Annotated in this window: 113 protein-coding genes, 1 tRNA gene, 1 pseudogene and 1 riboswitch (2 of these 116 only partly in view); of the genes and pseudogenes, 58 read left to right on the top strand and 57 right to left on the bottom strand. The window is 71.2% G+C overall.

Going from position 1 to position 111466, the window contains the following annotated elements; genetic code table 11:
* On the top strand, positions 1 to 1054 hold the 3' portion of the coding sequence (locus tag G127AT_RS12760) for a Na+/H+ antiporter NhaA (protein ID WP_210897465.1). Its footprint begins 152 nt before the window's first position; the window shows 1054 of its 1206 coding nt (coding positions 153-1206); the start codon falls outside the window, past its left edge; its stop codon occupies positions 1052 to 1054.
* Between the two features lie 81 nt (positions 1055 to 1135).
* On the opposite strand, the gene mfd is transcribed toward G127AT_RS12760, so the two are convergent.
* The 5 genes from mfd to G127AT_RS12735 form a co-directional block, all read right to left on the bottom strand.
* Entirely contained in the window at positions 1136 to 4822 is a 3687-nt protein-coding gene (gene mfd / locus G127AT_RS12755; protein ID WP_210897463.1) for a transcription-repair coupling factor, read from the bottom strand.
* A 77-nt stretch (positions 4823 to 4899) separates the two neighbouring features.
* Positions 4900 to 5484, bottom strand: coding sequence for an aminoacyl-tRNA hydrolase (pth, locus tag G127AT_RS12750; protein WP_210902125.1), 585 nt, complete (start codon positions 5482 to 5484; stop codon positions 4900 to 4902).
* Positions 5485 to 5598: 114 nt separating this feature from the next.
* The gene (locus G127AT_RS12745; RefSeq protein WP_210897461.1) at positions 5599 to 6333 is read right to left on the bottom strand and encodes a hypothetical protein; all 735 of its coding nucleotides are present in this window, start codon (positions 6331 to 6333) and stop codon (positions 5599 to 5601) included.
* Complete coding sequence (locus G127AT_RS12740; protein ID WP_210897459.1) at positions 6330 to 6890, bottom strand: DUF6114 domain-containing protein; 561 nt, start codon at positions 6888 to 6890, stop codon at positions 6330 to 6332. Before G127AT_RS12740 ends, G127AT_RS12745 begins: the two co-directional genes overlap by 4 nt.
* Positions 6881 to 7474, bottom strand: a complete 594-nt coding sequence (locus G127AT_RS12735; RefSeq protein ID WP_210897457.1) for a DUF6230 family protein — start codon at positions 7472 to 7474, stop codon at positions 6881 to 6883. The genes G127AT_RS12740 and G127AT_RS12735 overlap by 10 nt, the downstream gene beginning before the upstream one ends.
* Before the next feature lie 155 nt (positions 7475 to 7629).
* On the opposite strand from G127AT_RS12735, the gene G127AT_RS12730 reads away from it, so the two are divergent.
* Positions 7630 to 8262, top strand: coding sequence for a TetR/AcrR family transcriptional regulator (locus G127AT_RS12730; protein ID WP_210897456.1), 633 nt, complete (start codon positions 7630 to 7632; stop codon positions 8260 to 8262).
* A gap of 96 nt (positions 8263 to 8358) precedes the next feature.
* On the opposite strand, the gene G127AT_RS12725 is transcribed toward G127AT_RS12730, so the two are convergent.
* Both G127AT_RS12725 and G127AT_RS12720 read right to left on the bottom strand, forming a co-directional pair.
* On the bottom strand, positions 8359 to 9000 hold the full coding sequence (locus G127AT_RS12725) for a 50S ribosomal protein L25/general stress protein Ctc (protein WP_210897454.1): 642 nt from the start codon (positions 8998 to 9000) through the stop codon (positions 8359 to 8361).
* A gap of 161 nt (positions 9001 to 9161) precedes the next feature.
* Positions 9162 to 9701, bottom strand: coding sequence for a gluconokinase (locus G127AT_RS12720; protein ID WP_210897452.1), 540 nt, complete (start codon positions 9699 to 9701; stop codon positions 9162 to 9164).
* Positions 9702 to 9847: 146 nt separating this feature from the next.
* Here G127AT_RS12720 and gndA point away from each other — a divergent pair, with 146 nt between their 5' ends.
* A complete protein-coding gene (gene gndA / locus G127AT_RS12715; RefSeq protein ID WP_425305860.1) occupies positions 9848 to 11308 on the top strand; it encodes an NADP-dependent phosphogluconate dehydrogenase in 1461 nt (486 codons plus the stop codon).
* Positions 11260 to 11661, top strand: a complete 402-nt coding sequence (locus G127AT_RS12710; RefSeq protein WP_210897450.1) for a hypothetical protein — start codon at positions 11260 to 11262, stop codon at positions 11659 to 11661. Before gndA ends, G127AT_RS12710 begins: the two co-directional genes overlap by 49 nt.
* Before the next feature lie 51 nt (positions 11662 to 11712).
* On the opposite strand, the gene G127AT_RS12705 is transcribed toward G127AT_RS12710, so the two are convergent.
* The 6 genes from G127AT_RS12705 to G127AT_RS12680 all read right to left on the bottom strand — a co-directional run bounded on the left by G127AT_RS12705 (position 11713) and on the right by G127AT_RS12680 (position 17864).
* Positions 11713 to 12339 (bottom strand): ArsR/SmtB family transcription factor, encoded by a 627-nt coding sequence (locus G127AT_RS12705; RefSeq protein ID WP_210897448.1) that lies wholly within the window; start codon positions 12337 to 12339, stop codon positions 11713 to 11715.
* Complete coding sequence (locus tag G127AT_RS12700) at positions 12336 to 13562, bottom strand: MFS transporter (protein ID WP_210897446.1); 1227 nt, start codon at positions 13560 to 13562, stop codon at positions 12336 to 12338. Before G127AT_RS12700 ends, G127AT_RS12705 begins: the two co-directional genes overlap by 4 nt.
* A gap of 64 nt (positions 13563 to 13626) precedes the next feature.
* Positions 13627 to 15333 (bottom strand): long-chain-fatty-acid--CoA ligase, encoded by a 1707-nt coding sequence (locus G127AT_RS12695; protein WP_210897445.1) that lies wholly within the window; start codon positions 15331 to 15333, stop codon positions 13627 to 13629.
* Complete coding sequence (locus G127AT_RS12690) at positions 15333 to 16310, bottom strand: ribose-phosphate diphosphokinase (protein ID WP_210897443.1); 978 nt, start codon at positions 16308 to 16310, stop codon at positions 15333 to 15335. The genes G127AT_RS12695 and G127AT_RS12690 overlap by 1 nt, the downstream gene beginning before the upstream one ends.
* A 32-nt stretch (positions 16311 to 16342) precedes the next feature.
* Positions 16343 to 17791, bottom strand: a complete 1449-nt coding sequence (gene glmU / locus G127AT_RS12685) for a bifunctional UDP-N-acetylglucosamine diphosphorylase/glucosamine-1-phosphate N-acetyltransferase GlmU (protein ID WP_210897441.1) — start codon at positions 17789 to 17791, stop codon at positions 16343 to 16345.
* A 1-nt stretch (position 17792) separates the two neighbouring features.
* Positions 17793 to 17864: transfer RNA gene (locus tag G127AT_RS12680), tRNA-Gln, on the bottom strand.
* A gap of 383 nt (positions 17865 to 18247) precedes the next feature.
* Between G127AT_RS12680 and G127AT_RS12675 the strand changes: the two genes are divergently transcribed.
* Both G127AT_RS12675 and G127AT_RS12670 read left to right on the top strand, forming a co-directional pair.
* A complete protein-coding gene (locus G127AT_RS12675) occupies positions 18248 to 18739 on the top strand; it encodes a MarR family winged helix-turn-helix transcriptional regulator (protein ID WP_210897439.1) in 492 nt (163 codons plus the stop codon).
* Between the two features lie 81 nt (positions 18740 to 18820).
* Positions 18821 to 20191, top strand: coding sequence for an HNH endonuclease signature motif containing protein (locus tag G127AT_RS12670; RefSeq protein WP_210897437.1), 1371 nt, complete (start codon positions 18821 to 18823; stop codon positions 20189 to 20191).
* A 327-nt stretch (positions 20192 to 20518) separates the two neighbouring features.
* On the opposite strand, the gene G127AT_RS12665 is transcribed toward G127AT_RS12670, so the two are convergent.
* On the bottom strand, positions 20519 to 21055 hold the full coding sequence (locus G127AT_RS12665) for a hypothetical protein (protein WP_210897435.1): 537 nt from the start codon (positions 21053 to 21055) through the stop codon (positions 20519 to 20521).
* 328 nt (positions 21056 to 21383) lie between these two features.
* Between G127AT_RS12665 and ectA the strand changes: the two genes are divergently transcribed.
* The 3 genes from ectA to G127AT_RS12650 are packed head-to-tail and all read left to right on the top strand — an operon-like array spanning position 21384 to position 23745.
* Positions 21384 to 21971 carry a diaminobutyrate acetyltransferase gene (ectA, locus tag G127AT_RS12660; protein ID WP_210897433.1) on the top strand — a complete coding sequence of 196 codons (588 nt, stop codon included), beginning with the start codon at positions 21384 to 21386 and terminating at the stop codon, positions 21969 to 21971.
* Between the two features lie 38 nt (positions 21972 to 22009).
* Entirely contained in the window at positions 22010 to 23344 is a 1335-nt protein-coding gene (gene ectB / locus G127AT_RS12655) for a diaminobutyrate--2-oxoglutarate transaminase (protein ID WP_210897431.1), read from the top strand.
* Positions 23341 to 23745, top strand: a complete 405-nt coding sequence (locus G127AT_RS12650; protein ID WP_210897429.1) for an ectoine synthase — start codon at positions 23341 to 23343, stop codon at positions 23743 to 23745. Before ectB ends, G127AT_RS12650 begins: the two co-directional genes overlap by 4 nt.
* Before the next feature lie 154 nt (positions 23746 to 23899).
* Here the strand turns inward: G127AT_RS12650 and G127AT_RS12645 are convergent, their stop codons facing one another.
* From G127AT_RS12645 to G127AT_RS12610, 8 genes are all read right to left on the bottom strand, one after another.
* Positions 23900 to 25186 carry a hypothetical protein gene (locus G127AT_RS12645; RefSeq protein WP_244857567.1) on the bottom strand — a complete coding sequence of 429 codons (1287 nt, stop codon included), beginning with the start codon at positions 25184 to 25186 and terminating at the stop codon, positions 23900 to 23902.
* Positions 25187 to 25336: 150 nt separating this feature from the next.
* Positions 25337 to 26692 carry a GntP family permease gene (locus G127AT_RS12640; protein WP_210897427.1) on the bottom strand — a complete coding sequence of 452 codons (1356 nt, stop codon included), beginning with the start codon at positions 26690 to 26692 and terminating at the stop codon, positions 25337 to 25339.
* Between the two features lie 59 nt (positions 26693 to 26751).
* Entirely contained in the window at positions 26752 to 27912 is a 1161-nt protein-coding gene (locus G127AT_RS12635; protein WP_210897425.1) for a glycerate kinase, read from the bottom strand.
* Positions 27913 to 28071: 159 nt separating this feature from the next.
* Complete coding sequence (locus tag G127AT_RS12630) at positions 28072 to 29265, bottom strand: CdaR family transcriptional regulator (RefSeq protein ID WP_210897423.1); 1194 nt, start codon at positions 29263 to 29265, stop codon at positions 28072 to 28074.
* Positions 29266 to 29334: 69 nt separating this feature from the next.
* Complete coding sequence (locus tag G127AT_RS12625) at positions 29335 to 31161, bottom strand: ABC-F family ATP-binding cassette domain-containing protein (protein ID WP_210897421.1); 1827 nt, start codon at positions 31159 to 31161, stop codon at positions 29335 to 29337.
* A gap of 183 nt (positions 31162 to 31344) precedes the next feature.
* Positions 31345 to 31980 (bottom strand): FMN-dependent NADH-azoreductase, encoded by a 636-nt coding sequence (locus tag G127AT_RS12620; RefSeq protein ID WP_210897419.1) that lies wholly within the window; start codon positions 31978 to 31980, stop codon positions 31345 to 31347.
* 27 nt (positions 31981 to 32007) lie between these two features.
* Entirely contained in the window at positions 32008 to 32934 is a 927-nt protein-coding gene (locus G127AT_RS12615; protein ID WP_210897416.1) for a 4-(cytidine 5'-diphospho)-2-C-methyl-D-erythritol kinase, read from the bottom strand.
* Positions 32931 to 33203: a helix-turn-helix domain-containing protein gene (locus G127AT_RS12610; protein ID WP_210897414.1), complete on the bottom strand. Its 273-nt coding sequence runs from the start codon at positions 33201 to 33203 to the stop codon at positions 32931 to 32933. Before G127AT_RS12610 ends, G127AT_RS12615 begins: the two co-directional genes overlap by 4 nt.
* Positions 33204 to 33340: 137 nt before the next feature.
* Here G127AT_RS12610 and G127AT_RS12605 point away from each other — a divergent pair, with 137 nt between their 5' ends.
* Genes G127AT_RS12605 through G127AT_RS12590 form a run of 4 tightly spaced genes read left to right on the top strand, consistent with a single transcriptional unit; the run spans position 33341 to position 34708 of the window.
* Entirely contained in the window at positions 33341 to 33535 is a 195-nt protein-coding gene (locus G127AT_RS12605) for a helix-turn-helix domain-containing protein (protein WP_210897412.1), read from the top strand.
* A complete protein-coding gene (locus G127AT_RS12600) occupies positions 33532 to 34290 on the top strand; it encodes a hypothetical protein (RefSeq protein WP_210897410.1) in 759 nt (252 codons plus the stop codon). The genes G127AT_RS12605 and G127AT_RS12600 overlap by 4 nt, the downstream gene beginning before the upstream one ends.
* Positions 34291 to 34298: 8 nt before the next feature.
* Positions 34299 to 34445 (top strand): hypothetical protein, encoded by a 147-nt coding sequence (locus G127AT_RS12595; protein WP_210897408.1) that lies wholly within the window; start codon positions 34299 to 34301, stop codon positions 34443 to 34445.
* The gene (locus G127AT_RS12590; RefSeq protein WP_210897406.1) at positions 34442 to 34708 is read left to right on the top strand and encodes a hypothetical protein; all 267 of its coding nucleotides are present in this window, start codon (positions 34442 to 34444) and stop codon (positions 34706 to 34708) included. The genes G127AT_RS12595 and G127AT_RS12590 overlap by 4 nt, the downstream gene beginning before the upstream one ends.
* A 197-nt stretch (positions 34709 to 34905) precedes the next feature.
* Here G127AT_RS12590 and G127AT_RS12585 read toward each other — a convergent pair whose 3' ends face one another.
* Entirely contained in the window at positions 34906 to 35400 is a 495-nt protein-coding gene (locus tag G127AT_RS12585) for a helix-turn-helix domain-containing protein (RefSeq protein WP_210897403.1), read from the bottom strand.
* A gap of 159 nt (positions 35401 to 35559) precedes the next feature.
* Between G127AT_RS12585 and G127AT_RS12580 the strand changes: the two genes are divergently transcribed.
* The 18 genes from G127AT_RS12580 (at position 35560) to G127AT_RS12495 (ending at position 49626) form a co-directional block, all read left to right on the top strand.
* The gene (locus tag G127AT_RS12580; protein ID WP_210897401.1) at positions 35560 to 35835 is read left to right on the top strand and encodes a hypothetical protein; all 276 of its coding nucleotides are present in this window, start codon (positions 35560 to 35562) and stop codon (positions 35833 to 35835) included.
* Positions 35832 to 36086, top strand: coding sequence for an HNH endonuclease (locus G127AT_RS12575; RefSeq protein ID WP_210897399.1), 255 nt, complete (start codon positions 35832 to 35834; stop codon positions 36084 to 36086). Before G127AT_RS12580 ends, G127AT_RS12575 begins: the two co-directional genes overlap by 4 nt.
* Before the next feature lie 95 nt (positions 36087 to 36181).
* The gene (locus G127AT_RS12570) at positions 36182 to 36508 is read left to right on the top strand and encodes a hypothetical protein (protein ID WP_210897397.1); all 327 of its coding nucleotides are present in this window, start codon (positions 36182 to 36184) and stop codon (positions 36506 to 36508) included.
* Positions 36505 to 37953: a terminase large subunit domain-containing protein gene (locus tag G127AT_RS12565; protein ID WP_210897395.1), complete on the top strand. Its 1449-nt coding sequence runs from the start codon at positions 36505 to 36507 to the stop codon at positions 37951 to 37953. Before G127AT_RS12570 ends, G127AT_RS12565 begins: the two co-directional genes overlap by 4 nt.
* A gap of 55 nt (positions 37954 to 38008) precedes the next feature.
* A complete protein-coding gene (locus G127AT_RS12560) occupies positions 38009 to 39181 on the top strand; it encodes a phage portal protein (protein ID WP_210897393.1) in 1173 nt (390 codons plus the stop codon).
* Positions 39178 to 40761 carry an HK97 family phage prohead protease gene (locus tag G127AT_RS12555; protein WP_210897391.1) on the top strand — a complete coding sequence of 528 codons (1584 nt, stop codon included), beginning with the start codon at positions 39178 to 39180 and terminating at the stop codon, positions 40759 to 40761. The genes G127AT_RS12560 and G127AT_RS12555 overlap by 4 nt, the downstream gene beginning before the upstream one ends.
* A gap of 3 nt (positions 40762 to 40764) precedes the next feature.
* Positions 40765 to 41094, top strand: coding sequence for a hypothetical protein (locus G127AT_RS12550; protein ID WP_210897389.1), 330 nt, complete (start codon positions 40765 to 40767; stop codon positions 41092 to 41094).
* Positions 41091 to 41471, top strand: a complete 381-nt coding sequence (locus G127AT_RS12545; RefSeq protein ID WP_210897387.1) for a hypothetical protein — start codon at positions 41091 to 41093, stop codon at positions 41469 to 41471. The genes G127AT_RS12550 and G127AT_RS12545 overlap by 4 nt, the downstream gene beginning before the upstream one ends.
* 1 nt (position 41472) lies before the next feature.
* The gene (locus G127AT_RS12540) at positions 41473 to 41913 is read left to right on the top strand and encodes a hypothetical protein (protein WP_210897385.1); all 441 of its coding nucleotides are present in this window, start codon (positions 41473 to 41475) and stop codon (positions 41911 to 41913) included.
* Entirely contained in the window at positions 41913 to 42314 is a 402-nt protein-coding gene (locus G127AT_RS12535) for an HK97-gp10 family putative phage morphogenesis protein (protein ID WP_210897383.1), read from the top strand. Before G127AT_RS12540 ends, G127AT_RS12535 begins: the two co-directional genes overlap by 1 nt.
* A 21-nt stretch (positions 42315 to 42335) precedes the next feature.
* Positions 42336 to 42626, top strand: a complete 291-nt coding sequence (locus G127AT_RS12530) for a hypothetical protein (protein ID WP_210897381.1) — start codon at positions 42336 to 42338, stop codon at positions 42624 to 42626.
* A 123-nt stretch (positions 42627 to 42749) separates the two neighbouring features.
* Entirely contained in the window at positions 42750 to 44843 is a 2094-nt protein-coding gene (locus G127AT_RS12525; RefSeq protein WP_210897379.1) for a phage tail protein, read from the top strand.
* Entirely contained in the window at positions 44840 to 45811 is a 972-nt protein-coding gene (locus tag G127AT_RS12520; RefSeq protein WP_210897377.1) for a hypothetical protein, read from the top strand. The genes G127AT_RS12525 and G127AT_RS12520 overlap by 4 nt, the downstream gene beginning before the upstream one ends.
* A complete protein-coding gene (locus tag G127AT_RS12515) occupies positions 45811 to 47862 on the top strand; it encodes a fibronectin type III domain-containing protein (RefSeq protein WP_210897375.1) in 2052 nt (683 codons plus the stop codon). The genes G127AT_RS12520 and G127AT_RS12515 overlap by 1 nt, the downstream gene beginning before the upstream one ends.
* 4 nt (positions 47863 to 47866) lie before the next feature.
* Positions 47867 to 48331 (top strand): hypothetical protein, encoded by a 465-nt coding sequence (locus tag G127AT_RS12510; RefSeq protein WP_210897373.1) that lies wholly within the window; start codon positions 47867 to 47869, stop codon positions 48329 to 48331.
* 25 nt (positions 48332 to 48356) lie between these two features.
* Entirely contained in the window at positions 48357 to 49148 is a 792-nt protein-coding gene (locus tag G127AT_RS12505; protein WP_210897371.1) for a hypothetical protein, read from the top strand.
* A complete protein-coding gene (locus tag G127AT_RS12500; protein ID WP_210897369.1) occupies positions 49145 to 49399 on the top strand; it encodes a hypothetical protein in 255 nt (84 codons plus the stop codon). The genes G127AT_RS12505 and G127AT_RS12500 overlap by 4 nt, the downstream gene beginning before the upstream one ends.
* Positions 49400 to 49419: 20 nt before the next feature.
* Positions 49420 to 49626 (top strand): hypothetical protein, encoded by a 207-nt coding sequence (locus G127AT_RS12495; protein ID WP_210897367.1) that lies wholly within the window; start codon positions 49420 to 49422, stop codon positions 49624 to 49626.
* Between the two features lie 19 nt (positions 49627 to 49645).
* Here the strand turns inward: G127AT_RS12495 and G127AT_RS12490 are convergent, their stop codons facing one another.
* The 8 genes from G127AT_RS12490 to G127AT_RS12455 form a co-directional block, all read right to left on the bottom strand.
* A complete protein-coding gene (locus G127AT_RS12490; protein WP_210897365.1) occupies positions 49646 to 50548 on the bottom strand; it encodes a tyrosine-type recombinase/integrase in 903 nt (300 codons plus the stop codon).
* 70 nt (positions 50549 to 50618) lie between these two features.
* On the bottom strand, positions 50619 to 51020 hold the full coding sequence (locus tag G127AT_RS12485) for a helix-turn-helix domain-containing protein (RefSeq protein ID WP_210897363.1): 402 nt from the start codon (positions 51018 to 51020) through the stop codon (positions 50619 to 50621).
* A complete protein-coding gene (locus tag G127AT_RS12480; protein ID WP_210897361.1) occupies positions 51017 to 51187 on the bottom strand; it encodes a hypothetical protein in 171 nt (56 codons plus the stop codon). The genes G127AT_RS12485 and G127AT_RS12480 overlap by 4 nt, the downstream gene beginning before the upstream one ends.
* Before the next feature lie 127 nt (positions 51188 to 51314).
* Complete coding sequence (locus G127AT_RS12475; RefSeq protein ID WP_210897359.1) at positions 51315 to 51896, bottom strand: hypothetical protein; 582 nt, start codon at positions 51894 to 51896, stop codon at positions 51315 to 51317.
* 102 nt (positions 51897 to 51998) lie between these two features.
* Positions 51999 to 52937 carry a 16S rRNA (adenine(1518)-N(6)/adenine(1519)-N(6))-dimethyltransferase RsmA gene (rsmA, locus tag G127AT_RS12470; protein WP_210897357.1) on the bottom strand — a complete coding sequence of 313 codons (939 nt, stop codon included), beginning with the start codon at positions 52935 to 52937 and terminating at the stop codon, positions 51999 to 52001.
* Positions 52934 to 53845 (bottom strand): TatD family hydrolase, encoded by a 912-nt coding sequence (locus G127AT_RS12465; protein ID WP_210897355.1) that lies wholly within the window; start codon positions 53843 to 53845, stop codon positions 52934 to 52936. The genes rsmA and G127AT_RS12465 overlap by 4 nt, the downstream gene beginning before the upstream one ends.
* An 8-nt stretch (positions 53846 to 53853) precedes the next feature.
* Complete coding sequence (gene metG, locus G127AT_RS12460; protein ID WP_210897353.1) at positions 53854 to 55413, bottom strand: methionine--tRNA ligase; 1560 nt, start codon at positions 55411 to 55413, stop codon at positions 53854 to 53856.
* Between the two features lie 57 nt (positions 55414 to 55470).
* Positions 55471 to 57246: an SDR family NAD(P)-dependent oxidoreductase gene (locus G127AT_RS12455; protein WP_425305859.1), complete on the bottom strand. Its 1776-nt coding sequence runs from the start codon at positions 57244 to 57246 to the stop codon at positions 55471 to 55473.
* Between the two features lie 19 nt (positions 57247 to 57265).
* Here G127AT_RS12455 and G127AT_RS12450 point away from each other — a divergent pair, with 19 nt between their 5' ends.
* Complete coding sequence (locus tag G127AT_RS12450) at positions 57266 to 57535, top strand: type II toxin-antitoxin system Phd/YefM family antitoxin (RefSeq protein WP_210897349.1); 270 nt, start codon at positions 57266 to 57268, stop codon at positions 57533 to 57535.
* Positions 57525 to 57962 carry a type II toxin-antitoxin system VapC family toxin gene (locus tag G127AT_RS12445; RefSeq protein ID WP_210897347.1) on the top strand — a complete coding sequence of 146 codons (438 nt, stop codon included), beginning with the start codon at positions 57525 to 57527 and terminating at the stop codon, positions 57960 to 57962. The genes G127AT_RS12450 and G127AT_RS12445 overlap by 11 nt, the downstream gene beginning before the upstream one ends.
* A gap of 3 nt (positions 57963 to 57965) precedes the next feature.
* Here G127AT_RS12445 and rsmI read toward each other — a convergent pair whose 3' ends face one another.
* On the bottom strand, positions 57966 to 58790 hold the full coding sequence (rsmI, locus tag G127AT_RS12440; protein WP_210897345.1) for a 16S rRNA (cytidine(1402)-2'-O)-methyltransferase: 825 nt from the start codon (positions 58788 to 58790) through the stop codon (positions 57966 to 57968).
* Positions 58791 to 58873: 83 nt separating this feature from the next.
* Here rsmI and G127AT_RS12435 point away from each other — a divergent pair, with 83 nt between their 5' ends.
* Positions 58874 to 60547 carry a dolichyl-phosphate-mannose--protein mannosyltransferase gene (locus G127AT_RS12435; RefSeq protein ID WP_210897343.1) on the top strand — a complete coding sequence of 558 codons (1674 nt, stop codon included), beginning with the start codon at positions 58874 to 58876 and terminating at the stop codon, positions 60545 to 60547.
* 56 nt (positions 60548 to 60603) lie between these two features.
* Here the strand turns inward: G127AT_RS12435 and G127AT_RS12430 are convergent, their stop codons facing one another.
* Genes G127AT_RS12430 through G127AT_RS12420 form a run of 3 tightly spaced genes read right to left on the bottom strand, consistent with a single transcriptional unit; the run spans position 60604 to position 61930 of the window.
* Positions 60604 to 60981, bottom strand: a complete 378-nt coding sequence (locus tag G127AT_RS12430; RefSeq protein WP_210897341.1) for a hypothetical protein — start codon at positions 60979 to 60981, stop codon at positions 60604 to 60606.
* Positions 60978 to 61400, bottom strand: coding sequence for a hypothetical protein (locus G127AT_RS12425; RefSeq protein WP_210897339.1), 423 nt, complete (start codon positions 61398 to 61400; stop codon positions 60978 to 60980). Before G127AT_RS12425 ends, G127AT_RS12430 begins: the two co-directional genes overlap by 4 nt.
* The gene (locus tag G127AT_RS12420; RefSeq protein WP_210897337.1) at positions 61397 to 61930 is read right to left on the bottom strand and encodes a hypothetical protein; all 534 of its coding nucleotides are present in this window, start codon (positions 61928 to 61930) and stop codon (positions 61397 to 61399) included. The genes G127AT_RS12425 and G127AT_RS12420 overlap by 4 nt, the downstream gene beginning before the upstream one ends.
* 12 nt (positions 61931 to 61942) lie before the next feature.
* On the opposite strand from G127AT_RS12420, the gene G127AT_RS12415 reads away from it, so the two are divergent.
* A complete protein-coding gene (locus G127AT_RS12415; RefSeq protein WP_210897335.1) occupies positions 61943 to 62215 on the top strand; it encodes a hypothetical protein in 273 nt (90 codons plus the stop codon).
* Between the two features lie 20 nt (positions 62216 to 62235).
* On the opposite strand, the gene G127AT_RS12410 is transcribed toward G127AT_RS12415, so the two are convergent.
* The 10 genes from G127AT_RS12410 to G127AT_RS12365 form a co-directional block, all read right to left on the bottom strand.
* Positions 62236 to 62808 carry a GNAT family N-acetyltransferase gene (locus G127AT_RS12410; RefSeq protein ID WP_244857566.1) on the bottom strand — a complete coding sequence of 191 codons (573 nt, stop codon included), beginning with the start codon at positions 62806 to 62808 and terminating at the stop codon, positions 62236 to 62238.
* Between the two features lie 58 nt (positions 62809 to 62866).
* Positions 62867 to 64000 carry a serine hydrolase domain-containing protein gene (locus tag G127AT_RS12405; protein WP_210897333.1) on the bottom strand — a complete coding sequence of 378 codons (1134 nt, stop codon included), beginning with the start codon at positions 63998 to 64000 and terminating at the stop codon, positions 62867 to 62869.
* Complete coding sequence (locus G127AT_RS12400) at positions 63936 to 64829, bottom strand: MurR/RpiR family transcriptional regulator (protein WP_210897331.1); 894 nt, start codon at positions 64827 to 64829, stop codon at positions 63936 to 63938. The genes G127AT_RS12405 and G127AT_RS12400 overlap by 65 nt, the downstream gene beginning before the upstream one ends.
* Positions 64826 to 65707, bottom strand: coding sequence for an ABC transporter ATP-binding protein (locus G127AT_RS12395; protein WP_210897330.1), 882 nt, complete (start codon positions 65705 to 65707; stop codon positions 64826 to 64828). Before G127AT_RS12395 ends, G127AT_RS12400 begins: the two co-directional genes overlap by 4 nt.
* Positions 65704 to 66624, bottom strand: a complete 921-nt coding sequence (locus tag G127AT_RS12390; RefSeq protein WP_210902116.1) for an ABC transporter ATP-binding protein — start codon at positions 66622 to 66624, stop codon at positions 65704 to 65706. Before G127AT_RS12390 ends, G127AT_RS12395 begins: the two co-directional genes overlap by 4 nt.
* A gap of 56 nt (positions 66625 to 66680) precedes the next feature.
* Complete coding sequence (locus G127AT_RS12385) at positions 66681 to 67592, bottom strand: ABC transporter permease (protein WP_244857565.1); 912 nt, start codon at positions 67590 to 67592, stop codon at positions 66681 to 66683.
* A 163-nt stretch (positions 67593 to 67755) separates the two neighbouring features.
* Complete coding sequence (locus G127AT_RS12380) at positions 67756 to 68751, bottom strand: ABC transporter permease (protein WP_210897326.1); 996 nt, start codon at positions 68749 to 68751, stop codon at positions 67756 to 67758.
* Between the two features lie 72 nt (positions 68752 to 68823).
* Positions 68824 to 70503, bottom strand: coding sequence for an ABC transporter substrate-binding protein (locus G127AT_RS12375; protein ID WP_210897324.1), 1680 nt, complete (start codon positions 70501 to 70503; stop codon positions 68824 to 68826).
* 152 nt (positions 70504 to 70655) lie between these two features.
* Entirely contained in the window at positions 70656 to 71816 is a 1161-nt protein-coding gene (locus G127AT_RS12370) for an exo-beta-N-acetylmuramidase NamZ family protein (RefSeq protein ID WP_210897322.1), read from the bottom strand.
* Positions 71817 to 71820: 4 nt separating this feature from the next.
* Positions 71821 to 73557, bottom strand: a complete 1737-nt coding sequence (locus G127AT_RS12365) for a glycoside hydrolase family 3 protein (RefSeq protein WP_210897320.1) — start codon at positions 73555 to 73557, stop codon at positions 71821 to 71823.
* Between the two features lie 62 nt (positions 73558 to 73619).
* Here G127AT_RS12365 and murQ point away from each other — a divergent pair, with 62 nt between their 5' ends.
* A complete protein-coding gene (murQ, locus tag G127AT_RS12360; protein WP_210897318.1) occupies positions 73620 to 74537 on the top strand; it encodes an N-acetylmuramic acid 6-phosphate etherase in 918 nt (305 codons plus the stop codon).
* A gap of 49 nt (positions 74538 to 74586) precedes the next feature.
* On the opposite strand, the gene G127AT_RS12355 is transcribed toward murQ, so the two are convergent.
* Positions 74587 to 75108, bottom strand: a complete 522-nt coding sequence (locus G127AT_RS12355) for an AAA family ATPase (protein WP_425305902.1) — start codon at positions 75106 to 75108, stop codon at positions 74587 to 74589.
* 89 nt (positions 75109 to 75197) lie between these two features.
* Here G127AT_RS12355 and G127AT_RS12350 point away from each other — a divergent pair, with 89 nt between their 5' ends.
* From G127AT_RS12350 to G127AT_RS12295, 12 genes are all read left to right on the top strand, one after another.
* Positions 75198 to 76175, top strand: a complete 978-nt coding sequence (locus tag G127AT_RS12350; RefSeq protein WP_210897314.1) for a YeiH family protein — start codon at positions 75198 to 75200, stop codon at positions 76173 to 76175.
* A 258-nt stretch (positions 76176 to 76433) separates the two neighbouring features.
* Positions 76434 to 78326 carry a hypothetical protein gene (locus G127AT_RS12345; protein ID WP_210897312.1) on the top strand — a complete coding sequence of 631 codons (1893 nt, stop codon included), beginning with the start codon at positions 76434 to 76436 and terminating at the stop codon, positions 78324 to 78326.
* A gap of 3 nt (positions 78327 to 78329) precedes the next feature.
* Complete coding sequence (locus tag G127AT_RS12340) at positions 78330 to 80096, top strand: YcaO-like family protein (protein ID WP_210897310.1); 1767 nt, start codon at positions 78330 to 78332, stop codon at positions 80094 to 80096.
* Positions 80097 to 80127: 31 nt separating this feature from the next.
* Positions 80128 to 81759 carry a nitroreductase family protein gene (locus tag G127AT_RS12335; protein ID WP_210897308.1) on the top strand — a complete coding sequence of 544 codons (1632 nt, stop codon included), beginning with the start codon at positions 80128 to 80130 and terminating at the stop codon, positions 81757 to 81759.
* The gene (locus G127AT_RS12330; protein ID WP_210897305.1) at positions 81756 to 84407 is read left to right on the top strand and encodes a lantibiotic dehydratase; all 2652 of its coding nucleotides are present in this window, start codon (positions 81756 to 81758) and stop codon (positions 84405 to 84407) included. Before G127AT_RS12335 ends, G127AT_RS12330 begins: the two co-directional genes overlap by 4 nt.
* Positions 84404 to 85471, top strand: a complete 1068-nt coding sequence (locus G127AT_RS12325; RefSeq protein ID WP_210897303.1) for a lantibiotic dehydratase C-terminal domain-containing protein — start codon at positions 84404 to 84406, stop codon at positions 85469 to 85471. Before G127AT_RS12330 ends, G127AT_RS12325 begins: the two co-directional genes overlap by 4 nt.
* Positions 85468 to 86541 (top strand): hypothetical protein, encoded by a 1074-nt coding sequence (locus tag G127AT_RS12320; RefSeq protein WP_210897301.1) that lies wholly within the window; start codon positions 85468 to 85470, stop codon positions 86539 to 86541. Before G127AT_RS12325 ends, G127AT_RS12320 begins: the two co-directional genes overlap by 4 nt.
* 47 nt (positions 86542 to 86588) lie before the next feature.
* Positions 86589 to 86774, top strand: a complete 186-nt coding sequence (locus G127AT_RS12315) for a thiazolylpeptide-type bacteriocin (protein ID WP_210897299.1) — start codon at positions 86589 to 86591, stop codon at positions 86772 to 86774.
* 178 nt (positions 86775 to 86952) lie between these two features.
* Positions 86953 to 87870: an ABC transporter ATP-binding protein gene (locus G127AT_RS12310; RefSeq protein WP_210897298.1), complete on the top strand. Its 918-nt coding sequence runs from the start codon at positions 86953 to 86955 to the stop codon at positions 87868 to 87870.
* Entirely contained in the window at positions 87867 to 88610 is a 744-nt protein-coding gene (locus tag G127AT_RS12305; protein ID WP_210897296.1) for an ABC transporter permease, read from the top strand. The genes G127AT_RS12310 and G127AT_RS12305 overlap by 4 nt, the downstream gene beginning before the upstream one ends.
* Positions 88607 to 90358: a YcaO-like family protein gene (locus tag G127AT_RS12300; RefSeq protein WP_210897294.1), complete on the top strand. Its 1752-nt coding sequence runs from the start codon at positions 88607 to 88609 to the stop codon at positions 90356 to 90358. Before G127AT_RS12305 ends, G127AT_RS12300 begins: the two co-directional genes overlap by 4 nt.
* Entirely contained in the window at positions 90355 to 90942 is a 588-nt protein-coding gene (locus G127AT_RS12295; RefSeq protein ID WP_210897292.1) for a hypothetical protein, read from the top strand. The genes G127AT_RS12300 and G127AT_RS12295 overlap by 4 nt, the downstream gene beginning before the upstream one ends.
* Here the strand turns inward: G127AT_RS12295 and G127AT_RS12290 are convergent.
* Entirely contained in the window at positions 90865 to 91188 is a 324-nt protein-coding gene (locus G127AT_RS12290; RefSeq protein ID WP_210897290.1) for a DMT family transporter, read from the bottom strand. The two genes, G127AT_RS12295 and G127AT_RS12290, sit on opposite strands and share 78 nt — an antisense overlap.
* A gap of 12 nt (positions 91189 to 91200) precedes the next feature.
* A riboswitch (guanidine-III (ykkC-III) riboswitch) is annotated at positions 91201 to 91266 on the bottom strand.
* Positions 91267 to 91385: 119 nt separating this feature from the next.
* On the opposite strand from G127AT_RS12290, the gene G127AT_RS12285 reads away from it, so the two are divergent.
* From G127AT_RS12285 to G127AT_RS12265, 5 genes are all read left to right on the top strand, one after another.
* Positions 91386 to 91952: a cysteine hydrolase family protein gene (locus G127AT_RS12285; protein WP_210897287.1), complete on the top strand. Its 567-nt coding sequence runs from the start codon at positions 91386 to 91388 to the stop codon at positions 91950 to 91952.
* 118 nt (positions 91953 to 92070) lie between these two features.
* A complete protein-coding gene (locus G127AT_RS12280; RefSeq protein ID WP_210897285.1) occupies positions 92071 to 92862 on the top strand; it encodes a hypothetical protein in 792 nt (263 codons plus the stop codon).
* A gap of 113 nt (positions 92863 to 92975) precedes the next feature.
* On the top strand, positions 92976 to 94271 hold the full coding sequence (locus G127AT_RS12275; protein ID WP_210897283.1) for an O-acetylhomoserine aminocarboxypropyltransferase/cysteine synthase family protein: 1296 nt from the start codon (positions 92976 to 92978) through the stop codon (positions 94269 to 94271).
* Complete coding sequence (locus tag G127AT_RS12270; RefSeq protein WP_210897281.1) at positions 94268 to 94894, top strand: CoA-binding protein; 627 nt, start codon at positions 94268 to 94270, stop codon at positions 94892 to 94894. The genes G127AT_RS12275 and G127AT_RS12270 overlap by 4 nt, the downstream gene beginning before the upstream one ends.
* Positions 94895 to 95475: 581 nt before the next feature.
* Complete coding sequence (locus G127AT_RS12265) at positions 95476 to 95814, top strand: GIY-YIG nuclease family protein (RefSeq protein WP_210897278.1); 339 nt, start codon at positions 95476 to 95478, stop codon at positions 95812 to 95814.
* A gap of 147 nt (positions 95815 to 95961) precedes the next feature.
* Here G127AT_RS12265 and G127AT_RS12260 read toward each other — a convergent pair whose 3' ends face one another.
* The 3 genes from G127AT_RS12260 to G127AT_RS12250 all read right to left on the bottom strand — a co-directional run bounded on the left by G127AT_RS12260 (position 95962) and on the right by G127AT_RS12250 (position 99160).
* The gene (locus G127AT_RS12260; protein WP_210897276.1) at positions 95962 to 96933 is read right to left on the bottom strand and encodes a squalene cyclase; all 972 of its coding nucleotides are present in this window, start codon (positions 96931 to 96933) and stop codon (positions 95962 to 95964) included.
* A 247-nt stretch (positions 96934 to 97180) separates the two neighbouring features.
* Positions 97181 to 98245 carry a Fic family protein gene (locus G127AT_RS12255; RefSeq protein ID WP_210897274.1) on the bottom strand — a complete coding sequence of 355 codons (1065 nt, stop codon included), beginning with the start codon at positions 98243 to 98245 and terminating at the stop codon, positions 97181 to 97183.
* 147 nt (positions 98246 to 98392) lie between these two features.
* A complete protein-coding gene (locus G127AT_RS12250; protein WP_210897272.1) occupies positions 98393 to 99160 on the bottom strand; it encodes an alpha/beta hydrolase in 768 nt (255 codons plus the stop codon).
* A gap of 136 nt (positions 99161 to 99296) precedes the next feature.
* Here G127AT_RS12250 and G127AT_RS12245 point away from each other — a divergent pair, with 136 nt between their 5' ends.
* A complete protein-coding gene (locus tag G127AT_RS12245; RefSeq protein ID WP_210897270.1) occupies positions 99297 to 100481 on the top strand; it encodes a DUF4232 domain-containing protein in 1185 nt (394 codons plus the stop codon).
* Between the two features lie 12 nt (positions 100482 to 100493).
* Here the strand turns inward: G127AT_RS12245 and G127AT_RS12240 are convergent, their stop codons facing one another.
* On the bottom strand, positions 100494 to 101654 hold the full coding sequence (locus G127AT_RS12240) for a GNAT family N-acetyltransferase (RefSeq protein ID WP_210897268.1): 1161 nt from the start codon (positions 101652 to 101654) through the stop codon (positions 100494 to 100496).
* 122 nt (positions 101655 to 101776) lie between these two features.
* Here G127AT_RS12240 and G127AT_RS12235 point away from each other — a divergent pair, with 122 nt between their 5' ends.
* Together G127AT_RS12235 and G127AT_RS12230 are read left to right on the top strand one after the other, a co-directional pair.
* Positions 101777 to 103156: an L-serine ammonia-lyase gene (locus G127AT_RS12235; protein ID WP_210897266.1), complete on the top strand. Its 1380-nt coding sequence runs from the start codon at positions 101777 to 101779 to the stop codon at positions 103154 to 103156.
* A gap of 409 nt (positions 103157 to 103565) precedes the next feature.
* Positions 103566 to 104420 carry a sulfurtransferase gene (locus G127AT_RS12230; protein ID WP_210897263.1) on the top strand — a complete coding sequence of 285 codons (855 nt, stop codon included), beginning with the start codon at positions 103566 to 103568 and terminating at the stop codon, positions 104418 to 104420.
* 33 nt (positions 104421 to 104453) lie between these two features.
* On the opposite strand, the gene G127AT_RS12225 is transcribed toward G127AT_RS12230, so the two are convergent.
* Together G127AT_RS12225 and G127AT_RS12220 are read right to left on the bottom strand one after the other, a co-directional pair.
* On the bottom strand, positions 104454 to 104987 hold the full coding sequence (locus tag G127AT_RS12225) for a rhodanese-like domain-containing protein (protein ID WP_210897261.1): 534 nt from the start codon (positions 104985 to 104987) through the stop codon (positions 104454 to 104456).
* Positions 104988 to 105131: 144 nt separating this feature from the next.
* Positions 105132 to 106394: a M18 family aminopeptidase gene (locus G127AT_RS12220; protein ID WP_210897259.1), complete on the bottom strand. Its 1263-nt coding sequence runs from the start codon at positions 106392 to 106394 to the stop codon at positions 105132 to 105134.
* Between the two features lie 210 nt (positions 106395 to 106604).
* On the opposite strand from G127AT_RS12220, the gene G127AT_RS12215 reads away from it, so the two are divergent.
* Entirely contained in the window at positions 106605 to 107195 is a 591-nt protein-coding gene (locus G127AT_RS12215; RefSeq protein WP_210897257.1) for an NADPH-dependent FMN reductase, read from the top strand.
* 73 nt (positions 107196 to 107268) lie between these two features.
* On the opposite strand, the gene G127AT_RS12210 is transcribed toward G127AT_RS12215, so the two are convergent.
* Both G127AT_RS12210 and G127AT_RS16335 read right to left on the bottom strand, forming a co-directional pair.
* Complete coding sequence (locus tag G127AT_RS12210; RefSeq protein ID WP_342344042.1) at positions 107269 to 108036, bottom strand: nuclease-related domain-containing protein; 768 nt, start codon at positions 108034 to 108036, stop codon at positions 107269 to 107271.
* 17 nt (positions 108037 to 108053) lie between these two features.
* Positions 108054 to 108158 (bottom strand): annotated as a pseudogene (locus G127AT_RS16335) (DnaJ domain-containing protein); the annotation flags it as partial.
* Positions 108159 to 108264: 106 nt separating this feature from the next.
* Between G127AT_RS16335 and G127AT_RS12205 the strand changes: the two are divergent.
* Positions 108265 to 108996, top strand: a complete 732-nt coding sequence (locus G127AT_RS12205) for a Pr6Pr family membrane protein (protein ID WP_210897254.1) — start codon at positions 108265 to 108267, stop codon at positions 108994 to 108996.
* Here the strand turns inward: G127AT_RS12205 and G127AT_RS12200 are convergent.
* Entirely contained in the window at positions 108986 to 110404 is a 1419-nt protein-coding gene (locus G127AT_RS12200; RefSeq protein WP_210897252.1) for a flavin monoamine oxidase family protein, read from the bottom strand. The genes G127AT_RS12205 and G127AT_RS12200 overlap by 11 nt on opposite strands.
* Positions 110405 to 110465: 61 nt before the next feature.
* Positions 110466 to 111466, bottom strand: partial view of a DUF7059 domain-containing protein gene (locus G127AT_RS12195; protein ID WP_210897250.1) — the 3' portion only. It continues 568 nt past the right edge of the window; only the last 1001 of its 1569 coding nucleotides appear in the window; the start codon falls outside the window, past its right edge; it ends in the stop codon at positions 110466 to 110468.

Genomic DNA, 111466 nt, shown 5'->3' with positions numbered 1-111466 from the left:
GATCGGGCACTGGGTGAGCGACGGGCTGTTGGCGATCTTCTTCTTCATCGTCGCCGTGGAGCTCCGCCGCGAACTCGTCGTCGGCGAGCTCGCGAGCCCCGCGAAGGCGCTGCTGCCGGCGATCGCGGCCGCCGGCGGCGTCATCACACCGGCCCTCGTCTACCTGCTGATCGCCGTGGTGCTGCCCGGTGGCACCGGCGGGGCGGGCCTCGAGGCCGGCTGGCCGATCCCGACCGCGACCGACATCGCCTTCGCGCTCGGCGTGCTCGGCCTGTTCGGCCGGTGGATCCCGGGCCGGGTCCGCGTGTTCCTCCTCGCGCTGGCCGTGCTGGACGACCTCGTCGGCATCCTCATCATCGCCTTCTTCTTCACCGACACCGTCGAACTGCCCTTCCTCGGGCTCGCGGCCGCGTGCGTGGCCGTGTTCGGGGTGCTGAGCCGCATGCTGAAGCCGCGTGCGGCGTGGATGCTGGCGCGTCGCCCGGCCTGGCCGATCGCGCTCGCCCTCGTGGTGCTCGGGGTGCTCGCCTGGTACTTCGTGCTGCGCTCGGGGGTGCACGCGACGATCGCCGGCGTGCTGCTCGGCCTCGTCATCGCCCGCAGCCCGGGCGCGCACGCCGAGCACCGCCTCGAACCCTTCTCGAACGGCATCGTGCTGCCGCTGTTCGCGTTCTCGGCCGCGGCGGTCGCGATCCCCGCCGTCGCCCCCGCCGAGCTCTCCCCCGCGTTCTGGGCGATCGTCGTCGCGCTGCCGGTCGGCAAGATCGTCGGCATCACCCTGTTCGGCACCGTCGGCGGGCTGATCGCCGCGAGGCGCTCGGGTCCGAGTGCGAGGATCCCGACGGTCGACGTGATCGTCGTCGGCGTGCTCGGCGGCATCGGCTTCACCGTCGCGCTGCTCATGAACGAGCTCGCCTTCGGGCGCAGCCACGCGGTCGCCGATCAGGGCACGCTCGCGGTGCTCCTCGGCTCGGGCATCGCGATGCTCGCCTCGGCCTTCGCGGTCACCGCCCGCTCCCGCCACTACGCGCGCACCCTCGCCCGCCGCGGCTGAGCCCGCCGCGCCTGACCGGCCGGCCGCGCCTGATCAGCCCGCCGCGGCTGAACAGCCTGCCGGGCCGGAGCCCGCCCGGCCTCAGGCGCCGGCCGCCTCCGCGCCGGCCGCCGCCGCATCCGCGGCCGGCTCGGGCGGCGGGAAGATCGCCGTCAGGAGCTTGCCGACCCAGGCGAGCAGTTCGGCATCGCCGGCCGCCTCGGGCATCGGCACGAGGATGACGTCGTTCTGCGCGAACACCTTCGCCCCCGGGTAGAGGCGTTCGAGCCGCACGCGCTTGGAGTCGGGCAGCTTCGCGGGCGCGATCCGCAGCTTCGATCCGGTCGCGACGAGGTCGCTGAGGCCGGCCAGCTGCGCCTGCCGCCGGAGGCGCGAAACGGCGATGAGCCGCTGCACCGCCTCGGGCGCTTCGCCGTACCGGTCGGCGAGCTCGTCGGCGACCTCGCCGATCTGCCCGTCGCCGGCCGCCGGACCGCTCGCCGCCGAAAGCTTCTGGTACGCCTCGAGCCGCAGGCGCTCGGAGTCGATGTACTCCTCGGGGATGTGCGCATCCACCGGCAGCTCGAGGCGCAGCTCGGTCTGGCCTTCGGCGACGTCCCCGCGGAACGCCGAGACGGCCTCGCCGATCATCCTGAGGTACAGGTCGAAGCCGACGCCGGCGATGTGCCCGGCCTGCTCGGCGCCGAGCAGATTGCCCGCCCCGCGGATCTCGAGATCCTTCAGGGCGATCTGCATGCCGCCGCCGAGCTCGTTGTTGGCGGCGATCGTCTCGAGCCGGTCGGCGGCCGTCTCGGTCAGCGGCTTCGCACCGTCCCACAGGAAGTAGGCGTAAGCGCGCTCGCGCCCGCGACCGACGCGCCCGCGTAGCTGGTGCAGCTGGCTGAGCCCGTACTTATCGGCGCGGTCGATGATGATCGTGTTCGCGTTGGCGATGTCGAGGCCGGTCTCGATGATCGTGGTCGAGACGAGCACGTCGAACTTGCGCTCCCAGAAGTCGACGACGATCTGCTCGAGCACCGACTCGGGCAGCTGCCCATGGGCGACGGCGATGCGCGCTTCGGGCACGAGCTCGGCCAGTTGCGCGGCGACCCGGTTGATCGACGACACCCGGTTGTGGACGAAGAACACCTGGCCTTCGCGGATGAGTTCGCGGCGGATCGCGGCGGCGACCTGCCGCTCCGAGTACTGGCCGACGTAGCTGAGGATCGGGTGGCGGTCTTCGGGCGGGGTCGCAAGCGTCGACATCTCGCGGATGCCGGTGACGGCCATCTCCAGGGTGCGCGGGATGGGGGTGGCGCTCATCGCGAGGATGTCGACGTTGGTCTTCAGCTTCTTCAGCTGATCCTTGTGCTCGACGCCGAATCGCTGCTCCTCGTCGACGATGAGGAGGCCGAGGTCCTTGAAGCGCACCTTCTCGGTGAGGATGCGGTGGGTGCCGATGACCATGTCGACGGATCCGTCGGCCAGGCCCGCGAGCGCCTCGCGCGCCTCCTTGTCGCTCTGGAAGCGGCTGAGGGCCCGCAGTTGCACGGGGAAGCCGGCGAAGCGTTCGCCGAAGGTCTCCATGTGCTGTTTGACGAGCAGGGTCGTCGGCACGAGCATCGCGACCTGCTTGCCCTCCTGGATCGCCTTGAAGGCGGCGCGCACGGCGACCTCGGTCTTGCCGAAGCCGACGTCGCCGGCCAGCAGCCGGTCCATCGGGATCGGCCGCTCCATATCGGCCTTGACCTCGTCGATGGTCTGCAGCTGGTCGGGGGTCTCGGCGTACGGGAAGGCCTCTTCGAGCTCTCGCTGCCAGGGGGTGTCGGGGCCGAAGGCGTGGCCTTTGGCGGCCATGCGCGCCGAGTAGAGCTTCACGAGCTCGACGGCGATATCGCGCACGGCCTTGCGGGCCCGGCCCTTGGCCTGCGCCCAGTCGCTGCCGCCCATCTTCGAAAGCGCCGGCGCCTCGCCGCCGACGTAGCGGCTCAGGAGGTCGAGCTGGTCGGTCGGCACGTAGAGGCGATCGCCGGGCTGGCCGCGCTTGGAGGGCGCGTATTCGAGCACGAGGTATTCGCGCACGGCCTTGGGCTGCTGCTGGATGCCGGCGGTGCGGCTGGGCCCCTTGGGTCGCGTGCCGGTGGCGACCTCGCGCTGCACCATCTCGACGAAGCGGCCGATGCCGTGGGTCTGGTGCACGACGAAGTCGCCGGGCTTCAGCTGCAGCGGGTCGACGACGTTGCGGCGGCGGGTCGCGAGCTTCTTGGCCTGCCGGTTCTCATAGCCGGCGGTCCGCCCGTAGAACTCGGATTCCGACAGCAGGCCGAGGCGGGCCTCGGGCACCTCGAAGCCTCGGGCGGCGGATGCCTGCACGAGGTAGGCGACGCCCGCCTCGGGCTCGGCGGGCATCTCGTCCACGATGCGCCCCGCGAGTTCGTGCTCGGCGAGCACATCGCGGGCACGCTCGACGAGGCCGACCCCCGCACTGGCGATCACGAGGCTCCAGCCCTCGCGGAGGCGCGCGCCGACGTGCGCGACCGCCCCTTCGAGGTTGCCCTGGAAGCTCGGCATGGCGTCGGCGGCGACGCGGACGTAGGCCTCGCCGGGGCCCTGCGCGGCCGCTGCTGCGGCGGCATCCTGCAGTTCCTCGAGCGCGTCGCCCTGGTCGAATGCGCTGAAGGTCCACCACACGCGCCCCGGGTCGGCCTCGCCCGGTGCGCTGTAGAGGGCGGCCTCGCGCAGTTCGCGGAGGGTGAGGAAGTCGCCGGCGGCGAGGTCGATGGGGGTTTCCGCTCCGGCGGTCGCGGCGACCCAGGCGGCGGCGAGGAACTCCCGGTTCGTCTCGGCGAGGCTCACCGCCCGGCTCTCGACGCGCTCGGGGGCGAGGACGGCGACGGCGGCGCCGGCCGGCAGGTAGTGCGTGATCGGTACGAGGCGTTCGAGCAGGGCCGGCGCGAGCGATTCCATGCCCTCGGCCGGGATGCCCTCGGCGATCTTCTCGAGGAGGCCCGCGATGCTCGGGAACTCGTGCACCATCTCGCGGGCGCGCTGCCGCACCGAGGGGGTGAGCAGCAGCTCACGGCTCGGGGCGAGGCGGACGTACTCGACGGGCTCCGGCAGCGAGCGCTGGTCGGCGACCGAGAATGCGCGCACCTCCTCGACCTCGTCGCCGAAGAACTCGACGCGGAGCGGGTGGTCGGCGGTCGGCGGGAACACGTCGAGGATGCCGCCGCGCACCGCGAACTCGCCGCGCCGGGCCACCATGTCCACGCGCGCATAGGCGAGGTCGACGAGCCGGCGGGCGATCTCGGCGAGGTCGTGCCCGCGCTCCCCGGCTCGCAGCACGATCGGCTCGATCTCGGCGAGGTTGTCGGCGAGGGGCTGCAGGGCGGCGCGCACCGAGGCGACGACGACGAGCGGGTGGGTCTCGGCCCGGTCGGCGTACTCCCTGAGGCGTCTGAGGGCGTGCAGGCGCCGCCCGACGGTCTCGGCCGAGGGGCTCAGCCGTTCGTGCGGCAGCGTCTCCCACGCCGGGAACTCGAGGAGTTCCACCTCACCGAGGTAGGGCTCGAGGGACTGCCCGAAGGCCTCGCCCTCACGGCTCGTCGCGGTCACGACGAGGGCGACGGGCGGCCGGCCCGCGTCTCTGCGCCGTTCGATGAGGCCGGCGACGAGGGGGGCGTCGAGCCCGACGGGGGCGGAGAATTCGGCGCTGCGGCCGGCATGCGCGAGCGCGCCGTCGACCGTGGAGGCGCGCGAAAGCGCCGTGAGCAAGCCGTGAAGAGTCACCGCAGAAGTCTACGCGGCACCCCCGACACGGCCCCTGGCCACGAGCTCCCGTTCGCAGGTGCAGCCTCGCGCACGGTTCACGCCGGCGAGTGGAAGCGCTGCTGCGCGGCGGTGAGCCCGTCTGCGACGACGGCCTCCACGGCATCCGCCGCATCGCCGATGAGCACGGGCAACGAGGCCCGTTCGGCCGTGCCGAAGGGCTTCAGCACGAAATCCGCCGCGTCCTGCCGCCCGGGCGGGCGGCCGATGCCGACGCGCACGCGCGTGAACTCGGGCGAGCCGAGCGCCTGGGCGATGTCGCGGATGCCGTTGTGGCCGCCGTGGCCGCCGCCGCGTTTCAGCTTGATCGCGTCGAAGGGGATGTCGAGTTCGTCGTGCAGCACGATGATGCGCTCGGGCGGCACCGAATAGAACTTCGCGAGCGCTGAGACGGGCCCGCCGGAGGTGTTCATGTAGCTGTTGGGTTTGGCGACGACGAGCTTCGGCCCGCCGGGGGCGAGGAAGCCTTCGGCCACGCGCGAGGGCGTCTTGTGCCGCTTGAACGCGGCGCCGATGCGGGCGGCGAGTTCGTCGGCGACCATCTGGCCGACGTTGTGCCGGGTGGCCGCGTAGCGGTCGCCGGGGTTGCCGAGGCCGACGACGAGCCAGGTGTTCTCGGCCATCGCCGGGTCCTTCCGTCCGTGCGTGCGGCGGAACCAGGCCATGCCGTGCTCCGTTCGCGAGTGGATGCCGGGCCGGGGCCGGCCCCGATCAAGGGTACCGGCCCCGGCTGCGGCCTACTCGAACGTCGCCTGGTGGGAATCGTCGTACCGGATGGTGTCCGAGGTCATCCCGAGCAGCGGCAGCGAGATCGTCAGCAGCCCGGCGAGCGACTCGGGCGTCGGTTCGCTCAGCGTGTCGATGACCCGCTTCGCCCCGTTCTCGAGGATGCCCGTGATCGAGGGCGAGTAGATCACGACGTTGCCCTCGACGGTGAGCGTCGTCGCCGTGTTCCGCAGGCCGCCGTCGCCCGAGGGCACGTCGAGGGTGAAGTCGCCGACGACGACCTTGTCGGCCTCGATGCGCAGGGCTCGCTCGGTCGTGCCGTCGATGAGCGGCACGGTCACGATCGAGATGCCGCTGAGCCCCTCGATCCAGATCGACCCGCCCGACATCTGCGCGGGCTCGGTCGTGAAGGCCTGCCCGGAGGTGTCGGTCGGCGCCGGTGGCGGAGTCGCCGGCGCGGCCGGATCGGCCGGCTTCGACGGATCGGCCGGGTCGGCCGGTGCGGCCGTCTCGCCCGGGGCGGGCGTCTCGGTCGGAGCCGGCGTCTCGCCGGGATCCGGCTCGGGCGCCTCCTCGCATTCCTCCATGCCGAACAGGCGCCCCCACCACGGATCGATGGGGCAGTCGCCGACGGTTTCGGCGCGCACCGCGCCTGCGGCCGGCCCCGCCGCCTGGGCGGGGCCGGCGATGCCGACGAGGAGCGCGGCCAGGCCCACCCCGGCGATGACCGGTCGTGCGGCCCTCATGCGCTCGTCCGTTCCGCGTCGGCCTCGGGCACGAGGTGCAGGGCGACCGGCTCCTCCGCCTCGGCTGCCGTCTCGCCGGCCGACTCCGCGTCGCGGCGGGCACGGCGCCCGCGGCGGGCGGTGCCCCCGGGCATCCACGACACGATGACGACGCCGCCGACGCAGCCGAGGACGAACCCGACGAAGAAGCCGCCGAGGTTCACCGACACGAGCGAATACACCGAGGCCACGAGCGCGATCACCCCGTAGAAGATGTGCTGCTTGGGCATCAGCATCGCCAGCAGCCCCGTCAGCGAGACGATCGCCGGCAGCAGGGTCGCCTGCATGCCCTCGACGCCGACCTGCACGTGCATATTGCCGAGGTCGAGCTGGCTCGAGAAGAACAGCGCGACTCCGGCGACGATCGTGATCAGCCCCCCAACCGAGGGCCTGCTGCGCATCCACCGCCCGAAGGCGCCGGGCTCGTGCCCGGCCCTGTCGCGCCCGGCCGCCTCGTTCGCCTCCTCTTCGCCGGCCGCCGCCTCGTCCGCCGGGCGCGGCCGACGGCTCAGAAGCACTCGTCCCCGTCCGTCAGCTGCAGGTGCAGGCCGTTCAAGGTGAAGACGCCGGCGTGCGTGGACCATGCGGTCTGGCGGAGGCCGGCGATGCTGATCGAGTCGGAGTCCTGCGCGAAGCCGCCCGCCTCGCCCTTGGCGGGGGTGTTGACGGTGGATGCGTCGACGCCGATGCGGATGTTGCCGAACTCCGCGTCGCCCTGCAGGTCGGTCAGGCCGATCTGCAGATCGGTCGCGGTCGCGGGATTGCCGTCGCCGCCGGCGTGGATCAGCAGCCCCACCGTGCCGAGCGGGGTCTCGGTCACGACCGACTGGCAGAGCTCGGCGAGGGAGGCGGAGCCGATGTTCGAGATCGCGACGGGATGCGGGGTGCCGTCCTCCTCGCTGGCCACGCCCGCGTACTGCGAGAACCCGGTGCCCTCCAGCTGGGCGGCCGAGATCTTGAACTGGCTGCCCGAGACGGCGAACGAGACGGGGACCTGGCCGTTGGCGACACCCGCCAGCACCAGGCTCGCGGCGACGCCGACCGGCACCGCGGCGAGGGCGACGCGGCCTGCGCGCGAGCCCGTGAGAGACGAGAGCTTCATGGATCCTCCTCGATGCAAAGAAGCGATGCGCCGCTCGCGCGGCGACACGGCGACGACGTCGGCGTCGTCACCCGAACGAGGGTAGACGGATTATTGACCGGCCGTCAATAACCGATCCGCGCCGGCTCCGCGCCGGTCGCCGATACCCTCGAAGCATGCCTGCTCCACGAGCCGCCGCCTCGGGACGACGCGCACGACTCACCCCCGAAGAACGCCGCGCCCAGCTCGTCGCCCTCGGCGTCGCAGCCCTGGCCGAACACCCCCTCGGCGAGATCAGCCTCGAGGCCCTCGCCGCCGATGCCGGGGTCTCCCGCGGCCTCGTGTTCCACTACTTCGGCTCGAAGCAGGGCCTCAGCCGCGAACTCGTCCGCACCGCCCGCGACAGCATGCTGCGGGCCACCGAGCCGCGGCCCGAACTGGAGCCCCTCCCCCGCCTGCACGACACCCTCGAGCGCACCGTCGGCTTCGTGCGCGACCACGGCGGCACCTTCTTCTCGCTCGTGCGCGGCACCGCCAGCGGCGACCCCGAGATCCGCGCCGTCGTCGAACAGGCCCGGGTGCTGCAGACCGACCGCGTCACCGCGCTCTTCGTCGACCGGGGCATCGAGGTCTCCGAATCTCTGAGGTTCGGCCTGCGCGCCTGGATCGCCTTCGTCGAGCAGATGCTCGTGGATGCCGTGCACGGCGCCGGGCGGCCCGCACCCGAGATCGTCGCGCTGCTGGAAGGCACGCTCGCCGGCATCGTCCGCGAGATCGAGCCTGAGGCGGCCGCCGCCTTGTTCGGGTAGCCGGGCATCCACTCGCGGACCCCACCCGAACCTCCGGGAACGACGACGGGCCCGGGGCGCTCTCGCGCACCCGGGCCCGTGTGGGAACCTGCGGACTTACTCCGCCGACTCGCCTTCGGCTTCGGCGGTCTCGCCCTCGGCGACCTCCCCGCCCTCGGCCTCTTCGCCCTCGACCTCGGGCTCTTCGCCCAGGTCGACCTTCTGCGGCACGTGGACGTTCACGACGAGCGTCTCAGGGTCGGTGAGGAGCGCGGCACCGCGGGGCAGCGTGACCTCCTGCGCGAGGATCTGAGTGCCCTCTTCGAGGCCCTCGACGTCGACGACGACCGACTCGGGGATGTGCGTGGCCTCGACCTCGAGCAGCAGCGACTTGGCGTCGAGGTCGGCGATGGTGCCGGAGAAGGGCTCGCCCTGCACGTGCACGGGAACCTCGACCTGGACCTTCTCGCCGCGCTTGACGACGATGAGGTCGAGGTGCTCGATGATCTGGTGCACCGGGTCCTTCTGCACGTCCTTCACGAGGGCGAGCTGGCTCTTGCCGGAGATCTGCACGTCGAGCACGGCGTTCGCCTTGCGGAGCAGGAGGCCGGTCTCGTGGGCGGGCAGCGTGAGGTGCACCGGCTCGGTGCCGTGGCCGTAGAGCACGGCGGGGATCTTGCCGGCGGCGCGGATCTTGCGGGCCGCGCCCTTGCCGAACACGTCGCGGGGTTCTGCGACGATCTTGTTGTCTTCGTCCATGGTGGTCTCCTTCGGGCCTTCACGCCCTGTCGATCGGGGTTGTCTTCAACTCGAACGCGCGGCACTTGATGAGCGCTGGTGCGTGAGGAAACGCCGTGAAGCCGTTTGCCACCGCGTCGATCACGGACGACGGGCTCTCGCCCGACATCCCTCGCCGAAGTTCAATCGCCCAGCCTACCAGGCTCGCCTTCGGCCAGGCGCTCGAGGATCCCATCGACGATCTCGCCCGGCGGCGGCCCGATCGTCACGTCGAACCCGGCCTCATCGGCCTCGAGCGGTTCGAGCGTGGCGAGCTGCCCGTCGAGCAGGCGCGCGGGCATGAACTCGTGGTCGCGGCCCGCGAGCCGCTGCCGCAGCAGCGACCGCGTGCCGGCCGGATGCACGAACACCGCATCCGGCACCGCTTCGCGCACCCGGTCGCGATACCGGCGGCGGAGCGCCGAGCAGGCGAGCACCACGGGCGGCGGGGCCGCCGCGAAGGCCGCCGCCACGGCATCCAGCCACGGCCGCCGATCGTCGTCGTCGAGCGGCATGCCCGAGGCCATCTTGCGTCGGTTCGCCTCGGGATGCAGATCATCGGCGTCGATGAACACGGCGCCGAGACGCTCGGCCAGCAGCCGCCCGAGCGTCGACTTGCCGGAGCCCTGCACCCCCATCACGACGAGGCGCTGCGGGGTCGACGGCTGCGGGGCGGGATCCATGCCGCAAGCGTACGCGGCAGCGCGACGTGCCGACCGCGAGGCGCCGCCCCCGCCCGGGGCGCACCTCACCGCCACTCCCCGCAACAGTGAGGTGCGGTCGCAGTACGCTGGAGCCGAACCCGCTTCCACTACCGAGGAGAACCTCCGTGCCTGCAACCGGAACCGCGAACATCGGGGTCGTCGGCCTCGCCGTCATGGGCTCGAACCTGGCCCGCAATCTGGCGAGCCGCGACGGCAACACCGTCGCCGTGTTCAACCGCTCCCCCGAGCGCACGCGCACCCTCGTCTCCGAGCATCCCGAAGCCGGGTTCGTCGCGAGCGAGACGTACGACGACTTCGTCGCCTCGCTCGCCAAGCCCCGCACGGCGATCATCATGGTGCAGGCCGGTCGCGGCACCGACGCGGTCATCGCCGAGCTCGCCGCCCGCTTCGAGCCGGGCGACATCATCGTCGACGGCGGCAACGCGAACTTCCACGACACCATCCGCCGCGAGGCCGAGCTGAAGCCCACCGGCATCCACTTCGTCGGCATGGGCGTCTCCGGCGGCGAGGAGGGCGCGCTGAACGGCCCCTCGATCATGCCAGGCGGCACGGCGGAGTCCTACGAGACGCTCGGCCCGATCCTGAAGACCATCGCCGCCAAGGCCCCCGAAGACGGCGAGCCGTGCGTCACGCATGTCGGCACCGACGGCGCCGGCCACTTCGTGAAGATGGTGCACAACGGCATCGAGTACGCCGACATGCAGCTCATCGCCGAGGCCTACGACCTCATCCGGCACGGCACCGGCAAGTCGCCCGCCGAGATCGCCGACATCTTCGCCGCGTGGAACACCACCGAGCTGGAGAGCTACCTCATCGAGATCACCGCCGAGGTGCTGCGCCAGGTCGACGCCGCCACCGGCGAGCCGCTCGTCGACGTCATCCTCGACCAGGCCGGCGCCAAGGGCACCGGCGCCTGGACCGTGCAGAACGCCCTCGACCTGGGCGTGCCCGTCTCCGGCATCGCCGAGGCCGTCTTCGCCCGCTCGCTGTCCTCGAAGCCCGCGCAGCGCGCGGCCGCGCAGGCTCTGCCCGGCCCGGCCGTCGCCTGGAAGGCCGACGACGCCGACGTCTTCATCGACGAGGTTCGCAGGGCCCTCTACGCGTCGAAGATCATCGCCTACTCGCAGGGCTTCGACGAGATCATCGCCGGGGCCGAGCAGTTCGGCTGGAACATCGACAAGGGCGAGATCGCGAAGATCTGGCGTGCCGGCTGCATCATCCGCGCCCGCTTCCTCAACCGCATCGCCGACGCCTACGCCGACGACCCCGAGCTCGTCGCCCTCGTCGTCGCCCCGTACTTCCGCGACGCCGTCGCCGAGGCCGAGGGCGCCTGGCGCAAGGTCGTCGCCACGGCCGCGCTCGCGGGCATCCCCACGCCGGCGTTCTCCTCGTCGCTCGCCTACTACGACGGCCTGCGCGCCAAGCGCCTGCCCGCCGCGCTCATCCAGGGCCAGCGCGACTTCTTCGGCGCGCACACCTACAAGCGTGTCGACAAGGACGGCGTCTTCCACACGCTGTGGTCGGGCGACCGCAGCGAGATCGAGACCGAGCCGAGCTGGCACTGAACGACGACACCCACCCCGAACTCGCCGGCTACGAACCGCACGGCGAGTCCTCGCCGTTCGCCCGCCGGAGGCGCGTGATCCGCTGGGTCGTGCTCGTGGCGCTCGTCGCCCTCGTCCTGCCCGTCGTGCTCTCGACCGTCTCGGTGTCGCATTCGACGGCGGTCGCCGTCTGCAATGTGCATGCGCGGGCGTTCGACGACGACGCCGTCGGCGTCGTGCGCTTCGAGCTCTTCGGGGCAGGAGCCCCCGGCTGGGCGTGCGACGCCCGTGAGGAGGGCGGGCGCACCGTTCCGCTCGGCAACCTCGGGCCGTTCCCGGTGATGCCGCGGATCGTGCCGGGCGTCGGCGTCTAACGGGTCGTCTCGGGGCCGGCGCGGTGGATGCCGGTGCGGCGCCGGGTCCGGCTACTCAGCCGGTGCCGTGCCGCTGATCGAATCGGGCTGCAGCACCGCGAACAGGTGCGCGCGCCTGGCGCCGTCGGGGCGGGTCTCGGGGCGGTCGGTGCGCTCCTCGAAACGTTCGAGGATCGCGAGGAGGTCCGCCTTGAGTTCGGCGAGCTCGTCGTCGGTCGCCCAGAAGTCGGCGGTCGTCATCATGGCCGCCTGCACCCGGCGCTCGTCGACGTCGGTGACGGCGAGCTGATCCTGCAGCCAGGCGCGCGCGCGGCGCGCCTCGTGATCGATCATCGCCTCGCCGAGGGCCGCCGAGGAGGCGAGCCCGTCGTGCTCGGCGAGATCGGGCTCCGTCGCCCAGAAGCTCTCGCGGATGCGCCACGGTTTCTCGCGGCCGCGCGGCTCTGCGCGTTCGATGTAGCCGTACTTCTCGAGCATGCGCAAGTGGAACGAGCAGCTCGCCGCCGACTCGCCGACGGCTTCGCCGGCCTCGGTCGCGGTGAGCTCGCCGTGGTTCCGCAGGGCCTCGAGCAGGGCGAGGCGGATCGGGTGCGCGAGCGCGCGGATGCGCGCCGGGTCGGAGATGCTCGCGGGGGCATCGCGTGCGGCATCCACCGGCGGCTCGCGCGTCTCGCTCATGCGCTCGACCCTACCCGCCGCCGCCCGGCCATGCCCGCCAGGGCGATCACCGCGAGCATGGCGACGTTCACGACGATGAGCCAGCGGTAGTCCACGGCGGCGAGCACCCCGGCGCCGAGGACCATCGCGATCGACTGCGGGGCGGCCGTCGCGATGCCGAACGCCGCCGAGACGCGCCCCTGCAGGCGCGAGGGCACGAGCCGCTGCCGGAGCGTCGTCGCCGCGACCATCATCCAGGTGACGGCGAAGCCGATGAGCACGCATCCGGCGATGAGCACGGCGACGTGCGAGCCGAGGAGGCTGAGGGCGCCGACGGCCATCAGCCAGACCGAGATCAGCAGGGTGCGGCGTTCGCCGAGCCGGCCGATGACGCGCGCCGCGGTCGCCCCGGCGAACAGGGAGCCGACGCCCTGGACGGTGACGATGACGCCGATCCACGCGGCCGGCAGGCCGAAGCCGAGTTCGAGGGCCGGGAAGACGGCGACGTTGCCGAGGCCGGTGGATGCGATGACGACCGCGAGCATGACGACCGTCGGCAGCAGGCCGGGTGTTCGGCCGATGGCCCGGAACCCGGCGCCGAGCTCGCGGAGGTAGGAGCCGCGGTCCTCGGCCGATTCCGGTTCGGACTCGACGATGCGCAGGCGGGTGAGCAGCACCCCCGAGACGAGGAAGCACAGGCCGGTGACGACGATGACGAGATGCGCGCCGAAGGCCGAGTAGAGCGCGGCGCCGGCGAGCGGGGCGACGAGGCGGGCGGCCTGGTCGATCGTGGCGAGCAGTCCGTTGCCGCCGGCGAGCTCTTCATCCGGCAGCAGGTCGCGGATGACGCCCGACTGCGCGGCGCCGGTCAGGTAGCCGATCGCGCCGTAGACGAAGCAGACGACATGGACGATCCACACCCGGTCCGCGTCGACGAAGAGCAGGGCGGCGACCACGGGCACGAGGGCGAAGTTCGCCCAGGCCAGCAGGGGTGCGCGGCGCACCCGGTCGGCGATCTGCCCGAGCACGGGCGCGAGGAAGGCGGCGAGCCCGAAGGTCACGAGCACGCCGACGGCGAGCGCGTCCGATCCGGTGAGGTCTTTCACCCAGGCGGCCATGGTGAGGAAGAGGATGCTGTCGCCGAGGTTCGTGAAGACCCAGGCCGCCGTGAGGCGGCGGAATGCGGGGCGGCGAAGGGCGGCGGGCAGGGTGCGCGCGGCGGCGGGCTTCCGAGTCGAGGTCATGACCCGACCCTAGTATTCTAAAGATTCCTTTCGCAAGGGTTCTTTCGAATGCTTCGCGTGCGGCTCAGAGCCCCTGCTCGAGGATCCGATCCCGCACCTGCCGGCGCACCACCTTGCCGATGATCGACTTCGGCAGCTCATCGACGGCGATCACCCGGCGCGGCACCTTGTACGGCGTCAGGATCTTCCGCGCCCACGCGCGCACCTCGGCCTCATCCAGGCGACGCCCGTCCTCCATCACAACCGCGGCGACGACATGCTCGCCGTCGCGCGCATCCGGGATGCCGACGACGGCGATGTCCTGGATGCCCGGGTAGCCGCGCAGCGCCGCCTCCACCTCGCTCGGCATGACGTTGAAGCCGCCCGTGATGATGAGCTCCTTGATCCGGTCGACGATCCGCACGAAGCCGTCGGCGTCCATCTCGACGATGTCACCCGTCCGGAACCACGGCGCCCCGCCTGCCGGGTCGGCGACGAAGACCGCCTCGGTCTCCTCGGCCTTGCCCCAGTACCCGCCGAACACCTGCGGTCCGCGCACGGTCAGCTCGCCCGCCTCCCCGGCGGGCCGCTCGTTCTCGGGGGCGTCGGGATCCACGATCCGCACCTCGGTCGACGGCAACGGCAGGCCGACCGTGCCGGCGCGCCGGTTCGGCGCGACCGGGTTCGCCATGAGCACCGGGGAGCATTCGCTGAGCCCGTACCCCTCGACGAGATAGCCGCCCGTCAGCTCCTCCCACGGCTCGACGACGGCCGCCGAAAGCGGCATCGCCCCCGAGATCGCGATGCGGATGCCCTGCAGCGAGACCTTCTCGGCGACGGCGCGCTTCGTGAGCCGGTCGTAGATCGGCGGCACAGCAGGCAGGAAGGTCGGCGGATGCCGCTTCACGGCCTTCAGGACGAGCGCCGGATCGGGGCTCGGGAAGAGCACCAGCCGGGCGCCCATGCTCATCGCGAAGGTGAGGCACAGCGTCAGCCCGTAGGCGTGGAACATCGGCAGCACGGCGTAGACGACGGCGCTGCCGCGCTCGATCTCGGGCACCCAGGCTCGCGCTTGCGCGGCGTTCACCCCGAGGTTCGCATGCGTGAGCATCGCGCCCTTCGGCGAGCCCGTGGTGCCGCTCGTGTACTGGATGAGTGCGACGTCGGAGGCGTCGGGCGAGATGATGTGCGGATCGATCGCGGGCGCGTCCATGAGCGCCTCCCACGTCGTCGTGCCGCGCGCGCCGTTCGTGAGGGCCGCACGCGACTCGCGCGCCGTCTTCACCGGCAGCCGGAGCGCGAAACGCATCGAACCCGGCAGCGAGCGCGTCACATCCACCGACACGATCGCCGGCACCCGGATGTCGTCGGGGAAGTCGCGGATCGTGCCGACCACCTTGTCCCAGGCGATCACGACGCGGGCGCGGTGATCCTCGAACTGGTGCCGGAGCTCGCGCGGCGTGTAGAGCGGGTTGTGCTCGACGACGATGCCGCCGAGGCGGAGGATCGCGTAGAACGCGACGACATGCTGCGGGCAGTTCGGCAGCACGATCGCGACCGGGTCGCCCTTCTGCACCCCGAGGCGCCGCAGCCCCTCGGCCACATGCGCGATCTGCTCGCCGAGTTCGGCGTACGTCGTCTCGCGGCCGAAGAACTCGAGCGCCACATGATCCGGGTACTCGTCGACCGAGGCCTCGATGATGCCGAAGAGCGACTCGCGCGGCGCCTCGACATCCGAGGGCACGCCCTCGGCATAGCTGTCGAGCCAGGGCCGGGGCGTGTGGATGTCCATCAGGCCGCGCCGTCGAACATGCTCGTGACCGAGCCGTCTTCGAAGACCTCGCGGATCGCGCGGGCCAGGAGCGGGGCGATCGGCAGGATCGTGAGGCGATCCCAGCGCTTGTCCTCCGGCACCGGCAGGGTGTCGGTGACGACGACCCGGTCGATGAAGTCGGACTGCAGGATCTCCACCGCCGGGTCGGAGAACACGGCGTGGGTGGCGGCGACGACGACACCGGTCGCGCCGTTCGCCTTCAGCGCCTCGGCCGCCTTGACGATCGTGCGACCCGTGTCGATGAGGTCGTCGACGAGGAGGCAGACGCGGCCCTTCACGTCGCCGACGATCTCGTGCACCGAGACCTGGTTCGGCACGAACGGGTCGCGGCGCTTGTGGATGATCGCGAGCGGCGCCCCGAGCTTGTCGGACCACTGGTCGGCGACGCGCACCCGGCCCATGTCGGGCGAGACGACCGTGAGGCTCGCCGGGTCGAGGGTCGACTTGAACTCGTTCAGCAGCACCGGCATGGCGAACAGGTGGTCGAGGGGCCCGTCGAAGAAGCCCTGGATCTGCGCGGCGTGCAGATCCACCGACATGATGCGGTCGGCCCCGGCGGTCTTGTAGAGGTCGGCGACGAGCCGGGCCGAGATCGGCTCGCGGCCGCGGCCCTTCTTGTCCTGCCTGGCATACGGGTAGAACGGCGAGACCACCGTGATGCGCTTGGCCGAGGCCCGCTTGAGGGCGTCGACCATGATGAGCTGCTCCATGAGCCACTCGTTGATGGGCGCCGGGTGCGACTGAATGACGAACGCGTCCGCGCCGCGCACGCTCTCGTCGTAGCGCGCGTACAGCTCGCCGTTGGCGAAGGTGCGGGCGTCGGTGGGAACGAGCTCCGAACCGAGTTCCGCGGCGATCTGCTCGGCGAGCGCGGGATGCGCGCGCCCCGAAACGAGCACGAGCCGCTTCGAACCGGTGGTCTCGATACCTGACATGTGTTGGGTCCTCTCCTCCGGCCGCAGCCAGTTCACTCGCCCGACGACTCCCCCTGCGCCCCGCCGGCGGCGTCGGCGGCCGCGGCGGACGCGGTACCGGCACGATGCTGCTGGACCCAGCCTTCGATGTTGCGTTGCGGTGCGACGCTCAGGGCGAGCGCACCGGGCTGCACATCCTTTCGGATGACCGCCCCTGCGCCCGTCTTCGCACCGTCTCCGATTCTAACCGGCGCCACGAAGACGTTGTGGGAACCCGTGTGCACGCGGGCCCCGATCTCGGTGCGGTGTTTGGCGACATCGTCATAGTTGGCCGTGATCGCCCCGGCTCCGAGGTTCGTCGCCTCGCCGACGTTCGCGTCGCCGATGTAGGAGAGGTGCGGCACCTTCGCCCCGCGGTGGATGTGCGCGTTCTTCGTCTCGACGAAGGTCCCGATCTTGCCGTCCGCGTCGAGCACGGTGCCCGGGCGGAGGTAGGCGAAGGGGCCGACGTTCGCGTTCGCGCCGATGACGGCGAGGGTCGCGTCGGCGCGCTTGACGACGGCGCCCGGGCCGACCTCGGTGTCGAGAAGGGTCGTGTCGGGGCCGACCACGGCGCCGGAGGCGATGGTCGTCGCCCCGCGCAGCTGGGTGTTCGGCAGGATCGTCGCGTCGGCCTCGATGGTGACGCGGAGGTCGATCCAGGTCGTCGCCGGGTCCTGCACGGTGACGCCGTTCAGCTGCCAGCCGCGCACGATCATCGCGTTCAGCTTGGCGGCCGTCTCGGCCAGCTGGGCGCGGTCGTTGACGCCGGCGACCATCCACGGTTCCGCGGCCGGGACCGCCTCGACCTCGCTGCCGGCGCCGCGGAGGAGGCCGATGACGTCGGTGAGGTACTTCTCGCCCTGCGCGTTGTCGGTCGTGAGGTTCGCGAGCTGGTCGCGGAGGGCCGCGGCGCCGAAGGCGTAGACGCCCGCATTGACCTCGTCGATGGCGCGTTCGGCTTCGCTCGCGTCCTTCTGCTCGACGATGCGGTCGAATCGGCCGGAAGCGTCGCGGACGATCCGCCCGTAGCCACTCGGATCGTCGAAGCGGGCGGAGAGGACGCTCGCAGCTGAGCCGGACTCGCGATGGCGGGCGAGGAAGGCCCGGAGCGTGTCGGCGTCGAGCAGCGGCACGTCGCCGTTGACGACGAGGACCTCGCCCTCGAAGCCTGCCGGCAGGGCGGCGACGGCCTGCTCGACGGCGCGACCGGTGCCGGGCACCTCGTCCTGGTCGACGATGACGGCCTCGGGAAGTTCGCCGCGGATCGCCTCGGCGACGAGGTCGCGCTCATGCCGGACGACTGCGAGCACGTTCGCCGATTCGAGCGCGCGCGCCGTCGCGAGCGCGTGCGCGACGAGCGGCACCCCGGCGAGCGGGTGCAGCACCTTCGGCGTCGCGGATTTCATGCGGGTGCCCTGGCCGGCGGCGAGGACGATGATCGCGAGATTCTGATCGGTCATGCTCCGCCACCAGGATTCGAACCTGGTCCTCACAGCTCCAAAGGCTGTCGTGCTGCCGTTACACCATGGCGGACCGCGCGGACGCGGCGGCGGGGCCGTCTTCGCGCGCCCCCAAGTCTGCCAGACGGGCGACGGGTGCCGCGGCGCCTGCGCGTGCCGCAGCGGCGGATGCCGCGTCGCGCCCGAGCTGCGACGGTGGATGCAGAGACGCCTGCGCGGCGGGAACGCCGGGCACCGAGGCGCCTGCGCTGCGGCGCGGCGGGAACGCAGATGCGCCCGCGCGGCGGGAATGCCGGGCGCCGAGGCGCCTGCACTGCGGGAACACCGGGGGCCGAGGCGCCTGCGCTGCGGCGCGGCGGGAACACCGGGCGCCGACGCGCCTGCGCTGCGGCGCGGCGGGAACGCAGATGCGCCTGCGCGGCGGGAACGCCGGGCGCGCCCTGCCAGAATGAACGCATGGCGGACACCGACGAGGTCGACCGGATCGTCGACGACTGGGAGCGCGAGCGCCCCGACCTGGACTTCGCGCCCTTGCAGGTGTTCTCACGTGTGGACCGCCTGACGAAGCACCTCGATCGTGCCCGCCGCGAGGCTTTCTCAAGATCCGAGCTCGAGTCGTGGGAGTTCGACGTGCTCGCGGCCCTCCGCCGCGCGGGCTCCCCGTATCGCCTTTCGCCGAAGCAGCTGCTGCAGCAGACGCTGGTCTCCAGCAGCACCATGACGAACCGCATCGACCGTCTGGTCGAGCGCGGTCTCGTCTCCCGTCATACGGATCCGCGCGACGGTCGCGGGATCCTCGTCGAGATGAGCGGCGCCGGCCTCACGCGGGTGGATGCCGCGATCACCCGTCTGGTGGATGCCGAGGCTGTGCTGCTGCGCTCGCTCGGGCCGACCGAGCAGCGGCGCCTCGCCGCGCTGCTGCGCAAACTGAGCCTCGACTTCGACTGATCCGTTCATAGCTTCGAATCTAGCAGAGTTCTTCTGTGTTTTGTTCGTATTTATGTTCGAGTTTTCTGCTAAGCTCGAGCCATGACGATGACGCTCGAACGACCGGCCGTGGGGCCGTCGCAGGTGCGCATCCACCCGCTTTCCCCGGTCGCCGTCGCCCACGACAGCCTCGGCGAGCTCGTCGACGCGGCCGTCGCCGCGCGACGGAGCGAGGCGATGCTCCAGGCGGCGCGCTATGTGCTGGTGCACATCGGGGTGCAGTACGCGTTGCGCCATGCCGACGCCTTCACTCCGGCCTCGCTTCCGCCCGCGCGGCGTCTCGAGATGGCCCGCAGATCGGTCATCGCCGAGTTCGCGACGGCCTTGCGGATGTCGGAACGCACGATGGCCGCCCTCGCCGAAGAGGCGGGCGCCCTGTGCACGCGGCTTCCGCATACCCTCCACGCCCTGCAGCTCGGTGAGATCGATACCGCACACGTTCGTGTCATCGTCGGTGCGACCGTCGACCTTCCCGACGGCGACCCGTTGATCGGGAAACTCGACGACGCCCTTGCGGAACGCGCCCGGGAGACGAATCCGGCGTCGCTCCGACGCACCGCCCGCAGGCTGCGCGAGGAACTCCGCGCCGAGAGCTTCGCCGAACGTCACGCGAAGGCACTCGCAGAGCGTCGCGTCGAGCTCGAACCGTGCGGTGACGGCATGGCTTGGCTCCACCTGTACCTCGAAGCGAGCGAGGCCGCACTGGCCCACGACCGACTGAACCAGATCGCGGCCGCTGTTTCCCGAGATCCCGGACCGGAGGAGCGCACCCCCGAACAGCTGCGCGCCGACGTCGCCCGCGATCTCCTCATCGAGGCGGTACCACCCGAAGGATCTCCGCACCGCGGCGCAGCCTCATCCGTGCGTCCGACGGTGCATGTCACGGTCCCGGTGCTCACCCTGATCGGCGGGTCGGACTCCCCCGCGCTCATCGACGGTTGCGGCCCGATCGCCGCAGAGACGGCGCGCGAGCTCGCTGCCCGAGCCCCGTCCTTCACCCGCCTGCTCACGCATCCGGTCAGCGGGGCCGTCCTCGACGTCGACCGGACGGTCTATCGGCCGCCCGCCGATCTCTCGAAGTGGTTGCGTGTCAGAGACGAGACGTGCAGATTCCCGGGTTGCAATCGTCGCGCGTCGGGGTGCGAACTCGACCACACCGAAGGCTTCGCCGCGGGCGGGAAGACGTCGTTCGACAATCTCGGGCACCTCTGCTCGAAGCATCACCATGTGAAGCACGAGAGCACGTGGCAGGTCCGCCACCGCGAAGGCGGGATCTTCGACTGGATCTCGCCCACCGGACGACGACACCGAACCCTCCCGCCCGGCGCGACGGCCGCCCCAGCCGGCGCTCCTCCCGGGCTGATGGCGGAACGCGAGTTCCGGAGCCTGCCGCCGGACGAACCCCCGTGGTGAAACGGCCTTCGAACCCATCCCCGGCGCAGCCCGATGATCGATGCGATCCGCGCGCGCCCACCCCAGCGAACGCGCCAGCCCTTCGCGCGCCCAAGCCCGGCGATCCATGCAGCCCGGCGATCCATGCAGCCCCGCGAACGCGCAGCCCGGCGAACGATGCAGCCCTGCGCACGGCGCAGTAGGGCGACCGCGCAGCCCTGCGCACGATGCAGCCCTGCGCACGGCGCAGTAGGGCGACCGCGCAGCCCAGTGATCGACGCGACCCGATCGACGCGACCCGATCGATGCGACCCGATCGATGCGATGCGGTGCTCGCGACCGGCGCGCTCAGACGCGCTGGTCGGAGGCGATGATGCGGACGCCGTCGTCGTGGACGATGAACTGGGCCCGCACACGGACGCGGCGCGACGCGCATGCGGAGGCGAGGCTGAGCGCCCAGGCGCGATCGTCCGCCGAGATCTCGGAACTCCCGGACCGCTCCCAGGCGAAGACGACGGCTTCGGCGCCGGCGTCCTCGCGGATCTCGGAGAGTCGGTCTGCCAGAAGTTCGGCGGGGGTTCCGCCGAGGGGAGCCGACAGCGGTTCGTCCGGATCCTCCGGGTAGTCGGCCATCGGCATCGCGACGAGGAAGCGGCCGCGCTCGTCGAGGAAGAAGGTCCACCATTGCCGGCGGAGGGCCGAGCGGAGGAGCTCCGTCATCCGCTCCTCGAGCATCGCATCGCTCGCGAGAGGCGGGAGGACGAAGCCCTCGAGACCCGGTTCCGCTCCGGTGTCTTCATCGGGCACGAGGCCGGGGCTGCTTCCGGGAAGGCCGGCCTCGGCGGGGATCTGTTCGTATGCGCCGTCTTGCTGCGATTTCGTCATGAGGCGATCATCACCGGCGTGCATCCTCCCGGAAGCCGGCTCGGCGGAATCGGGGGAAACGCAGTCGCGCGCACGGCCTGTGGAGGAGAATTGCCGCCACCCGAGACCGATACCCGAGACCGCCGCCCGGCCCTCACGTCACAGTTCGGTCACAATGCTCGGAAGAACTGGACAGCCCACCGATCCCGCAAGAATTATTCGCTGAGAAATCAATTTTGATCAGGCTTTTTCACGCCCTTATCACGCAGTGCACGCCATTCCTGAGTATTCCCGGAGTGTTCGCCGCGCAGCTTGAGGGCCTCTCACGACCCGGCTAACGTCGTGCCGCATGTCATCGACTCAGATTGAGACCACCGTCCACGATGTCGAGAAGCTAAACCCGGAGATCGTCGTCCCCGACCTCGAACACGCCTCTGAGATGTGGCGCATCGCCAAGCACACCGAGGTCCTCGACCTCAACACCTCCTACGCGTACCTCGTCTACTGCCGCGACTTCGCCCGCACCAGCCGGGTCGCGCTCGACGGCGACGACGCGGTCGGTTTCGTGATGGGCCACGTCCGCCCCGAACGCCCGCACCACCTCTTCATCTGGCAGGTCGCCGTCGACGAGAGCCACCGGGGGCAGGGCTTGGCCGGGCGGATGCTCGACGAGCTCTACGCCGACGTCGCAGCCTCCAACGACATCCACTCCCTCGAAACCACCATCACCGACGACAACGAGGCCTCGCAGCGACTGTTCGGATCCTTCGCGCGTCGCTGGCAGGACGCCGCGATGACCGTCGACCCGCTCTTCGAACCCGCCCACTTCCCCGACGGGCACGGCGCCGAACGCCTCTACGAGATCGGCCCCATCACCCTGCCGGAGGGATTCGACGCCGCGAGCGAAGCACGCGAACCGATCGGAACGCGCGCATGAGCAGCGCCGACCCAGCATCCACACACCAGACTGGAACCATGACCCCTTCGCCCCACGCATCCGCCGCCCAGGACCCGGCCCTCATCGAGCTCGAGTCCGGCGTGCGCAGTTACTCCCGCTCCTGGCCCGTCGTCTTCGACCGGGCCGTCGGCAGCCGCCTCTACGACACGGCAGGCCGCGGGTACCTCGACTTCTTCGCCGGCGCCGGCGCCCTGAACTACGGCCACAACCCGTCCGAGCTGAAGCGCGCCCTCATCGAATACCTCAGCGACGACCGCGTCATGCACTCGCTCGACATGTTCACCGCCGCGCGCAACGACTTCATCAGCGAGTTCCGCACCCGCATCCTCGAGCCGCGCGGCCTCGACCACCGCCTGCTCTTCCCCGGCCCCGGCGGCACGAACGCCGTCGAAGCCGCGCTCAAGATCGCCCGCAAGGCCACCGGCCGCACGAACGTGCTCTCCTTCACGAACGCGTTCCACGGCATGACCCTCGGCGCCCTCGCCGTCACCGGCAACGCCCTGAAGCGCGGCGGCGCCGGCATCCCCCTCACCGGCGCCGTGCCCATGCCGTACGACGGATACGCCGACGGCGGCGACTTCGCCCTGCTCGAACGGCTCCTCGCCGACCCCGGCTCGGGCCTCGACGCCCCCGCCGCGGTCATCGTCGAGACACTGCAGGGCGAGGGCGGGCTGAACCCGGCACGCGTGGAATGGCTGCAGCGGCTCGCCGAGCTCTGCCGCGAGCACGGCATCGTCCTCATCGTCGACGACGTGCAGATGGGCTGCGGACGGACCGGCTCCTTCTTCAGCTTCGAAGAGGCCGGGATCGTGCCCGACATCGTGTGCCTGTCGAAGTCGATCTCGGGCTACGGGATCCCGATGGCCCTCACCCTCGTCCGGCCCGAGCTCGACGTCTTCGCGCCCGGCGAGCACAACGGCACCTTCCGCGGCGTCAGCGCCGGCTTCGCGACCGCCGCCGAGGCCATCCGCCAGTACTGGAGCGACGACACCCTCGCCGCCGACGTGCGCCGCAAGGGCGAGCGCACCGGCGTTCGCCTCGCCGCGATCGCAGAGGCCCACCCGGTCATCGCCGTCCGTGCGAAGGGCCGCGGCCTCGCCCGCGGCATCGAGATGTCCGGCGGCGAGATCGCCGACGCCGTCTGCGCCGAAGCCTTCGAGCACGGGATGCTCGTCGAGACGAGCGGCCCGCGCGGCGAGGTCGTGAAGCTGCTGCCGGCGCTCACGATCAGCGACGCCGAACTCGACGAGGGCCTCGACATCCTCGAACGCGCCGTCGCCGCCGTCGCCGGGCGCACGCTCGCGCGCGCCACGGCATCCACCGAACCCGAACGAGAGGAACAGCCCGCATGATCGTCCGCACCCTCGACGAGATCACCGACACCGACGCCGACGTCAAGTCCGAGAACTGGCGCAGCAAGCGCATCATCCTCGCGAAGGAGGGCGTGGGCTTCTCGGTGCACGAGACGACCCTCTACGCCGGCACCGAGAGCCGCTTCTGGTACGCCAACCACATCGAGGCCGTCTTCATCACCAAGGGCGAGGGCACCATCACCGACCTCGGCACCGGCGAGACCCACGAGCTCGCGCCGGGCACGATCTACCTGCTGAACGACCACGACCAGCACATCGTGCGCCCGCGCACCGAGATCACCTGCGTCTGCGTCTTCAATCCGCCCGTCACCGGCCGCGAGGTCCACGACGAGAACGGCGTCTACCCGCTCGTCGTCGAGGAGCTGCCCGAGCCGGCGTGAGCGTCTGAGCCGTGAGCGGCGCCTCGGGGTATGGATGCCCCGGGGCGCCGTTCGCGTCTGCTGATCGGCACGGTGGCGCTCGCGGCGGCAACCGGGGTTGCATGCGGCGCCTCGGGGTGTGGATGCCCCGGGGCGCCGTTCGCGTGTACCGCGGCTATCGCAGGAAGAACATCCCGATCGCCGCTCCGAAGTGCGGCAGCATCCAGAGCAGGATGAAGCCGGCGACGAGGAGGATCGGCACCCACTTGACGCCGGGCCGGAGGCGTCTCCCGCCGCGGGCGACGCCCGGTGGCGGCGCGAGCGGCGGCGCAACGGTCGCCGGTTGCGACGACGGCCCGGCTGCCGTGGCCGCGGCGGCGAGCGGATGCCCGGCGGCGCCCTGCGGGTCGGCCGGCGCCGCGGCATCCGCACCCGGTGCCGCACCGGCGCCCGGCACCGCAGCCACGCCCCGAACCGCAGGCGCCTCCGAATCCGCAGCCGCAGCGGCCGCCCCGGAGCTCCGCAGCCGCTCGTCGCGCCAGCGCTCCCAGCGCTCGATCTTCTGCGTCAGAGCCGAGACCGTCCCCGAGATCCACCGCCACATCGCCGGGTCGAGGGTCGATATCTCGCGCTGCGTGTAGAGCAGCATCCAGTCGTCGACGATCTCGACGTCCAGATCTGCGGCGTGGTCGATGAAACGCGCCATCACGTCGGGCGTGAAGAGGTAGAGCGCATCCCGCTCGTACCCGCGCGGGCAGTACAGGGCGAAATGGCGGTCGAAGTCGCCCTCGAGGCCGAGCCGTTGATCGCGGCCGAAGCCGGTCGGCAGGTTCGAGCCGAAGAAGTCGTTGCCGACCGCGTCGAGCACGATGTTCGGCAGCGGCACGCCGAGGTGGATCGCGACATAGCCCCAGCTGTGCGTGCGCTTGTTCTTGCCGGAGCCGGTCGTGTACCGGTAGTTCGCGAACTCGGTGAAACGGCCGGCGTGGGCGCTGCGGATCACATCGTGCGATCCGCGCGAGGAGCCGCGGCCGAAGATCATGCCGGGCAGCCCCGGCGCCTGCACGAACGGTACGTACGCCATGCCGTTCGCGGCGGCGAAGCGCCCGAGCCGGTATCGGCGGATGCGCCGGCGGCGCTGCTCGGCCCGCCACAGCACGGCGCCGACGGCCCCGACGCCCAGGGCGATGAGCGGGCCGAGGAGGGAGCCGAACTCCAGGCCGGCGCCGGTCGATCCGCTGCGCGCGAATGCTGTGACGAAGCCGCCGACCGCCGGCAGCACGACGAGGGCGGCGGCCGCGACGACGACGATCACGACGAGCGCGTTGCCGGATCGGGAGCGGGGCCCGGCATCCGCACCCTCGCGGATGCCGCGGGCGAGGACCGCCGCGTCGACGGGCTCGGTCAGGGGGCGCGTGTCGAGGTTCGGGAAGATCGCGGTGCGCTGCTCGGGGGCGGTCACCCGACAGACCCTACCGGGAGCACGGACGGGGCGGCACCGGAGCATCCGATGCCGCCCCGCCCGTCGGGCATATGCCGGTTACCGCATGAACAGGCTCCTGGCTCACAACATGAACAGACTCATGACGTACAGCATGAACAGGCTCGTGACCTACAGCATGAACAGGCTCATGACCCACACGACGGCGAAGGCCGAGACGCCCTGGATCGCCGTGGCCGGCGTGAGCGTGCGGTACGCAACCGGGGTGGGGATGCGGCTGAACTGCGACACGACCCAGAAGTACGAGTCGTTCGCATGCGAGACGACCATCGCGCCGGCGCCGATCGCGAGCACCGACAGTACGCCGCCGACGGGGCTGCCGAGGCCGAGGGCCGGCAGCAACGGCAGCAGCATCGCCGAGGTCGTGACCATCGCGACCGTCGAGGAGCCCTGCGCGGTCTTCAGCGCCGCCGAGATGATGAACGGCACCGCGATGCCGAGGCCGAGGGTCGCGAGGTTGTCGGAGAGGAAGGAGGTGATCGAGCTCGCCCCGAGCACGCCGCCGAAGGCCGCACCGGCCGAGGTGATCATGAGGATCGGCGCGGCGATGGTGATCGAGTCGGCGATCTGCGTGTTGAAGCGGGCGAGCTTGCCCGATCCGCGCAGCAGGAACACGGCGGAGATGAGGCCGATCGCCAGGGCGATCACGGGCGTGCCGATGAAGTTCACGACGGCCGGGAAGACGCCGTCGCCGAAGGGCAGCGAAGGCAGCTTCGCGATCGAGGAGAGGCAGATCAGGAGGATCGGGATGAGGATCGGCAGGAAGGCGACGAAGGCGTTCGGCAGCTTGCCGTAGGCGGCCTTCAGGTCCTCGTAGCTCTCCTCGACCTCGCCCTCGGGCATCGGCAGGAGCTCGACGTCGCGCTTCAGGAACACGTTCGCGTACAGCAGGCCGGCCAGCGCCGAGACGGCGGCGACGACGAGACCCAGGCCGATGAGGAGGCCGAGCTGCGAGTCGACTTCGAGGTTCGCGGCGGCCGCGAGCGGGCCGGGCGTCGGCGGCACGAGGGTGTGCGTGGCGTAGAGGCCGGTCATGAGGGCGATCGACATCGCCACGAGCGAGACCTTCGCCCGGCCGGCGATCGCCTTCTTCAGCGAGTTCAGGATCACGAAGCCCGAGTCGCAGAACACGGGGATCGACACGATGTAGCCGATGACGCTCATCGTGAGGGTCGGGAACCTCGTGCCGATGAGCTTGATGAGCGCATCGGCCATGGCGATCGCGCCTCCGGAACGTTCGAGGATCACCCCGATCATGGTGCCGAAGAGGATGACCAGGCCGATGTTGCCCATCGTCTTGCCGAAGGACTCGGTGATGGTCGGGATGATCGTGTCGACCGGCAGCCGGAACGCGAACGCTCCGATGAAGGCTGCGCCGAGGAGGGCGAGGAACGGGGAGATCTTGAGTTTCGCGGTCACGAGGATGATCCCCGCCACGAGGACGAGGAGCACGATGAGATCGAGCATTGGAGCGGCTCAGCTTTCTTCCGGGATCGTCCGTGATCCGGAGTCGGGGTGGTGGGGTGTCACAGTTCGTGGGCGAGGAGGCCGCAGGCCTGCGCGGCGGTCTCGCGGATGCGGGTGCATGCGTGCCGCACGAGTTCGTCGAGGGATTCGGGACCCGATGCGATCGAGAAGGCGGCGGTGACGCCGGCCGCGCGGCACTCGGCCGCATCGAGGGCGATGGATCCCGCGATGACGACGACGGGCACCTCGGCGGGGCGCGAACGGGCGACGAGGTCGATGACCTTGCCGTTCAGGGACTGCTCGTCGAAGCGCCCCTCCCCGGTGAGCACGAGGCTCGCATCGGCGAGGATGCCGGGCAGGCCGATCGCGTCGGAGACGAGCTCCGAGCCGGCCACCGTCGTCGCACCGAGCAGGGCGACGCAGCCGAGCGCGATGCCGCCGGCCGCGCCGAAGCCCGGCCGATCCGTGTAGGAGGCGGGATCCGCACCCGAAACATCGGCGAGCACGCCGGCCAGGTGCGCGAGCCCCGCGTCGATGCGCGCGACGTCCTCGGGCCCGGCGCCCTTCTGCGGGCCGAACACGGCCGCGGCTCCGCGGGGGCCGGTCAGCGGGAATTGCACGTCGACGGCGATGCGCCACTCGGCGGCACGGGCGCGCGCGTCGAGGCCATCGACGTCGACCCGGGCGATGCCGGCGAGGCCGGCCGCGCCGGGGGCGACCTCGTCGCCGTTCTCGTCGAGGAAGCGCACGCCGAGCGCCCTGAGCAGCCCGGTGCCGCCGTCGTTCGTGGCCGAGCCGCCGATGCACAGCAGGATCTCGCCGGCGCCGCGATCCAGGGCGTCGAGCACGAGCTCGCCCACGCCGAAGGTGTCGGCGTCGAGGGGTCGCAGCGGCACGTCGCTCACGGCGGGCAGTCCGTTTGCCTCGGCGGCCTCGATCATCGCGGTGCGGCCGTCGGCGCTCAGCCCGTACCGGGCGTCGCGGGGGCGGCCGATGGCATCGTGCACGCGGGCGTGCCGGGCATCCACAGACCAGGCGGCGAGGAGCGCGTCGAGGGTTCCCTCGCCGCCGTCGGCGAGCGGCACCGCACGGTACTCGGCGGCATCGCCGAAGACCGACCGGGCACCGGCGAGCATGGCCTCGGCGGCTTCGAAGGCGGTGCAGCTGCCCTTGAACGAGTCAGGGGCCGCGACGACGACGGCGCGATGGGAATCGGGCATGCGTTTCACCCTAAAGGTGAGCCGGGCTCGGTGACCAGGGCGGAGTGCCCCGCATTTCCGGGCTCAGGAAGCACCGGGATGTGCAGAATGCCCGGACGCCGAACGCCCGCGGTCGGCGAGTTCGCGATCGGCGACCGGACCCGGCAGGCCGACGGGCGCTCAGGAGGCGGGTGGATGCGCCGAACGCCCGCGGTCGGCGAGTTCGCGATCGGCGACGAACGCGAGGGCGAGGGTCGCGGCCTGCTCGGGCAGGTGCGCATCGAAGCCCGTTCGCCGGGCGACGCGTTCGAGGCGCTGCATGACCGTGTTGCGGTGGGTGAAGCCCGCGCGGGCCGCGGCGACGGCGCTGCCGGAGCGGAGGAACTGCTCGAGCGTGGCCCGCTCCCCCGGCCCGAGCGCCGTGAGCGGCTCGGCGAGGGCCAGGAGCATCGCCTCGGGCAGCGCCGCGGCCGCCAGGGCGAGCCGCGCCCGGGCGACGGGCAGCTCGCCGCTCTCGCTCGCAGCGGCCAGGACACCCCGCCGCGTCGTGAGGGTGACCAGATGCCCCGCCTCGCGGACGAGTTCGGCCGGCGAAGCGCACGGTTCGGTCCGCACGACGCGGGCGCCGGGGGCGAGCTCGGCGAGGATGAGCCGGATCCGGGCCTCGTCGTCGGGCTCCCCCGCCGAGGCGCACCAGAGCACCCCGCGGAGCATCGCGGCGACGACCGGGGTCGCGGTGCCCGAGCGCAAGCGGCGTGCGGCCGCGGCATCCACCGCGGGCACGGCATCCGGGGCATCCGCCCGGGGCACGGCGCTCGCGGCATCCACACCCGACGCCCCGGGCACCGCAGCCGGCGGCACGCCCGGCACGACGGCGCGCAGCACCCAGGCGACGCCCGGGCGGCGGCGCTCGAGCAGGGCGATCGCATCCTCCGGCTTCGCGCCGTAGACGAGGCGGCTGAGCAGCTCGCGGTCCTCGGCGTCGCGGCGCGACTCGCCCTCGAACTCGAACTCGCGCTCCAGCAGCAGGCCGATCGTGTGCACCAGCAGCATCGCGATGCGCCGCGCCTCCTCGGGCGGGCCGGTCACCCCGACGACGCCGATGACCTGCCCGCGGTGCACGAGCGGCAGATTCGCCCCGGCGCGTTCGCCGGTGCGCTCCCGGCCGGGCCGGACGAGGACCGCCTCGCCCGAGGCGGCGGCCTCGCGGGCGGCGGGATGCCGGGTGCCGATGCGGCTCGCATCGCGCGAGGCGACGATCGTGCCGCCGGCGTCCATGAGATTCAGGTTCGCCTCGAGCGCGGGATCGAGGGTGTCGACGATCCGCTGGGCCAGCTCGGCGCTCAGGAACACGGTGCCCGCCGGTGCCCGCACCCCGGCCCTCGTGGGTCGACACGCGGACGGGTGGACTCGATGCTCACGAACACGGCACGAGCCTCACGGTCACCCGACGAGCTCGCTGAGTTCGAGCCAGCGCTCCTCGAGCTCGGCCGTCTCCGCCTCGGCGGCCCGCAGCTCCTCGTTCAGCGACGCCAGGCCCGCATAGTCGGCCTGGTCGTGCGCGGCCATCCGCTCGTGGATGCCGGCGACGCGCTGCCCGAGCCGCTCCAGCTTGCGTTCGGCTGCGCCGATCTCCTTGCGGATCGCGTGCGCTTCGGCGCCGGAACGCGCCGGCGCGGCCGGGGCCGCACTGCCTTCGAGGGGCGAGACCGCTGCGGCGGCGCGTGCGACATCCGCACCCGCCCCCGACGTGCGCGAGGCCGCCGAGAGCCGCAGATACTCGTCCACCCCGCCCGGCAGGTGGCGCAGGCGCCCGTCGATCACCGCGAACTGCTGATCGGTGACGCGCTCGATGAAGTAACGGTCGTGGCTGACGACGAGGAGCGTACCCGGCCAGGAATCGAGGAGATCCTCGATGGCGGCGAGCATGTCGGTGTCGAGGTCGTTCGTCGGCTCGTCGAGGATGAGCACGTTGGGCTGGTCGAGCAGGATGAGCAGCAGCTGCAGGCGGCGTTTCTGCCCGCCCGAGAGGTCCTTCACCGGGGTGGAGAGCTGCTTGCTCTCGAAGCCCATGCGCTCCAGGAGCTGGCCCGGCGTGAGCTCCTGCGCCTTCGAACCGGTGCCGATCGTGTAGCTCGTGCGGAGGCGCCCGATGACCGTGCGGACCGGGTCCTGCAGGTGCTCCTCGAGCTCGTCGAGGCGCTGCGTGAGGGTTGCCACGCGCACCGTCTTGCCCCGTTTGACGCGACCGGACGACGGCTTCACGCTGCCGTCGACGAGGCCGAGCAGCGTCGACTTGCCCGCGCCGTTCACGCCGAGGACGCCGGTGCGCTCGCCCGGCGCGATGCGCCACTCGACGTCCCGCAGCACCTCGCGGCCGTCGTAGGCGACCGACACGTCCTCGAGGTCGACGACGTCCTTGCCGAGGCGGGAGACGGCGAGGGACTGCAACGAGACCCGGTCGCGGATCTCGGGCACATCGGCGATGAGCACGTTCGCCGCGTCGATGCGGAACTTCGGTTTGCTCGTGCGCGCCGGCGCGCCGCGACGCAGCCACGCGAGCTCCTTGCGGGCCAGGTTCTGCCGCTTCGCCTCGATGGATGCCGCCTGGCGATCCCGCTCGACGCGCTGCAGGATGTACGCCGCGTACCCGCCCTCGAAGGGCTCGACGATCCGGTCGTGCACCTCCCACGTCGCCGTGCACACCTCGTCCAGGAACCAGCGGTCGTGCGTGACGACGAGCAGCCCGCCCGCATTCGGCGCCCAGCGCTGCTTCAGATGCCCGGCGAGCCACGTGATCGCCTCGACGTCCAGGTGGTTCGTCGGCTCGTCGAGGGCCAGCACATCCCACTCGCCCGCGAGCAGCGCCGCGAGCGCGACGCGCCGCCGCTGCCCGCCCGAGAGGGTCGCCACCCCGGCATCCCAGGCCAGCTCGCCGAGCAGACCCCGGATGATGTCGCGCACCCGCGCATCGCCGGCCCACTCGTGCTCGGGGCGGTCGCCGACGACGGCCTCGCCGACCGTCAGGGAGCCGTCGAGCGTGTCGGCCTGGTCGAGCACGCCGATCGTCACCCCGCGACGCACGGTCACCCGGCCGGCGTCGGGTTCGCGGCGCCCGGCGAGCATGCCGAGCAGGCTCGACTTGCCGTCGCCGTTGCGGCCGACGATGCCGATGCGATCGCCCTCGTTCACGCCAAGCGAGACGGAATCGAAGACGACCTTCGTCGGGTATTCGAGGTGCAGGGCCTCGGCCCCGAGCAGATGTGCCATAGGGGTTCAAGGGTACCGGCGCGGGCTGGGCGGATGCCCGGGGTCGCGGCACTGCCGCCGCTGCCGCGCTCAGCGTGCGGCGAGGGCGCGCCCCGTCGGTCGAGTAGGCGCGCCAGCGCCGTATCGAGGCCGGCCGAGGGTCTCGATACGCGAGCCGGGCCCGCTCCTCGACCGGCGGCGCGGTCAGCGGGCGGCGAGGGCGCGCGCCCGCTCGACCGCGGCTTCGAGCTGCTCGGCGGCGGCCTCGCGCATCCCCGCCATCGCCGGGATCGTGTCGGCGAGCGTCAGCTCGGTCGCGACGACCTCGACCTGCATCCGGAACGCGGTGCCGAGCACGAGCTCGAGGGGCGGCACGGTGTGGTCCCAGCCGTCCGTCGGCCCGCCCGGCTCGTAGGATGCGCCGCACGCCGTCGCGATGATCGCCGGCCGGCCGGCGAGCGGATGCGCGGGCTCGTCGAAATCGGCGGTCACGCCGGGCACGTGCACATGGTCGATCCACGCCTTCAGGGTCGAGGGCAGCGAATAGTTGTACATCGGGGCGCCGAGGAGCAGCACGTCGGCGGCGACGAGCTCGGCGATGAGCTCGGCCTGCAGGGCCTCGGCGGCCGCCGGCGGCGCGGCGTCGGCCGGGCGCATCCGGGCCGGCCAGTGCAGCGCCGCATCGGGCAGGTGCGGGATCGGATCGGCCGCGAGATCGCGGGAGACGACCGCGAACTCGGGCCCGCGCGCCGACCAGGCGTCGGTGAAGGCCTGGGTGATCCGCCGGGTGCGGGAGGCGGTTCCGCTGATGGACGCGTCGATGCGCAAGAGCGTTGGCATACCGGCATCCTACGGATGGCGCGGTAGCTACCCCAGCACCCGCGCGCCCGGCACGGGGCCGTGCACGTGGAGGGCGGTCAGCTGCGAGGCCGAGAGCGCGACCTGGAGCTCGATCGCGGCATCCGCACCGCTCGCGAGGAACGCGACCGTCGGCCCCGAACCCGACACGATCGCGGCCAGGGCGCCGGCGCTGCGGCCGAGGTCGAGCACCGGGGCGAGGTCGGGTGCGAGGCGCAGCGTCGCATCCTGCAGGTCGTTGTGGAGGGCGGCGGCCAGGCGGCCGGCGTCGCCGGCGCGCAGGGCGTGGAGCACCTCGGCATCCACTTCGGGCGCATCGGCCGGCACGAGCTCGGGGCGCTCCTCGCGGATCGTGTCGACCTGGCGGTACACCTCGGGCGTCGAGACGCCGTAGTCGGCGAGCGCGAGCACCCAGTGGAAGGTGCCCGTCGTCAGCGCCGGGCTCAGCCGGTCGCCTCGGCCGGTGCCGATCGCGGTGCCGCCGGCGAGGGCGAAGGGCACGTCGGCGCCGAGTTCGGCGGCCAGCGCATGGAGTTCCTCGCGGCCGAGCTCCGTTCCCCAGAGGGCGTCGCAGGCGATGAGGGTGGCCGCGGCATCCGCCGACCCGCCGCCCATGCCGCCCGCGATCGGGACGTGCTTCTCGATCTCGAGGTGCACGCCCTGCGAGACGCCGGCGCGGCGGGCGAGGAGTTTCGCGGCGCGGATCGCGAGGTTCGTGCGGTCGGTCGGCAGGCCCGCGGTGTCGATCGAGCCGCTGAATTCGACCGAGAAGCCCATGCCGGGGTAGGCGTGCACGTCTTCGTAGAGCGACACGGCCTGGTAGGCGGTCGCGACGTCGTGGTAGCCGTCGGGCTGCAGGGCGCCGACGCGCATGAACAGGTTGATCTTGCCGGGAGCCCGCGCGTGGACTGCGTCGGCGGCCGCCGCGATCGTCATGCGTCAACGCTATAGCGCGACGTTCGTCCCTCCCTCAACCACTGAATATCGACGCCCGTCGCCGCCGCCCACAGGATCAGCGTCGAGCGCCTCGGAGCGGTCTTGCCCTTCTCCGCGGCTGAGATCGAGGTCACGGAAATGCCCGTGAGCTCGGAAAGGTCGGACTGCTCAAGACCGGCAGTAACCCGCGCCTTGCGCAGCCGATCGCCGATATCGAACGACGGAACCCGCCCGCCGCTCTGAGGTGCGATGGTAAGTGTCTGGCTCATGTGTCCAAAGTTAGACCAAGCGCGCTGTGGCTGTCTAGAACCGTAGTCAGCGTTTCCTCTGGTCCTTGCGTAGCTTTCATCACTTTCATCAGCATGGTGACTTGCAGTACTGCAGGTTTTCGGGCCATGCTGTGCCCATGCCCACCGCTACGTTGTCGTCTCGCGAGGTCGCGCGACGCCTGAAGACCCATCCCCGCCAGGTCGCGCGCCTCGTGGTCCGCGGCCTACTCATCCCCGCCTACCAGGCGCCCGGCCCGCGCGGCGCCTACCTGTTCGATGCCGCCGAGGTCGATCGCTTCCTCGCCGAGCACGCCGATGGTGACGCCGCGTGAGCACCGCAAACGGCGGCGAGCTGGTCCGCGATCGCCTGTGGTTCGATGACGGGTTCGCAACGATCCCGAACGCCTGGCTACGCGACGAGAAGATCACGCACCAGGCCCGCGGCCTGCTCGTTCAGATCGCCAGCCACCAGGCCGGCTTCCGGATCTCGATCATGTCGCTCGTCGCCGGCGCCCTGAACGGCCGCGACGCGATCCAGGGCATGCTGCTGGAGCTGCAGCGGGCCGGCTATCTCGTGCGCGAGACGTACCGCTCGCAGGGCCTCAAGCGCTACCGCTACCGCCTCCGCGACCCGCACTCACCTGTGGATAACTCCGGCCAGGCCTCGTTCGAGTTATCCACAGGCGAAAACAAAAACCCCAGGTCGCGCCAGTATCCGGGTTTTCAGGATACGGGAAACCCGTATACGGGTTTTCCGTTCACTGAAAACCCGGACGCTAAAGAAGACCAAGTTAAGAACACTCATCCGGGTTTCGTTTCAGACGTAACCACAGAGCAGCCTGTGGATAACTCGCCGGCGTCGGCGAACGACCAGAGCGATGCGGAGGCGCAGAGCGCCCCGCCTGCTGGCGGCTTCGCCGCGTTGGCTGCCGCTCGCCTCGCGTCCTTCGATGCCCGGTGCCCTGGTCGCCGCCTCGGCGATCACACCTACGAGCAATCCGGCTACTGCCGGGACTGCGGCCACCGCCGCCCCGACGAGGGCGACGACGCCCTCGTCGTCAACACCACGACAGGAGAAGTCGCATGATCCGCCGCATGACCTACGAGCCGCCGGCCCGGCATCGCCGGTACCGCTTCCGCGACACCGAGCTGGCACAGTGGCTGTTCATCCTCGGTCTCGCGCTGCTCGCCCTGGGCATGGCCGCTGTCGCGGCCTGGCTGATGACGGAGGCCATCCGATGAGCGAGATCCAGACGCCGGCCCGCCCCGAGTACGCTCTGCTGGCCCTCCACGATGACCTGATCGCCCTCGCCGACGAGATGTTCACCCGAGCCGCCGAGCTCCGATCCGTCTCGCCGGCATGCTCAGACGCCGCGCTGCTCGACTTCGCCGCCGCCCAGACGATCGCCGCAGCCGACCTGACCGCGACCGCACGCTGGAGCTTCGAGACGGCCCTGTCCTGGCTGGACGCCGGCCGCGCCGCCGTGAAGCGAGCCCGACCGTGAGCGGGGCCGCCGTGCTCCTCACCGAGGCCCAGCTCGCCCTCGTGTTCGCCCTCTGCCTGGCCGCCGGCATCGTCATCGGCATCGGCATCGTCTCGGCACTGGAGCTACTGAAGGCCTGGCGAGGATCCAGACCTCACGCCGAAGGGGTGCGCCCAGCTCACCGAGCTGGACGCACCCCCGGCGCGACGAGGCGTGCCCTACTCGGCGAGCCACCGGTCAAGCGTGGGCCGCGAGGTCGAGGCCGCATCGGCGATCGTAGCTTTCGGCGATCCCGCCGCGTGCGCACGGCGGGCGAGGTCGCGCAGCTCCTCCGCAGCGGCAGCCTTACGCCCCGCAGCGTCGCGCAGCTCGCCGAGGATCGCCGCCCGCTCCCGCTCGGCACCGCGACCGGACTGGGCAAGCGCAAGGTCGATGAGCGAGCGCAGCTCCTCGGCGCTCGGCTGGTCCGGGCCTTCGATGTAGCCGATCTCGTCATCATCGATATCGACGATGACGAAGCTGACGAAGCTCGCGTTGCGGTTCGGCTTCGGGTAGCGGGAGCCACACGAGGGGCGGACGAAGACCGTGACGCCGGCCCCGGCGGGCGCCGTGTAGGCCGATGCTTCGATCCACGCGAGCTTGTGGCCGGCTTCGACGTCGGCCGCGTAGTCGGCGATCAGGTTGTCAATGGTTTCGCTTCGGTAGGTTTCCATGTAGTACATGTTACATCCCGTGGCATTACATGTCAACTGATTTACGTATATGCCGTTGAGCCGGGCGGCGAGCTGTGAGCGGGCTGGCCGGGTTCGTGATCCTCGTGGCCGTGCTCGTGATCGCCTGGACCGTGCTCGCCCTCGTGGAGGACTGACCCGTTGCCCAATCTGCTCGCCACCGGCCGCCCCTCGGCCGTCATCGTGGACTCGACCGAGACCACGCACGTCGTCTACTGCTCGGCCTGCCGGGCCTCGTGGATCTACCTCGACGCCGTCCTCGCCGAGGAGCGCGCGACCTCGCACCGCCTCATCGAGCGAGAGCGTGCCCTGCCACGCTGCAGCGTGGACGGGTGCAGCGAGTACGGCGTCGCACGTGGTCTGTGCCGGCCGCACTACGACCGCCAGCGATACCAGGCCCGGAAGGCCGCCTCATGAGCCGGCAATCCAGTCGCGGCGCAGCGTGGGAGGCGCTGCGCCGCCAGGTGCTCGAGCGTGATCAGTACGTGTGCCAGTACTGCGGCGCCGAGGCGACCGAGGCCGATCACGTCATCCCGAAGGACGCCGGGGGCCGCGACGAGCTCGACAACCTCGTCGCCTCGTGCAAGCCGTGCAACGCCCGCAAGGGCAACCGGATCGGGGGCCGGATCACGTGGTTCAACCGTCGCTGGCTCGCCGGCGTCGGCTGACGCCCCCGTTTTTCTGAGCGAGGCGGAGATCACCCCGCCCCCAGTCTTGATTTTCACGCACGAGTCCCAAACATTTCAGACCAAAGGAACCCCAGATGAGCGGAGCAAACCAAGGCCCGATCAGCGCCACCGTGGAGGCCCAGATAGTCGCCGATCTCGACCGAAAAGCCGCCGATGACGACGACTCGTTCGTCGGCGCCGTTGCCGAGTTCATCGCCGCCAGCGAATGGCTCGGCCCGCAGCACAAGCCGGCCCTGGTGACCCTCCGCGCCCTCGCCCGCCAGCTTGATCAGCGCGTCACGGCCGCCATGGTCTCCCAGTTCGGCGTCGCCTTCCGCGATCTCCGCGCCCAAGCGCCGGCCGCCGCCGGCGACGACGACGGCGAGGTCGACAGCATCCTGGACGAGGCCCGCAACTCGTGAGCGTCCTCGCGCCGGCCCCGCCCGAGCGACCCGCGTGGATGCCGGCGCGATTCTCGCCGCCCCTCGTCGCCGGCTTCCCCTCGCATGGCGACTGGCTGCTGCGCCTGGTCGACCTCGTGTGGAGGCTCCCGGACGGCAGCCCGATCGACCTCGACCCATGGCAGCGCTGGCTGATCCGCGCCGCGCTCGAGGTCTACCCGGACGGCCACCCGCGAGCCGGCGAGCTGCGATACCGGCAAGTGCTCATCAGCGTCAGCCGCCAGAACGGCAAGAGCGTGCTCGGCGCGATCTTCGGCCTGTACGGGCTCGTGCGCGAGGCCGGCGCCCTCGTCATCGGTATCGCCTCGTCGGCCGAGCAGGCCCGCATCATCTACGCCCGGCTGCTGTCGGTCATCCGCGGGAATCGGCAGCTCGCCGCCCGATTCAAGCGCCTGACCGATACCCGCGGCATCCAGTCCGTCGACGGCGGCCGCTACGAGATCAAGCCGTCCAAGTCGGCCGCCGTGCAAGGCCTGGACCTCACGGTAGGCCTGGCCGACGAGCTGCACCTGACCAAGCGCGAGCTGTGGTCGGATATGGTCAACGGCACCGCGGCCCGCCGCAACGGCATCGTCATCGGCCTGACGACCGCCGGCGACGAGACGAGCGAGCTACTCATCGACCTCTACGGCATCGCCGACGACCCGCCCGAGCGGTTCGGGTTCTTCATCTGGGAGGCACCCGAAGCGCGCGTGCCGGCCGATGACGAGACCCTCGGCCGCTACCTCGTCGCCGCCTCACCGGGCCTGGCATGCGGCCGCCTCGATCTGGAGACGGCGATCAGCGACGTGCGCGGCATGGCCGAGGCTGACGTCATCCGCTACCGGCTGAACCGCTTCACGTCATCGACTAACGCGTTCATCACGGCCACGCTCTGGGCCTCCCGCCGGCGCCGCACCGGCGAGTTCCCGGCCGGCCGGGCGATCTTCGCGATCGACCGGACGCCCGACTGGGGGTTCGCCTCGATCGTCGCGACCGTCAAGGCCGGCGAGCTGACCGCGGCCGAGCTCGTCGCCTCGATCGCCAAGCCGACTCTCAGCCAGCTCGTCAACGTTTGCGTCGACCTCGCCCGGCATCAGCCGCTGACCTTCGCCATGGACGGGTACGCCCTGAAGGATCTCGGCGCCGAGCTGAAGAAGCGCGGCCTGCCGGTCTGGATCGCCACGCAAGGCGACGTCATGGGCGCCTCGGCGCTGCTCTACGCCAAGCTCGCCGCCGGCCAGCTCGAGCACGACGGCGCCGAGCTGCTGAACCTGCAGGCACCCCGCACCGTCCGCAAGAACGTCGGCGACGGGTTCCGCATCAGCCGTAAGGACTCGTCCATCGAGATCGACGGCATCATGGCCCTCGCCCTCGGCGTGTTGGCCGCCGAGACACGCACCGACGACACCCTGCAAGTGTTCTAAATTTTGGAATCCGCAGACTTGTCCCCGTTCGATCACGACGACGGGAGACAGGCTCATGGGGCGGTTCGCTGACTGGCTGTTCGGCCCGGCCGAGCCGGCCGTGCGCGCCGAGACCCCGCCGGCCTCCGACCCGTCCACGGCGATCACTGCCCCGCCGCGCTCGGCGGCCCGGCGGGCCGTGACGACAGGCGACGCGTTCTCGATCTCGATGGTCTACCGCGGCATCCAGATCCACGCCGTCGCCGCCAAGCAGCTCTCGCTCGGCGCCGAGCGCGGCGGCAAGGCCGTCAAGTCCACCCCGTCGCTGCTGCGCCGGCCCGACGTGAGCATGTCGCGCTCGGCGTTCATCGAGCAGTCCGTCGTGTCGCTGGCCTGCACCGGCAACGCGTACTGGCTGAAGACCCTTGACGAGGCCGGGCAGGTCCGAAACGTCGAGGTGCTGAATCCGCTGGACGCCGCCCCGCTCGCCGACGAGGCCGGCCGGCTCGCCGGCTACCAGTACCGCGGCCGCACCCTCGCCCCGCGCGAGATCCAGCACCTGAGTCTGCTGCGCGTGCCCGGCTCCCTGAAGGGCCTCGGCCCGATCCAGGCCGCCCAGATCGAGCTGCGCGGCGCCCTGGATCTCCGCGACTACGCCGCGAACTGGTTCGAGGACTCCGGCGTACCCAACGGTGTGCTGAAGTCGGACCAGCACCTCACGGCCGATGCCGCCAAGCAGGCCAAGGCCACCTGGCAGGAATCGCAGGGCGCGCGCAAGGGCGTCGCCGTCCTCGGCGCCGGCCTCTCGTACCAGCAGATCTTCCTCTCGCCGGCCGACGCCCAGTTCCTCGAGTCGCAGAAGTTCACCGTCACCCAAGTCGCACGTCTGCTCGGCGTGCCTGCCTCGCTCATGCTCGCCTCGGTCGAGGGCTCCACCCAGACCTACGCGAACGTCGAACAGGACTGGCTCGGCTACGTGCGGTTCTCGCTCATGTCCTACCTCGTGGAGATCGAGGACGCCCTGACCGAGCTGCTGCCGCGCGGCGTCGAGGCCCGCTTCAACGTCGAGGGCCTGCTGCGCAGCGACACCACGACCCGCTACGCGGCGCACCGCACCGCGATCGAGGCCGGCTTCATGACCGTCGCCGAGGTCCGCGAGATCGAAAACCTTGGCCCCATGCCCGCCGCCGCGCCAGCTCCCGAGCCGGCCGCGCCGGCCCCGTCCGCCGCCGAGGAGGCCACCGAATGACCGACTACGCCCGCCTGCTCGCCGAGCACGCCACGCGCGAGCTCGCGATCCGCTCGACCGACACCGACCGCCGCGAGATCACCGGCATCGCCGTCCCCTGGGGCCAGCGCGCCGATATCGGCGGCTGGTTCACCGAGGAGTTCGAGCGCGGCTCGATCCAGGACTCGGACGGCGCCCTGTACTTCTACGGGCACCGCGAGCCGATCGGGCGCATCATCGCCTACCGCGACACGGATGAGGGATGGGAGATCACCGCCGTCGTGTCCAACACGCGCGCCGGCGACGACGCCCTGACCCTCGCCCGTGACGGCGTGCTCACCCGACACTCGGTCGGGTTCCGCTTCGACCAATACCAGGTCGATGAGTCCGGCGATATCCCGCACATCACCCACACGCGCGCCAAGGTCCACGAGGTCAGCCTCGTGCCGTTCCCCGCCTACGACGGCGCCGTTGTCACCGACGTCCGACACGCCCACCAGCCCACCACGAAGGAGACCCCGATGGACCCCGAAGAGACCGTGCGCGAACTCGCCACCGAGCTCGAGCACACCCGCAACGCTGTCGACGAACTCGAGCGGCGCTTCACGATGGACTCGGCGCCGGCCGCGCCGGCGCCCGACACCCGCTCGGCCGGCGAGGTGCTCCGCGCGATCGTCGCCGGCGACGAGACGACCATCGCCGCCTACAACCAGCTCATGGAACGCGCCTACACCGGCGGCACCACGGCCGACGCGCCCATTCAGGACGCGTGGATCGGCGACCTGACCAGGCTGTTCGACGCCTCCAGCGGTGTGCTGGCCGCAGCGTTCTCGACCGGTTCGCTGCCGGCCCAGGGCATGACGATGGAGTGGGGCGAGCTGGCCAGCAACACCGTCACGGTCGACAAGCAGGCCGCCGAGGGCGATGACCTCGCATACGGCAAGGTGACGCTCACGACCCGCACGTCGCCCGTGTCGACCTACGGCGGGTACACGCAGTTGTCCCGCCAGGCGATCGAGCGCTCGACGCTGCCTCTGCTGAACCGGTCCCTTGAGGCCCTGGCGATCGCCGCCGGCGCCCGCAAGAAAGCCGTGCTGCGCGCCGCGTTCAACACCCTCGTCGCCTCGCGCGTGGCCCTCGCCGACGACGCCGGCGTGGTCGGCCTCGGCGCGACGCTGGCCGCCGCCGAGGCCGGTCACTGGGAAGACGCACTGGTCGACGCCGCCCTCAAGTACGACACCGAGAACGCCGCCCCCGAATCGCTCATCGTCTCGCCCCACGTGTTCAAGGCCCTGCGGGCGCTCACCGTCGACGGCGAGCGGGTCTTCACCGTCGCCGAGAAGAACGCTTCGGGCACCCTGAACCTGCCCGGCCTCACCGGCAACCTCGCCGGCCTGCCCGTCCGCCTCGACCCCGGACAGTCGACCCCCTCGGCCGTGTTCGTCAACGCCCGCGCCATCCGCCAGTACGACAGCGCCCTCGTCTCCCTGCAGGACGAGAACATCATCAACCTGTCCAAGGACTTCAGCGTCTACCGCTACGGGGCGATCGCCCCCGAGGTGCCCCAGCTCGTCGTTCCCGTGAAGATCCAGGCGGCCTAAGCCATGGCCTCCGCCGAGCTCGTCGCCCGCCTGACTGTCTACGTCAAGGCCGGCGCTACACACGTCGATGCCGCCGACGAGGCGTTCATCAGCGAGTGCCTGAGCGAGGCGGAGGCCCTGGTAGCCGCCCTCGTCGGCACGACCGAGGTTCCGGCCGCAGTCCTCGACCGGGCGCGCATCGAGGTCGGATCCGAGCTGTACAACCGGCGAGCCGCACCCAACGGCATCAGCCAGTTCGCTGCCGCCGACGGGTCGGCCATCCGAGTCGCCCGCGACCCGATGGTTGCCGCCTACCCGATCCTCGCGCCCTTCCTGCCGGTGGGGTTCGCATGAGCCAGCTCGGCGACCTCCGTCAGGAATTGGTTGACGCGCTCGACGGTCTCGACCTCAACCTCTACACCCACGTCCCCGGCCGCATGGCCCTGCCGGGCGCGTTCATCATGGCCGGCTCGCCCTACATCGAATCGGGGGAAACGCTCGGCGAGCGAACCGTCCGATTCGAGGTTGTCGTCTGCACCCAGGCCGGCGACAACAACTCCGAAACGTCAGCTCTGGACGAGCTGATCGAGTCCGCCCAAGCCGCGCTGGAGGCCGAGGACTGGCTGGTCGAACAGGTCAGCCAGCCCTACGCCATGTCCTTCAACAACGCCCAGGGCCTCGTCACCGCCATCACCGTCACGACACCCGTGACCTTCACCCAAGGAGCATGAAATGGGTTCACGTCGAATCAGGGGCAACAAGAAGCCCGTCCTCACCCTCGGCACGCCCGGCACCGACCAGTCCGCCGACATCATCTCGTGGAGCATCGAGAACGAGGAGGCCGACTCGGACGTCGTGACGTTCGAGGATGCCGCCGCCGGCGGAGCCCGCCAGTTCTTCCTGCGCGGCTCTGCGATCCAGTCCACCGACACGACGGCATTCTGGCGGTACGTGTGGGAGAACACCGGCGAGACCGAGGTTCCCTACACGATCGCCCCGCACGGCAACGAGACCCCCTCGTCCGCCGAACCGCACTTCGTGGGCACCCTCACGATCGGCCCCAAGCCGAAGATGGGCGGCGAGGCCTCCACCAGCTCCACGAGCGCGTTCCAGTTCGATTTCGAGTTCGAGATCGACGGCGAGCCGACCCTCGACGACGGCGCGGCCGGCTGATGGCCCAGGTCGGCAGCGACTTCCACCGGGGCGCCGCCGTCCAGGTGGAAGGCCTCGCCGACGTCAGCCGGCGCCTGCGGGCCGCCGGCTCCGACCTGAGCGACATGAGCGAGCTCATGCACCAGCTGGGCACCATCGTGATCGCCGCCGCCGTCGTCCCGCGCGACTCCGGGTCGCTGGCCGGTACGCTCCGCGCCGGCCGAGGCAAGACGAAGGCCGTCGTCCGGGCCGGCTACAAGTCCCGCGGCGCCCACGCCGGCGTCGTCCACTACGGCGACCCGCACCGCGGCACCCGCCCCCAACCCTTCCTCACCGACGCCCTCAGACGCTCCCAGGGCCGCGTCGTCGCCGAGCTGGCCGCCGGCCTGACCGTCATCATCCGCAAGCACGGGCTGAAGTAGCCCGCAACCGAAAGGCACACCATGGCATTCGACTTCGACTCCCTGACCCTCGGCGAGGTCGCCGTGATTGAAGACCTCTCCGGGCAGTCCATCGCGACCATCGCCGATACCGTCTCGCCCAAGGGCAAGGCGCTGGCGGCCGTCGCCATGGTCGCCCGCCGCCGCGCCGGCGAGCCGGCCTTCACGTTCAACCAGGCCATGGCCTTGACCCTCGACCAGGCCAACGACCTCATCGGCCTGAACGACGAGGAGCCGGCCGAGGACTCCGACGAGGGAAAAGGCGAGCGCTCCGAGCCGAGCGCGACCGTCTGAAAGCCCAGTTCGTGCTGCTCGGCATCGCACCAAGCGAGTACGAGCAGCTGACCATCGGCGAACGCGCAGCGATCGCCCACGAAGCCAACCGGCAGCGCCGGCGACGATAGCGGAAGGAGCATCATGGCCGGCAATCAGGTCGTCGTCTCGATCCTCGGCAACGCCAAGAGCCTCCAGTCCGCTCTCGGCTCCAGCCAGACCGGGCTGGCAAAGTTCGGCAAGGTCGCCGCTGCCGCCTCCGCGGCCGCAGCGGCCGGCCTCGCCGCGCTCGGCACGAAGGCCGTGAAGTCGGCCTCCGAGCTCGAGCAGAACATGGGCGGCATGCAGTCCGTGTTCAAGGGCGCGTCCGGGCAGATGGAGAAGTGGGCGGCCAAGGCCGCCTCGAGCGTGGGCCTGGCCAAGTCCGAGTACGCCGGCCTTGCGACCGTGCTCGGCTCGCAGCTGAAGAACATGGGCGTCGCCCAAGATCAGCTCGCCGGCCAGACGAACAAGCTCGTCGGCCTCGGCGCCGACCTCGCCGCCCAATTCGGCGGGTCGACCTCGGATGCCGTGGGCGCGCTGTCGTCGCTGCTGCGCGGCGAGCGTGACCCGATCGAACGCTACGGCGTCTCGATCAACGAGGCCGCCATCCAGGCGAAGATGGCCGAGATGGGCCTGTCCGGCCTGTCCGGCGAGGCCGAGAAGAACGCCAAACTCCAGGCCACCCTCGCGCTGCTGACCCAGCAGACCGCCGACGCCCAGGGCGCGTTCAGCCGCGAGTCCACGACGCTCGCCGGCGCGCAGCAGCGCGTGGCCGCCGGCGCCGAAAACCTCTTCGCCACCCTCGGCACGTCGCTGCTGCCGGCCGTGACCGGGGTGACGGCCGGCATCGGCGCGCTGCTGAACCGCATGCAGGAATCGACCGCGTTCGCCGCGTTCACCGCCCGCCTGACGGCCGTATCCAACGGCATCGCCGACTTCCTGTTCGGTCTGATCAACGGGACCACGAAGATCGACGTTGGCGGCATGTTCCAGTCCATCCTCGACGGGGCCGTCAGCGGCGTTCAGAAAGCCGCAACGTGGCTGTCGGGGGGCGGAGCCTCAACCATCGTCAATAGCTTCGTGTCGAGCCGCACGGCGCTGCTGGATGCCGGCCTCCAGGTCTTCCCCGCGATCCTCGACGCCCTCATGGCGGCAGTGCCCGCAATCGTGACCGGCCTGCTGAGCCTGGTGACGCAGCTGGCGATGACGTTGACCGCCCAGGCGCCCACTCTCCTCGCCGGCGCCGTGGCACTGTTCCAGAGCCTGCTGAGCGCCGTTCTGACGGTCCTGCCCGGACTGCTCACCCTCCTCGGCGGCCTGCTGCCGGTCATCGTCGAGTCACTGCTGGCAATGATCCCCGGCCTGCTGGAAACCGCCGTGGCGCTGTTCACCGCGATCGTTGAGGCGATCCCGGTCATCCTGCCGCCGCTGCTGGCCGCGATCGTCGACATGCTGCCCAGCCTGCTGAAAACCCTGCTCGGGCTGATCCCGGCGATCCTGGACGCAGCGATCAGCCTGTTCACCTCGCTCGTGAAGGCGCTGCCGGTCATCCTGCCGCTGCTGATCGGGGCGATCCTCGACCTGCTGCCGCGGATCCTCTCGACCGTCATCGGCATGATCCCGAAGCTGATCGACGCCGCGATCAGCCTGTTCACCGGCATCGTCTCGGCGATCCCCCAGGTGCTGCCGCTGATCATCCGAGCCCTGATCGACCTCGCCCCGAAAATGGTCGGCACCCTGATCGGCCTGGTCCCCCAGCTCGTCCAGGCCGGCGTCAACCTCGTCGCCGGCCTCGTCAAGGGTCTCTGGGATGCGGCCGCCTCGGTCGGCTCGGCGCTGCTGGAGATCGTCAAGGGCGCCGTCGGCGACTTCCTCGGCTTCCTCGGCATCCACTCCCCGTCAACCCTGTTCGCCAGCTACGGCAAGAACCTCGTGCAGGGCCTTGTGCAGGGCCTGGATCGCAACGGCGGCCTGGTCGACCGCAGCCTCGACGGCCTCGCCGGCCGCTTCGACGGGTTCAGCCCGACGCTGGCCGCCCCCGAACTGGCCGGCAGCGCTGGCGGGTCCCTGGCCGGCGCCGGCGCCGGCGGAGCCGTCTACAACGTGTACGTCAACGCCCTGAACCCGACCGCCGAGACCGGCCGCGTCATCGTGCAGTCCATCCGCGACTACGAGCACGCAGGGGGCCGACTGTGATCATCGAGCGCCCCCTGCTCGGCCGCGTCGATATCCAGGCGCTCGAGGCCGACGAATGGGTCACCTACCTGCCGAACGCGACCGGCGTGACGATCCGCCGAGGCGGCGCCCGCGACGGCCTGGGCGTCCGCACCGACGTCGGCCTGCTGACGTTCACACTCCGTGACGCCCAAGACCCCCTCGCCGGCGGCACGTTCGTGCCCGGCCAGCAGGTGCGTGCCCTCACCGGCTACGTGCCGGCATACGACGTCGCCCACCCCGCCGGCCTCGTCTATGACGCCGGCGGGTTCGACGCCCTGCCTGAGGGCACCGTCGATCTGGACGGCTGGACCCCCGTCGCGCCGGCGACGATCGAGATCTACCCGTGGGGTGTCACCAGCGGCCAGAAGAGCCTGACGGTTCGCGGGGCCGGCGGCATCGCGCACCGTCCGCTGTCCGGCCTCGTGCCGGGGGTCCAATACACGCTCGCGGCGTCGGTCATCAACGTCAACGAGGGGTGGACGCAGGCCATGCTCGGCGTGGCCGAGCTGGCGAATCCGACCGTGCTCGCCACCGTGCCCTACGAAGAGCCGGCATGGATGGCCTACACGTTCATCGCGTCCGCTGAGACGCACACCCTCCAGCTGGCCAGCACCGGGTCAGTATGGGTGACATGGGATGACGTCACCGTGACAGCATCCGCCTGGACCGAGCACGTGCCCGAGCAGGCCGAGCTGCTGTTCACCGGCCGTATCGCCGATATCGGTGCCGCCTACCCGATGGACAAGGCCAGCGGCCGCGTCCACTCGCTGGCGACAGTCACGGCCGCCGATGCTGTCGGCCGGCACACGACGACGCCCCGCAGCGGCGCCCTCGTCGACGGCGGCTTCGAGACGTTCGAGGCCCGCATCGCGCGCCTTGCCGCCTCGGCGCAGGAGCCTGTCGACGCGCCCGCCATCGGCGCCCCGCGGGAGGTGTACGCGTTCTAATGGCCACCTGGAACTACACTCTCGCCGGCGGCTACCAGCTGCGCCTGATCGTCAATCAGGGCACCCAGAACGTGGGCGGCAACTACACGCCGGCCCCGTCGAGCCTGCGCCTGGTCAAGGGGTCCGGGTCGGGTAAGTGGGCTGACGGCCCGCACTACTGGTCGGTTCGGGTCGGCACGTTCTACGCCGAGGGGTCCATCCCCAGTTACGACTTCCGCGGCAGTGTCACCGAGATCGTGCTGTGGTCTGGCACCCCGAACCTGACCCACAACGCCGCCGGCTACCTAACCGCGGCCGTCGCCGCCGGTTTCGACGACAACAACGTCTGGGGCGAGCTCGGTGACGGGAACATCGCCAGCTCGATCACGTTCTCGCGGATCCCGAAGACGCCCGGCGCCCCGACAGGCCTGTCCGCCGGCGCGACGACTGCCTCGAGCGTCACCCTGGCTTGGAAGGCCCCCGGCGACAACGGCGGCAAGTCGATCACCGAATACCAGGTGCAGTTCGCCACGAACTCGGCGTTCACCGCCGGCGTCGGCACGAAGACATTCAGCGGATCCGGCACGACCGGCAAGACCGTCCCCGGCCTCACTCCCGGCCCGGCGTACTACTTCCGGGTGCGGGCCCGCAACGAACGCGGCTACTCCGGGTACTCCGGTACGGTCTCGAAAACGCCGGCGCTGCCGGCGCCGACGCTCGCCGCGCTGACGCAGACGACCGGCGGCGCGCTCGTGGTGAACTGGTCGGCGCCGTCCCCGTCGACAGGCCTGACCGGCTACCGCGTCCAGATCGCCACGAACTCGGCGTTCAGTGCGAACCTGATCAACGTCGACATCTCGGGCACCGGCACGAGCTACGCCCGCACCGGCCTGATCGGCGGCCGCCACTACTACGTCAGGGTCGCCGCCCGCACCGCCGGCGGCATCAACACCTACTCGGGTGCGCGCTCGCACCTGCTGGTGCTGGAGTCCGGCAACCTCGCCGGCTGGAGCCGGGTCGGCACCAAGCCGGCCGCCGTCAGCTACTTCACAACCTCGGGCCTTCGCCGAGGCACCGCCGGCGGCAAACAGGCCCTGTGGCTCGAATCGCTCTCCACGGCCGGGGCGAGCCTGCCGGCCAACGCGCACGGCATCCAACGCACCGTCACCGGTCTGACGGTCGGCAAGGCGTACCGCCTCGAGGCATCCGGCCTCCGCTCCGGGGCGCCGGCCGGCGACGCCTACCGGCTCCGCGTCGTCGGCGAGGGCGACGGCCCCGCCGTCACCCTCGGCACCGCCTCGACCTCGCTCGGGTCCGTCGAGTTCGTCGCCGACGCCACGAGCGCTGTGCTCCAGATCCTGCTCGCCGAGGCCGTCACCGTCGCCGGCGCGACCGACTCGGTGGAGCGCGCCGGCTTCCACGGCATCCGCCTGCTGGAGCTTGCCACCGACTACCCGCAGCGCCTCCGCGAGACGATCCTCGAGTCCGACCTCGCCACACACTTCGACCTCGCATGCAACTCGGTCGGCGCGACGTGGAGCGTCGGCCCGGACGGCACGACCCGGTTCCAGCTGCCGGGCACCGCCCTGCCGGTATCGGCGATTTTTTCCGACGAGATCGACGACAGCGCCCATTCCTACATCGACGTGACCGCCGGCTACGACACACGTGCCATGGTCAACCGCCTCGAGGTCACCAACTACGGCGTGGACGCCGCCCGCACCAACGAGCAGAACGACACCCTCGTCGTCTCGTCGCCGGCCTCGATCGCCGCCTACGGCACCCGCTCGCAGACACTCCGCACCAACCTCTACGCCGAAGCGCCCTACGACGAGTCGTTGACCGCCCGCCTGGCCGCGATCCTCGACGCCCGCGACGAGCCCGAACTGCTGATCTCGCAGCTGCGCCTGAACGCGCAGCAAGACCTCACCATGGCCGCCGGCCTCGACGTCGGCCAACGCATCCTCGCCCGCTTCAACGGGCACGAGCAAGACTCCCAGATCATCGCGATCACCCACGACATTCAGCCGGCCCGCTGGCTCGTCACCCTCGACCTGCAACCCCTGGAGTAACCCCGTGGCCTTCCAGCGACTCGAAACCGAGATCCAGCGGCTCATGAACCGTGTGGCCGAGCTCGAGCGCGCCGCCGCCGTCACCGACTGGGAGCCGCTGAACGCCTACCTCGCGTCCGGCGTCAGCTACGTCGCCGATGGCGACACGGCCAATGCGGGCCTGTTCGCCCGCCGCGTCGGCCCGAACGTCGAGCTGCGCCTCATGAACGTGCGTATCGACTCGGTGAGCGTGCCAGCGAACGGCAACATCGGCAACCGCACGCTACTGACCGGTCTGCCTGCCCGGTACCGCCCGGCCCACGTGGCGGCGATGACGCCGTCCTCGGCCGGCCGTCTGTGGTCCGGCACAGTCACGGCATCCGGCATCCTCGTCGCCGCCGCGATCCAGCCCGACGCGACCGCATCCGGTGCCGTGACCCTGACAAACGAAACCCTCTCTGGCTGGGCGTACTACCCGGCCGCGAGCTGATCACCCACACGAAAGGAACCCCACCATGTCCCGCAACGCACAGCAGGCTCTCGCCTGGGCCGAGGCGCACCCGACCCGCGACGGCGGCACCTGGTCGCAGTGGTGCCAGAGCCTCATCGTCCGCGCCCTCGACCTTGGCGCCGCCGGCGACGCACACCAGGCATGCACGGCGTCCAAGATCGTCTCGACCGACCCGGCTGCAGCGCCGGCCGGCGCCCTGCACTGGTGGCTGAACGGCGCCGGCACCTCCGGGCACGTCGCCCTCGAGGTCGGCGGCGGCGAGGTGCTCATGACCGACGCGCCTACCGGCGACCAGTGGCCCGGCCACAACACCGTCGGCGTCACGACCGTCGCCCGATACAACGCCAAGGGCAACGGGTACCGCTACGTCGGATGGTCGCGCGACATGGCCGGCCAGGCCCTGACGATCACCACGGCCGCGCCAGCCGCGCCGAAGCCGGCCACAGGCAGCATCGGCCCCGTCATCCGCTCCGGGAGCGACTGGGCGTACCGGCGCCCGGCCGGCGAACTCGCCAAGCGCGTCGCGCGCGCGCTGATCGCTCGCAAGCGGCTGCCGGCGGCCTACCCGAACGACGGCGACCCGCGTGAAGCATTCGACACCGCCGTGCAGAAGACGCTCTCACACTCGGGCAGCTTCATCGGCCGCCTCGACGGCAAGATCGAGCGCGGCGGCTGCTACGGCATCCAGGACTACGCGGCCCGGTTCGGTGACTACACCAAGCGCGGCGGCATCCAGGACGGCAAGCCCGAAGCGCTCTCGTGGGAGTGCTTCGCGCTCGGCCTCGAGCGCCCGTGACCATGGACGCCTCGATCGTCGTGGCGATCATCGCCGGCGTCGTCGCGCTCGGCTCGGCACTGCTGGCCGCCCACCAGGCCCGCAGCGCCCGCCGCGCCGGCCGCACCGAGCAGCTCGAGGCCAAGCTCGACCAGGCCACCGAAGACCGGCACCTGCTCTACCTGTGGAACCGGCAGCTCGTGGATCACATCTACCGAGGCCTCGGCCCGCCGCCACCGGCGCCGCCGCCCGGCCTGTTCACCAACGACTGACCCGGAAGGAGGAACCCCCCATGGCAACCATCAGCCCCAAGGTCAACGCCGCCGCCGGCGGCGCGGCCGTCGCGGCATCCGTGACGACAATCGCCGCGTGGATGCTGCGCCAGCTCGCCGGCGTCGAGCTGCCGGCCGACGTGCAGGGCGCGATCACCGTCGTGCTCGCCGCCGCCGGCGCCTGGATCGCCGGCTACGCCAAGAGCGACGGCAAGCACGAAGCATGATCGCCCGGGCCGGCCTTCGTCACTGGGGGGAAGGCCGGCCCCCGCTGCTTTGCCCGGGCCGTGTCGGCGGTCGGTCTCGACGCGGCACGTACACACGTGGAAGTGCTTCTTGGGCGGCCCGCATCGACTCCTCGCGCGGCCGGAAGTAGTACTTCATCGATCCCGCATCCGTGTGCCGCATGTTGGCCTGTACAACCGGCCCAGATGCGCCCGCCTCGAGCTGCTCTGTCGCGTACCAGGCCCGCAACCGGTGGGGCCGGCCACCTGTGATGCCCGCGCGCGCGAACAGGCGGGAGAGCGTCGCTGAGACGCTTGCGGCACGCACGTGTCCGCCATCGACGCCTGGGAAAAAGAAGCCCGTGCGCGGCCAGTGCTGCAGTTCCTCCCACACGATCGAGTGGACCGGCCGCCAGACCTCGCGATCACGGCCGCCCTTCGCTTCGCGCGTCAGGATCCGCCTCCACCGCCAGTCAATCGACTCGCCCGCGACGGCGGCGATCTCGACCGCTCGCAGGCCCTGGTATGCGTGCAGCAGTACGTAGAGTCGCGCCGAGCGCTTGTGAGCCACGAGCACGGCGGCCTGGAGCTCGTCCGTCGTGATCGGGTTCGCTTCGCTGTGCACTGCGCGCAGTCTCGGCAGTCGTCCTGCTGGATTGTCGGGCCGGTGGCCCTCGTCCTGGAGGAAACCGAAGATCGTGCGCATGCGTGACTGCAGGTTGTGACGGGTGCTCGATGCGAGCGGCCGGGCCAGATAGGTCAGCAGGTCGATGCGACTGATCTCCAGTAGGCTTTTCCCGATCTCGCGCGTCATGCGTCGCCACTGGGATGTGTAGTCGGCTATCGTGCGCTCGGCGTAGCCGGCTGCGCGGGCCTCAGCGACCCACGCACCTATGAGAACCTCATCGATGTCATGCGTATCCATACCGAACGTAGGACTCAGCCACCCCCCGGTTCGCCAGCCTATCGCGTCCCCAAATCGGGGGGTCAAGGTCCTACCCCCGTAGGCGTCGGATGGTGCTCTGTGGCACGACGAGCGATCCTCGCGGCCCGACCGGTACCACGCCGAAGTAGTCGCGGTGCCGCCGCAGCGCGTAGATCGTCGTGCCGAGGAGCACCGCGGCCAGGTCCAGCGGCAAGAGTGCCGGCAGCTCATCGAGCCGGCTCGACAGGGTGACGACACCTGACATGTCACCGTGACGCTCGACGCCGGCCGCAGGTGTCCGGCGTGAGCTCGCCGGGATCATCCATGCCCCGTCGACCTTGCGGGCGCCAGGTAGCTCACCGTCACGCAGCCACCTGCGCACCGTGCGCAGCGACACGGCCGTCGCGGCCGCGTAGGCCTCGGGCGTCATCGTCACGTCCGTGACGATCGCCGTGACGTCACCTGACGTCATGCCCTGTCACCCCGTCGCGCGGCCAGCTCGGCGTTCGTGAGCAGGCTGTCACGGATGATCGCCGCGTCCTCGCAGTACTCGCGCGCGAGGTCGATGCGACCCCGCATCAGGAAATCGCCCGCGATCGCCAAGTAGCGCTCGAACCGCGCCCAGTCGCCGCCGCTCACGAGCGGTTCCCGCCACGGGGCCGGCGCATCGCGTGGCCCTGGCCGCCCGGTCGCGACGCGCCGGGGAGCTGTCGCGATCGTCGCACGTCAACGCTAACGGATGCGCGGGTGCCGGCCCGGCCGGTGGTCATTCGATGCTCGCGAGCCATTCCCGGTATTCCCCCTTGAGATCGCCGAGGCCCCCGCCCGTCGCGAGGCCCGTGCGCGTGATGCCGATCTGCGTCCGCCCCGACGGCGTCGGGCTCGCGGATGCCGTGAGCGCCCCCTCATCGAGCCGCCACCTGGCCGTCGGGTACTTCACGCCGCGGCTGACGGCATCCGGTTCGCGGCCGAGGCGCGCCACGAGGCCGGCGATCAGCGCGGCGAGCACCTCGTCCTCCGTGCGCCCCTCGCTGCCCGGCAGGGTGCGCGTGACGGAGACCTCGAAGCTGCCGTCGGCGCGCTGGCCGGGCAGTCGGATGCCGCGCACCTGCTCGTAGGCGACCGTGAGGCCCTGCGCCCACCACGCATCCACCCCGAAGTCCTCGACGAGCAGCCGGGCGATCTCGGTGTGCGTGCGAGTGGTCGCGTCCTCGCCGTCGAGCAGGGCGAACCAGGCGTCGCGGCTCTTGCCGGTGGCGCGTTCGACGGCCTCGTTGCCGGTCAGTTCCGTGCTCGCGCCGACGCCGCGACGTGCGGCCCCCGGGCGCCGCGTCCCCCGCTCCCCCATGCCGCCACGCTAGCGTGCGGGCGCGCCGGGCGCCAGAGCGATGGCGGGAAGCCGGTCAGTCGGCGGGGTGCACCCGGGCGATCGCGAGGAAGTCGGCCACGGTCAGCTGCTCGCCGCGGGCGGCGGGAGCTGGACCCCTGCCGGACCGGATCCCAGGTGCGCCCGGGCGATGGCGAGGAAGTCGGCGACGGTCAGCTGTTCGCCGCGGGCGGCCGGGTCGATGCCGGCCGATTCGAGCACGGCGGCGGCGGATGCCGTGGTGCCGCCGAGCCTGCCGGAGAGCGATTGGCGGAGCATCTTGCGGCGCTGCTGGAAGGCGGCGTCGACGAGGGCGAAGGTCGCGGCCCGTTCGGTCTCGGTGCCGGGCGGGTCGTGGCGTTCGAAGGCGACGAGCACCGAGTCGACATTCGGCACCGGCCAGAACACCTGGCGGGACACCTGCCCGGCGGTGCGCCAGTCGGCGTACCAGGCGGCCTTGACGCTCGGTGCACCGTAGACCTTCGAGCCGGGTGCCGCGGCCAGGCGGTGCCCGACTTCGGCCTGCACCATGACGATGCCGCTCGCGAGCGAGGGGACGTGTTCCAGCAGGTGCAGCAGCACGGGGACGGAGACGTTGTACGGCAGGTTCGCGACGAGACGGACGGGCTCGCCCGGCAGCTCCCGCACCTTCAGCGCGTCCTCGGCGACGACGGTGAGCGAAGCGCCCGGCTGCATGAGCTCGACGGTGCGCGGCAGCTGTTCGGCGAGGCGCCGGTCGATCTCGACGGCGATGACGCGTGCGCCGGTCTCCAGCAGTCCGAGGGTGAGGGATCCGAGCCCGGGGCCGATCTCGAGCACCGTTTCGCCCGGCTCGACGCCGGCAGCCTGCACGATGCGGCGGACCGTGTTGGCGTCGTGTACGAAGTTCTGCCCGAGCTTCTTCGTCGGGGTGACGCCGAGGAGTTCGGCGAGGTCGCGGATCTCGGCCGGGCCGAGCAGGCGCGGAGTGGATGCCGCGGGCTCGCCGCCGCCGGCGTCCGCATCGGGCCGGTACCCGCTCATGCCCCGCTCGCCCCGCCGGTCGACCCGTCCACGGCCTCATCCTGCCATGAGCCGTACACGGCGACGGTGTTCGCCGCGAGCTGCGTGCACAGTTCGGCGAGGTCGGCGCCGAGCACCTCGGCCATGAACCGCACGGTGTGCGGTACGAGGTAGGGCGCGTTCGGGCGCCCCCGCAGCGGCGTCGGCGTGAGGTAGGGGGCGTCGGTCTCGACCATGATGAGCTCCCGCGGCAGGATGCGGAGCGCTTCGCGGAGGTTCTCGGCGTTCTTGAACGTGACGTTGCCTGCGAATGAGCAGTACCAGCCGGCATCCGCCGCGATCCGGGCGAGCTCTTCGCCGCCCGAGAAGCAGTGGAACACGGTGCGCTCCGGCGCCCCGACCCGGCGCAGGGTCGCCACGACGTCGTCGTGCGCGTCGCGGTCGTGGATCTGCAGGGCCAGGCCGTGCCGCCTGGCGATGTCGATATGCGCTTCGAAGGAGCGGAACTGGGCGGGGCGGCCCTCGTCGTCGGTGCGGAAGAAGTCGAGCCCCGTCTCGCCGACGGCGCGCACCCGTGGGCGGGCGGCGAGCTCGTCGATGCCGGCGAGGTGTTCGTCGAGGGCGCTGGATGCTTCGAGGCCGGGCGCGTCGTTCGGGTGCAGAGCGACGGCGGCGAGCACGCGGGCGTCGGCGGCGGCCAGTTCGGCCGACCAACGGCTCGTGGCGAGGTCGGTGCCGACCTGCACGACACCGGCGACGCCGACCGCTTCGGCGCGCGCGAGGTGCTCGGCGGCGTCGATGGGCAGGGCGCCGTCGGCGATCTCGAGGTGCGTGTGGTTGTCGTAGACGGCCACCGGCAGCGGCTCGGGCGACGGCGGGTACTCGTGCCTGCCCCCGTCGGAGCGGGCGCGGAGGTGTGCCTCGCTCACGGCCGGCCTCACTCCCCGGATTCGATGCGCGGGAACAGCGCCTCGAGGGGGGCGACGCGCTCGCCGAGCACGGCGTGGTCGGCGCGGTCGATGCGGGCGTCCGCGACGGCCCCGGGGGCGCCGAGCGCCGTCCACAGCTTCGCGGTCGCCTTCGGCGCGACCGGCGAGAGCAGCACGGCGAGCGTGCCGAGCCCGCGGTACGCGGTCGCGAGCACGGTCCCGAGCCGTTCGCGCTTCGCCGGGTCCTTCGCGAGCGCCCACGGCTCCTGCTCGGTGAGGTAGCCGTTCAGGGCATCCACCAGCTGCCACACCTCGGCGATGGCCTCGTCGATGTGCAGGCCGCCGACGGCCGCCCACGACCGCTCGGTCGCGGCACGCTCGACGGCGCGGATCCGCTCGTCGGCAGGCTCGAGGGCCCCGGCGGCCGGCACGACGCCGTCGCAGTAGCGGGTGATCATCGCGATCACGCGCGAGGCGAGGTTGCCGAAGCCGTTGGCGAGCTCCGCCTGGTAGCGGGCCGCGAGATCCTCCCACGAGAACGAGCCGTCCTGGCCGAAGTGGATCGCGCGCATGAAGTAATAGCGGAACGCATCGGAGCCGAAGGTCTCGGTGATCTGCTCGGGGGCGATGCCGGTGAGCTTCGATTTCGACATCTTCTCGCCGCCGACGAGCAGCCAGCCGTGCCCGAAGACGCCGCGGGGCACCTCGAGGCCGGCGGCCATGAGCATCGCCGGCCAGATGACGGCGTGGAAGCGCAGGATGTCTTTGCCGACGATGTGCTGCGCCGGCCAGCGCCTGGCGAACTGCTCCTCGTCCTCGCCGTAGCCGGCGGCGGTGATGTAGTTCAGCAGCGCGTCGAACCAGACGTAGACGACGTGCGACTCGTCCCAGGGCACCTTGACGCCCCAGTCGAAGGTCGAGCGCGAGATCGACAGGTCCGCAAGGCCCGCGCGCACCCAGCCGAGCACCTCGTTGCGGGCCGACTCGGGCTGGACGAAGTCGGGGCGGGTCTCGTAGAGCTCGAGCAGGCGTTCGGCGAAGGCCGAGGTGCGGAAGAAGTAGTTCTTCTCGTGCAGCAGTTCGACGGGCTTCGAGTGGATCGCGCACACGAGCTGACCCTCGTACTCGCCGGTGCCGGCGACGAGCTCGGACTCCTGCTTGTACTCCTCGCAGCCGACGCAGTAGAAGCCCTCGTATTCGCCGGCGTAGATGTGGCCGTCGTCGTAGAGCTTCTGCAGGAACTTCTGCACGTTCCGCTCATGACGTTCGTCGGTGGTGCGGATGAAGTCGTCGTTGGCGACGTCGACGGTCTCGAGCAGCGGGATCCACGCATCCGCCACGAGCTTGTCGGCCCACTCCTTCGGCGTGACGCCGTTCGCGGTCGCCGTGCGCAGGATCTTCTGGCCGTGCTCGTCGGTCCCCGTCAGCATCCAGGTGTCGTCGCCCGCCTGGCGGTGCCAGCGTGCGAGCACGTCGGTCGCCACCTCCGTGTACGCGTGCCCGATGTGGGGCACGTCGTTGACGTAGAAGATGGGCGTGGTGATGTAGAACGAGGAGCCGTCGGCCATGCGTGCAATTCTATGGGCCGCGAGTGGATGCCCCGCTCGTGTGACGGGGCTGCGCCCTCAGCGCTCGGACTCCTCGTCGCGTTCGCGCTCCTCGCGGTGGCGGCGGCGGACGCTGCCGTCGCCGATCGCGGCCGGCACGGCCTCCTCGCTGCGGAGCCGTTCGTGCGGGGTCAGCGTTCCGAGGGTCGCATCCTGCTCTTTGATGTCGACGCCCTGCACCCGCTGGCCCGGGTAGTCGACGAGGTCCATGCCGAGCACGATCTTGCCGGCGGCGCTGCGTTTCTCGAGGGCGCGGTACGCATCCTGCACGCGGTCGAGCGGGAACACGTCGGCGATCGGCAGCTGCAGCCGGTGCGCGGCCAGGCGCGCCGTCACGCGTTCGAGCGCGATGCGGTCGCCCGCGTAGAGCTTGGTGACGCCGTGCTCCTCGACCGCATCCCAGTCGGTGATGGTGAGCACGCGCGCCGGCGGCACCCCGAGCCCGAGGGCGATGTCGGCCTGCCCGCCGAGGAAGTCGAAGAAGGCGCTGACGCCGCCCGGCGCGAGGTCGCGGATCCGCCGCTCGAGGTCGGAGCCGTACGCGAGGGCTTCGATGCCGAACTGCTGCAGGAAGTCGAGGCGTTCCTCGGCGCTCGTACCGATGACGCGCGCGCCGCGTTCGAGGGCGAGCTGCGCGGTCAGGCAGCCGACGCCGCCGGCGGCGGCCGTGACGACGACCGTGTCGCCCGGGCCCGGAGCGGCCGTGTCGATCGCCGCCCACGCCGTGGTGCCGGCGACGTAGACGGAACCGGCGACCTCCCACGGGAGCTCCTTCGGTTTCGGCACGAGCTGGCCGACGGGCACGGCGACGAGCGTGGCCTGCGCGCCGCGATCCACCCAGCCGAGCACTTCGTCGCCCGGTTCGAACCGGTCGACGTCGTCGGCGACCTCGCGCACGATGCCGGCGAGGTCGCGACCCTGCGCGGCCGGGAACTCCACGGGCCAGCGCGACGGATGCGCCCCCGAGCGGATCGACATCTCCACCGGGTTCAACCCGGTCGCGACGACCTCGACGATCGCCTCGCCCTCGCCGGGCTGCGGATCAGGCACCTCGACGACCTCGAGGGTTTCGACGCCGCCGAATTCGGAGAACCGCACTGCGCGTGCCATCTCGGACCCCCTTCCCCGGGTTCCGCTCCTATTCTCCTCCGCTCGCGCGCGGGAGTCGAGGCGTCCGCGTGTCGGGCGGGGATTCAGCCGGCGTGGATCCGCTCGGCGAACTCCCAGACGGACCGGCCCGCCTCCGGATCGCCGAAGCCGGCGAACGGCGCGCGTTCGCGCGAGGGCGATCTTCGATCGGCGGTAGCCGCGGAGGGATCGCGCCGCGGCATCCGCACCCGATGCGAGACGACGCCCGGGGATGCGGCCGAACGCCGCCGCGAGGCTCGACTGCACCACGACCCGTGTGCCCGCCTCGCGGAGCCGCGGCAGCATCCCGAGCACGAGCTCCGCGTGGCCGAGGAAGTTCGTCTGCATCGCGAGGTCGAAGCCGTCGGCGGTGGTGCTGGCGCCGTGCTCGCCCGCGGTGACGACGCCGGCGTTCAGCACCAGGAGGCCGACGGGCTCGTGCGGCCCGCCGGCGAACGCCCGCACCGAGTCGAGGCGGGCGAGATCGAGGTCGGCGAGGGCGATGCGGGCCTCCGGGGCCGATGAGCGGATGCCGGCTGCCGCCCGCTCCCTCTTCTCCCGGTTCCGCACGGGCACGAGCACCTCGGTGCCGCTCGCGGCGAGCGCGCGCACATGCGGCCAGCCTACGGATGCCCGCGCACGGCGATCCGTGCTACACGGTGGCACCTGGTGCTACCATTGGGGCATGAGCCTGCCGCACGACCTCAGCCAGCGCGACCTGCGCATGCGCTCGCGCGAGATCATGGACGCCGTCGAACGCGGCGAGGGCTTCACCGTCACCCGCGACGGCCGCGGCATCGCCGAACTCATCCCGCTGCGCCGGCGACGCGAGTTCGTGCCGGCCGCGCGACTCCTCGCCGCCTGGCGCGGCGCCGCCGCCCCCGATCCCGACCGGTTCCGCGCCGACCTCGACGCCGCGAGCGACCACACCGTCGACGACCCCTATGCCCGCTGACGGCACGCGCTCGGCCCGCATCCCGCGGGGCCTCCTCGACACGAACATCCTCATCCACCTCGCCCGGCTCGACCAGACCGTGCTGCCCGACGAGGCCTCCGTCAGCGCGATCACCTTCGCCGAACTCGCCGCCGGCATCCACGCCACCGACGACGCGCTCGAACGCGCCGCGCGCCTCGACGTCCTGCAACGCGCCGAGGCCGTCTTCGAACCGCTGCCGTTCGATGCCGAAGCCGCCCGCTCGTACGGACAGGTCATCGCCGCCGTGCGGAACGCCGGCCGTTCGCCGCGCGCTCGCGTCGCCGAGCAGATGATCGCCGCGATCGCCGCCTCACGCGGGCTGCCGCTCTACACGACGAACGTCGAGGACTTCCTCGGGCTCGCCCACCTGCTGCGGGTCGTTCCGGTCGGGCGGCCGAGCGATTGAGCCCTACCGCTCCCGGCGGGCGGCGAGAGCCGCCTCGTACAGCTCGCGGCGACTGAGGCCGGTGTCGCCGGCGACGCGCGCGGCCGCATCCTTCAGCCGTTCGCCGCCGTCGACGAGTTCGAGCACCCGCCCGAGGGCCGCATCGGCGTCGGCGACGGGCGGCGGGGCGCCGTGCACGACGATGCAGATCTCGCCCCGCACCCCGCCGGCCGCCCATTCGGCGAGCTCGGCGAGGGTGCCGCGCCGCACCTCCTCGTGCAGCTTCGTGAGCTCACGGCAGACGGCCGCGCGCCGATCCGCGCCGAACGCGGTCGCCAGGTCGGCGAGGCTCGCCGCCAGCCGCGAGGGCGCCTCGAAGAAGATGAGGGGGCGCTCGTCTGCGGCCAGTCCCGCGAGACGGCGGGCGCGATCCCCGGCCTTGCGCGGCAGGAATCCCTCGAACGCGAACCGGTCGCTCGGCAGCCCCGACACCGCAAGCGCCGTCACCGGCGCGCTCGGGCCCGGCACCACGGTGACCTCGACCCCGGCATCCACCGCGGCCGACACGAGCGGGAACCCGGGGTCGGAGACCGTCGGCATCCCGGCGTCCGTCAGCACGACGAGGTCGGCGTCGCGGGCGAACTCGGCGAGCTCGGCCGCCTTCTGCCGTTCGTTGTGCTCGTGCAGGGCGATGAGCTTCGGCCGGTTGGCGATGCCGAGGCCGGCGAACAGGCGCTGGGCGACGCGGGTGTCTTCGGCGGCGACGGTGGATGCCGTCTCGAGCGTCTCCCGCAGGCGCGCCGACGCATCGCCGAGGTTTCCGATGGGCGTGGCCGCGAGGATGATCATGCCCCAAGTCTCCCGCACGTGCGCCCGGCTCGCCCGGCCGTGCGCCTCTGCGCCGGGCGCGGCCGCTCCCCTAGCATGGGCGCATGGATGCTGCGGGGGACGCCGGAACGCGTGAGGCGACCGGAGCCGGCGCCCGGACATCCACCCCCCGAACCGAAGACGGGGAAGTCGGCATCCGCGAACCCGACGCGCCCGACGAACCCCGCGGCAGCGGCCTCGACCGCTGGTGGGCGCGCATGCTGTCCACCCCCGGCCGCCGCCGCGCATGGACGTGGGCCGGGCCCATCGCCGTCACCCTCCTCGCCGGCATCCTGCGGTTCTGGAACCTCGGGCATCCGCACGCCCTCGTCTTCGACGAGACCTACTACGTGAAGGACGCGTGGACCCTCCTCCACCTCGGCTACGAGGCGACCTGGCCCGACGACGCCAACGCCTCCTTCGAAGCCGGCGACACCGACGTGTTCGGCAGCGACCCCTCGTATGTCGTGCATCCGCCGCTCGGCAAATGGATGATCGGCCTCGGCATGGCCGCCTTCGGCGCCGGCGACGCATTCTGGTGGCGTGCGACGACCGCGCTGGCCGGAACACTCGCCGTCCTCATCCTCACCCTCGTCGCCCGCCGTCTCTTCGGGCAGACCGCGCTCGCCGTCGTCGCCGGCCTCCTGCTCGCCGTCGACGGGCACGCGATCGTGCTGTCGCGGGTGGCGCTGCTGGACACCTGGGTGATGTTCTTCGCCCTGCTCGGGTTCTGGTTCGTGCTGCTCGACCGACGATGGTCGGAGGAGCGGCTGCGCCGGCGAGTGGATGCCGCACGAGCCTCAGGGGCCGACCCCGGCTGGGGGCCGGCGCTGTGGGCGAGACCGTGGGTGTTCGCCGCGGGGGCAGCGTTCGGGGCGACGGCGGCGGTGAAATGGTCGGGGCTGTACTTCCTCGCCGCGTTCGGCGTGTACCTGGTGGTGGTGGATGCCCTGGCGCGCCGCCGCGCCGGCCTGCCGTTCTGGGCGTCGGCGGCGATCCTCAAGCAGGGCCCGGTGACCGTGCTGCTGTACCTGCCGGTCGCGCTCGTCGTCTATCTCGCGAGCTGGACGGGATGGTTCGCCACCGAAGGCGGTTACGACCGGCACTGGGCTGAAGACCCGGCGAACGCCGCCGGCGGACTCTTCGCCTGGGTGCCGACGGCGCTGCAGAGCCTCTGGCATTACCACTCGAGCGCATACGACTACCACATCGGCGTGCATTCGCCGCACCCGTGGCAGGCGGCCCCGTGGAGCTGGCTGCTCATGATCCGCCCGACCAACATGTACTTCCACACCCAGGAGACGCCGACATGCGGCGCCGGCAGCTGCGTCGAATCGATCATGGGCATCGGCAACCCGCTCATCTGGTGGGCGGCCGCCGCAGCCGTGCTCTACCTCGTCTACCGCCTCGCCCGCTACCGCGAATGGCGCGTCGGCCTCATCCTGATGGGCCTCGTCGCCGGGTACTTGCCGTGGCTCATGTACTCCGAGCGCACCGTGTTCCAGTTCTACACGATCGCCTTCCAGCCCTACACGATCCTCGCGCTCGTCTTCGTCATCGGCCTCATCGTCGGCCGCCCCACCGACCCCGAATGGCGCCGCACACGCGGCCTCGCCACCGTCGGCGTCTTCCTCACCGCCGTCCTCCTCGTCACCCTCTTCTTCTATCCGGTCTGGGCGGCGATCCCCGTGCCCCCGCTCTTCCGGCAGCTGCACTTCTGGCTGCCGACGTGGGGGTAGGACGGAGGTCTGTCAGCGGTCCGTTCACAGGCATGCCGAACCGTCCACGCGGGCGTCTACCAGCGGCAGGTGTAGTCGATCACCGGTGGATCCGCGCTCACCTGGATACGACCGAAATCGCCGACCACGACGTACATGCCGTCGTGTGGCTCCAAGCAATCGATCGAACCGAAGTCGATGCTGCCGTTCGCATCGATAGCTGGGCGGCTCGCGTCCTGGTTACCCCACCTCAGATCTGTGACGCCCTGGAACAGCAGCCGGGCGTTCCGATAGCAGTATTGCTCGTCGGAGTTTGGCGGTCGGAAAAGGGGATGCTCCTCGGTAAGCACCAGCTCGAGATCGAACTCGAGCACTCCCGGCCGCGAGCGAATACCGAGCACCCAGCTGTCCTCCAAGTACACGTTTGCGAAACCAGGCAACATCTCGTACCTCACTCGAGCTCTGCCTTCCGAGGCTTCGCCTGCCCGGCACGGGCGAACGCGAGCGCCGACCGTGTCCAGACAAGGACGACGACCGTGAGGATGACGACCGTCGTGACGACCGCGAGGACGTCCGGGAACAACAGCAACGTCGACGTCAACCAGACCGCATACGCGGAGATGACCAGCGCAGACCAACGGGACCCGCGGAGCACCAGCATCCGCAACAGGATCGGAGGCCCGGCGACGAACACCGCGACGAACGCGAACACCATGATTCCGGCATTGAACATCCAAGGTTCGCCCGTCACTGCTTCGCGCCACCCGTTCACCGCTATATGAACGACCTCCAAGGCGCTCACGACAAGCAGACCGATCGCCGCGTACCGAACGGAGTCGGGAACCAACCGGGCGACCTTGCTGTCGAACCTCATGCTGCTCCTCGCGCGGGGGCCACGAAGGCGGCGGCGACGGGTTCGAACGGTGAGCCCCACCCCGCAAGCCCGTCGGAGATCATTCGCCGATCGTTCACGTCAAGATCCGGCGGCGCCTCTCCAAGGCCTGGAGCATCTCCGGTGAAGAACGCCGCGCTCTCAGCAGTGAGTTCGAGCCGGGCTCCCGGAGCAGGCCACATCGCAAGGTCGAGTGTGAACCCTCGGTTCCGGACCTTCGGCACGGATCCGCCGACCGTCCACGCAGTCAAGGCTGTGTCCCTTGCTGAACCGGTCCACGCCGCCGCGCGCACGCCGCGACCGACGAGGAGACCGGTGTTGCCCTGGCGAAGCTGAAGTGCTTGACGCAAGTCGAAGATCACGCCGACCATGCGAGTCAGCGCATCGAGCCGAATGTCGAGGATCTGAGCCTCCAAGAGAGCGTCACGGTCCGTCAGCGGGTTCATCTCCAGGGTCGATGCATACTCGTCGTGAGATCCGTCTCGCAGGAGGAAATCGCTGATCATCGTCATGGCAGAACAGTATTGGCCGGAGGGAGCGAAGGTCGGACATGCGCAGCATTCACGGAACAGTACGCACCCAACTCGCTCCCTCGAACATGGCTCGCTCCCGGGGCCGGTCCACCCTTCGAGCGGCTGCTCTTCGACCGATGGCGCCGCACACACGGCCTCGCCACCGTCGGCGTCTTCCTCGCCGCCGTCCTCCTCGTCACCCTCTTCTTCTCCCCCGTCTGGACGGCGATCCCCGTGCCCTCACTCTTCCGGCAGCTGCACGTCCCGCTGCCGACGTGGGGGTAGGGGACGGTCGCCGAGCGCGCCTATTCGGCCACGGTCAGGTCGTAGCCGAGAGCGGTTGAGTCGTCGTTGAGGGGCACGAAGCCGAGGTGCTGGTAGAAGGCGATCGCGTTCGCGTTGTTCACGCCGACGCCGAGGTGGATGCCGGGCACGCCGCGTTCACGGAGCGCGTCGGCGAGTGCGTCGATGAGTTTCCGCCCCCATCCGGAGCCCTGTGCTTGCGGCAGAAGGTCGATGTGCAAGTGCGCGGGGTACCTCGTCGCGTGCGGCGATGCGTGCGAGCCGATCCCGGACGCGATGCCCACCAGCCGTGCTTCCTTCGCCTGCTCTGCGCTGAGATCGACCTCGTCTTCGGCGTTCCCGCGCTCCGGCCACCGGTGCGCCACGGCCGGCCAGTACTCCGCCGCGAACCACCGTTCGAACGCATCCGTGTCGTCCGTTCCGAGCACGTAACCGATCGGCTCGTCGCGGTCATCGGTGACGACGAATGTCAGGTCGGGGTGCCGCGCCGCGTATGGCAGCGCATAGATGTTGGCCCAGAGCGAGTCGTCCGGCAGCTGCCCCGTCGCGTCTTCGCCCGACGCCGCGGTTCTCACGCAGATGTCCGTGAGGAACGGCTCGTCCCCGGGCTGAAACGGCCGAAGGCGCGTGGCGTCAGCCATGGGCCGCTTCATCTCTCGGCGTGACGACCGCGGCAAGCTGCGCGGCGAACCGGCGTCGGAACGGTTGGATGTCGACATGCTCGCGACGAGGATGCACCCGGTTCGTCAGCAGCGCTGCCGCTGTCCGCCGCACGGGGTCCACCATCCACGACGTGCCCGTGAACCCGGTGTGGCCGTACCCGCCGATGTCGCCCATGAACCCCCGGTCGTCGATGCGCAGCCCGAATCCGTGGCCGTGTTCCGCTTGATGTTCGGGCCGAATCTGCTGAGTCGTCATCAGGCGATGCCCGGCGCTGGTCAGCAGGCTGCGGTCGAGAAAGCTCTGAGCGAACTTCGCGACATCTGCGGCGTTCCCGAACAGCCCGGCGTTGCCGGCACGACCGCCGAGGTACCAATTCAACTCGTCGTGCACTTCGCCGCGCACCACTCCCCGACCGTCAGCCATCCGTTCTTCCGTCGCGGCCGTGATCGCCGGGTCGACGGGCCCGAAGGCGAGTGATTCAAGCCCGAGCGGCTGCGATACCTCGTCGCGCACGAGGTCGGCGAGCGGTGTGCCGGTCGCCGCTTCCGCGACTGCTGCCGCGCCGATGAATCCGACGCACGAGTAGCGGAACACCGCGTCCGGCAGGGTCTCGAGCGGCGTGCGCAACACCCCGGGCAAACGCTCGCCCGGCGGAGGATGCGGCACGGTACGCCAGTCGGATGCCGCGGCCGGCAGCCCCGAGGTGTGCGTCAGCAGCATCCGCATGGTGATCCGGTCGGCTCCTTCCCCGGTGCCGACGGGGAGCACTTCTCGTACGGGTGCATCCGGGTCGATCACGCCACGTTCGATGAGCCGCACGATGACCGTCGCCGTCACCGTTTTCGTGAGCGACGCCAAATCGAACAGGGTCGTGTCGGTGACGGCGGTCGGGTCCTCGTACGCCAGGGTGCCGACGTTCATCACCATGGGCTGCCCGTCGACGGTCACGGCCGCCGAGGCACCGCTGAAGAGCCGTTGTTCGACACCCTCTTCGAGCAGCGGCTGCAGCGAGTCCACGAGCATGTCGGCGCGCGTCGAGCTATTCATCGCTGGGGGTCCGGCCCCGAAGATCCTCGATCGCCGCCCGGGTGCCTTCGAGCGCACGCATGCTTTCTTCGAACGTCTGCTGCGCGATGGCGACGAACAGGCAGTCGACGACGGTCAGTTGCGCAAGTCGCGAACCGGTCGCGCCCGAACGGAACGTCGTTTCGCGTGCCGCGGTCAGCAGCGTGCGGTCCGCGAGCTTCGCGATCGGCGAGTTCGGCGAGTTCGTAATCGCGACGGTGCGGGCGCCGTGCTGTTTCGCGATGCGCAGCGGCTCGATCGTGTCGAAGGTCCGCCCGGCGTGCGAGAAGCCGAACGCGATCGTACGGTCGTTCGAGAGACCCGCCGACGTCACCGCCTGGTGCGGGTCGAGGAACGAGAACGCCGTGCGCCCGATGCGATGCAGTTTCTGCTGGAAATCCATCGCGACGAGCGCGGATGCCCCCACACCGTAGATCTCGATCCGGTCGGATGCCACGACATCCTTCACGACGGCCGAGAGTTCCGGCACCGAAACGGCCTTGGCCGTGTCGGCGACCGATCTCGTGTCGGCGAATGCGATCTTGCTCACGACCGAGGCCATGTCGTCGTCCGGCAGGATGTCGCCGTCTTCGAACTGGGGCTGTTCTTCGTGGCTGCTTGCGCCGACTTCCATCGCGAGCGCGAGGCGCAGCTGCGCGTACCCGTCGATGCCGAGCTCTCGGCAGAAGCGCACGACGGTCGTTTCGGATGTGTTCGCCGCGCTCGCGAGCGCGCTGATCGGCATCTGGGCGACAGCCGCCGGGTCGGCGGCGATGATTTCACCGACGCGGCGCATCGCCGGTTGGAGTTCCGGAAGGTGCCCCCGGATCCGCACGTGCAGCGGCACCCCGTTCGCCACGTTCGTCACGCTTCCTCCGTCACCACGTCGATCAACGATGCTCGGCCGCTGGCCGCATCCGCTTCCTCGGCCAGCTCTCGGCGCACGGCGTCTCGCAGCTTGCCGTGATTCGCGGGCTCAGGCGCGGCGCTCAAGAGCAGCTTCGTGTAGTCATGCTGCGGGTTGAGGATCACTTCATCGCTCGGCCCGTACTCGACGACTTCACCCTTGTATAGCACCATGATCTCGTCGGAGAAGTGCCGGGCGGTCGCGAGATCGTGCGTGATGTACAACACGCCGAGATTGTCCTCGCGCTGCAGACGGGCCAGCAGATTGAGCACCGACAGTCGGATCGAAACATCGAGCATCGACACCGGCTCGTCGGCGACGAGGTACTTCGCACCGGGCGCGATGGCCCGGGCGATTGCGACGCGCTGGCGCTGCCCCCCCGAGAGTTCGTGCGGGTTGCGGTCGGCGTACAGTTCGGCAGGGGTGAGATTCACGCGCTCCAGCAGATCGAGCACCTGTGGCTCCGCCTGGGCGGACGACGTGGCGCGGCCGTGCAGTCGCAGCGGCCGTTCGATGTGGTGCCGGATCGAGTGGAAGGGGTTGAGCGATGCGAACGGGTCCTGGTACACCATTTGCACGAGGTGCAGGTACTCCTGCGCCCTTCGGCCGGGGGCCGTAGCCGAAACGCCGTCGACGGTGATCGTGCCCGTCGTCGGCCGTTCCAGTCGCATGATCATCTTCGCGATCGTCGATTTCCCCGACCCGGATTCGCCCACGAGCGCGATGGTCTTGCCCGGCTCGAGCGTGAACGACACGTCATCGACGGCGACGAGTCTGCGGGAGCTGAGACCTTTGCGGATCTTGAACTCCTTCGTGACGTGGTCGACGACGAGGCTCATCGTTCCGCTCGATCCGTGTGCAATGCGGCATCCGATTCGTCGGCGCCGACATCTTCCGCGCCCTCCCCGGCTGCGCCCTGGCCGGTGTCGCGCACGAACGCCCCCTCGTCGCCGAGCAACGACGGGAACGACGACAGCAATTGCTTCGTGTACTCGTGCTGCGGGTTCTCGAACACGTTCTTCGACGTGTTGAGCTCGACGATCTCACCCGAGCGCATGATCGCGATCCGGTCCGAGATCTCCAGCAGGAGCGGCAGGTCGTGCGTGATGAAGATCACGGCGAAGTTCAGCTGCTCCCGCAGTCGCATGATCTCGCGCAGAATGCCGCGCTGCACGACCACGTCGAGCGCGGTCGTGGGTTCGTCCATGATCATCATCTGCGGGTTGAGGGCGAGTGCCATCGCGATCATGACGCGCTGGCGCATGCCGCCGGAGAGTTCGTGCGCGAACGCGGTGAGCCGTTCGGGATCGACGCCGACGAGTTTCAAGAGCCCCTGGGCCGTCTCGGTCATGGCCTTCTTCGACATTCCCGGCCGGTGCGTTTTCAGCACGTCGAAGAGCTGCGCTCGAATCGAGATCACCGGGTTCAGCGAGTTCATCGCGCCCTGGAACACCATCGAGCACTTCTCCCAGCGGAACTCGCGCAGATCGTTCTTCTGCAGCTTCGTGACGTCGATATCGGCGCCGCCCTTGTCGTGGAACGTCACCGAGCCGCTTGTGAGCAGTGCCGGCGGCTTGAGCAAGCGGTTGAGGGCGTAGGCGAGGGTCGTCTTGCCGCAGCCCGATTCGCCGGCGAGCCCGAGAATCTCGCCACGGTTGAGGACGAGGTCGACGCCCTTGACGGCGCGAACGGGCGGATTCACCTCGTACGTGACCGACATGTTCATCGCGGTGAGCACCGGTTCGTGCTCGGCCATGTAGTCGGCGTGGTCGGGCGTGGTGAGCGGGCCCGTCCGTATCGCGCTCTGCGTGGTCACGGCGTGCTCCCTTCCCGAACGGATGCCGTGCGGCCGCCGTTCTCCTTCGCGGCCTTCTTCGCGTCGCGCTCTGCCTTCCGAACCTGCCGAACCGCTTCGGGAGCGGCCTTCAGGCGCGGGTTGATGGTCTCGTCGATCGAGAAGTTGATGAGCGACAGCCCGCACCCGAGCAGCGCGATCATGAGCCCCGGCGGAACGAACCACCACCACGCGCCGACGTGGAATGCGTTCTGCTGCGCCGCCTGGTTGAGCATCGTGCCCCACGTGATCGAGCCGGACGGGCCGAGCCCGAGGTACGACAGACCCGCTTCCGAGAGCACCGACAGCACGACCGCCGAAAGGAACTGCGCTGCGAGCAGCGGCAGCAGGTTCGGCAGGATCTCCACCAGGATGATGCGTGGTGTCTTTTCGCCGGCCGTGCGGGCCGCCGAGACGTAGTCGCGGTTGCGCAGGGATCTCGCTTGCAGACGCAGCACCACGGCGGATCCTGCCCACGAGGTGGCACCGAGCACAAGCGCGATCATCCACATCGAGCGGTTCTGCAGGTAAGCCGCGACGACGATCACCAACGGCAGGCCCGGGATCACGAGCATGATGTTCGTGATGAGCGACAGCACCTCGTCGGTGAATCCGCCGCGGTATCCGGCGACGATCCCGAAGAACAGCGACAACACGATCGCGATGAGGCCGGCGGTCGCACCCACCAGGATCGACCCGCGAGCGCCTTCGGCCAATTGGGCCAGAACGTCGGCGCCGAGGTTGTTGGTGCCGAGCAGATGCTGCGCAGTCGGGGCCTGCATCGTGGGGTTGTCGTAGCCGCGCGGATCCTGGGTGAGCAGGGGCCCGAAGACGGCGAAGAGCAGGATCGACAGGGTCAGGAACAGGCCGATGCCGAGTTTGACGTCCATCCGCGGGAGGTGCCGCGCGAATCCTTTCCGCGTTTTCGGTGTGTTCCCTCGTTCGACGGAGATGCGGGCTGTCGTTGTTCCGCTCTGCTGCACGATGAGGACATCGACGTCGGTGATATCGACCTGCTCGGGCAGGGTCGGTGCAACCTTGACAAGGTTCGGATCAGGCATTGCTTCTCACCCTCGGGTCGATGAATCCGTAAATGAGATCCATGATGAAGTTGGCGAGCAGCACCGTGACCGTGATCACCAGGAACACGCCCTGCATGAGCGCGAAGTCCTGATCCTGCACGGCGGAGATCAAGAGGCGTCCGATTCCCGGGTAGCTGAACACTCGCTCCATCACCACGGAGCCGGCGACCACGAATCCCAGCGTGATTCCCATGGATGCCAGCGACGGCAGCGCGGCGTTGCGGCCGGCATACCAGAAGAAGATTCGCGATGGGCGCAGCCCTTTCGCCTCCGCGGTCGTGACGTAGTCCTCGCTCATGACCGAGACCATCATGTTGCGCATGCCGAGCACCCAACCGCCGACGGAGGCGACGATCACGGTGAGCGCGGGGAGCAGGCCGTGGTAGATGACGCTCTGCACGAACGCCCACGACCATTCCGGTCCACCGTAAAACTCACGGAGGGAGTACCCGCCGATGATGGGGAACAGCCCGAGCGATACCGAGAACACCGAAACGAAGACGAGCGCGAGCCAGAAGTAGGGCAGCGACTGAAGGAGGGTCATCGTGGGGATGATGCCGTCGGCAGCGGTGCCGCGCTTCCACCCGGCGTAGGCGCCGAGTGCGATGCCGAGGACGAACGCGATGACGGTGGCGATGCCGACGAGGCCGATCGTCCACGGGAGTGCGGCCGTGATGAGGGATGAGACCGGCGCCGGGAACATCGAACTCGAGACCCCGAGGTCTCCGGTGAAGATGTTGCCCCAGTAGGTGATGTACTGCGACCACAGTGGGGAGTCGTCGGCACCGAAGATCGTGTCGATCGAGTTCAGGAGCGCGGGGGTGATCTCACCGCCGGCACGCTGCACCTTCTCGATGAAGATGATGCGCGGGTCTCCCGGCATCAAGCGAGGCAGCAAGAAGTTGAGGGAGACGGCCGCACACAGTGTCAGCACATAGAAAGATATTCGCCGCACGTAGTAGGACACGCGATATCCCTCCTTCGGGTTCGGGGATGGTGTTCTCCCCTCCCCGCCGGGGAGGGGAGAACACGGGCGGCGTTACTTGTAGCTGAGGCGCGACAGCAGGTAGCCTGCCGCGGCACCGCCGTAGGAGGCCGGGCTGATGTACAGGTCGTCCTCCGTCGGCCAACCGCCGAACCCGGCGTCGTTCATGAACGTCTGCGAGTGCGAGTGCAGCAGGTTGATGTACGGCACATCCTCGACGATGTTCTCCTGCACGATCGCGTAGGCGGCCTGCTTCTCCGCCTCGTCGTTGGTTCCGGCAGCCACCGACACGGCGTTGTCGACGTCCGGGTTGGAGTAGCGCGAGAAGTTCGTCTGCGTGGTGCTCAGCGATGTGCCCACGGGCTCCGTGGAGTTCGTCGTGAACGAGTCGCGGTAGATCTTGTACGGATCCGAGATGGACGTGCCGAACAACGCACCCATGAACATCTGGTAGTCGCCGGAGGACCGACGTTCGAGGTACTGGTCCTGCGTGAGCGTGTTGGTCTTCAGCTCGATACCGGCGCGCTTCGCCTGCGCCGCGATCAAGTCGGCGGCCGCGTTCTGGTCCGACCAGCCCTCGACCGACTCGAACTCGATGGACGCGCGCACGCCGTCCTTCTCGTAGATACCGTCGGATCCCTCGGTGTAGCCGGCCGTTTCGAGCACAGCGCGTGCGGCATCCGTTTCGGCCGAGCCCTCGTTGACCATCGGCATGCCGTCTGCGATCCAGTCATCGTCGCGCCCGGGCATCACGAACGTCGCCGAACCGGGGCTCGCGAGGCCGTAGTAGGCCTTCTCGATGATCTCGTCGCGGTCGATTGCGAGGTTGAGGGCCTGGCGAAGGGCCTTGTCGGTCTGCGCCCCCTCGCAGCCGAGTTCTGCATTCGAACAGATCAGCATGACCGTCGGGTTGGAGCCGACCGTCTCGATGTATCCGATGTCCGGCGAGCTCGTGAGCGAGTCGGGGTCAGGCACGAAGAACGTCGCGTAGTCAAGCTGGTCGGTCTTGAACAGCGATTCCGCCGAGGTGTTGCCGTCCTCGATACCGAGGTACTGCACGCGGCTGATCTCCGGGTGGCCCTCGTCCCAATAGTCGGGGTTGGCGACGAGGGTGTACGCGGCATCGGTGACGTGTTCGACCTCGAACGGCCCGGTCCCGACCGGGTCGGTGTCGTTGGCGAACGTCACCAGGTCGTCGACCTCGCCGAACACGTGCTCGGGCACGATGTAGGTCGCGCCAAGGACGGTGTACTCGTCCGAGAACGACGGGGCGTTGAAGTGGAACGTCACCGTCGTGTCGTCGACGACCTCGACATCGTCGAGGTAGTCCATGCTCATGGCGTCGTTCGTGAACGAGAAGACGACGTCGTCGGGGGTCAGGGACTCCCCGTCGTTCCATTCGACGCCCGACCGCAGGCCGACGGTCAGTTCTCGGCCGTCCTCGCTCCACTCGTAGCTCTCGCCGAGCCTCGGGATGGGGTCGTCGGCGCGAGCGCTGTTGTAGAGGAACAGCGGTTCGTACAGCTTGCCGGCGGTCGCGTTCAGCGCCGTCGGGGAATACGGGTTGAAGTTCGCCACGAGGGGCAGGTTCTCCCCCGCCCACACCACGAGCGCGGCGCCGTCGCCGGGCGCGCCGTTGTCATTGTCGCCGCTGCTGCTGCAGGCGCTGAGGCCGAGGGCGGCGACGAGGCCTGTTGCGACGAGCGCGCGTTTGCGCATGTTCTTCGCCAACATGTTGATTCCTTTCGAACGACTCTGTCCGGACAGATCGGATGGCCGGGACTCCCGGCATCCTATGTAGGTTTGTTTCCTTCAATCTAGGTCTTGCGTAGCATCCTTACACAGCCGTCGTGGATTTGTAACCCGCACGTTACAGAACGCGCGCGTCACGCTGGGTACAGGGGCCCGGTGAGGTTCGCTGCGGCGAGCGGGGAACGAACCAGCACATCATCGACGGAAGCGCCGTCGGCGAGACCCGTGCGCAGCTGTTCACTGCCCCACAGGAGATCGACGAAGAAGCGGGTGGCCGGCTGGCCCCGGCCCGGCTGCAGCCACGCGAACTCATCGGGGCACCTCTCATGCAGGGCGTGGAGCATCGAGACGCCCGTGCGGACGGGCTCGAACGCGCCGTGGTCGGTCACGTGCACCTGGACGGCGACGCAATGCTCGCCGGCGTGCTTCGAGAACGTCGGGGTGAAGTCCGCGCGGCGGAAACGCACGCCGGGAAGCTCACGTGCATTCAACTCGTCGGCGAACGTGACCGGGAGCCATGGCGCGCCGACGAGCTCGAACGGTCGCGTCGTCCCGCGACCCTCGGAGAGGTTCGTGCCCTCGAACAGCCCGGTGCAGGGAAAGGCCCTCGCGGTGTCGGGCGTCGGCATGTTCGGGGAGGGCATCACCCACGGCAGGCCGGTGTCGGCCCACGTCATCCTGTGGCGCCAGCGGCGCATCTCGATCACGGTCACATCGGACGGGTTCCCGGATGCAGCGTCACGCGCCGCGATCTCCCGGGCCAGCTCGCCGAGGGTCATGCCGTGGCGAATCGGGATGTCTTCGCGGCCGACGAAACTCGCGCACTCCGGCACGAGCCCCGGACCAGCCGCCCCGCCGCCGATGGGGTTCGGCCGATCGAGCACGACGAAGGGGATGCCGAGTCGGGCCGCGCTCCGCATGCAGTCGATGACGCTCCACGCGTACGTGTAGAAGCGCGTACCGACGTCTTGCAGATCCGCGACGATGACATCGAGGTCGTGGCTCGCGATGAGCCGATCGAGGTCCGCCCCGACGTGCCGGTATGTGTCGGCGATCGGCAGACCCGTCTCGTCGTCGACCGCGGTCTGCTCGGAGAAGCCCGCTTGAACGGCCCCTCGCACGCCGTGCTCCGGTCCCAGGAGTGCGACGAGCCGGTCGGTGACGCGGCGGATCGCGGCGGGAGCGAACTCGAGGTCGGTCGTCGTCGCGGTGTAGTTGGTGAGCATGCCCCACCGTCGGCCCGGAACGAGATCAGGATCGGCGAGGAGTCGTTCGAGTCCGGTCCGGACGTGCATGAGGTCAGCCCTTCCGTCGGGCGCTCTCGAGGCTCGGGACGGGCATGGGTCTGCCGCCCAGTGCCTCGGCCGCGCCGGTGAGTACGTGCGCGGCGGCGGTGAGCGACGGAGCGTCGTCACCGTAGCTCAGCACGAGCGGATACGCGCTCGGGACGGATGCGCCGTCGTACGGCGAGCGCGACGCGATCACGAACACGTCCAGGCCCGACGCGGTGAGGCTCTCGAGCAGCTCCGTGACGGGCAGTCCGCTCTTGAACGCGTCGCGCAACACCACGACGGCCTGGGTGGCATCCGATGTGACGGCTGCCGCGAGTGCGTCGGCATCGCCACCCCAGGGTGCCGCCGTGACGGTGTGCCCGGCGGTTTCGAGCACGGTTCGGATGACGCCGCCGGTGTCGGCACCGCGCCGGTACGGGTCGTTCCCGGGATGCAAGAGCAGGATGTGGGCGCCGGGCTGCAGGGTGGCGGGCGCAGCATCATCGCGAACGGCGATGGCTCGGGCGGCGGATCGCTGCACGAACCGCTCCTGCACGGCCGTGTCGACCGTCGCGGCAGCGGCGAGATCGAGCGTTCCGACGCTGCGTTTCTGCTTCAGACGCAGGATCCGCTTCGCCGATTCCCGCAACCGCTCACGCGACAGACGCCCATCCTTCACGGCAGCCAGAACCGCGTCGTACGCCTCCGGAAAATCTGCGGGCATGAGGATCTGATCGACGCCGGCATCCAGCGCTGCGACACACGCCTCGCCGGCTCCGTCCGGGTGCGCGGCCCCGCCCATGTCCATCGCGTCCGTCACGACGACGCCGTCGAAGCCGAGCTCAGCGCGCAGCAGTCCCTGCACGATCGCGCGCGAGAATGTCGCCGGGTTCTTCTCGTCCAGCGCAGGAAACACGACGTGACCGAGCATGATCGAATCCGCTCCGGCGTCGATGCCGGCTTCGAACGGCAACCGCTCCACGGCATCCCACGCATCACGTGCGATCGACACGATCGGCAGCTCGTTGTGGCTGTCGACGGCGGCGCGCCCGAGCCCCGGGAAGTGTTTCAGGGTGGCAGCGACGCCCTTCTCGCCGAGGGCTCTCACCACGGTGGCGACCTGCGCGGCCGCCGCGACCGGGTCGGCGCCGGCCGACCGGATGTTGACGCCCGGGTTCGCGGAACGCGTGTTGACGTCGGCGACAGGCGCGAATGCCTGCTGAACCCCCGCGGCAAGCAACTGGTCGGCGGTGTATGCGCCCGACAGCCGCCAGAGCTCGGCGTCGGCCGTGGCACCGAGCGCCATTGCACCGGGCAATTGCGGCACACCCACGCGTACACGGGCGACGGTGCCGTTCTCTTGATCGGTCGCGACCAGCAGCGGCACGTCGGCGACGTCCTGCAGCTCTCGGATCGTCGCTCGGATCGCGGGCAGCGACTCGTACCGGCCGCCGGGTGGGAAGTACGTCACCGCACCGACGTGGTTCTCGCGGATGAACTGCTTCAGCTGCTCGTTCAGCGCCTCGCTCGAGGCCTGCTCACCCGGGGCCTGCCCGTCGTCGCCGAACGCGAAGACATTCCGCGCGGCGTGGCGCCCGGTCGCGATGTTGAAGAGCTGGCCGACAAGGCGCTCGTCGTCCCAGGTATCGGCCTCGGTGAGCGCCGACAGCACGGTCGTTGCCACGATGTTCTCCTCCTCGACGCGGTGCGGGCCCGAACCACAGGGGCTGACCACCGTCAGAGGTAGTATCTTTACACAATTCAACGCTTCGAGGTAGGTTACTTACATACCTCGATGCCGCGTTCAGACGCGCAGTAAGGGAACGTATGGAGTTCAAAGCCGAACGCGCAGCCACCACGATGAACGGCACGACCGAAGCGAGCGACGAACGATACCGCGATCTGGATCTGCTTCCGCTCGATTCGGTGCTTTCGGCGATGAACGAGGCCGAGATGTCGGTTCCGCTCGCCGTGCGGGGCGAGATCCCGCGGATCGCGGCGGCGATTCGCGCGATAAGCGCGGGGCTCAAGGGCGGTGGCCGGCTGATCTACATCGGCGCGGGAACCTCCGGCAGGTTGGGCGTGCTCGACGCATCCGAATGTCCGCCGACGTTCTCGTCCGACCCGACGCAGGTCGTCGGGCTCATCGCCGGAGGTGACCTCGCACTGCGCAACGCGATCGAGGGCGCCGAAGACGACGCCGACGCGGGGGCCGCAACCGTCCTGGGACTGCAGCTCACCCAGGCTGACACCGTCGTCGGCATCGCCGCGTCAGGGCGCACACCGTATGTGCTCGGCGCTATCGCTGCGGCAACGCAGGCGGGCGCGACGACCGTGGGGATCTCGAACAACAGCGGCAGCGAACTCTCGAGCCTCGTCGATTACCCGATCGAGGTCGAAGTCGGCCCCGAAGTGTTGACCGGCTCCACCCGTCTCAAGGCCGGGTCGGCGCAAAAGCAAGTGCTCAACATGATCTCGACGGCCACCATGGTGCAGCTCGGCAAGACGTACGGCAACCTCATGGTCGATGTCTCGGCGAGCAACGACAAGCTGCGGCAGCGCGCATTGAACCTCGTGAAGACGATCACGGGCCGAAGCGACGACGTCGCGGAAGCCGCGCTCGCAGAGGCGGACGGCAGCGTCAAGGTGGCAGCGGTCGCGATCGTGAACGACTGTTCGACCGATGACGCTCGCGTCCTCCTCGATCGTCACGACGGCAATCTGCGCGCCGCCCTCGAAGCCTGACGCGTTCGTTCATGGAAGCAGGTCGTCTGACCATATCCGCTCGGACAGCTCAGCTGACGGACGCGCTGATCGCGGCGACGGTCTCCTCCGGTGCGCCGTTCGCGTCGATCCAGATCGCGCCGGGGCGGCTGATCCGTAGGCCGGCCAACGACCGGATGAGGTGACCGGCATCCGACGGTGATACGAGACGGTTGTTGATCGCGTGCTCCGGGCGTGAAGGCGATTCGGAGCGGCCCTGCAAGCGGCGGGCGAGCCCGTCCACCTCGATGTCGAGAACGAACTCATGAAACGACGCCGAGTGGTGTTCGGCTGCGCCCTCGAGCGCTTCGATGAAGTCCGTGCGAGCGAGGTACTGCCCCACGAACAGGTCGTGTTCTGATCGAAGCTGCTCGTCGACGAGGGCGAGCGCCAGGCGGCGAGCGTGGAGTCCGGCGGCAGTCGGGTCTTCCTCCCAACCCCCGAGGGAGTGTTTGATCTGGTCGACATCGAGGGCCAGCGCCATCCGGCATCGCGTGCTCAGCATGTGCGCCACCGTCGACTTCCCCGAACCCGGAGCACCGTTGATCAACACCACGCGAGCCACATTCCAACTCTACGTTCCAGGTCGTCTCGCCCTCGGGTGATCTCACCGCGCCCTCGCACCAGGGGTACCGTTGACCGGTGCGCCTGCTTCCCGGTCTCGGCGCCGCTGCGGCGGCGACGCTCCTGTCGTGGGGGGTGCATCTGCTGGTGCCGGCGGTGCCGATCCTCACGGCGGCGGTCGTGCTCGGCATCGTCGTCGGGCAGATTCCGGCGTTGCGCCCGGCCCTGTCGGGGGTGCTGTCCCCCGGGCTGAAGATCGCGTCGCGGCGGTTGCTGCGGATCGGCATCGTGCTGCTCGGGTTGAAGCTCTCGCTCGTCGATATCGCCGGGCTCGGCTGGGTGACGATCGCGACGACGGTCGCGGTGGTGCTGCTCACCTTCGCGGGCACGCTCGGCCTCGGCCGGCTGCTCGGGCTGCCGGGGCATCAGCCGCTGCTCATCGCGAGCGGGTTCTCGATCTGCGGGGCGAGCGCGATCGGCGCGATGAGCGCCGCCGTGCGTGCGAAGGACGAGGAGCAGGGCGTGCCGGTCGCCCTCGTCACCCTGTGCGGCACGCTCGCGATCGCGGTGCTGCCCGCTCTCCGCTTCCCGCTCGGGCTGTCGGCGGCGGAGTTCGGCCACTGGGTCGGCGCCGGCGTCCACGACGTCGGCCAGGTCGTCGCGACGGCGCAGATCGCGGGCGCGACGGCCCTCGCGGTCGCCGTCGTCGTCAAACTCACGCGTGTGCTCATGCTGGCGCCGATGGTCGCGGTCGCCTCCGCGGTCGAACGGCGTCGGGGTGTGGATGCCGCGGGCCCCGCCCCCGCGATCGTGCCCCTCTTCATCGCCGGCTTCATCGCGGCCGTGCTGCTGAACAGTTTCGTCCCGATCCCCGAGCCCGTGCTCGCGTCCGCCGACACCGTGCAGACGATGCTGCTTGCCGCCGCCCTCTTCGCGCTCGGCGCGAGCATCCGCTTCGCCGAGATCGCCCGCACCGGCTGGCGCTCCCTCGTCGTCGGCCTCACCTCGTGGGTGCTGGTCGCCGCCCTCGCCTACGGCGCGGTGCTGCTCGGGTAGGCCCACGGCATCCACTCGGCGTCGAAGATCCGCCCGGCTGAGACCGGTTGCAGCCGACGATCGTCGCAGATGATCCGATACATATGCGGCTCCGTCGATGAACCGACGATGACGCATCCCGCCCCCGCGGTGAACGCTTCATGACCGGCAGGGCGCGGGTCGGCGTGTCATACCCGCGAACCGGTGACACGGGCCGGTTGCGTGCGCTATCTTCCCAGACAGCACCATCCCCCTTGTCAGACAACTCGGAGGTTCGGAATGCCCGCGACGGACGTCAGACCGTGGTTGCGCCGCGACACGCTCTTCGCCGACTCGGGCACGGGGGTGCGCATCTCGAACCCGGTCTCGGGGTTCGAGATCGTCGGCCCGCGCGCCTACGCGCTGTTCCGGATGATCCACCCGTTCCTCGACGGTTCGATGACGATCGGCCAGCTCGAATCGGGCTTCACCGCCGAGCAGTGGGCGAAGGTCGAGTCGATCCTCACCCCCTTGGCCGACCACGGCTTCGTGCGGTGGATCCCCGATGCCGACTTCGCCGCGCTCGATCCGGGCGTCGCCGAAACCTTCGCCGAGCAGATCGCGTTCCTCGCGCAGTACAGCGACGAGCCGAACGCGGCGTTCGCCCGGTTCCGGGTCGCACCCGTGCACATCCTCGGGGCGACGCCGATGGCCCGTTCGATCGCCGAGAACCTCGTCGCCAACGGCAGCGCGGGCACCGTCGTCGTGCCGTTCGACGATGACTTCGCGGCCCCGGCATCCACCCGCCTCGCCGACGCCGCGGAGCTCGCCGGGGCGGAGCACCTCATCGTCACGCCGTCGCCGGCCGCGCTCGCCTGGTTCGCCGCAGAGGGCCGCCGCATCGACCGGCGCACCGTGCTCGCCGTCGTGCCCGGCGGCGAACGACTGTGGGCGCTGCCGCACCCCTGGGGCGACGACGACCCGGCACTGCCGGACTGGGGCGACGCCCTTGCCGCCCTCGAAGCGGGCGGCGCCCTCGGCGGCCTCGAAGAGACCTGGCTGACGGCCGCGGCCGGGCACCCGGTGCTCGGCCCGCGCACCGGCAGCGAACCCGTGCAGCGGATGCTCGGGGCGCTCCTCGCATACGAGGCCTTCAAGGGCCTCTCCGGCGCCCTCGCCCCCGAGACCGCCCGGCACGCCATCGAGCTCGACGCGGCCACCGGCGAAACCCGCGGGCACCGCGTGCACCCGCATCCGGCCGGCCGACCCCTCGAGCTCACCCCGACGGCGCCGCCTGCGGAAGGCTTCGGCGAGACGGGCACGATCGACGACTCCCTCGCCGAGGAGGTCGGCGCCTGGCTCGCGCTCGCCGACCCGGCGAGTTCGCGTGTGGCCGGCTTCGACGACGAGGACGTCATGCAGCTGCCGTTGAAGATCGGCGTTGCCCGGCTCGCCGACGGGCGCGAGGAGCGGGCCGCGAGCCTCTGGACGGCCGCCGACGCCCGCATCGAAGCCCTCGCCCGGGTCTACGCCGAGCTCGTGTCCGAGCTCGAATCGGGCCCGGCCGGATCGCAGTCCGCCGGCATCGAGCTGCGACGCCGAGACGGCGGCACGATCACGACCCCGGCCGCCCGCCTGTTCCGACGCTCCTCCGCGAACCACGACGGCCGGCATCCACGCGCCCCCTTCGGCGCCGGCGTCGGACTGCGCGAGGAGCACGCCCTCGAACGCGCCTGCCGCAGCTCCGCCGTCGAGGCCCTGCTGGCGGCCGCCGTCACGCACGGTGCGGTGCCGTTCGACTGGGACGACGACGGGGCGGCCGCGTCGTTCCTGCGGGACTCTGCGCCGGTGGATGCCGCCCTCGCCCTCTTCGACCTCGGCACCGTCGACGACTGGCACGGCGTGCTCGCCGCCGAACGGACGGGAGGCGTGTTCCGCTGGGAGGCCGCCGCCCGACGCACCCGCGGCGCCGCAACGATCGCCGCCGTCACCGAACTGCTCGGCGCCCACCAGGACCCGTCGCCGCCCGACCCGGCGACGCCGACGATGCGGGCCCTGCCGCACCTCGACCCGCGACGCTTCGCCGCCGCCGATGCCCCCGCCGAACTGCCCGGGCGGATGCACGCGGTCACCGTCGCCTCCGCGGCCTTCGACTCGCTCGGCCTTCGCGCCGCGCTCTCCTGTATCGACTGAGCGATGACGGGCGGCGACCGGCACCACCTCGAGCACCGGCACCACCAGCACGATCCGCGCCGCCCCGATCCGGACCGGCCCGATCCGGACCGGCCTGATCCGCGCCGGCACGATCCGCACCGGCACCGCCCCCGGCGGCTGCTCGGCGACCGCTACCTCGTGATCGCGGACGCGGACGTCTGCACCGACTGCGCGCTCGCACGCATGCGCGACATGGACGATTTCCAACTGCGCAGCCGGCATCGCGAAGCCGTCGACGTCGGCGCCCGGCATCCATTCCTGGCAGCCCTGGCCGACGCGGCCGCCGCACTGCCCCTGCCCGGGCCGCTCGCCGTCGACCGTCGCACCCTGGCGACCGAACGGGTCGACTTCGTCTGCCTCGAGCACTGCGAGCGGGCGGCGGCCGAGGCGGCGGCCGAGGCGACGACCGACGCGGCGGCCGCCCCGCCGCAGCCCGGTGCTCCGGGCGCCTACCGCTCTCGCCCGCTCGCCGCATCCTTCGCCGCCGGCCACCGCGAACGCGACCTCGCCAACCCTGTCGCAGGCCCCCTCTCGGCTGGCATCGACATCGACCTCGCGAGCCACATCACCGCCAAATCGTCGGGGTTCTTCATGAAGACCGGCCCGTACGGCCAGTACACCAGACCCTGGGGCGGGCATCGCAGCCGCACGATCGACGCGACCCGGCTCGGGCTGCTCGAGGGCATCGAACGCCTCGGTGCGGCGAGCCCGGCACCGGCCGCGATGCTCGACGAGCCGCCGGCCGGGGCGCGGCGAGTCGGCCTCGACGCCTTCGGCGTTCCCGGCGACGGATGGCTCCTGCCCGCCCCGGAGGTGCGGACCTGGACCCCGGGCGTCGCCCTGCGCAACGGCGAGGCCGTCGCCCTGCCGACCCGGCTCGTCGCCTACGACGCCGAACTGACCGACGCCCCCTTCGTGCAGGAGTCCTCGAACGGCTGCGCCGTCGGCGGCACCGATCGCGAAGCCCAACTGTTCGGCCTGCTCGAACTCATCGAACGCGACGCCTTCCTCATCGCCTGGTACGGCGGCGTGCCGCTGCCCGAAATCGAGCTCGCGAGCGTGCGGGATGCCGAAACGCGCTGGTTCCTGCGGCGCGCCGAGCTCTGCGGGCAGCGCATCCGCTGCTTCGACGCGAGCGAGACCGGCATCGGTATCCCCACCGTCATCGCGGTCTGCGAGAGCCCGACCGGGTCGGCATGCGTCGGCGCCGGAGCCCATCCCGACCCGGAACGGGCGATGGCCGCCGCCGTCGTCGAGGTCGCCTCCGACTATCAGGTCGTGGATCTCCGGCTGCGGCAGCGGCGAGACGAGATCGAACGGATGCTCGCCGACTTCACCGCGGTGCGCGCCATGGAAGACCACGCCGACCTCTTCGCGCACCCGGCCGCCCGCCCCTACCTCGGCGTCTGGCTCGACTCCGCGGGCCGCCCCGCCGAGCGGCGCCCGCTCGCCGCGCTCGCCCGGCATCCGCACCCCGGCCGGCACGTCGACGACGACCTCGCCGCCGTGCTCGACGCGATCGACGCCGCCGGCTTCGAAGCCTTCGCCGTCGACGCGGCGACCTCCCTGTCGCGCCGGCACGGGATCGCATGCTGGAAGACCGTCGTGCCAGGGCTGCTGCCGATCGACTTCGGCTGGCCGAAGCAGCGCGCCCTCGCCATGCCGCGGCTGCTCGACCGCGCCCGCGCGGCAGGCGGCGCACGCGGCGACCCCGAACCGCTGCACCTCGTGCCCCACCCCTTCCCGTGACCCGAGTTCCACCCGATCCGAAAGGCGAGACATGTCAGACGCCCCGGCCGGCCTCCGCCCGACCCGGTGGGACGCCGTGCCGCCCGGCACCGCCGCGACGGCCTACGCGTCCCTCATCCTGAACCGCGTCGCCGACGGCATGCCGGGCGACGAGCAGCCGGTCGACTGGGATCACGCGCCCCTCACCGGCGGCTTCGCCCCCGACGCGCCCATCCGCCTGCTGCCGCTGCCCGAGGCCGGCCGAGGCCTCCTCGCCGACCGCCCGGCCGCGACGCTGCAGACCATCACCGACCTCTGCCACATCGCCGACGGCATCGCCGCCCTCCGCCTGAGCGTCAACCTCAACGACCGGCCCGAGGTGCACACCCTGGCCCGTTCGGCGAAGTGGGGGCGCACCACGGCGTCCGGCGGCGGCCGCTACACGGCCGATCTGTGGCTCGTGCAGGGCGCCGGCGGCGACCTCGCGCCCGGCATCCACCGCTATTCGCACGTGCACAACGGCTGGGAGCAGCTCGACGGCCACGACCGCACCGAGGAGGTGCGGGCGGCGATCGGCGACGAACGCGCCGCGCACCGCTACCTCGTCACGACGATCGACTACTGGCAGTCGGCGTTCAAGTACCACGATTTCGCCTACCAGGCCACGGCGATGGATGCCGGAACGCTCTTCGGCACCTTCCACCGCCTCGTGGGCGATGACGTCGCCGGCACCTGGAACATGACGCTCGACGAGCCGGCGCTGGCCGCCGTGCTCGGCATCGACGCCCGCGACGACGGCGTGTACGCGGTGCAGGCCTGGCCGGCTCCGGATGCCGCAGGCGGTGCCCCGGCGACCCGGCCGGACCGCGGGGCGCCGGCAGCGGCCGCCGGCCTGCCCGTGCCTGTGCCCGTGCCCGCAGCCGGCGCCTACCCGATCCGCCGCGGCGCGCACCGCCCGCAACGCTTCCCGACGACGCTCGCCCTGCAACGCGACCATGCCGCATCCCCGCCCCCGACCCGGGCCGTCGCCCGCACGCTCGCCCCCGTACTCACCCCCGACGCCGATCGGGCCGCGCGCATCGCGGCGCTCGCCGCCCGCGAGACGAGCTTCGGGCGTTTCACGGGAGAAGCCGTCGCAGCGGGCGCCGTCCGAGCCGCCCTCGAAGCGGGCGCGGCGGCCGCCCGCGCGCTCGCCGGCGGCACGGTCCGCTTCGATGCCCTCGTCTCGGCGACGGCCGTCGACGGCCTCCCGGCCGGCCTGCACCTCTGGCGCGACGGCCGATTCGAGCGGCTGGACCCCGAACCGCAGGACGCGTTCCTCGCCTCCACCTACTTCCTGCAGAACTACGACGGGCGCCGGGCGGCGGCCACCGTCGTCCTGTGCGCGAACGTCTTCGAACTCGCCGAACGCGACGGCGTGCGCGGCTATCGGCTCGCGAACGCCGCGATCGGCGCCGGCTGCCAGGCGCTCCTCGCGGCCGCGACGGAGGCGGGTATCGGCTCGGGCACGGCGCTCGGCTTCGATGCCAGGGCGCACGCCGAACACGCCGGCCTCGACCTCGGCGAAACCTCGCCGCTGCTCATGATCATGCTCGGCCGCGACGATCCGCGCGCCGGGCGGCTCGACGTCTCCGCGACGACGATCGCAGCCGCATCCGGCCCGAGGATCGGAGGCCGCCGGTGAGCCTCACCGCCGACGCACCGGACCGCACCGTTCCGGCGGTGCGCGCGAGCCTGCATCCGCACCCGCAGCTGCGGCTGGGCGGCCTGCCCGTCGCCGCGATCGACGGACTCGGCGACGAGCGGCACCGGGATGCCGTCGCCCGGCACCGCCGCGCCCTCGCCCGCCTCGTCTCCGGCCGCGAGCGCCTGAGCGAGGCGCTGCACGGGGTGATCGGCGGCCTCGACGCGGCAGACGGCGACCGGCGGCGCCTGGTGCGGTTCCGTCGCGCCCTCTACGCCCTCGACCGCGCCGCGGCGAGCGCCGCGCTGGCCTCCGTCGGGCGGTCGACGCGGGCCGCGGTCGATGACGCCCTCGGCGATGCCGCCGGCGAGCTCGCGATCTGGCTCACCTTCGAACCGGAGCTCGACGCGGCGTTCGCGGGCCTGCTCGATGCGGAGCGCCGTCGTCTGCTCGCGGCCTGCGACGAATCGTTCCGGCTGGGGCTCGCGATCGCCTCGCCCGAGCTGATCGCCGGGCTCGACCGCTACGGGGCGCGCATCGACGCCGTCGACCGGAGAGGCAAACGCGTCGAACGCTCCGTGCTGTCGTATCTGCTGCGGGCCGCGGCGAAGACGACGCCGTTCTCGAGCCTGGGGCCGGTGGCCTTCCCGCGGGCCGGCGCGCCCGCTGCCGGGTCGACCGGGAGCATCCGACGCTCCCGATGGTCGATCCACCCCGTCGCCCGGGTGCTGAACGCCCTCGCCGAGGACCCGGACGCGATCGCCGGCCTCGAGGTGCGGCGCAGCCCGCACCTGCGGGCGCAGCCCGACGGGTCGATCCGCACCGACCGCACCACATGGGTGTTCAAAGACCTGGCCACGCGCGACGACTACGCGAACTGCACCGAGTCGGAGGTCGAGATCGGTGTCGGGCTCGTGCCGGCGCTGGTCGCGTCCGTCATCGGGGATGCGCCGATGCGATTCGACGAGCTCGTGGCCGGCATCGACCGGCACACGGGCCTCGGGGCCGCGCGGGCGGAGCGGCTCGCGCTCTCGTTCATCCGGCTCGGCGTCGTGGTCGTTCCGGCGCTCGCGGTCGATGCGCTGGGCGGGGCCGACGGAACCGAGGTCATCGCCCCGCTCGCGGCCTCCTCGGTGCGGGGTGCGGAGCTTGCCGAGCGGATGCGCGCATACCTCGCGGATGCGGAGCGTGTGGCGCGTGCGGCCACCGGGCACGAGCGGGTCGCCGCGATCACGGCGGTGCGGGAACGGGTGCGCGAGCTCTACGACACGGCCGGTCTCGACGCCGGGCTGCCGCGTTCGGTCGTGTACGAGGATGTGGTGCGCGGCGCGGTCGGCGTCGACGCCCCGGCGCCGTCCCTGGACGGTGACGGGCTCGTCCGGCTCGTGCGCTTCGTCGACCTGCTCGACGAATCGCATGTGCGCCGGGCGCTGCTGGCCGGCTACCTCGAGCGGGCCGGCGGCACCGCCCCGGTCGTCCCGCTCGTGCGCGGCTTCTCGAGCGAGTTGCTCGACTCCTTCCTCGCGTACGACACGACCGGCATCCCCGACGATGCGCTCGCCGACGACCCGTGGCTGCGCTGGGGCGGGGCGTGGCGGTGGGAGGCGGCCCGCCGGCGGCTCGTCGACGTGCTCCGCGCGCAGACGGCGCGCATGCCGTTGTCGGGTGCGGATGTCGCGGCGGGCTTCGCCGGCCAGGGTGCGGAAGTAGGCGGGGCGGCCGTGTTCGAGACGGCGCCGCGGATGCACGGGGCGTTCCGCGCCGCGAACCTGCTCGTGCAGGCGGGTGGGGCCGGCGAGCCGGCCGTCGTCCTGAACGACTGCTTCGGCGGCGTCGGCTTCCACGTCTCCCGCTTCGCGCACGCCCTCGACGGGGCTGCGGCTTCGTTCACGGCCGGCCTCGAACGCACGGCTGAGGCGCACGGGGTCGTGCTCGCCGAACTCGGCGGCGGCGCGGCCTTCACGAATCTCAACCTGCACGGTCGGCTGCTGTCGCGATCCATCGTGGTGCCGGGCGACCCGCCCACCGGCGCGGCCGGCGCGATCGACCCGGCCGGCCTCGAGGCCCGCCTCTCCGAGGGCCGGGCCGTGCTCGTCGACCGTGCGAGCGGCATGACGGTGCACCCCGAATATGCGGGGTACCTCGTGCCGGCGGCGACGCCGAAGACGCATCAGGTGCTCTCGCTGTTCACGCCGTCGGCGACGCTCAGCCGCAAACCCGCCGAGTTGCACCCCGAGCGGCCGGAGCCGGGCGAGCTCGTCGTCCGCCCGCGGATGCTCATGGCCGGCGTCGTCGTCTCGCGCGCTGCCGTGCTCCTCGCCGCCGCCGATCTGCCGAGCGCCGACCCGCTCACCGCCGCCGGATACGCGGAGTGGCTGCGGTTCTGGGCGCGCCACGGCATCCCGGAGCGGGTGTATCTGCGCCTGCTCGGCGAGGGCCGCCGGCAGAAGCCGTTCTTCTTCGACGTCACGCTCATCGTCGCCGTCTCGAACCTGCACAGCCGGTTGCGGGCGGCAGAGCCGGGCACCTCGCTCGAGATCGTCGAGGCGCTGCCCCATCCCGATACGGCCACGATCCTCGTCGACGGCGCCGCGCATGTCGCCGAGTCGATGGTCACCGCCGTGCTCACCGAGGAGGAGACCGCATGACCCTCGCCCCGCCCGCCGCAGCCGCACGCATCGCGCGCGAACGCGAACTCGACGCCGGCCACCGCTGGCAGGCGTACCACGTGTTCTACGGCGGCGCGCCGATCGTGCTGCTCTCGGAATGCCTGCTGCCGCTGGCCGACGCCCTCGTCGCCGACGGCGTCGCCACCGAGTACTTCACCATCAACTACTGGCTCGAGGGCAGCCATGTGCGCCTGCGGGTGCGCGTGCCGTACGGGGTGCCCGAGCAGGCCGTCGACGACCGGGTGCATCGCGAGATCGAGGCGTACCTCGCGGCCTCCCCGTCGCTGCACCCGATGACCGAGCTCACCGACAACGGCTTCTACGACCGGCTGTTCGCGGGCGAGTTCACCGAGGCCGACCGGCCGCGCTACTTCGATGCGGCGGGCCGGCCTCGGTTCATGCCGAACAACTCCGTGCACCGCCGCCCGTACGAGCGCGAATGGTCGCGGTACGGCGGCCCGACCGGGATGCTCATCGCCGAACGGCACTTCGTCGAGTCGACGGCGCAGGCGGCCCGGCTCATGCGCCTCGGCAATCTCGACGTGCGCACCATCCTCTTGGGCGTGGCGAGCCAGCTGACCTTCCTCACCGCCGCGTGCCTGCTCGGCGGCGATCGCGAGCTCGTCCACGACTTCTTCGTCGCCTACCACCGGCGCTGGGTCGCCGGGTACGGGCAAGGCGCCGTGTACACGGCCGACGCGGGTCGCCGGGAGCATGCGGGCACGGTGCGGGCCATGGCCGAACGCATCCCTCCGCTGATGGATGCCGCAGCGCGCGCGGACTTCGACGCCCTGCCGTCGTGGCTCGCCGACTGGGGCCGGATGAACGCGCGCGTCGCCGCCGACATCCGCGAGGCGCATCGCGGCCCCGGCCTCACCTTCGCCTACGACGACGGCGTCCGCCTCGCCGAGAGCGCGACGGCGGCATCGTGGTCGCTCGCGCACTCCCTCATCCATATGACGAACAACCGGATGATGGTGTCGGTCGCCGACGAGGCGTTCATCGCGTTCCAGATCGCCGAGGCGATGGGCGGCGCGCGATGAGCGGCGGCGAGTGGCGGCCGGCGCCGGCGGCGGGGCTCCGCGTCGGGCCGGCCCGCTGGGACGGTGCGCGCATGGTCACCGACGCCTCCTGCGACGGCCACGAGCGCATCCTGACGCTCGGCCTGCGGGAGCGCATGGTGCTGGAGCTCGTCGACGGCGAACGGTCCCCCGGCGCGATCGCCGCCGAACTCGCCGGGCAGGGCACGCCGCTGCCGCCGGCGGCGCTCACGCAGATCCTGAACGGTTTCGTGATGCACGGGCTGCTGGAGCGGCCCTTCGCGGTCGAGACCGCCGGCGTCGCCCGCGCCGACCGCGACGCCGCCACGGCCCCGGCGACCCGGCCGGAGGTCTGGGCCGGCGCGGCCAGGCGACGCGACCCGCTCGGGATGCTCGCCGCGGCCCCGGCGATGGCGGTGCTCGGCGTCGCGGCGGCCGCCGGCATCGCGGCCGCCGTGTTCGCGCTGCCCGCCGCGTGGGCGGCCGTCACGAGCGGTGCCGCCGGCGCCTGGCTCGTCGCGGCGATCCTCGCGGCCGTTGCGTGGACGGGCGCGGTCACGTGGGCGCACGAGGCCGCCCACGCCGCCGTGTTCCGCCGCCTGTCGGGCCGAGCCGCACGGCTCTCGATCACGATGCTCGGGGTCGTGCCGATGCCGAACACGCAACTGGCCGGCCTCGCCCTCCTCTCCCCCGGGCGACGGGCGCGCGTGGTCGCCGCCGGGCCGCTCGTCTCGCTCGCGGCGATGCTCGTGCCCGCGGCCGTGTTCGCCGCCGATCCGGCCGGCCCTGCCGGCCTGGCCGCCGCCGCCGCGGTCGTGCTCGGAGCGGCCGTGAACTGGCTGTCGCTCTCGTTCTTCCCCAATACGGATGCGACGCGTCTGCTCGAGGTCGCCGGCTCGGTCGATCAGGTGCAGGCCGTCGCATTCCGCGCGCTCGTACGGCCGTCTTCGATCCCGCGCGCCCTGCCCGGGGCGGCGAAGACCGTCATCCGGGCCTACCCGTTCTTGCTCGCCGCCTCCGTTCTGGCGACGGCGGCGCTCAGCGTGCCGGCCATCCGGTCGGTACTGCCGTGAGGCCGATCCCGGCCCCGCGGCATCCGCACACACAGAAAGGAACCACCATGAAGAACATGTCGCTCCTCGCGGCGGAGCTCGACGCCTTCGAGGCCGAGACGTTCGAGGTCAAGGACTACGTCGACTACTCGGAGATGGCCTTCGGGTCGACGTGCTCCTCGTCGTCGTCGTCCTCGTGTTCGTCGACGTGCACCTCGTGCTGCACCTCGACGTCGTCCTGCGCGACCGCGTGATCAGGCGGGGGCCGACGCGGGGTGATCGCGTCAGCCCCCTCGGCGGTGAAAGGACCACCGTGTCGAAGCTATCGCGCACCCGCCCGTGCGGGAACCGGTCGCGTCGCACGCGGTAACCGCGAACCCAGTACGACCCGGGCCGGGTGTTCGCACCCGGCCCGGCAACAGAGAGAGCGCAATGACCCACACAGACCCCATCGCCGCGTCGGCGCGAGACGTCTCGCTCGCGATCGGCCGCAAACGCATCCTCGAGGCCGTCGACCTCACGGTCGAACGCGGCTCGTTCCACGGCATCATCGGCCCGAACGGGGCCGGCAAATCCACCCTCTTCGACGTGCTCCTCGGCTTCCGCGCGCCGAGCGGCGGCGAGGTGCGCCTCCTCGGCCGCGCCCCGCGCCCGCGCAGCATCGAACTGCTTGCGCGCGTCGGCATCCAGCCGCAGCGCACCGCGTTCTTCCCGAAACTCACCGCGATCGAGCATCTCGAGGCGATCGCCGATCTCTTCGGCGCCTCGCACCGGCGGATCGACACGCTCATGGAGGCCCTCGACCTCGGCCCGCACGCCCGAACCCGTGCCGAGAAGCTCTCGGGCGGCGAGCGCCAGCGCCTCGCGATCGCCTCGGCCCTCGTGCACGAACCCGAGGTGCTCTTCCTCGACGAGCCGACCGCGGGCCTCGACCCCGGCGCCCGGCGCAACCTCGTCGAGCTGCTCCGCGGGGCCGACCTCAGCGAGATGACGACGATCTACACGACCCATTACCTCGAAGAGGCCGAGCGTCTCTGCGATGTCGTCACGATCCTCGACGGGGGCCGCACGCTCGTGACGAAGTCGCCGGCGCAACTCATCGGCGAGGCCCGGCTCGGCGTATCCATCCTGTTGCCGGCCGCCCTGCACCAGGCCGATCTGGCGGCCGGCCTGCCGAGCGTGACCGGCATCGACGTCGGCGACGACGGCGTCACGGTCCGCACCGTCGACACGGCACGCGCCTTCGCCGATCTCGCCGGCGCCGGGGTCGACACCGCGAACGCGCAGGTGCGCGGCGGCAGCCTCGAAGACGTCTTCCTCACCCTGACCGGACGGAGCTACGAAGCATGAGCACCCGCACCGCGCTTTCGCGCGTGATGTTCACCGCGGACCTGCGCGATTTCGCGACCCTGTTCTTCACCTTCGCGTTCCCGGCCGGGCTGCTGATCGCGCTCGTTACGGCGTTCGGAAGCCTGCCGTCGCCGCACGGCGGCGATTCCGTCAACGAGGTCTCGTCGAATGTGATCGCCTTCGGCACCGCGTTCGTGGGCATCTTCGCCGGCGCCTCGCATATCGCTGCCTGGCGTGAGAACGGCATGATGCGGGTGCTGCGCTCGGCGCCGGTGACGCCGGCGATGATCCTCGGCGCGCAGGCGGGCGTCGGTTCCCTGTGGGCGGTGCTGCAGTCGGTGCTGCTCGTGGGCATCGCGGTGACGCCGTGGCTCGGCATGACGCTGGCGGGCACGGCGCCGCTCGCGCTGGTGCCGATCGCGGCCGGGTTCGTCCTCTTCTTCTGCCTGGGCGTGCTGCTGGCGAACGCGGTGCCGTCGACGACGGCGGTGACGATGCTGTCGATGATCATCGTCATCCCCCTCGGCTTCGCGGGCGGTGCGATGATGCCGCTGGAGTTCATGCCGGCATGGGTGCAGGATCTGGCGCCGTTCACGCCGGTGCACCATATGCGCGAGGCGATCACGTTCACGCTCACGGGTCTCGGCGAGTGGGCGACGAGCGGTCTCGGTCTCGCGTATCTCGTCGGTGCGGGGGCCGTGCTGTTCCTGGCCGGGCGTGCGACGATGCGCTGGATGTGACGGTGCACGGCATCTGGGAGGCGGAGTCTGCCGCCGGGTCGCGGGCGTGGCTGACGTCTGCCACGGCGCTCGTGGCGGCGGCCGGGTTCGCCGGGGCGGATGCCGGCATGCGCGCCGAGCTGCGTGCCCAGTGGCTGCGCACGCGGCCGGTGCATCAGGGGGAGGCTGCGATGCACGACACCGAGGCGGTGGATGCCGGCTCGACCGCGCTCGTCGGGGTCGGCGCGGGCCGGGCCCAGCTCGAGGCCCTGCAGGCGTTCGCCGACGCGGTGGATGCCGGAGCGGCGCACGTGTGGGAGGTCGACCGGGTGAGCGCGCATGTGCGTCGCGCCCGGCTGCGGCTCGGCAGCGACGGGCTCGTCGTCTCGCATGATCCGGGTGCGGATGCCGATCCGCCCCGTATCGGGAGTGCCGCCCCGGACGGCGCTCCCGCGCCGGGCGGCGATCCGCTCCGTGCCAGACGGCTCGACGAGCTCGCCGGGCCGCTCGAGTCGGCTGGCCTCGTCAACGGCCTCGCGGCCCGCCTCGGCGGCGAGCCGAACCCGGAGATCGGCTGGCCGACGCTCGCCCCGGCCTCCGGTTCGTCGCCGGCGTGGAACGGCAGCCTCGTGCGCCGCCTCACCTGGTCGGGGCATGCCGAATCGTTCCGCACCTCCCGCATCGCGGCCCTCGTGGAGGGCATCGAGCGCCTCGTCGGCGGTTTGCAGCTCGAGGGCACCGTCACGGTCGCGCCGGGCGCCGGCCTACCCGGGCGGGTGCTCACCCCCGACGACTTCGACGCGTACCCCGAGGCCTTCTTCCGGCACGGCGGCTCCCGCTACGACCCCGCCGAGCCGCACGAGTGGGTGCGGGCGCGCTCGCTCGTCACCGGCGAGCCGGTGTGGGTGCCGCGCGAGCTCGTGCACTACGGGGCGCCGGTCGCGCGATCGCGGTGGGGCCTCGGCACCTCCTCGGGCTGTGCGACGGGGTCGACGACGGGCGAGGCTGCCCTCTTCGGGCTCCTCGAACTCATCGAGCGCGACGCGTTCGTGAACTCCTGGTACGGCCGGGTTCCGGCGATCCCGATCGACCCGGGCGCGCGCTTCGCACCGCTCCGGCGGCGGGTGGGCCTGCTCGGCTGGAAGCCCGAGCTCGGGCTGTTGCGCACGCCGCTCGGCCTGCCCGTCTTCGTCGCCTGCGTCGACACGGGCGCGATCCGTTCGATCGGGGCCGCATGCCACCCGGTGCCGGCCGTCGCCGCCGAACGCGCTCTCGCCGAGGCCGTCTCCTACGCCCCCGACCGCGAGCAGGCGATCCGCGCCGAACCGGAACGTGCGGCGGCGCTGCTCGCCGACCCCGCGCTCGTGCACGGCATCGACGATCACCCCCTGCTGGCCGCGGCCGGCGGCCCGGCCGATTACGCGGAGCTCGCCGGCACCGGCCGGGCCGTCGCGTTCGAGGAGGCCGTGCGGGCCCATGTCGACGAGAGCTGGGGCGCCGATGCGGTTTCGGGTGCGGATGCCGTGCGCGCCCGCCTCGTCGGGGCGCTCGCAGCGCGCGGCGTCGAAACCTTCGCCCGCGTGCAGACCGCGGCCTTCGAACGCGAACTCGGCCTGGAGACGGTCGCCGTGATCGCCCCCGGCCTCTCGCAGCTCGACTTCGGCTGGGGCAATCAGCGCGCCGCGGCATCCACCGCCCCGGCCCGCTTCGCACGCGAACTGCTCGGCTTCGAGCCCGAACCGCGGCGTCTGCCGCACCCGTTCTCGTGAACCCGCACCGGCTGCTCGCCGCCTACGCGGTGCTCTACGCGGCGACGCTCCTCGTCGCCGGGTCGCCGTGGACGGCGCTGGCGGCCGTCGCCCTCGGCGCCGGGGTGCTCGCCGTGGGCCTCGGCGTCCAGGCGTCGTTCGGGGGTCGTGCCCGCGCCCCGGGGCCGCTCGGCGTGCGGCTCATCGCCGTCACCGCGGCGCTCGAGGGCGTCGCCCTGGCCGCCGCGCTCGTGCTCGGCGCCGTCACCGGGGTCTGGTGGCCGGCCCTGCCGATCGTGCTTTCGGCGGTCACGGTGCACGTGCTCGTGCTCGGCGCGAGCATCCGCCGGCCCCTGGACGCCTGGCTCGGCGTCTGCCTGCTCGCGGCGACGGTCGCGGCCTGGCTGTGGTCGGCCGGAGCGCTACCGACCGTGTGGCCGCTCGCGGGGGCGGCCGCCTCGGGGGCGTGCCTCGCGTATGCGATCGTGCTCGCGCGGGCGGCGCGGGCTGCGCGGGCCGCTCCCGCCTCAGTGCCCGGTGTCGACGAGCTTCAGGCCGACGATGCAGCCGACGAGGCCCATGAGCAGCAGGATCTTCACCCATGACACCTCGGTGTCGCCGGCGGCCATCGCCCAGACGACGGTGAGGGCCGCGCCGATGCCGACCCAGACGGCGTAGGCGGTGCCGGTCGGGATCTCGCGCATCGCGAAGGCGAGGCCGCCCATGCTCGCGGCGAGCGCGGCGAAGAAGACGACCGAGGGCCAGAGTCTCGTGAAGCCCTCGGACTTGCCGAGTGCGGTCGCCCAGACGGCTTCGAGCACTCCGGAGACGATGAGCACGATCCACGACATGACGATTCCTCCATCGCCAGTCTTGTCGCGTGCCGGGTACTGGGTGCCCTCGTCCGGAACCGGGGATGCCGGTTGCCCACCAGGTTAGCCGCCGCCTCTGGGCAGGCCCTGGGCAGGACGCGGCGCGGCAGGATGTCGCGCGAGTCCGGCTGCCGTGACGGGGGCGGCCGCGCCCGGGCATCCACGATGATGGAGACATGCCGGACCGCCCCGAACTCGCCCGCAACGCCGCCCTCGTCGTCATCGATGTGCAGCGCGGCTTCGCCGACCCCTCGTGGGGCCGCCCGAACAACCCGGACGCCGAGGCGAACCTCGCGCGGCTCCTGGCGGCGTGGGCGGATGCCGGCCGCCCCGTCGTCCTCGTTCGGCACGACTCCCGCACGCCCGGTTCGCCGCTCGCGCCCGGCACCGCCGGCAACGCCTTCGCCGACGTCCTCGACGGGGTGACCGGCGATCTGCTCGTCACGAAGCATGTGAACTCCGCGTTCATCGGCGAGCCCTCGCTCGAGGCGTGGCTGACCGAACGCGGCATCCGTCAGATCGTGGTCTGCGGCATCCAGACGAACATGTGCGTCGAGACGACCGCACGCATGGGCGGCAACCTCGGCTTCGACGTCATCGTGCCGATGGATGCGACCCGCACCTTCGATCTCGCGGCCCCCGGCGGCCCCTCGCTCACGGCCGACGAGCTCGCCCGGGCGACGGCGGTGAACCTCGCCGGCGGCGGCTTCGCACGCGTCGTGGAGACCGCGTCGCTCGTGTGAGGCGCACGAGCCCGCGAACGTGACACCCGAAGCAGCGCGGCTCGGCGAACCTGCCGCCCTCGCCCACCGCGCACCCTCCGAACGTGACACCCGAACGGGGGTCGGCTAATCTTCCGGGATGCGTCCCCTCCGCGTGATCCTCCCCGCCCTGTTCGCCGTCGCCGCGTGGTTCGCGAGCGACATCCTCGCCGGTCTGCGTCCCTCCGATCCGGCGATCGCCGAGATCCTGGGGCTCGTCGCCCCCGACACCATGTCCGTCGCCCGCGATGCCCCGTTGCCGTGGGGCGTGCTGTACGGCACGGCCGCCGGTGTGGCCGTGTTCGGCCTGGCCGGGTTCTTCACCGCGGTCGCCGGCGTGCGCCGCAGCCTGGCCGGGTTCGCCGCCCTGTGGATGGGGGTGGTGCTGACGGGCGTGCTGGCCGCGGGCGTGCCGATCGCGGTGGATGCCGTGGGCGCCCTCGTCTCGGGCGACGACGTCACGGCGAGCGCCGCCGCCGTCGCGTCCGCCGCGTACTGGGGGGTGCTGTGGGGCTGGGTCCCCGCCCTCCTCGGTGTGCTCGTCGCCCGCCCGATCGAGGCCGAGGTCTACGTCGACCCGTACGGCCTGGCCCGCACCGAGGCGCTCGACGACCTCTTCGTTCCCGACCCGGCCGCCGAGGAGCCGCGCACGCTCCGCGGCGTGTTCTCCCTCGTGACGCTCGTGATCGCCGCGGTGGGCCTGGCGGGTCTCGTCTTCGTCACGCCGATCGCCGAGGACGCGTGGGCGGATGCCGTCGGCGCCGACGTCTCGGAGCCGAGCGAGCCTGCCGAGACGACCGAGCCGGCCGAACCCGAGGAGACGGATGCTCCGGCATCCACCGCCCCGGCGGCCCCGAGCGAGTCGGCGCCGGCAACGGCCCCCGCCGAATGAACCGACCCCGCTGAACGAGCCTGAGGGCCGCGACCGGCCGGCGCACCGCGAGCGTGTCGCCGGGTTACGCGTCGGATGCGGATGCCCCGCGCCGGCTCGGTAACCTGACCCGCATGGCAGACCGCGAATACGGCTTCAAGACGCGTGCGATCCACGCGGGCAACATCCCCGATCCGGTGACGGGCTCGCGCGCCCTGCCGATCTACCAGACGAGCGCGTTCGTCTTCGACGACACGGCGGATGCGGCGGCGCGTTTCGCCCTGCAGAAGTACGGCAACATCTACTCGCGCGTCGCGAACCCGACGGTGGCGAGCTTCGAGGAGCGCGTCGCGAGCCTCGAGGGCGGCCTCGGCGCCGTCGCCACGGCGAGCGGCCTGAGCGCGCAGTACATCACCTTCGCGAGCCTCGTCGGCACCGGCGATCACCTCGTCGCCTCCTCGCAGCTGTACGGCGGTTCGATCACGCAGCTCGATGTGACCCTGCGCCGTTTCGGCGTCGAGACGACCTTCGTGTCGGGCTCCGACGCCGCCGACTACGCGGCCGCGATCCGCCCCGAGACGAAGGCGCTCTTCGTCGAGACCATCGCGAACCCGTCGGGCGAGATCGCCGACCTCGAGGCGCTGGCCGACGTCGCCCATGCCGCCGGCATCCCGTTCATCGTCGATTCGACGATCGCGACCCCGTACCTGAACCGCCCGATCGAGTGGGGCGCCGATATCGTCACGCATTCGGCGACGAAGTTCCTCGGCGGCCACGGCACGACCCTCGGCGGCGTCGTCGTGGAGTCGGGCCGCTTCGACTGGCATTCGGAGAAGTTCCCCCTGTTCGGCCAGCCGGTGCCGAGTTACGGCGGCCTGGAGTGGTCGGGCAATTTCGGCGAGTACGCGTTCCTCACGCGTCTGCGCGCCGAGCAGCTGCGCGACATCGGCCCGGTGCTGGCGCCGCATTCGGCGTTCCTGCTGGCGCAGGGCGTCGAGACGCTGCCATACCGCATCCAGGCGCACATCGACAACACGCGCGCGGTCGCCGAGTGGCTGGACGCCGACCCCCGCATCGAGAACGTGTGGTGGGCGGGCCTGCCGAACCATCCGCACCACGAGCGGGCGCTGAAGTACCTGCCGAAGGGCCCGGGTTCGGTGTTCTCCTTCGAGGTGAAGGGCGGCCGGGAGGTCGGGCAGAAGCTCATCGAGTCGGTGGATCTCGCAAGCCATCTCGCGAACATCGGCGACGCGAAGACCCTCATCATCCACCCGGCGTCGACGACGCATGCGCAGCTCACCGAGCAGCAGCTCGTCGAGGCGGGCGTGCTGCCGGGCGTCGTACGGCTCTCGGTCGGCATCGAGGATGCCGACGACATCATCTACGATCTCGACCAGGCGCTCAGCGCCGCCACGGGAGGCACACGATGACCGACACGACGACGTCCGCGGTGGATGCCGCGAGCACCGCACCCGCCACGGGCACCGATCCTTCCTCCGAAACGGTTCGCTTCGCGAACGGCCTGAGCTGTTCGGTCCCGGCCTCTTCGCCGCTCGCGAAGCTCCTGAAGTCGCAGCGCACCTGGCAGGGCCCGGATGCGAAGGCCCGGCTCGGGATCCTGCGGGCGGCCAAGTCGGTCGCGATCGTCGGCGCATCGCCGAATCCGACGCGCTCCAGTTTCTTCGTCGGCACGTACCTGTCGCAGTCGAGCGACTACCGCCTGTACTTCGTGAACCCGAACGCGAGCGAGATCCTGGGCCGGCCGGCGTACCCCGATCTCGCGAGCCTGCCCGAGGTGCCCGACATCGTCGTCGTCTTCCGGCGCGGAAGCGACATCCCCGCGGTGGTCGACCAGGTCGTCGCCGCGGGCGCGAAGACGATCTGGGTGCAGCTCGGCATCTGGAACGAAGAGGCCGCCTATTACGGCGAGGAGCAGGGCCTCACCGTCGTCATGGACCGCTGCATCAAGGTCGAGCACGCCCGCTTCCACGGCGGCCTCCACCTCCTCGGCTTCGACACCGGTCAGATCACCGCCCGCAAGACCCTCCGCTGACCCGCCCTTCCCTCCCTCCCCGCCGGTCGAGTAGCGAGCACAGCTCGCGTATCGAGACCCCGCACCCCTCCCCGCCGGTCGAGTAGCGAGCCCAGCTCGCGTATCGAGACCCCGCACCCCCTCCCCGCCGGTCGAGTAGCGAGCACAGCTCGCGTACCGAGACCCCGCACCCCGCCCCGCCGGTCGAGTAGCGAGCGCAGCTCGCGTATCGAGACCCCGCACCCCACCCCGCCGGTCGAGTAGCGAGCGCAGCTCGCGTATCGAGACCCCGCACCCACCCCGCCGGTCGAGTAGCGAGCGCAGCTCGCGTATCGAGACCCTTCCGCCAAGCTGGCCTCGATACGCTCCTCCGTCGCTACTCGACCGACGCACGCCCATCCACCCGCCGGTCGAGTAGCGAGCACAGCTCGCGTATCGAGACCCTTCCGCCAAGCTGGCCTCGATACGCTCCTCCGTCGCTACTCGACCGACGCACGCCCACCCCGACGAACCTCTCCTCCCCGCACCCCCACCGCCGGGCGGTTCTCCACAGATCCCACGCCTCGCCGTATTCCGGCTGCAGTGTCCGGCACACTCGTCGCATGCCCACGGTCTACATCCTCGAATGCGCCGACGGCTCGTATTACGTCGGCAGTACCCGCGATCTGGAGCGGCGTCTCGCCGAACACCGGAGCGGGGTCGGCGCCGCCTACACGCGGCGTCGCTTGCCGGTTCGGCTCGCCTTCCGTCAGGATTTCGACCGGATCGACGAGGCTTACCGCCTCGAGAAGCAGGTGCAGGGGTGGAGTCGCCGAAAACGCGAGGCGCTCATCGCCGGCGACTACGCGCTGCTCCCGGCCTTGGCCCGAAAACCTCGTCTCGCCCCGCCCACCTCCCCGCCGGTCGAGGAGCGAGCGCCCCTCTCCCCGCCGGTCGAGTAGCGAGCACAGCTCGCGTATCGAGACCCCACCCGAACAGGCCTCGATACGCTCCTCCGTCGCTACTCGACCGACGCCACCCTCCGCCGGTCGAGTAGCGAGCGCCAGCTCGCGTATCGAGACCCGCACCCTCGATACGCTCCTCCGTCGCTACTCGACCGACGCCCGCCCGTCCCACCAGTCGAGCACGCGGGTCGCGATGAGCGTGAGCCATTTCGAGGGTTCGCCGCTCGGTGCATCGACCTCGACCCAGACCTGACCAGGCAGGGTGTTGCCCTGCCCCCAGGTGCCGTCGGGGCGTCGGGCGGTTCGGAGGTGCGCGACGGCGTCGGCGAGCCGCGGATCGGGCGCCGTGCCGTCGTGGGTGGATGCGGCGCGGAAGTGGTCGAGTGCGGCCAGCAGGTTGTATTGGTGCCGTGTCGGGTAGATGAGGTCGGTGACGAAGGCTCCGACGGGCTCTCCGGTGGATCGCCGTCTCATGAGCCGGCGTTCGAGCAGGTATTCCTCGCCGCTGTGACGCGCCTCCCGCATCGAGTCGTCGCCAGCGGCCTGTTCGTAGGCGAGGATGCCGGTGATCGCGTTGAGGGTGGAGTGGAACGACGAGCGCACGGAGTCCCCTTCTTCGGCTTCGCAGTTCCAGCCGCCGTCGGCGAGCCGGTGCTCGGGGAACCAGCTCACGAGCCTCGACACGTCGGCGCCGAGCCAGGCGCCGTTGGCCAGGGTGTAGGAGTTGAGGCAGACGTCGATTTCGCCGCCCCAGAAGGGCATGTCCTCGTACTCCCACCGGCAGTTCGCGTCGAGTTTGCCGGCGGTGTCGCCGAGCGTCCCGGCATCCACACCCCATTCGCGAAGGTCTTTCAGCACCCATGTGGTCGCGATCCACGGTTCTCCGTCGGAGTCGGCGCGGCTCCATCCGGCGGGGAAGCATGCTCCGCCCGCCCATTGGCCGTCGCCGTCCTGCTCGGCGAGGAGTGCGGCGCCGAACCCTTCGACGGCGACCCGGTCGCGCGTGGCCCGCCAGGTCTCGGGCGGCGAGCCGAGCAGGTCGCGTTCGACCTGCCAGCGGATCGCCGGGTCGGAGTCGAGCAGCCAGTCGAGGGTCCGCGTCGTCGCGTTCGTCATGCCGGGAGGCTACTCCCGCCCGCCCACGCGCGCCCTCTACCGGTGACGGCGCCCCAAGCGCGGGTGATCGCGACACGCCCGAGTATGCAGGCTTTGACGCCGCCGAGCGAGTGCCCGCCGACGAACCAGGGCCGCTCGCCGTCGATTGACGCTGCGGCGGATGCTCAGGGCTCCGCCCGCCGAATCAAGATCGACTTCGGTCGTGGGTGATCTGTCGAACACCCGGCGGAGTGCCGAGCAGCCACCGTTAGAGATCGTCAGGATCGTCGCGGACGAGGACCTCGAAGAACTCGCGGTTGATGAAGAGACGTTCGCGCCCGACCTTGTGATCCTCGAGAACCCCGGCAACCACGAGTTCATGCAGCCATTTCGTCGCGGTCGGCCTGCTTACCTTGCAGCGCGCGACGACATTCGAGATTCGGCAATAGGGCTGCTCGAAGAGGACGTCGAGGAAGTCGGAGTTCGAACCCGCGCTCGTCGTACGGATCTCGTCGCGCACCTTCGCTTGCAGCACCTGGATCGCGTCGATCTTGGCGAGGGTGGCGCGGGCGGTCCCCCGAACGGCATCGAGCATATAGAGCACCCATGGCTCCCATGCGGCCTCACGAGTGACGTCGAGGAGCAACCGGTAGTACTCCTCCTTGTGCGCGATGATGTACCGCGACAGATAGAGGATCGGTTCTTGGAGCAGTTCGTTTGCGACGAGCACGAGGATGTTCAGGATGCGCCCGGTTCGCCCGTTTCCGTCGGTGAACGGATGGATCGCCTCGAACTGGTAGTGCGCCACAGCCATCTTGACGAGAGGGTCGAGGTCGTCCGGATCGTGGAGGAAATCAGCCCAGTTGGCGAGCTTCTCGCGAATGACCGCGGCGCCGCTCGGAGGCGTGTAGATCGCACGCCGCGTCGCGGGGTTCGCGATGATCGTCCCTGGGAGTGTTCGCACGTCCATGTCTCGTCGGTGGATCGTCGAGCAGATGTCGATCGCCGTCGTGGCGGATAAGGGTCTCGTCTGGATGCTGTGAAGTCCCGCGAAGAGCGCTGCGCGGTAGCGCAACGTCTCCTTCGTTTCGGGTGATGCCAGATCCGAGTCTGTGTCTGCGAACCGAAAGAGGTCGTCCGTCGTCGTCACGATGTTCTCGATCTCCGAGCTCGCCTGCGCTTCGAGGATCGGGATCGAGTTGAGCAAGACGGCCGGATTCGACATCCGTCGTGCGGCTTGATCGAGGGCAGCGAGCGCCGCTCTGGCTTCGACGACGGACTTGAGGACGACGGCCGTCTCCAACCGGGCCACCGGAGGGAGTGCCGGAAGCATGTTGTACGGTTCGTCGGGTCGCCAAGTCACACCGGCACTCTACCGCCGAGTGGCGCGTTATATATAAATTTTTCGCCATTTTTTTTACACGTTCTGGTCATATGTCAACTGGCTTTGCATATGACCGGATCGCGAACCGGGCTCGGTCTACCCGGTGACGGCGACCCAGGCGCGGGTGATCGCGGCACGCACCTCGTCGTCGCTCGCGGTGGCGACGCCGTCGCCGGGCTGCACGCCGTAGTCGCCGAAGCTCGCGTGGTTCGCGCCGTCGATCTCGACGAGGGCGGTCGTCGGCGGCAGCAGGTGGGCGGCTGCGGCGAGATCCGCCTCGGATGAGAGCCGATCCTCCGATGCGGCGATCTGGACGACCGCGAGGTCGGTGCCGGACAGGTCGTTCGCGCAGTAGGAGCCGAGCAGCACGAGCCCGGCGACCGCGGGATCTTCGGCCAGCATGCAGGCTTTGACGCCGCCGAGGGAGTGCCCGCCGACGAACCAGCGGTCGACGTCGTCGATGCCGTCGATGAAGGCCGACAGCGGGCGGGTGTCGAAGAACGCCAGGTTCAGGGTGGGCTTGGTGATGACGACGGTCGCCCCCGTCTCGCCGGCGAGGTCGCGGAGCTTCGCGAGGTAGGCGGAGGGCTCGACGCGTGCGCCGGGGAGGAAGACGAGGCCGTCGCCCGAGGCGTGGTCGGGGTCGGTGGGTTCGATCACGAACGACGCTTCGGTCTCGGTGATGCGGATCGCCGGGTCGCGCCAGGCGTCGAGGGAGGCGGCCCGTTCTCCCGGGTAGAGGATGTGCGCCCACACCGCGAAGGCGACGATGACGAGCACGAGCACTCCGGCGAGGGCGATGAGCACGCCGGCGATCCGGCGGCCGGCGCGGCGGGGGCGGGCGGTTCCTGCGGCTTCGGTCACGTCTGCAGTCTGGCAGTTCCCGGTGCCCGGTCGCGGGATGCTGCGGCCTGGGCCCCGCGTGCCCCGAGGCTTCCTGCGTTCGGGAATCCGGTGTCGAAAGCGATGAGCCGGCCACGCGTGCCCCTAGGCTTCCCCCATGCGTGTCGTCCGTGTGCTCGTTCCCGCCATCCTCGCCGTGGCCGCCTGGTTCGCTTCCGACCGGATCGCCGAGGCGGCGGCCGCGTCGTTCTCGACGACGGTGTCGAAGGCGCTCCGCCTGATCGCGCCGGGTGCGCTCATCGGGCCGGTGGATGCACCGGGCGGCTGGGGCGGCTGGCTCGCGTTCGCGACGGTGGTCGCGGTCGCGGCCGCGTATGCCGTGTTCGCCCTCGTGTTCCGTGCCGGGCGCGGGGCGGCCGGGTTCGCGGCGGGCTGGTTCGCCGCGGTGCTGGCCGGCTCTCTGGTCGCCGGCGTCCCGGTCGCAGTGTCGATCATCGCCGGGGTGCTCGATCCCGTCGCCGCAGCGTCCGCGGCGGACGTCGTCTCGATCGGCCTTGCCGCCTACTGGGGCGTCTTGTGGGGGTGGATGCCGGCGCTGGCCGCCGTGCTCCTCGCACCGAAGCCGGCCGCGGCCGCAGCGCCCTCCACGACGCCGGCCGCGGCGGAGGGCGCCGAACCCGAGCCGGAACCGGCGGCGGCCGCAGCGCACCCGGCAGCCCCTCGCCGCCGTGCGGCCCTCATCGCCGCGATCGCCGTCGTCGCCGTCACGGGCCTCGTCGCGGTCGTCATCGCCGGCATCGGCGCGACGGATGCGAAGCGGGCGGCGGACCAGGCGGAGTGGGCGGCCGAGCAACCTCCGGTGCCCGAGCCGGTCGGGGTTCCGATCCCCGAGGTCGCCCCGGGCGAGTGGAACATCGACCCCGAATGGTGCACCGAGAACCAGCTCGAGTACACGCCCTCGACCCCCGATTCGGCGATGATGCATCGCGGCATGAAGATCACCGCGCGGAACGTGAGCAGCGCGCCCTGCGTGCTCGACGGCTACCCGGATGTCGCGTTCAGCGACCCGGTCGGCAACGGCTTCGAGTCGCACGTGCTGCACGGCGACGGCCATGCCACCGAGCGGGATGCGGGACCGGTGCGCATCGAGGTCGTGCCCGGCGGCGAGGCCGTCACGTGGCTGTCGTGGGATGCCCCGGCGGCGAGCGACCGCGACCCGGCCGGGTTCCTGCACATCGCCCCCTACGCGGGCGCGGTGCGGCAGATGGTGCCGATCGACACCGATATCACGGGCGGTGAGCTCGAGATCACCGCGTGGCAGGCGGCGGCCCCGGCCGCCTGAACGCGAGCTTGTTCAGGGCCGAGCGGATGCCCCGGCGCCCGGCTCCGGCGCATCCGCGTCCACGTCGCGCCCGAACGCGAGGACGTCGAACGTCGTGCCGTCTTCGCGCGTGACGGTGTGGGCGAGCTCGTCCATACGGGTGAAGCCGAGCGATTCGTAGAGGCGGTGGGCGCCGGTCATCTCCGGTCCGCTGTTCATGACGACGCGGCCGACCCCGCGAAGCCTCGCGAGCCGCAGCACGTGCCGGGTGAGCAGTGCGCCGATGCCGCGCCGGCGGGCGTCCGGTGCGACGGCGAGGAGCCGGAAGTCGAGTTCGCCGGGCCGGGCGAGGGCCGACATCGTCTCCACCGGGCGCGGCGTCGAGACGGTGCCGAGCAGTTCGCCGCTCGCGGCATCCACCGCGACCCAGACGAGATGCCGTTCGGCACGTTCGGCGACCGCGAGCATCTGCGCCCGGTATCCCTCGCCGATCTCGTAGTCGTGCTCGTAGGCGGATGCCGTGAGCGCACCGACCTCCTCGGCTTCGCCGGGCAGCATGAGGCGCACGCGCACATCGGCGCGTTCCTGCAGGGCGAAGCGGTACACGTAGGGCGTGACGGTGCCGCTCGCGGCCGGTTCGCGCTCGGGCACGCGCTCGAACCCGAGGCGTTCGTAGAGCGCCTGCGCACGCGTGTTCTTCGAGCCGGTGTCGAGCACGAGGGCTTCGGCGCCCCATTCCAGGGCGGTCTCGAGGGCGGCGCGCATGAGGGCGGTGGCGATGCCGGTGCCCTGCCCGGCCGGGTCGACGGCGAGGAGGCGGATCTCGGCTTCGCCGGGCCTGGCGACCCGCGCGTACGGGGTGAGGGCGCGCAGCACGCTCGCCGCCCCGACGATGCGTTCGGCACCGGCATCCGCACCCGCATCAGCACCAGCACCAGCACCACCACCAGCACCAGCACCAGCGGCATCCGCGGCATCCCCGGCATCCGCACCCGGGCCATCCACGGCGACGAGCACGACGCCCGACGCGGCCCGCCCGGCGGTGTCGCGCTCGAAGGCGAGGCGCTCCTCGGCGGGCGGCAGATGCCCGTACGGGCCGGCACGGAAGGCGCGTTCGACGAGCGCCGCCTCCTCGGCGAATTCCGCGGGGTGTGCGGGGCGGATGCGGATGCGCGGGGAAGGTGCGGCAGTCATGACGGATCAACGATAGTCGCGCGCGCAGATCGTGCGGTTCGGATGCGCGCCGGCCCTGATCGGCGCAGGAATCTGCGACGATGCGCGGCTTCCGTGCGCGCCCGCGGACGTAGCCTGAAGGGGTGACCGCGTTCGTCTCAGCGCTCGACCTGTTCTCGATCGGCATCGGCCCCTCGAGTTCCCACACCGTGGGCCCGATGCGGGCGGCCCGGGCCTTCGCCGCGGGCATGGCCGCACTCGGTCTGCTCGATCGTGTGGACCGCGTGGAGGTCACCCTGTACGGTTCGCTCGGCGCGACGGGCCTCGGCCACGGCACGCCCGACGCGGTCGTCGCCGGCCTCCGCGGGCTCGAACCGCACGACTGCGACCCCGACGAGGTGCGCGGGTGCTGGTCGGCGATGGATCCCGACACCCCCGTCCGCCTCCTCGGCACCCGCGAGATCCGCATGTCGCCGGCCGATATCGCGCTCGAGCCGCGCACGCGCCTGCCCGGACACCCGAACGCGCTCACCCTGCGCGCGTGGGCGGGCGCGTCGCCGCTGCCGCTCGTCGAGGAGACCTACTACTCGGTCGGCGGGGGTTTCATCCGCCGCGAGGGCGAGACCGCTGCCGAGGCCGAGGCGCTTCGGCATCCGCTCCCCTACGACACGGCCGCCGAGCTCATCGCCCTGTGCGACGAGTACGGGGTGGGCCTGGCCGACATCGCCCGCTACAACGAGGTGCCGGTGCACGGCGAGTCCGGCATCGACACCGGGCTCGATGCGATCTGGGCGGCGATGCACGAGTGCGTCGAGCACGGTCTCGGCACACGCGGAACGCTGCCGGGCGGCCTGCGCGTCAAGCGCCGCGCCCCCGAGATCCGCGAACGGCTCGAGGCCTGCGACGACGGGCGTGTGGATGCCGGCCGCGATACCTCGACCGAGTGGCTGCACGCGTACGCGCTCGCGGTGAACGAGGAGAACGCCGCGGGCGGGCGCGTCGTCACAGCCCCGACGAACGGCGCTGCCGGCATCCTCCCGGCCGTCGGCCACTACTACCTGCGGTTCGTGCCGGGTGCGGATGCCGCGGGCATCCGCACCTTCCTGCTCACCGCGTCCGCGATCGCGAGCCTCGTGAAGAAGAACGCGTCGATCTCGGGCGCCGAGGGCGGCTGCCAGGCGGAGGTCGGTTCGGCGTGCGCGATGGCCGCGGGGGCGCTCTGCGCCGTGCTCGGCGGCACGCCCCGGCAGGTCGAGAACGCCGCCGAGATCGCCATGGAGCACCATCTCGGCCTCACCTGCGACCCGGTCGGGGGCCTCGTGCAGGTGCCGTGCATCGAACGCAACGCGATCGCCGCGTCCACCGCGGTGTCGGCGGCGCGCCTCGCGTTGCACGGCGACGGCTCGCACCTCGTCTCCCTCGACGCCGTCATCGAGACGATGCGGCAGACCGGCCTCGACATGATGACGAAGTACAAGGAGACGAGCGAGGGCGGCCTCGCCGTCAACGTCGTCGAGTGCTGACCCCGCACGCTTCCCACTCCGCACTCTCTCTCCCCGCACCCTCCTCCCGCGCACTCTCCTTCCCCCGCACCCTCCCCAGCTGGCCACCACGGCTCCGGAGATAACCACGATTCCGGATGGATCCAGCCCCATCCATCCGAATCCGTGGCGATCCCCGAAACCACGACGCAGCCACGCCGCCCCTGCCCCCGTCCACCCCTGCGGGCGCCACCACGACTCCGGAGAAAACCACCACTCCGGAGATAACCACGAGTCCGGATGGATCCGGCCCCACCCATCCGAACCCGCGGCGCGGCCACGCCGCAGGTGCGGCCAGACCGCAGGTGCGGATGACGCCGCGCGTCGCCCCGGTGACGCGGTGTTGCGGCGCCCGTCGACGGGTGCCGCGCCCTCGGTTAGCGTTGCCGGCATGGCCGATCTCGAACTGTTCACCCCGCTCGTGTCGACGCAGTGGCTCGCCGACCATCAGGGCGCCGAGACCCTCGTCGTGCTCGACGCGACCGTGCTCGGGGTCAAGGGGGAATCAGGCCTGTCGTGGCTCAGCGGCCTCGACCGCTACCTCATCGACGGTCATGTTCCGGATGCCCGCTTCGCCGACCTCCTCGAGGAGTTCTCGGATCCGTCCGGCTCCTTCGGGTTCCCGCGGCCGGATGCGGAGGGTTTCGTCCGCGCCGCCCGCGGGCTCGGCATCGACGACGGTTCGACGGTCGTCGTCTACGACTCCGGGCAGGGCCAGTGGGCTGCGAGGCTCTGGTGGATCTTCCGCTCCTTCGGGTTCGAGCGCGTCGCAGTGCTCGACGGGGGCCTGGGCGCCTGGCGGGCCGAGGGCCGCGGGCTCGAGACGGGATACGTCGCCCCGGGCACGGCGGGCGCGCTCACGGTCGAGGAGCAGCCCGGCCGTTGGGCGGACGTCGCCGAGGTCGAGGCCATCGTCGCCGGCACGGCGACGGGCACCCTGGTGTGCGCCCTGCCTGCCGGGGCGACGTCGGCCGGCGGCAGCGCCGCCCGCATCCCGGGCAGCGGCACGATCCCGTTCGCGGCGACGATCGACCGGCAGACGGGGTTGCACCGCCCGGCCGCCGAGCTCGCTGAGCTCCGCCCCGCCGACGAACGCGTCGTCGTGTACTGCGGGTCCGGGATCGCCGCCGCCGGCACCGCCTTCGCCCTCGAGCTCGCGGGGCATCGCGGCGTCGCCGTCTACGACGGTTCGCTCAACGAGTGGCTCGCCGACCCGGCGCGGCCGGTCGCGGCCGACGCCGCCTGACCCGGCGCGCCCGGGCATCCACCGCCGAAACGGTCAGCAGCCGCAGGCGACCGTAGCGCCTCCGGCCGCGGCGCCTCCGGCCGCACCCGCCGCGAGCGCACCCGGCGCGATGCCCGTGCGCGCATCCACCGGGTGGCGGTGGCGGCCGCCGTCGCCGGTCTCGAACTCGTATCCCTCGCGCACCCAGTATTCGAAGCCGCCGAGCAGCTCCTTGACGGGGTGGCCCGCGAGGGCGAACTCGAGCGCCGCGCGGATGCCGCCGTTGCAGCCGGGGCTCCAGCAGTACACGACGACGGGCGTGCCGACGGGGATCAGCTCCGCGGCGCGCTCGGCGATCTCGCGCGTGGGGAGGTGCAGGGCGCCTGGGATGTGTCCCTCATCCCAGGCGCCCCGGTTCCGGGAATCCACGATGACGAATCCGGCGTCGCCGGCGGCGAGCTCGGCGGCCACATCCGACGGGTCCGTCGTCATCGCGAGCCGTTCGGCGTAGTAGCGGGCGGCGGCGGCCGCGTCGGGCGCGGCGGCGAAGACGGCGGCATGCGGGGCGTTGGCGGGCGAATGCGTCATGCGCCCATCATGCCCGGCGCCGGCCGCGCCGGGCCCGGCGGATCCGGTCATCGCCCCGCGATATCCCGCCAAGCCGAGCCCGACAGGCTCCGGCGACTCTGGTCACCCGGCGCCTCGGCTCCCGCGCGTAGAACGCGGCCGACCTCACGCCCCCGCGTAGAACGCCGTCAGCGCGTCCCCGAGGGCGACGAGGTCGTCGACGTGCGCGAGCTCGCGGGCGGAGTGCATCGACAGCAGGGGCACGCCGACGTCGACGGTGCGGATGCCGAGGCGCGTCGCCTGCAGCGGGCCGATCGTCGAGCCGCACGGAATGGCGTTGTTGGCGACGAAGGCCTGCGTCGCCACGTCCGCCGCCGCGCAGGCGCGACGCCAGAGTGCGGATCCGGCCGCGTCCGTCGTGTAGCGCTGGTTCGCGTTGAGCTTCAGCAGCGGGCCGCCGCCGAGCACGGGCCGCACCTCGGGGTCGTGGCGGTCCTGGTAGTTCGGGTGCACGGCGTGGCCGGCGTCGCTCGACACGCACCAGGATGCCGCGAACGCCCGCCGCCGTTCGGCGTCGCTCGCCCCGAGTCCGTCGTAGATCCGGCCGAGCACGTCGACGAGGAAGGTGCCGGCGGCGCCCGTGCGGGTTTCGGAGCCGACCTCTTCGTGATCGTAGGCTGCGAGCACGCGGATGCCGTCGGCGTCGTCGGAGCCGAGCAGCGCCCGCAGTCCCGCGTGCACCGAGCTCAGATTGTCCAGTCGCGTGGAGGCGAGGAAGACGCCGCCCGCGCCGAAGCGGGCCGGGGCCTGCGTGTCGACGGCGAACAGGTCGGTTCCGGCGATGTCGTCGGCTTCGCATCCGGCGGCGGCGGCGATGACCTCGGCGATCTCGCCGGCGTCCTCGGTGCCCCAGATCGGTTGTGTGTGCCGCTGCCGGTCGAGCAGGAGGCCCTTGGAGATCTCGCGGTCGAGGTGGATCGCCAGCTGCGGGATGCGCAGCAGCGGCCCGGTGCGGACGAGCCGCGATTCGCCGCTGCGCAGCACGACGCGGCCGGCGAGGGCGAGCTCGCGGTCGAGCCATGAGTTCAGCAGCGGTCCGCCGTAGATCTCGACGCCCGCTTGGGCGAGGCCTGCCTGGCGCACGGTGCCGCCGGGTTTCAGCTTGAACCCGGTCGAGTCGGTGTGGGCGCCGATGATGCGGGAGGGCGTGACGGCATCCGCACCCACGGGCACGACCCAGGCGATCACCGCCCCGTCGCGCACGGCGACGCATCGGCCCGGTCCGGTCGGCCATGCCTCGGTCTCCTCGACGCGGGTGTAGCCGGCGGCCACGAGGCGCCGGGCGACCTCTTCCGCGGTGTGGAACGACGACGGCGACGCCTGCACGAATGCGGCGAGGTCGTCGATGACGGAGTCGGTCTGCCTCATGCGACCATCCAAACATCCGCACCCGAGCGCAGGCGAGGCCACGGGACGCCCGGCAGGGGTGCACGTCGCAATCCCGCCGCTCACCGGCATCCGCCGGCCGCCCGGCGGCGCATCCGCGACACCCCGCCGGCCCTCGGCGCCCGCCGACCCTCGACACCCGCGCCGCGGCAGGGCAGAGTGGAAGGTACGCGAAATGCTCTGGGGGGACGCATGGTGCTCATCAACGAACACGAACCGCCGTACACCGTCGGCGTGCTGATCGGCTCGCTCTCGGTCGAGTCGATCAACCGCACGCTGGCGAGCGCGCTCATCCGCCTCGCGCCGGCCGAATTGCGGCTGCACGAGATCCCGATCGGCGATCTGCCGCTCTACAACCGCGACTTCGACATCGACTATCCGCCGGCCGCGCGCGACTTCAAGCAGGCCATCGCCGAGGTCGACGCGGTGCTCTTCGTCACGCCGGAGTACAACCGTTCCGTGCCGGGCGCGTTGAAGAACGCGATCGACTGGGCGAGCCGGCCCTTCGGCACGAACGCGTTCACGCGCAAACCGACGGCGGTCGCCGGCGCGTCGATCGGCGCGATCGGCACGGCGGTGGCGCAGCAGCAGCTCCGCAGCATCCTGAGTTTCTGCAACGCCCCGCAGATGAACGCACCGGAGGTGTACATCCACATGCGCCCGGGCCTCATCACCGACGACGGCGAGGTCACCGTCGAAGGCACGCGCGAGTTCCTCGCCGGGTTCATGCAGGGCTTCGCGGACTTCATCACCCGGGTGCTGACGATCATCCCGCGCGACTGACGGCTTCGGGTGCGGATGCCCTGGCGCGCACGCGTCGGCCGGCGCCCGCACGGGCGCACCCGGCAGCCGGTCCCTACGCGAATCGCACGGCCTGCTGCAGGCGCGTCCGCACTTCCATGAGCTCGGTGCCGCCGATGGAGGCCGAACCAGGGATGCCTTCGCGCACCGCGCTCGCGAGCCGGGAGCGCCGGACGAGGGCGACGGCGGCCCCGCGGACCCGGCCGATCTCGGCGAGCGGTTCCTCGGCGGCGTCGTCGGGGACGACGACGAGCAGGGCGGTGGGCTTGACCTTCGCGGCCCGCCCGACGGCTTTCGCACGGGCGGCGAGGGCGCGCACGGGGCGTTCGCCGGCGAGCGCTTCGCCGATGAGTTCTCCGCGGCGGATCCGCACGGGCCCGCCCCAGTCCTCCGACTGGATCGCGAACAGCCCCGTCGGCCCGAGCACGAGGTGGTCGAGCTTCGGCGGCAGGCCGGGGCCGGCGGCGTCGGTGGCGAGGTCGTGCCAGACGGTGAACGCGATGCCGAGGCTCGCGAGGGAGCGTGCCGTGGCCTCTTCGGCGAGCGCGTCGGCGAGGGTGTGGCGGATGTCGCGGGGGGCGGATCTGACGAGCGCCGGGTCGTAGGGGTCGTCGAGGGTGACGCCGCGTCCGGCGAACTCGCGGATGAGGTTCAGGTAGCGTTCGCGACGCCAGCCGCCCGGGTGCCCGTGCGAGCGGGCGAGGGGCGGGAGTCCCGTCGCGGCCGGGGCGGGGCGGGCGCCCAGCTCTCGTGAGCGGGTTCGGCGCCGGCGCCGCGGCGGTCGTAGTCGGCGCGGGCGGTGGGGGTGCCGATGAGCTCCCATGCGAGTTGGACGGCGTGGAAGCGGACGACGTCGCCGCCGGTGTCGGGGTGGGCCTCGCGCAGGGCGCGCCGGTAGGCACGCCTCAGCTCGGCGTCGGTGGCCGTCGCCTCGATGCGGAGCACCGCATACGGCGACTCGGAGAAGGGACCGTCGGGCACCCATCGAGACTACTCGCCCCGCGGCCCGGAGCACGGCCGCCCGCAGCACCTTCCCGCGTACCGTGGAGGGATGCGCGGGTGGATCGGCGAGCGGGGCGGGCGACGCCTGCGCCGTGCGCTGGGCGTGACCCGCCTCGTGCTGGCGGCCCTCGCGATCGCGGCGCTCGTGGCGAACTTCCGCTATGTGCTCGGCTTCCGCAGTTTCGCGGCCGAGAACTTCTTCAGCTATTTCACGGTGCAGTCGGCGTTCTTCGCGATCGGGGTGCTGATCGTTTCCGGCATCCGGGCGCTCACCGGCGCCGAGCAGCGGGTGTGGTTGCATGCGCTTCGGGCGGCGGTCACGAGCTACACCCTCGTGTCGGGCATCGTGTTCGGCATCATCGCCGCGCAGGCGTCGACCCGCGACTACCGGGTGGATGTGCCGTGGTCGGATGTGCTGCTGCATTTCGTCGTGCCGGCCGCACTGCTCGTGGATTGGGCGATCGAGTCGTGGCTGCTGCCGCACACGCGGCCGATCCCGCGGCGGGCGGTGCTGGCTGCGGTGCCGTTCCCGGTGGTGTGGCTCGTGTTCACGCTGATGCGCGGTGCGGAGGTCGGCTGGTATCCGTATTTCTTCCTCGATCCGTACGAGGTCGGCGGCTGGCCGGGGATCCTGGTGTATTGCACGCTGGTGCTGGCGATCCTGCTGGCGGTGACGTGGATGCTCGTGCAGCTGAACCGGGTCGGTACGCGTCGCGGCGCGGCGGCCCGGGTTTCGGGTGCGGATGCCGCGGCGCCCGCCCCTGCCGGAGTCACCCCATGAACGGCGCGAGCGACGCACGGGCCGCGTCGACGAGTTCGCCGTCGTCCATCGCGGCGACCGTTTCGGCGCTGCCGGCGACGGAGATGCCGGCGAGCACGGGGTCGCCGGTGATCGCCCCGTAGTCGAGCCAGATCGCGAAGGGGTCGTCGCCGCCGACGGCGGTCCACACGTTCTCGTGGCCCGAGTCCCACGACCGTTCGTCGAAGCGCAGCCAGCACATTTCGACGTGGCCCATCCCGATGCGGGCGATGGCGCTCGCGTGGGCGAGCGGCAGCGGGGGCGAGAAGCGCATCGCGTCGCTCTTCAGCACCCCGACGGGCACGGTGACGACGATGCGGTCGCCCGAGAGCGACTCGCCCGAGTCGAGGCGCACGCGCACGCCGTCCTCGTCGTGCGCGATGCGTTGCACGACGGAGCCGGTGAGGACGTTCAGGTCGCCGGCGGCTTCGGCGAGCTGGGCCTGGAACGATCCGGTGACGCGGCGGAGTTCGTCGCCGCCGAGTCCGAACGAGGCGCCGGGAACGAGGCGGTTCGCAGCCTGGTGGGCCGACACCGACTTCGGTGCGGCGCCGGTCGCCAGACCGAGCCCGGCGGTCGCGGCGTGGGCGAGCCACATCCCGCCGCCGGGTTCGGCCGTGGCCGCTTCGGCCGCCCCGGACCGTTCGAGCGCCGCTTCGACGGAGAGGTCGATGGAGACGTCCTCCGACCAGGAGAGGGCGCGTTCGATCGCCCGCACCCCGACGTCGTCGTAGTCGAGTCGTTCGCCGTCGACGCCGCGGAACAGCGGGGCGGGCCGGAAGGCACGGGTGCGCACGCCGAAGCCTCCGAGGAGGGCGTCGAAGGAGGTCGCGGTCGGCCCGAGGAAGGCGGCGCCGAGTTCAGCGGGCACGGGCCAGTCGTCGTCGCCCTCGCTGCGAATGCGGCCGCCGATCCGCTCGCTCGCTTCGATCAGGACGACGCGGTGCCCGGCGCTCGTGAGGATGCGCGCGGCCGCGAGCCCGGCGATCCCGGCGCCGACGACGAGCACGCGTTCGCCGGCGCCGGAGATCTCCAGGAGGGCGTCGCTTGCGCGCACTGCGGAGTCGAGGGCGCCCTGCACGCTTCCGGGGGCGTCGAGGCTCGTCGCCTCGCCGGCGAAGAAGACGCGTTCGTCGATCGGCCGGCCGAGGCGTTCGCGGTCGCCGCGGTCGGAGCCGACGCCCGGGTAGCTGAAGGCGCCGCGGAAGAAGGGGTTGCGGCTCCATTTCGAGCGCTGCAGCCCGGCCGGCACCGGCACTTCCCCGGGAGTCGGCGTCCGCGTCGGCGTCGGCGAGGTACTGCGGGTGGGCGCGGGCGGTTCGGGGGTGCAGCCGGCCAGCGCGAGGGCGAGGGCCGCTGCCGATCCGAACAGGAAGCCACGCCGATCCATTTCACACCCCTCGCGTACGCGCGGTTCTCACGCTACCCGACAGGAGAGGCGATGCCGTCGATCACGGCACGAGCAGCATGCCGGCGAAGACGAGCTCCCGCAGCTGCGGCGCGAGCTCGGCGCGGAGGGCTGCGGCATCCACCCCGGTCAGCTCGGCGATCGCGTCGGCGATGACGCCGGCGGGCAGTTCTCCGTCTGCGGCGCCGACGAAGGCGGCGAGCGCCGTGCCGGCATCCACGACCCGGCCGAAGCCGCCGCCCTGCCTGAGCAGGATCGAGCTCGGTTCGTCGTGGCCGGGCAGGTGGTGACGTTCTTCGGTGACGTCGGGCGCGACGCGCAGATGCAGCGAGGCGAGCTCGGCGTCGCTCAGGCCGGCGATGCGTTCGGCGGCGGCGAGCACGGCGCCGAAGTGGGCGGCGAGCGCTTCGTTGCCGCTCGTGTGCACGGCTTCGGCGCGGGCGAGGCGGTGGATGCCGGTCGTGCCGTGGATGCCGCTCGGGCGCCGCAGCAGCACGTACCCGAAGCCGATCGCGGTCACGCCGCGCGCGGCGAAGTCGTCGAGCCAGGCGGCCTCCAAGTCCTCGAAGGCGGCGGTGCCGGCTTTCGTGCCGCCGTCGCGGATCCAGGTCTCGGCGTATTCGGCCGGGTCCTGCAGTTCGCGTTCGACGATCCAGTATTCGAGGCCGGCGTCCTCGGCCCAGCCGCGCACCCGTTCGAGCCCGGGCCGGCCGCCGATCGTCTCCCAGTTGCCGAGAAGCTGGGCGGTGCCGCCGGGCTCGAGGTGGGCGGCGGCGCCTCGCACGACGGCTTCGACGATGCCGTCGCCGGTCATGCCGCCGTCGCGGTATTCGTAGGCCGGAACGCCGTCGGCGCGCGGGGTGATCACGAACGGCGGGTTCGACACGATGCGGTCGAATCGCTCGCCGGCGACCGGCTCGAAGAGGCTCCCGGCGCGCAGTTCGACGTTGCCCACCTCGTTCAGCGCGAGCGTGAAGCGGGCGAAGGCCAGCGCTCGGGCCGACAGGTCGGTGGCGACGACGTGCCGGGCGAGGCGGCCGAGGT

Source organism: Agromyces archimandritae (assembly GCF_018024495.1).
GTDB classification, from domain to species: Bacteria; Actinomycetota; Actinomycetes; order Actinomycetales; family Microbacteriaceae; genus Agromyces; species Agromyces archimandritae.
Note: the sequence above shows the minus strand (reverse complement) of the source record. Positions and strands in the feature narration are given on the sequence as shown.

Coding starts and splice junctions, on each gene's coding strand:
- G127AT_RS12370 (WP_210897322.1), bottom strand. CDS start 71,816: ATGCACGTCCGGACCGGACTCGAACGACTCCTCGCCGATCCTGATCTC.
- G127AT_RS12345 (WP_210897312.1), top strand. CDS start 76,434: ATGCCCGCGACGGACGTCAGACCGTGGTTGCGCCGCGACACGCTCTTC.
- G127AT_RS12535 (WP_210897383.1), top strand. CDS start 41,913: ATGGCCCAGGTCGGCAGCGACTTCCACCGGGGCGCCGCCGTCCAGGTG.
- G127AT_RS12305 (WP_210897296.1), top strand. CDS start 87,867: ATGAGCACCCGCACCGCGCTTTCGCGCGTGATGTTCACCGCGGACCTG.
- G127AT_RS12525 (WP_210897379.1), top strand. CDS start 42,750: ATGGCCGGCAATCAGGTCGTCGTCTCGATCCTCGGCAACGCCAAGAGC.
- G127AT_RS12280 (WP_210897285.1), top strand. CDS start 92,071: ATGCGTCCCCTCCGCGTGATCCTCCCCGCCCTGTTCGCCGTCGCCGCG.
- G127AT_RS12505 (WP_210897371.1), top strand. CDS start 48,357: ATGTCCCGCAACGCACAGCAGGCTCTCGCCTGGGCCGAGGCGCACCCG.
- G127AT_RS12230 (WP_210897263.1), top strand. CDS start 103,566: ATGGCCGATCTCGAACTGTTCACCCCGCTCGTGTCGACGCAGTGGCTC.
- G127AT_RS12420 (WP_210897337.1), bottom strand. CDS start 61,930: ATGACGATGATCAGCGATTTCCTCCTGCGAGACGGATCTCACGACGAG.
- G127AT_RS12540 (WP_210897385.1), top strand. CDS start 41,473: ATGGGTTCACGTCGAATCAGGGGCAACAAGAAGCCCGTCCTCACCCTC.
- G127AT_RS12265 (WP_210897278.1), top strand. CDS start 95,476: ATGCCCACGGTCTACATCCTCGAATGCGCCGACGGCTCGTATTACGTC.
- G127AT_RS12575 (WP_210897399.1), top strand. CDS start 35,832: ATGAGCCGGCAATCCAGTCGCGGCGCAGCGTGGGAGGCGCTGCGCCGC.
- G127AT_RS12445 (WP_210897347.1), top strand. CDS start 57,525: ATGCCCGCTGACGGCACGCGCTCGGCCCGCATCCCGCGGGGCCTCCTC.
- G127AT_RS12620 (WP_210897419.1), bottom strand. CDS start 31,980: ATGCCAACGCTCTTGCGCATCGACGCGTCCATCAGCGGAACCGCCTCC.
- G127AT_RS12320 (WP_210897301.1), top strand. CDS start 85,468: ATGAGCGGCGGCGAGTGGCGGCCGGCGCCGGCGGCGGGGCTCCGCGTC.
- G127AT_RS12570 (WP_210897397.1), top strand. CDS start 36,182: ATGAGCGGAGCAAACCAAGGCCCGATCAGCGCCACCGTGGAGGCCCAG.
- ectB (WP_210897431.1), top strand. CDS start 22,010: ATGACCCCTTCGCCCCACGCATCCGCCGCCCAGGACCCGGCCCTCATC.
- G127AT_RS12530 (WP_210897381.1), top strand. CDS start 42,336: ATGGCATTCGACTTCGACTCCCTGACCCTCGGCGAGGTCGCCGTGATT.
- G127AT_RS12450 (WP_210897349.1), top strand. CDS start 57,266: ATGAGCCTGCCGCACGACCTCAGCCAGCGCGACCTGCGCATGCGCTCG.
- G127AT_RS12385 (WP_244857565.1), bottom strand. CDS start 67,592: ATGGACGTCAAACTCGGCATCGGCCTGTTCCTGACCCTGTCGATCCTG.
- G127AT_RS12595 (WP_210897408.1), top strand. CDS start 34,299: ATGACCTACGAGCCGCCGGCCCGGCATCGCCGGTACCGCTTCCGCGAC.
- G127AT_RS12625 (WP_210897421.1), bottom strand. CDS start 31,161: ATGGCACATCTGCTCGGGGCCGAGGCCCTGCACCTCGAATACCCGACG.
- G127AT_RS12245 (WP_210897270.1), top strand. CDS start 99,297: ATGCGTGTCGTCCGTGTGCTCGTTCCCGCCATCCTCGCCGTGGCCGCC.
- G127AT_RS12665 (WP_210897435.1), bottom strand. CDS start 21,055: ATGACGAAATCGCAGCAAGACGGCGCATACGAACAGATCCCCGCCGAG.
- G127AT_RS12690 (WP_210897443.1), bottom strand. CDS start 16,310: ATGTCAGGTATCGAGACCACCGGTTCGAAGCGGCTCGTGCTCGTTTCG.
- G127AT_RS12255 (WP_210897274.1), bottom strand. CDS start 98,245: ATGCTTCCGGCACTCCCTCCGGTGGCCCGGTTGGAGACGGCCGTCGTC.
- G127AT_RS12215 (WP_210897257.1), top strand. CDS start 106,605: ATGGTGCTCATCAACGAACACGAACCGCCGTACACCGTCGGCGTGCTG.
- G127AT_RS12490 (WP_210897365.1), bottom strand. CDS start 50,548: ATGGATACGCATGACATCGATGAGGTTCTCATAGGTGCGTGGGTCGCT.
- G127AT_RS12310 (WP_210897298.1), top strand. CDS start 86,953: ATGACCCACACAGACCCCATCGCCGCGTCGGCGCGAGACGTCTCGCTC.
- G127AT_RS12495 (WP_210897367.1), top strand. CDS start 49,420: ATGGCAACCATCAGCCCCAAGGTCAACGCCGCCGCCGGCGGCGCGGCC.
- G127AT_RS12200 (WP_210897252.1), bottom strand. CDS start 110,404: ATGGATCGGCGTGGCTTCCTGTTCGGATCGGCAGCGGCCCTCGCCCTC.
- G127AT_RS12605 (WP_210897412.1), top strand. CDS start 33,341: ATGCCCACCGCTACGTTGTCGTCTCGCGAGGTCGCGCGACGCCTGAAG.
- G127AT_RS12240 (WP_210897268.1), bottom strand. CDS start 101,654: ATGACTGCCGCACCTTCCCCGCGCATCCGCATCCGCCCCGCACACCCC.
- G127AT_RS12550 (WP_210897389.1), top strand. CDS start 40,765: ATGGCCTCCGCCGAGCTCGTCGCCCGCCTGACTGTCTACGTCAAGGCC.
- G127AT_RS12225 (WP_210897261.1), bottom strand. CDS start 104,987: ATGACGCATTCGCCCGCCAACGCCCCGCATGCCGCCGTCTTCGCCGCC.
- G127AT_RS12635 (WP_210897425.1), bottom strand. CDS start 27,912: ATGCCCGATTCCCATCGCGCCGTCGTCGTCGCGGCCCCTGACTCGTTC.
- G127AT_RS12290 (WP_210897290.1), bottom strand. CDS start 91,188: ATGTCGTGGATCGTGCTCATCGTCTCCGGAGTGCTCGAAGCCGTCTGG.
- G127AT_RS12700 (WP_210897446.1), bottom strand. CDS start 13,562: ATGACCTCGACTCGGAAGCCCGCCGCCGCGCGCACCCTGCCCGCCGCC.
- G127AT_RS12205 (WP_210897254.1), top strand. CDS start 108,265: ATGCGCGGGTGGATCGGCGAGCGGGGCGGGCGACGCCTGCGCCGTGCG.
- G127AT_RS12745 (WP_210897461.1), bottom strand. CDS start 6,333: ATGAGGGCCGCACGACCGGTCATCGCCGGGGTGGGCCTGGCCGCGCTC.
- pth (WP_210902125.1), bottom strand. CDS start 5,484: ATGGCCGAGAACACCTGGCTCGTCGTCGGCCTCGGCAACCCCGGCGAC.
- G127AT_RS12475 (WP_210897359.1), bottom strand. CDS start 51,896: ATGGGGGAGCGGGGGACGCGGCGCCCGGGGGCCGCACGTCGCGGCGTC.
- G127AT_RS12720 (WP_210897452.1), bottom strand. CDS start 9,701: ATGGATCCCGCCCCGCAGCCGTCGACCCCGCAGCGCCTCGTCGTGATG.
- G127AT_RS12485 (WP_210897363.1), bottom strand. CDS start 51,020: ATGACGTCAGGTGACGTCACGGCGATCGTCACGGACGTGACGATGACG.
- G127AT_RS12210 (WP_342344042.1), bottom strand. CDS start 108,036: ATGGGAGCTCATCGGCACCCCCACCGCCCGCGCCGACTACGACCGCCG.
- G127AT_RS12590 (WP_210897406.1), top strand. CDS start 34,442: ATGAGCGAGATCCAGACGCCGGCCCGCCCCGAGTACGCTCTGCTGGCC.
- G127AT_RS12340 (WP_210897310.1), top strand. CDS start 78,330: ATGACGGGCGGCGACCGGCACCACCTCGAGCACCGGCACCACCAGCAC.
- G127AT_RS12545 (WP_210897387.1), top strand. CDS start 41,091: ATGAGCCAGCTCGGCGACCTCCGTCAGGAATTGGTTGACGCGCTCGAC.
- G127AT_RS12725 (WP_210897454.1), bottom strand. CDS start 9,000: ATGGACGAAGACAACAAGATCGTCGCAGAACCCCGCGACGTGTTCGGC.
- G127AT_RS12395 (WP_210897330.1), bottom strand. CDS start 65,707: ATGAGCCTCGTCGTCGACCACGTCACGAAGGAGTTCAAGATCCGCAAA.
- G127AT_RS12335 (WP_210897308.1), top strand. CDS start 80,128: ATGTCAGACGCCCCGGCCGGCCTCCGCCCGACCCGGTGGGACGCCGTG.
- G127AT_RS12555 (WP_210897391.1), top strand. CDS start 39,178: ATGACCGACTACGCCCGCCTGCTCGCCGAGCACGCCACGCGCGAGCTC.
- G127AT_RS12610 (WP_210897414.1), bottom strand. CDS start 33,203: ATGAGCCAGACACTTACCATCGCACCTCAGAGCGGCGGGCGGGTTCCG.
- ectA (WP_210897433.1), top strand. CDS start 21,384: ATGTCATCGACTCAGATTGAGACCACCGTCCACGATGTCGAGAAGCTA.
- G127AT_RS12640 (WP_210897427.1), bottom strand. CDS start 26,692: ATGCTCGATCTCATCGTGCTCCTCGTCCTCGTGGCGGGGATCATCCTC.
- G127AT_RS12615 (WP_210897416.1), bottom strand. CDS start 32,934: ATGACGATCGCGGCGGCCGCCGACGCAGTCCACGCGCGGGCTCCCGGC.
- G127AT_RS12270 (WP_210897281.1), top strand. CDS start 94,268: ATGACCGACACGACGACGTCCGCGGTGGATGCCGCGAGCACCGCACCC.
- G127AT_RS12315 (WP_210897299.1), top strand. CDS start 86,589: ATGAAGAACATGTCGCTCCTCGCGGCGGAGCTCGACGCCTTCGAGGCC.
- G127AT_RS12695 (WP_210897445.1), bottom strand. CDS start 15,333: ATGGACATCCACACGCCCCGGCCCTGGCTCGACAGCTATGCCGAGGGC.
- G127AT_RS12425 (WP_210897339.1), bottom strand. CDS start 61,400: ATGAGGTTCGACAGCAAGGTCGCCCGGTTGGTTCCCGACTCCGTTCGG.
- rsmI (WP_210897345.1), bottom strand. CDS start 58,790: ATGATCATCCTCGCGGCCACGCCCATCGGAAACCTCGGCGATGCGTCG.
- G127AT_RS12285 (WP_210897287.1), top strand. CDS start 91,386: ATGCCGGACCGCCCCGAACTCGCCCGCAACGCCGCCCTCGTCGTCATC.
- metG (WP_210897353.1), bottom strand. CDS start 55,413: ATGGCCGACGGCTCCTCGTTCTACATCACCACGCCCATCTTCTACGTC.
- G127AT_RS12275 (WP_210897283.1), top strand. CDS start 92,976: ATGGCAGACCGCGAATACGGCTTCAAGACGCGTGCGATCCACGCGGGC.
- G127AT_RS12735 (WP_210897457.1), bottom strand. CDS start 7,474: ATGAAGCTCTCGTCTCTCACGGGCTCGCGCGCAGGCCGCGTCGCCCTC.
- G127AT_RS12650 (WP_210897429.1), top strand. CDS start 23,341: ATGATCGTCCGCACCCTCGACGAGATCACCGACACCGACGCCGACGTC.
- G127AT_RS12585 (WP_210897403.1), bottom strand. CDS start 35,400: ATGGAAACCTACCGAAGCGAAACCATTGACAACCTGATCGCCGACTAC.
- G127AT_RS12390 (WP_210902116.1), bottom strand. CDS start 66,624: ATGGCCGAGCACGAACCGGTGCTCACCGCGATGAACATGTCGGTCACG.
- rsmA (WP_210897357.1), bottom strand. CDS start 52,937: ATGAGCGGGTACCGGCCCGATGCGGACGCCGGCGGCGGCGAGCCCGCG.
- murQ (WP_210897318.1), top strand. CDS start 73,620: ATGGAGTTCAAAGCCGAACGCGCAGCCACCACGATGAACGGCACGACC.
- G127AT_RS12670 (WP_210897437.1), top strand. CDS start 18,821: ATGACGATGACGCTCGAACGACCGGCCGTGGGGCCGTCGCAGGTGCGC.
- G127AT_RS12515 (WP_210897375.1), top strand. CDS start 45,811: ATGGCCACCTGGAACTACACTCTCGCCGGCGGCTACCAGCTGCGCCTG.
- G127AT_RS12560 (WP_210897393.1), top strand. CDS start 38,009: ATGGGGCGGTTCGCTGACTGGCTGTTCGGCCCGGCCGAGCCGGCCGTG.
- G127AT_RS12375 (WP_210897324.1), bottom strand. CDS start 70,503: ATGTTGGCGAAGAACATGCGCAAACGCGCGCTCGTCGCAACAGGCCTC.
- G127AT_RS12730 (WP_210897456.1), top strand. CDS start 7,630: ATGCCTGCTCCACGAGCCGCCGCCTCGGGACGACGCGCACGACTCACC.
- G127AT_RS12435 (WP_210897343.1), top strand. CDS start 58,874: ATGGATGCTGCGGGGGACGCCGGAACGCGTGAGGCGACCGGAGCCGGC.
- G127AT_RS12675 (WP_210897439.1), top strand. CDS start 18,248: ATGGCGGACACCGACGAGGTCGACCGGATCGTCGACGACTGGGAGCGC.
- G127AT_RS12260 (WP_210897276.1), bottom strand. CDS start 96,933: ATGACGAACGCGACGACGCGGACCCTCGACTGGCTGCTCGACTCCGAC.
- G127AT_RS12705 (WP_210897448.1), bottom strand. CDS start 12,339: ATGAGCGAGACGCGCGAGCCGCCGGTGGATGCCGCACGCGATGCCCCC.
- G127AT_RS12220 (WP_210897259.1), bottom strand. CDS start 106,394: ATGAGGCAGACCGACTCCGTCATCGACGACCTCGCCGCATTCGTGCAG.
- G127AT_RS12325 (WP_210897303.1), top strand. CDS start 84,404: ATGACCCTCGCCCCGCCCGCCGCAGCCGCACGCATCGCGCGCGAACGC.
- glmU (WP_210897441.1), bottom strand. CDS start 17,791: ATGACCGATCAGAATCTCGCGATCATCGTCCTCGCCGCCGGCCAGGGC.